At 34.8% G+C, this 115343-nt stretch carries 108 protein-coding genes, 5 tRNA genes, 1 other RNA gene and 1 pseudogene (1 of these 115 running past the window's edge); 69 read left to right on the top strand and 46 right to left on the bottom strand.

Translation table 11 applies throughout. The features are described from left to right. Nucleotides 1-8: the start of a hypothetical protein gene (locus DFQ05_RS10800; RefSeq protein WP_132705415.1), read on the bottom strand. The gene continues 610 nt to the left of window position 1, outside the view; the window shows 8 of its 618 coding nt (coding positions 1-8); the start codon lies at nucleotides 6-8; its stop codon lies beyond the left edge, outside the window. Between the two features lie 40 nt (nucleotides 9-48). Here DFQ05_RS10800 and DFQ05_RS10795 point away from each other — a divergent pair, with 40 nt between their 5' ends. Then, entirely contained in the window at nucleotides 49-507 is a 459-nt protein-coding gene (locus tag DFQ05_RS10795; protein WP_132705414.1) for an RNA methyltransferase, read from the top strand. On the opposite strand, the gene DFQ05_RS10790 is transcribed toward DFQ05_RS10795, so the two are convergent. Beyond that, the gene (locus DFQ05_RS10790; RefSeq protein ID WP_199221993.1) at nucleotides 504-2171 is read right to left on the bottom strand and encodes a formate--tetrahydrofolate ligase; all 1668 of its coding nucleotides are present in this window, start codon (nucleotides 2169-2171) and stop codon (nucleotides 504-506) included. The two genes, DFQ05_RS10795 and DFQ05_RS10790, sit on opposite strands and share 4 nt — an antisense overlap. A 140-nt stretch (nucleotides 2172-2311) precedes the next feature. Here DFQ05_RS10790 and era point away from each other — a divergent pair, with 140 nt between their 5' ends. Next, entirely contained in the window at nucleotides 2312-3193 is an 882-nt protein-coding gene (era, locus tag DFQ05_RS10785; protein ID WP_132705412.1) for a GTPase Era, read from the top strand. A 6-nt stretch (nucleotides 3194-3199) separates the two neighbouring features. On the opposite strand, the gene DFQ05_RS10780 is transcribed toward era, so the two are convergent. Then, the gene (locus tag DFQ05_RS10780) at nucleotides 3200-3712 is read right to left on the bottom strand and encodes a GTP-binding protein (RefSeq protein WP_132705411.1); all 513 of its coding nucleotides are present in this window, start codon (nucleotides 3710-3712) and stop codon (nucleotides 3200-3202) included. A 102-nt stretch (nucleotides 3713-3814) separates the two neighbouring features. Between DFQ05_RS10780 and der the strand changes: the two genes are divergently transcribed. Continuing rightward, a complete protein-coding gene (der, locus tag DFQ05_RS10775; RefSeq protein ID WP_132705410.1) occupies nucleotides 3815-5122 on the top strand; it encodes a ribosome biogenesis GTPase Der in 1308 nt (435 codons plus the stop codon). Between the two features lie 15 nt (nucleotides 5123-5137). Beyond that, nucleotides 5138-7561, top strand: coding sequence for a T9SS type B sorting domain-containing protein (locus tag DFQ05_RS10770; RefSeq protein WP_132705409.1), 2424 nt, complete (start codon nucleotides 5138-5140; stop codon nucleotides 7559-7561). A gap of 17 nt (nucleotides 7562-7578) precedes the next feature. Here the strand turns inward: DFQ05_RS10770 and DFQ05_RS10765 are convergent, their stop codons facing one another. The 5 genes from DFQ05_RS10765 to DFQ05_RS10745 are packed head-to-tail and all read right to left on the bottom strand — an operon-like array spanning nucleotide 7579 to nucleotide 10762. Beyond that, nucleotides 7579-8403, bottom strand: coding sequence for a TPM domain-containing protein (locus DFQ05_RS10765; RefSeq protein WP_132705408.1), 825 nt, complete (start codon nucleotides 8401-8403; stop codon nucleotides 7579-7581). Nucleotides 8404-8411: 8 nt separating this feature from the next. Beyond that, nucleotides 8412-8849: a TPM domain-containing protein gene (locus DFQ05_RS10760; RefSeq protein ID WP_132705407.1), complete on the bottom strand. Its 438-nt coding sequence runs from the start codon at nucleotides 8847-8849 to the stop codon at nucleotides 8412-8414. Nucleotides 8850-8858: 9 nt separating this feature from the next. Continuing rightward, complete coding sequence (locus DFQ05_RS10755; protein WP_132705406.1) at nucleotides 8859-9446, bottom strand: LemA family protein; 588 nt, start codon at nucleotides 9444-9446, stop codon at nucleotides 8859-8861. An 11-nt stretch (nucleotides 9447-9457) separates the two neighbouring features. Beyond that, nucleotides 9458-9787 (bottom strand): MerR family transcriptional regulator, encoded by a 330-nt coding sequence (locus DFQ05_RS10750; protein WP_132705405.1) that lies wholly within the window; start codon nucleotides 9785-9787, stop codon nucleotides 9458-9460. A gap of 3 nt (nucleotides 9788-9790) precedes the next feature. Further along, entirely contained in the window at nucleotides 9791-10762 is a 972-nt protein-coding gene (locus tag DFQ05_RS10745; RefSeq protein ID WP_132705404.1) for a M23 family metallopeptidase, read from the bottom strand. Between the two features lie 146 nt (nucleotides 10763-10908). On the opposite strand from DFQ05_RS10745, the gene alaS reads away from it, so the two are divergent. The 6 genes from alaS (at nucleotide 10909) to DFQ05_RS10715 (ending at nucleotide 19171) form a co-directional block, all read left to right on the top strand. Then, on the top strand, nucleotides 10909-13524 hold the full coding sequence (gene alaS / locus DFQ05_RS10740) for an alanine--tRNA ligase (protein WP_132705403.1): 2616 nt from the start codon (nucleotides 10909-10911) through the stop codon (nucleotides 13522-13524). Between the two features lie 7 nt (nucleotides 13525-13531). Continuing rightward, the gene (locus DFQ05_RS10735; RefSeq protein ID WP_132705402.1) at nucleotides 13532-14491 is read left to right on the top strand and encodes a GSCFA domain-containing protein; all 960 of its coding nucleotides are present in this window, start codon (nucleotides 13532-13534) and stop codon (nucleotides 14489-14491) included. Between the two features lie 54 nt (nucleotides 14492-14545). Beyond that, nucleotides 14546-15268 (top strand): DUF6498-containing protein, encoded by a 723-nt coding sequence (locus DFQ05_RS10730; protein ID WP_132705401.1) that lies wholly within the window; start codon nucleotides 14546-14548, stop codon nucleotides 15266-15268. Nucleotides 15269-15351: 83 nt separating this feature from the next. Beyond that, a complete protein-coding gene (locus DFQ05_RS10725) occupies nucleotides 15352-16431 on the top strand; it encodes a hypothetical protein (protein WP_132705400.1) in 1080 nt (359 codons plus the stop codon). Between the two features lie 146 nt (nucleotides 16432-16577). Next, on the top strand, nucleotides 16578-18518 hold the full coding sequence (locus DFQ05_RS10720) for a tetratricopeptide repeat-containing sensor histidine kinase (RefSeq protein WP_158281911.1): 1941 nt from the start codon (nucleotides 16578-16580) through the stop codon (nucleotides 18516-18518). A 2-nt stretch (nucleotides 18519-18520) separates the two neighbouring features. Beyond that, nucleotides 18521-19171 (top strand): response regulator, encoded by a 651-nt coding sequence (locus DFQ05_RS10715; protein ID WP_132705398.1) that lies wholly within the window; start codon nucleotides 18521-18523, stop codon nucleotides 19169-19171. Here the strand turns inward: DFQ05_RS10715 and coaD are convergent. Genes coaD through DFQ05_RS10700 form a run of 3 tightly spaced genes read right to left on the bottom strand, consistent with a single transcriptional unit; the run spans nucleotide 19164 to nucleotide 21306 of the window. Next, nucleotides 19164-19619, bottom strand: coding sequence for a pantetheine-phosphate adenylyltransferase (gene coaD / locus DFQ05_RS10710; RefSeq protein ID WP_132705397.1), 456 nt, complete (start codon nucleotides 19617-19619; stop codon nucleotides 19164-19166). The two genes, DFQ05_RS10715 and coaD, sit on opposite strands and share 8 nt — an antisense overlap. 57 nt (nucleotides 19620-19676) lie before the next feature. Then, a complete protein-coding gene (locus DFQ05_RS10705) occupies nucleotides 19677-20285 on the bottom strand; it encodes a zinc-ribbon domain-containing protein (RefSeq protein ID WP_132705396.1) in 609 nt (202 codons plus the stop codon). Between the two features lie 43 nt (nucleotides 20286-20328). Further along, nucleotides 20329-21306 carry a D-alanine--D-alanine ligase gene (locus DFQ05_RS10700; protein ID WP_132705395.1) on the bottom strand — a complete coding sequence of 326 codons (978 nt, stop codon included), beginning with the start codon at nucleotides 21304-21306 and terminating at the stop codon, nucleotides 20329-20331. Nucleotides 21307-21460: 154 nt separating this feature from the next. Here DFQ05_RS10700 and DFQ05_RS10695 point away from each other — a divergent pair, with 154 nt between their 5' ends. The 4 genes from DFQ05_RS10695 (at nucleotide 21461) to DFQ05_RS10680 (ending at nucleotide 24669) form a co-directional block, all read left to right on the top strand. Continuing rightward, nucleotides 21461-22021, top strand: a complete 561-nt coding sequence (locus DFQ05_RS10695; protein ID WP_132705394.1) for a PASTA domain-containing protein — start codon at nucleotides 21461-21463, stop codon at nucleotides 22019-22021. A 3-nt stretch (nucleotides 22022-22024) separates the two neighbouring features. After that, nucleotides 22025-23056, top strand: a complete 1032-nt coding sequence (locus tag DFQ05_RS10690) for an RluA family pseudouridine synthase (protein WP_132705393.1) — start codon at nucleotides 22025-22027, stop codon at nucleotides 23054-23056. 102 nt (nucleotides 23057-23158) lie between these two features. Beyond that, a complete protein-coding gene (gene yaaA, locus DFQ05_RS10685; RefSeq protein WP_132705392.1) occupies nucleotides 23159-23917 on the top strand; it encodes a peroxide stress protein YaaA in 759 nt (252 codons plus the stop codon). A gap of 29 nt (nucleotides 23918-23946) precedes the next feature. Then, on the top strand, nucleotides 23947-24669 hold the full coding sequence (locus DFQ05_RS10680; protein WP_132705391.1) for a hypothetical protein: 723 nt from the start codon (nucleotides 23947-23949) through the stop codon (nucleotides 24667-24669). Nucleotides 24670-24951: 282 nt separating this feature from the next. Here the strand turns inward: DFQ05_RS10680 and DFQ05_RS10675 are convergent, their stop codons facing one another. Next, nucleotides 24952-26001: a ligand-binding sensor domain-containing protein gene (locus tag DFQ05_RS10675; protein WP_132705390.1), complete on the bottom strand. Its 1050-nt coding sequence runs from the start codon at nucleotides 25999-26001 to the stop codon at nucleotides 24952-24954. A gap of 235 nt (nucleotides 26002-26236) precedes the next feature. On the opposite strand from DFQ05_RS10675, the gene DFQ05_RS10670 reads away from it, so the two are divergent. Both DFQ05_RS10670 and DFQ05_RS10665 read left to right on the top strand, forming a co-directional pair. Continuing rightward, on the top strand, nucleotides 26237-27526 hold the full coding sequence (locus DFQ05_RS10670; protein ID WP_132705389.1) for a DEAD/DEAH box helicase: 1290 nt from the start codon (nucleotides 26237-26239) through the stop codon (nucleotides 27524-27526). 145 nt (nucleotides 27527-27671) lie between these two features. Continuing rightward, on the top strand, nucleotides 27672-27896 hold the full coding sequence (locus DFQ05_RS10665; RefSeq protein WP_132705388.1) for a VF530 family protein: 225 nt from the start codon (nucleotides 27672-27674) through the stop codon (nucleotides 27894-27896). Here DFQ05_RS10665 and DFQ05_RS10660 read toward each other — a convergent pair. From DFQ05_RS10660 to DFQ05_RS10605, 13 genes are all read right to left on the bottom strand, one after another. Next, the gene (locus DFQ05_RS10660; protein WP_132705387.1) at nucleotides 27893-28783 is read right to left on the bottom strand and encodes a YitT family protein; all 891 of its coding nucleotides are present in this window, start codon (nucleotides 28781-28783) and stop codon (nucleotides 27893-27895) included. The genes DFQ05_RS10665 and DFQ05_RS10660 overlap by 4 nt on opposite strands. Nucleotides 28784-28794: 11 nt before the next feature. Next, on the bottom strand, nucleotides 28795-29250 hold the full coding sequence (locus tag DFQ05_RS10655; protein ID WP_132705386.1) for a tRNA (cytidine(34)-2'-O)-methyltransferase: 456 nt from the start codon (nucleotides 29248-29250) through the stop codon (nucleotides 28795-28797). After that, nucleotides 29240-29464, bottom strand: a complete 225-nt coding sequence (locus DFQ05_RS10650; RefSeq protein ID WP_073082088.1) for a hypothetical protein — start codon at nucleotides 29462-29464, stop codon at nucleotides 29240-29242. The genes DFQ05_RS10655 and DFQ05_RS10650 overlap by 11 nt, the downstream gene beginning before the upstream one ends. Nucleotides 29465-29535: 71 nt before the next feature. Continuing rightward, nucleotides 29536-29679, bottom strand: coding sequence for a hypothetical protein (locus DFQ05_RS13715; protein ID WP_199221992.1), 144 nt, complete (start codon nucleotides 29677-29679; stop codon nucleotides 29536-29538). Nucleotides 29680-29780: 101 nt separating this feature from the next. After that, nucleotides 29781-30548, bottom strand: coding sequence for a tryptophan synthase subunit alpha (gene trpA, locus DFQ05_RS10645; protein WP_132705385.1), 768 nt, complete (start codon nucleotides 30546-30548; stop codon nucleotides 29781-29783). A gap of 78 nt (nucleotides 30549-30626) precedes the next feature. Then, on the bottom strand, nucleotides 30627-31808 hold the full coding sequence (gene trpB / locus DFQ05_RS10640; protein ID WP_132705384.1) for a tryptophan synthase subunit beta: 1182 nt from the start codon (nucleotides 31806-31808) through the stop codon (nucleotides 30627-30629). After that, on the bottom strand, nucleotides 31792-32445 hold the full coding sequence (locus DFQ05_RS10635) for a phosphoribosylanthranilate isomerase (RefSeq protein ID WP_132705383.1): 654 nt from the start codon (nucleotides 32443-32445) through the stop codon (nucleotides 31792-31794). The genes trpB and DFQ05_RS10635 overlap by 17 nt, the downstream gene beginning before the upstream one ends. After that, on the bottom strand, nucleotides 32442-33227 hold the full coding sequence (gene trpC / locus DFQ05_RS10630) for an indole-3-glycerol phosphate synthase TrpC (protein WP_132705382.1): 786 nt from the start codon (nucleotides 33225-33227) through the stop codon (nucleotides 32442-32444). The genes DFQ05_RS10635 and trpC overlap by 4 nt, the downstream gene beginning before the upstream one ends. Nucleotides 33228-33338: 111 nt before the next feature. Next, nucleotides 33339-34331 (bottom strand): anthranilate phosphoribosyltransferase, encoded by a 993-nt coding sequence (gene trpD / locus DFQ05_RS10625; RefSeq protein WP_132705381.1) that lies wholly within the window; start codon nucleotides 34329-34331, stop codon nucleotides 33339-33341. A 277-nt stretch (nucleotides 34332-34608) separates the two neighbouring features. Continuing rightward, complete coding sequence (locus tag DFQ05_RS10620) at nucleotides 34609-35181, bottom strand: anthranilate synthase component II (protein WP_132705380.1); 573 nt, start codon at nucleotides 35179-35181, stop codon at nucleotides 34609-34611. 313 nt (nucleotides 35182-35494) lie between these two features. Continuing rightward, nucleotides 35495-36901, bottom strand: a complete 1407-nt coding sequence (locus DFQ05_RS10615; RefSeq protein ID WP_132705379.1) for an anthranilate synthase component I family protein — start codon at nucleotides 36899-36901, stop codon at nucleotides 35495-35497. 189 nt (nucleotides 36902-37090) lie between these two features. Then, entirely contained in the window at nucleotides 37091-37657 is a 567-nt protein-coding gene (locus DFQ05_RS10610) for a YceI family protein (RefSeq protein ID WP_132705378.1), read from the bottom strand. A gap of 13 nt (nucleotides 37658-37670) precedes the next feature. Further along, the gene (locus DFQ05_RS10605) at nucleotides 37671-38126 is read right to left on the bottom strand and encodes a MarR family winged helix-turn-helix transcriptional regulator (RefSeq protein ID WP_132705377.1); all 456 of its coding nucleotides are present in this window, start codon (nucleotides 38124-38126) and stop codon (nucleotides 37671-37673) included. A 103-nt stretch (nucleotides 38127-38229) separates the two neighbouring features. Between DFQ05_RS10605 and DFQ05_RS10600 the strand changes: the two genes are divergently transcribed. The 5 genes from DFQ05_RS10600 to DFQ05_RS10580 all read left to right on the top strand — a co-directional run bounded on the left by DFQ05_RS10600 (nucleotide 38230) and on the right by DFQ05_RS10580 (nucleotide 42353). Further along, nucleotides 38230-38757, top strand: a complete 528-nt coding sequence (locus DFQ05_RS10600) for a TlpA family protein disulfide reductase (RefSeq protein WP_132705376.1) — start codon at nucleotides 38230-38232, stop codon at nucleotides 38755-38757. Between the two features lie 6 nt (nucleotides 38758-38763). Further along, nucleotides 38764-39378 carry a thioredoxin family protein gene (locus DFQ05_RS10595; protein ID WP_132705375.1) on the top strand — a complete coding sequence of 205 codons (615 nt, stop codon included), beginning with the start codon at nucleotides 38764-38766 and terminating at the stop codon, nucleotides 39376-39378. A 105-nt stretch (nucleotides 39379-39483) separates the two neighbouring features. Continuing rightward, nucleotides 39484-39804 (top strand): rhodanese-like domain-containing protein, encoded by a 321-nt coding sequence (locus tag DFQ05_RS10590; protein ID WP_132705374.1) that lies wholly within the window; start codon nucleotides 39484-39486, stop codon nucleotides 39802-39804. A 6-nt stretch (nucleotides 39805-39810) separates the two neighbouring features. Next, entirely contained in the window at nucleotides 39811-40221 is a 411-nt protein-coding gene (locus tag DFQ05_RS10585; RefSeq protein WP_132705373.1) for a rhodanese-like domain-containing protein, read from the top strand. A 125-nt stretch (nucleotides 40222-40346) separates the two neighbouring features. Then, nucleotides 40347-42353, top strand: coding sequence for a protein-disulfide reductase DsbD family protein (locus DFQ05_RS10580; protein ID WP_132705372.1), 2007 nt, complete (start codon nucleotides 40347-40349; stop codon nucleotides 42351-42353). A 54-nt stretch (nucleotides 42354-42407) separates the two neighbouring features. On the opposite strand, the gene DFQ05_RS10575 is transcribed toward DFQ05_RS10580, so the two are convergent. The 8 genes from DFQ05_RS10575 to DFQ05_RS10540 form a co-directional block, all read right to left on the bottom strand. Beyond that, a complete protein-coding gene (locus DFQ05_RS10575; protein ID WP_132705371.1) occupies nucleotides 42408-43136 on the bottom strand; it encodes a nitroreductase family protein in 729 nt (242 codons plus the stop codon). After that, nucleotides 43137-43376 (bottom strand): DUF7672 family protein, encoded by a 240-nt coding sequence (locus tag DFQ05_RS10570; RefSeq protein WP_132705370.1) that lies wholly within the window; start codon nucleotides 43374-43376, stop codon nucleotides 43137-43139. An 8-nt stretch (nucleotides 43377-43384) separates the two neighbouring features. Then, a complete protein-coding gene (locus tag DFQ05_RS10565; RefSeq protein WP_132705369.1) occupies nucleotides 43385-44947 on the bottom strand; it encodes a protein adenylyltransferase SelO in 1563 nt (520 codons plus the stop codon). A 117-nt stretch (nucleotides 44948-45064) separates the two neighbouring features. Beyond that, nucleotides 45065-45601, bottom strand: coding sequence for a peptide-methionine (S)-S-oxide reductase MsrA (msrA, locus tag DFQ05_RS10560; protein ID WP_132705368.1), 537 nt, complete (start codon nucleotides 45599-45601; stop codon nucleotides 45065-45067). Continuing rightward, nucleotides 45594-46052 (bottom strand): peptide-methionine (R)-S-oxide reductase MsrB, encoded by a 459-nt coding sequence (gene msrB, locus DFQ05_RS10555; protein WP_132705367.1) that lies wholly within the window; start codon nucleotides 46050-46052, stop codon nucleotides 45594-45596. The genes msrA and msrB overlap by 8 nt, the downstream gene beginning before the upstream one ends. A gap of 363 nt (nucleotides 46053-46415) precedes the next feature. Continuing rightward, nucleotides 46416-46811: a transfer-messenger RNA gene (ssrA, locus tag DFQ05_RS10550) on the bottom strand. Nucleotides 46812-46981: 170 nt separating this feature from the next. Beyond that, the gene (locus tag DFQ05_RS10545) at nucleotides 46982-48721 is read right to left on the bottom strand and encodes a thiamine pyrophosphate-dependent enzyme (RefSeq protein ID WP_132705366.1); all 1740 of its coding nucleotides are present in this window, start codon (nucleotides 48719-48721) and stop codon (nucleotides 46982-46984) included. A gap of 12 nt (nucleotides 48722-48733) precedes the next feature. Continuing rightward, nucleotides 48734-49834, bottom strand: a complete 1101-nt coding sequence (locus DFQ05_RS10540; RefSeq protein WP_132705365.1) for a DNA topoisomerase IB — start codon at nucleotides 49832-49834, stop codon at nucleotides 48734-48736. 381 nt (nucleotides 49835-50215) lie between these two features. On the opposite strand from DFQ05_RS10540, the gene DFQ05_RS10535 reads away from it, so the two are divergent. Both DFQ05_RS10535 and DFQ05_RS10530 read left to right on the top strand, forming a co-directional pair. Beyond that, nucleotides 50216-50431 carry a hypervirulence associated TUDOR domain-containing protein gene (locus DFQ05_RS10535; protein ID WP_132705364.1) on the top strand — a complete coding sequence of 72 codons (216 nt, stop codon included), beginning with the start codon at nucleotides 50216-50218 and terminating at the stop codon, nucleotides 50429-50431. A 52-nt stretch (nucleotides 50432-50483) separates the two neighbouring features. Then, nucleotides 50484-51692, top strand: a complete 1209-nt coding sequence (locus DFQ05_RS10530) for an NAD(P)-dependent oxidoreductase (protein WP_132705363.1) — start codon at nucleotides 50484-50486, stop codon at nucleotides 51690-51692. 6 nt (nucleotides 51693-51698) lie between these two features. On the opposite strand, the gene DFQ05_RS10525 is transcribed toward DFQ05_RS10530, so the two are convergent. From DFQ05_RS10525 to DFQ05_RS10495, 7 genes are all read right to left on the bottom strand, one after another. Beyond that, nucleotides 51699-53789 (bottom strand): M48 family metalloprotease, encoded by a 2091-nt coding sequence (locus tag DFQ05_RS10525; protein WP_132705362.1) that lies wholly within the window; start codon nucleotides 53787-53789, stop codon nucleotides 51699-51701. Between the two features lie 80 nt (nucleotides 53790-53869). Further along, nucleotides 53870-54526, bottom strand: a complete 657-nt coding sequence (locus DFQ05_RS10520; RefSeq protein WP_132705361.1) for a DUF1361 domain-containing protein — start codon at nucleotides 54524-54526, stop codon at nucleotides 53870-53872. 3 nt (nucleotides 54527-54529) lie between these two features. Further along, complete coding sequence (locus DFQ05_RS13815; protein ID WP_132705360.1) at nucleotides 54530-55549, bottom strand: DUF2809 domain-containing protein; 1020 nt, start codon at nucleotides 55547-55549, stop codon at nucleotides 54530-54532. Continuing rightward, nucleotides 55546-55857: a hypothetical protein gene (locus DFQ05_RS10510; protein WP_132705359.1), complete on the bottom strand. Its 312-nt coding sequence runs from the start codon at nucleotides 55855-55857 to the stop codon at nucleotides 55546-55548. Before DFQ05_RS10510 ends, DFQ05_RS13815 begins: the two co-directional genes overlap by 4 nt. A gap of 69 nt (nucleotides 55858-55926) precedes the next feature. Next, on the bottom strand, nucleotides 55927-57318 hold the full coding sequence (gene creD / locus DFQ05_RS10505) for a cell envelope integrity protein CreD (protein ID WP_132705358.1): 1392 nt from the start codon (nucleotides 57316-57318) through the stop codon (nucleotides 55927-55929). A 75-nt stretch (nucleotides 57319-57393) separates the two neighbouring features. Beyond that, nucleotides 57394-57687, bottom strand: a complete 294-nt coding sequence (locus DFQ05_RS10500) for a winged helix-turn-helix domain-containing protein (RefSeq protein ID WP_132705357.1) — start codon at nucleotides 57685-57687, stop codon at nucleotides 57394-57396. 275 nt (nucleotides 57688-57962) lie between these two features. Beyond that, nucleotides 57963-58574: a hypothetical protein gene (locus DFQ05_RS10495; protein ID WP_132705356.1), complete on the bottom strand. Its 612-nt coding sequence runs from the start codon at nucleotides 58572-58574 to the stop codon at nucleotides 57963-57965. 111 nt (nucleotides 58575-58685) lie between these two features. Here DFQ05_RS10495 and DFQ05_RS10490 point away from each other — a divergent pair, with 111 nt between their 5' ends. Beyond that, entirely contained in the window at nucleotides 58686-59021 is a 336-nt protein-coding gene (locus DFQ05_RS10490) for a hypothetical protein (RefSeq protein WP_132705355.1), read from the top strand. Between the two features lie 7 nt (nucleotides 59022-59028). After that, complete coding sequence (locus DFQ05_RS10485) at nucleotides 59029-59412, top strand: DUF1801 domain-containing protein (protein WP_132705354.1); 384 nt, start codon at nucleotides 59029-59031, stop codon at nucleotides 59410-59412. Here the strand turns inward: DFQ05_RS10485 and kdsA are convergent. Then, nucleotides 59402-60220, bottom strand: a complete 819-nt coding sequence (kdsA, locus tag DFQ05_RS10480; protein WP_132705434.1) for a 3-deoxy-8-phosphooctulonate synthase — start codon at nucleotides 60218-60220, stop codon at nucleotides 59402-59404. The two genes, DFQ05_RS10485 and kdsA, sit on opposite strands and share 11 nt — an antisense overlap. 316 nt (nucleotides 60221-60536) lie before the next feature. Between kdsA and typA the strand changes: the two genes are divergently transcribed. From typA to DFQ05_RS10450, 6 genes are all read left to right on the top strand, one after another. Then, nucleotides 60537-62336, top strand: a complete 1800-nt coding sequence (gene typA / locus DFQ05_RS10475) for a translational GTPase TypA (RefSeq protein WP_199221991.1) — start codon at nucleotides 60537-60539, stop codon at nucleotides 62334-62336. A gap of 106 nt (nucleotides 62337-62442) precedes the next feature. Then, nucleotides 62443-62685, top strand: a complete 243-nt coding sequence (locus DFQ05_RS10470; protein WP_132705352.1) for a uroporphyrinogen decarboxylase — start codon at nucleotides 62443-62445, stop codon at nucleotides 62683-62685. A gap of 83 nt (nucleotides 62686-62768) precedes the next feature. Continuing rightward, complete coding sequence (locus DFQ05_RS10465) at nucleotides 62769-64067, top strand: O-antigen translocase (protein ID WP_132705351.1); 1299 nt, start codon at nucleotides 62769-62771, stop codon at nucleotides 64065-64067. 114 nt (nucleotides 64068-64181) lie between these two features. Then, entirely contained in the window at nucleotides 64182-65393 is a 1212-nt protein-coding gene (locus tag DFQ05_RS10460) for an MATE family efflux transporter (protein ID WP_241974254.1), read from the top strand. Further along, complete coding sequence (locus tag DFQ05_RS10455; protein WP_132705349.1) at nucleotides 65374-66933, top strand: phosphoethanolamine transferase; 1560 nt, start codon at nucleotides 65374-65376, stop codon at nucleotides 66931-66933. Before DFQ05_RS10460 ends, DFQ05_RS10455 begins: the two co-directional genes overlap by 20 nt. Next, a complete protein-coding gene (locus DFQ05_RS10450; protein ID WP_132705348.1) occupies nucleotides 66926-67981 on the top strand; it encodes a glycosyltransferase in 1056 nt (351 codons plus the stop codon). The genes DFQ05_RS10455 and DFQ05_RS10450 overlap by 8 nt, the downstream gene beginning before the upstream one ends. Here the strand turns inward: DFQ05_RS10450 and DFQ05_RS10445 are convergent. Further along, a complete protein-coding gene (locus tag DFQ05_RS10445; protein ID WP_132705347.1) occupies nucleotides 67978-68919 on the bottom strand; it encodes a glycosyltransferase family 2 protein in 942 nt (313 codons plus the stop codon). The genes DFQ05_RS10450 and DFQ05_RS10445 overlap by 4 nt on opposite strands. An 84-nt stretch (nucleotides 68920-69003) precedes the next feature. On the opposite strand from DFQ05_RS10445, the gene DFQ05_RS10440 reads away from it, so the two are divergent. Beyond that, nucleotides 69004-70110, top strand: coding sequence for a glycosyltransferase (locus DFQ05_RS10440; RefSeq protein WP_132705346.1), 1107 nt, complete (start codon nucleotides 69004-69006; stop codon nucleotides 70108-70110). Here DFQ05_RS10440 and DFQ05_RS10435 read toward each other — a convergent pair. After that, nucleotides 70107-70790, bottom strand: a complete 684-nt coding sequence (locus tag DFQ05_RS10435; protein ID WP_132705345.1) for a cell division ATP-binding protein FtsE — start codon at nucleotides 70788-70790, stop codon at nucleotides 70107-70109. The genes DFQ05_RS10440 and DFQ05_RS10435 overlap by 4 nt on opposite strands. Nucleotides 70791-71039: 249 nt before the next feature. Between DFQ05_RS10435 and DFQ05_RS10430 the strand changes: the two genes are divergently transcribed. From DFQ05_RS10430 to DFQ05_RS10415, 4 genes are all read left to right on the top strand, one after another. Continuing rightward, complete coding sequence (locus DFQ05_RS10430) at nucleotides 71040-74063, top strand: tetratricopeptide repeat protein (RefSeq protein ID WP_132705344.1); 3024 nt, start codon at nucleotides 71040-71042, stop codon at nucleotides 74061-74063. Nucleotides 74064-74142: 79 nt separating this feature from the next. Continuing rightward, nucleotides 74143-75867 carry a TonB-dependent receptor gene (locus DFQ05_RS10425; RefSeq protein ID WP_132705343.1) on the top strand — a complete coding sequence of 575 codons (1725 nt, stop codon included), beginning with the start codon at nucleotides 74143-74145 and terminating at the stop codon, nucleotides 75865-75867. A 137-nt stretch (nucleotides 75868-76004) separates the two neighbouring features. Then, on the top strand, nucleotides 76005-76463 hold the full coding sequence (locus DFQ05_RS10420; protein ID WP_132705342.1) for a YciI family protein: 459 nt from the start codon (nucleotides 76005-76007) through the stop codon (nucleotides 76461-76463). A gap of 122 nt (nucleotides 76464-76585) precedes the next feature. Further along, entirely contained in the window at nucleotides 76586-78202 is a 1617-nt protein-coding gene (locus DFQ05_RS10415; RefSeq protein WP_132705341.1) for an amidohydrolase, read from the top strand. Between the two features lie 67 nt (nucleotides 78203-78269). Here the strand turns inward: DFQ05_RS10415 and DFQ05_RS10410 are convergent, their stop codons facing one another. Next, entirely contained in the window at nucleotides 78270-78974 is a 705-nt protein-coding gene (locus DFQ05_RS10410; RefSeq protein ID WP_132705340.1) for a class I SAM-dependent methyltransferase, read from the bottom strand. A gap of 56 nt (nucleotides 78975-79030) precedes the next feature. Between DFQ05_RS10410 and DFQ05_RS10405 the strand changes: the two genes are divergently transcribed. The 4 genes from DFQ05_RS10405 (at nucleotide 79031) to DFQ05_RS10390 (ending at nucleotide 81821) form a co-directional block, all read left to right on the top strand. Beyond that, nucleotides 79031-79525: a YkgJ family cysteine cluster protein gene (locus tag DFQ05_RS10405; protein WP_132705339.1), complete on the top strand. Its 495-nt coding sequence runs from the start codon at nucleotides 79031-79033 to the stop codon at nucleotides 79523-79525. 4 nt (nucleotides 79526-79529) lie between these two features. Then, entirely contained in the window at nucleotides 79530-80435 is a 906-nt protein-coding gene (locus DFQ05_RS10400) for a hypothetical protein (protein WP_132705338.1), read from the top strand. Between the two features lie 2 nt (nucleotides 80436-80437). After that, nucleotides 80438-81274 carry a sterol desaturase family protein gene (locus DFQ05_RS10395; protein ID WP_132705337.1) on the top strand — a complete coding sequence of 279 codons (837 nt, stop codon included), beginning with the start codon at nucleotides 80438-80440 and terminating at the stop codon, nucleotides 81272-81274. A gap of 211 nt (nucleotides 81275-81485) precedes the next feature. Then, nucleotides 81486-81821: a hypothetical protein gene (locus DFQ05_RS10390; RefSeq protein ID WP_132705336.1), complete on the top strand. Its 336-nt coding sequence runs from the start codon at nucleotides 81486-81488 to the stop codon at nucleotides 81819-81821. Here DFQ05_RS10390 and DFQ05_RS10385 read toward each other — a convergent pair. Next, nucleotides 81804-83105, bottom strand: coding sequence for an exo-beta-N-acetylmuramidase NamZ family protein (locus tag DFQ05_RS10385; protein ID WP_132705335.1), 1302 nt, complete (start codon nucleotides 83103-83105; stop codon nucleotides 81804-81806). The two genes, DFQ05_RS10390 and DFQ05_RS10385, sit on opposite strands and share 18 nt — an antisense overlap. 8 nt (nucleotides 83106-83113) lie before the next feature. Between DFQ05_RS10385 and DFQ05_RS10380 the strand changes: the two genes are divergently transcribed. The 27 genes from DFQ05_RS10380 to DFQ05_RS10250 all read left to right on the top strand — a co-directional run bounded on the left by DFQ05_RS10380 (nucleotide 83114) and on the right by DFQ05_RS10250 (nucleotide 109318). Then, nucleotides 83114-84346: an ABC transporter permease gene (locus tag DFQ05_RS10380; protein ID WP_132705334.1), complete on the top strand. Its 1233-nt coding sequence runs from the start codon at nucleotides 83114-83116 to the stop codon at nucleotides 84344-84346. 129 nt (nucleotides 84347-84475) lie between these two features. After that, nucleotides 84476-85834 carry a pyridoxal-phosphate dependent enzyme gene (locus DFQ05_RS10375; RefSeq protein ID WP_132705333.1) on the top strand — a complete coding sequence of 453 codons (1359 nt, stop codon included), beginning with the start codon at nucleotides 84476-84478 and terminating at the stop codon, nucleotides 85832-85834. Between the two features lie 56 nt (nucleotides 85835-85890). Beyond that, nucleotides 85891-87165, top strand: coding sequence for a DUF2851 family protein (locus tag DFQ05_RS10370; RefSeq protein WP_132705332.1), 1275 nt, complete (start codon nucleotides 85891-85893; stop codon nucleotides 87163-87165). Nucleotides 87166-87174: 9 nt separating this feature from the next. Next, nucleotides 87175-87402, top strand: a complete 228-nt coding sequence (locus DFQ05_RS13770) for a PspC domain-containing protein (RefSeq protein WP_132705331.1) — start codon at nucleotides 87175-87177, stop codon at nucleotides 87400-87402. A gap of 3 nt (nucleotides 87403-87405) precedes the next feature. After that, nucleotides 87406-88428: a potassium channel family protein gene (locus tag DFQ05_RS10360; protein ID WP_132705330.1), complete on the top strand. Its 1023-nt coding sequence runs from the start codon at nucleotides 87406-87408 to the stop codon at nucleotides 88426-88428. A 96-nt stretch (nucleotides 88429-88524) separates the two neighbouring features. Further along, on the top strand, nucleotides 88525-90117 hold the full coding sequence (locus DFQ05_RS10355) for an alanine/glycine:cation symporter family protein (protein WP_132705329.1): 1593 nt from the start codon (nucleotides 88525-88527) through the stop codon (nucleotides 90115-90117). A 16-nt stretch (nucleotides 90118-90133) separates the two neighbouring features. Further along, a complete protein-coding gene (locus DFQ05_RS10350) occupies nucleotides 90134-91006 on the top strand; it encodes a ComEA family DNA-binding protein (protein ID WP_132705328.1) in 873 nt (290 codons plus the stop codon). A 16-nt stretch (nucleotides 91007-91022) separates the two neighbouring features. Further along, nucleotides 91023-92189 (top strand): acyl-CoA dehydrogenase family protein, encoded by a 1167-nt coding sequence (locus DFQ05_RS10345; RefSeq protein WP_132705327.1) that lies wholly within the window; start codon nucleotides 91023-91025, stop codon nucleotides 92187-92189. An 83-nt stretch (nucleotides 92190-92272) separates the two neighbouring features. After that, nucleotides 92273-93703, top strand: coding sequence for a carboxypeptidase-like regulatory domain-containing protein (locus DFQ05_RS10340; protein ID WP_132705326.1), 1431 nt, complete (start codon nucleotides 92273-92275; stop codon nucleotides 93701-93703). Nucleotides 93704-93786: 83 nt separating this feature from the next. After that, nucleotides 93787-93981, top strand: coding sequence for a 30S ribosomal protein S21 (gene rpsU / locus DFQ05_RS10335; RefSeq protein WP_132705325.1), 195 nt, complete (start codon nucleotides 93787-93789; stop codon nucleotides 93979-93981). Nucleotides 93982-94092: 111 nt separating this feature from the next. Next, on the top strand, nucleotides 94093-94983 hold the full coding sequence (locus tag DFQ05_RS10330; RefSeq protein ID WP_132705324.1) for a tyrosine-type recombinase/integrase: 891 nt from the start codon (nucleotides 94093-94095) through the stop codon (nucleotides 94981-94983). A 20-nt stretch (nucleotides 94984-95003) separates the two neighbouring features. Continuing rightward, nucleotides 95004-95306: a ribosome hibernation-promoting factor, HPF/YfiA family gene (gene hpf / locus DFQ05_RS10325; protein WP_132705323.1), complete on the top strand. Its 303-nt coding sequence runs from the start codon at nucleotides 95004-95006 to the stop codon at nucleotides 95304-95306. A 112-nt stretch (nucleotides 95307-95418) separates the two neighbouring features. Continuing rightward, nucleotides 95419-95492 (top strand) — tRNA-Thr (locus DFQ05_RS10320). A gap of 203 nt (nucleotides 95493-95695) precedes the next feature. Next, nucleotides 95696-95778: transfer RNA gene (locus DFQ05_RS10315), tRNA-Tyr, on the top strand. Between the two features lie 49 nt (nucleotides 95779-95827). Then, a tRNA-Gly gene (locus tag DFQ05_RS10310) sits at nucleotides 95828-95900 on the top strand. A gap of 70 nt (nucleotides 95901-95970) precedes the next feature. Then, nucleotides 95971-96042 (top strand) — tRNA-Thr (locus DFQ05_RS10305). Nucleotides 96043-96098: 56 nt separating this feature from the next. Continuing rightward, nucleotides 96099-97286, top strand: a complete 1188-nt coding sequence (gene tuf, locus DFQ05_RS10300; protein ID WP_132705322.1) for an elongation factor Tu — start codon at nucleotides 96099-96101, stop codon at nucleotides 97284-97286. 60 nt (nucleotides 97287-97346) lie between these two features. Then, nucleotides 97347-97419: transfer RNA gene (locus tag DFQ05_RS10295), tRNA-Trp, on the top strand. 86 nt (nucleotides 97420-97505) lie between these two features. Next, a complete protein-coding gene (gene secE, locus DFQ05_RS10290; RefSeq protein ID WP_132705321.1) occupies nucleotides 97506-97700 on the top strand; it encodes a preprotein translocase subunit SecE in 195 nt (64 codons plus the stop codon). Between the two features lie 15 nt (nucleotides 97701-97715). Beyond that, the gene (gene nusG, locus DFQ05_RS10285; RefSeq protein WP_132705320.1) at nucleotides 97716-98273 is read left to right on the top strand and encodes a transcription termination/antitermination protein NusG; all 558 of its coding nucleotides are present in this window, start codon (nucleotides 97716-97718) and stop codon (nucleotides 98271-98273) included. A 70-nt stretch (nucleotides 98274-98343) separates the two neighbouring features. After that, nucleotides 98344-98784: a 50S ribosomal protein L11 gene (rplK, locus tag DFQ05_RS10280; RefSeq protein WP_073081885.1), complete on the top strand. Its 441-nt coding sequence runs from the start codon at nucleotides 98344-98346 to the stop codon at nucleotides 98782-98784. Between the two features lie 10 nt (nucleotides 98785-98794). Further along, nucleotides 98795-99484, top strand: a complete 690-nt coding sequence (gene rplA, locus DFQ05_RS10275; RefSeq protein WP_132705319.1) for a 50S ribosomal protein L1 — start codon at nucleotides 98795-98797, stop codon at nucleotides 99482-99484. 19 nt (nucleotides 99485-99503) lie between these two features. Beyond that, complete coding sequence (gene rplJ, locus DFQ05_RS10270; protein ID WP_132705318.1) at nucleotides 99504-100025, top strand: 50S ribosomal protein L10; 522 nt, start codon at nucleotides 99504-99506, stop codon at nucleotides 100023-100025. A gap of 57 nt (nucleotides 100026-100082) precedes the next feature. Further along, nucleotides 100083-100460 carry a 50S ribosomal protein L7/L12 gene (gene rplL / locus DFQ05_RS10265; RefSeq protein WP_073081876.1) on the top strand — a complete coding sequence of 126 codons (378 nt, stop codon included), beginning with the start codon at nucleotides 100083-100085 and terminating at the stop codon, nucleotides 100458-100460. Between the two features lie 134 nt (nucleotides 100461-100594). After that, nucleotides 100595-104407 carry a DNA-directed RNA polymerase subunit beta gene (gene rpoB / locus DFQ05_RS10260; RefSeq protein WP_132705317.1) on the top strand — a complete coding sequence of 1271 codons (3813 nt, stop codon included), beginning with the start codon at nucleotides 100595-100597 and terminating at the stop codon, nucleotides 104405-104407. Nucleotides 104408-104479: 72 nt separating this feature from the next. Further along, nucleotides 104480-108781 (top strand): DNA-directed RNA polymerase subunit beta', encoded by a 4302-nt coding sequence (rpoC, locus tag DFQ05_RS10255; RefSeq protein ID WP_132705316.1) that lies wholly within the window; start codon nucleotides 104480-104482, stop codon nucleotides 108779-108781. 219 nt (nucleotides 108782-109000) lie between these two features. Then, nucleotides 109001-109318: a DUF3467 domain-containing protein gene (locus tag DFQ05_RS10250; RefSeq protein ID WP_132705315.1), complete on the top strand. Its 318-nt coding sequence runs from the start codon at nucleotides 109001-109003 to the stop codon at nucleotides 109316-109318. A 240-nt stretch (nucleotides 109319-109558) separates the two neighbouring features. On the opposite strand, the gene DFQ05_RS10245 is transcribed toward DFQ05_RS10250, so the two are convergent. After that, nucleotides 109559-111148, bottom strand: coding sequence for a peptide chain release factor 3 (locus DFQ05_RS10245; protein WP_132705314.1), 1590 nt, complete (start codon nucleotides 111146-111148; stop codon nucleotides 109559-109561). A gap of 478 nt (nucleotides 111149-111626) precedes the next feature. On the opposite strand from DFQ05_RS10245, the gene DFQ05_RS10240 reads away from it, so the two are divergent. Both DFQ05_RS10240 and DFQ05_RS13615 read left to right on the top strand, forming a co-directional pair. Next, nucleotides 111627-112334 carry a hypothetical protein gene (locus tag DFQ05_RS10240; RefSeq protein WP_132705313.1) on the top strand — a complete coding sequence of 236 codons (708 nt, stop codon included), beginning with the start codon at nucleotides 111627-111629 and terminating at the stop codon, nucleotides 112332-112334. 81 nt (nucleotides 112335-112415) lie between these two features. Beyond that, nucleotides 112416-115343, top strand: a pseudogene (locus DFQ05_RS13615) (hypothetical protein); the annotation flags it as partial.

The raw sequence follows: 115343 nt of genomic DNA, 5'->3' as shown, positions 1-115343 counted from the left end.
TGTGACATCACTGAAATTATACTTCCAAAATAATCATATTTTTGCAGTATGAATGACAACTTTACAAACGAATTCTTTGGTATTGGTATTCAAAACGGAAAAACTCCCGAAAATTTAGGCGTCCTTTGGCGTTCGGCTCAAAACTTAGGAGCGAGTTTTATATTTACCATAGGTAATCGCTACGCTAAACAAGCAAGTGACACGCATAATGCTGTAAAATCGATGCCGTATTTTCATTACGAAACGTTTGATGAGTTCTATAATAATCTCCCAAAGGGTGCTCGTATAGTTGGTGTAGAACTTACCGATGAAGCAGAAGATTTAGAGACCTTTAATCATCCGCGACGCTGTGTTTATTTGTTAGGTGCCGAAGACCATGGTTTGTCTAAACAAGCCATAGAAAAGAGTCATTTTTTAGTAAAGTTTAAGTCGCAACTAAGCCTTAATGTTTCCGTTGCAGGAAGTATTGTGATGTACGATAGAAGTTTGGCTAAGCCTAGGTCTTAAAAAAGTCCACTGATTTCACCCTTATCTGTAATATCAATACCTTCCGAGGCTGGAGTTTCTGGTAGACCTGGCATACGCATAATATCTCCTGTTATTGGTATTAAGAAGCCAGCGCCAGCAGCAATTTCAATTTCTCTAACAGTGATGATAAAGTCTTTTGGACGACCAAGTAGTTTAGGATTATCTGATAACGACTTCTGAGTCTTTGCAATACAGATTGGTAATTGTTCTAATCCCAATTCCTTTATTTGTCGCAGTTGTCGTTTTGCGGTAGAGTTGTAATCCACATGTTCAGCACCATATATTTTTTTTGCAACACGCTCTATTTTCTCTTCAATGGGCATTTCCCAATCATACATTGGCGTAAATTTAGTGGTGCAACTTTCTGCAACATCAATAACGTGCTTTGCTAATTTTAAAGCGCCTTCGCCACCTTTAGCCCAAACATTTGCTACTGCAATTCTAATATTTTTAATTTTAGAGAAATCCTTAATGAGTTGTATTTCTTCCTTGCTGTCTGTTTTAAACTTATTAATGGCTATTATTGGAGTGACATTAAACTGTTTGATGTTTTCTAAATGTTTTTCCAAATTAGGAAGCCCTAGGCGCAAAGCTTCGGTATTGGGTGTTTGTAAAGATTTTAAATCTGCACCACCATGATACTTTAAAGCTCTTATGGTCGTTGTAAGAACTACCGCTTTTGGCGAAATATTAGCGCTTTGACACTTAATATCAAAGAATTTTTCAGCTCCTAAATCAAATCCAAAGCCAGCTTCGGTAACAGTATATTCGGAATAGGACATTCCCATTAAAGTGCCAATAACAGAATTTGTGCCTTGTGCTATATTGGCAAACGGACCACCGTGGATTATGGCTGGATTTCCTTCGATGGTTTGTACAAGATTTGGTTTTAGGGCATGTTTTAATAACGTAGCCATAGCACCAGCAACTTTTAAATCTTTTGCAAAAATGGGTCGCTTAGAAAATGTATAACCTATAAAGATATTACCAAGCCGTTTTTTTAAATCTTTTAAATCTTTTGCGATACAAAGTATGGCCATAATCTCTGATGCGGCAGTAATATCGAATCCTGTTTCTCTGGGTATTCCGGATGTTGTTCCGCCAAGACCAACGATAATACGTCGCAGTGCACGGTCATTCATGTCAATAACACGCTTCCATGTAATAGTCCTTGGGTCTAAGCCTAGAGATTTTGTTTTGCTTTGAATATTATTGTCAATAACTGCCGATAAAAGATTATGCGCCTTTTCAATAGCCGAAAAATCCCCAGTAAAATGAAGGTTTATGTCTTCAAGTGGTAGTACTTGTGAATAGCCTCCGCCTGTAGCGCCGCCTTTAATACCAAAAACAGGACCTAAAGAGGGTTCTCTTAAAACAACGGTGGTTTTTTTATTGAGTTTATTTAGCGCTTCAGACAGTCCAATAGATATGGTGGTTTTGCCTTCCCCAGCAGGTGTTGGTGATATGGCTGATACTAATATGAGGTGACTTTTTTCGATTTTCTTATGGTCAATAAAAGACAAAGGAATTTTTGCTTTGTTTGTTCCATACATTTCAATTTTTTCAGGGTCAATCCCTAATTTTTCAGCGATTTGTGATATGGGTTTTAATGTAATGCGTTTAGCAATCTGAAGATCAGTCATAATTTAATGGAGATAGATGTCTTTCAAAATTAAATGTTCTGTGGCTAGAAAAGACTGATTTTTGTCATGACAGAAAATCTATTTCTTTTAAGTAAACTAATGCGTCGTAAAGATTGTAACTTTGCAAGAAATTATAATTTATGCATAAAGCAGGTTTCGTAAATATTATTGGTAATCCTAATGTGGGAAAATCGACCTTGATGAATGCGTTTATCGGGGAAAAACTTTCCATTATTACATCGAAAGCGCAAACGACACGCCACCGTATTTTAGGTATTGTTAATGGTGACGATTTTCAGGTGATTTTAAGTGACACGCCAGGAATTATAAAACCCGCTTATGAGTTGCAGTCTTCGATGATGGACTTTGTAAAATCGGCCTTTGAAGATGCAGATATATTAATTTATATGGTTGAGATTGGGGAAAAAGAATTGAAAGATGAGGCGTTTTTCAAAAAAATTACCAATTCTAAAATTCCGGTTTTACTGCTACTCAATAAAATTGATAATTCAAATCAAGAGCAACTCGAAGAACAAGCACAACTTTGGCAAGAGAAAGTGCCAAATGCAGAGTTTTATCCAATTTCTGCATTAAACGGATTTAATGTGCAGAATGTTTTTGATAGAATAGTTGAACTTTTACCAGAATCGCCAGCATTTTATCCAAAAGATCAATTGACCGATAAACCAGAACGCTTTTTTGTTAACGAAGCCATTAGAGAAAAAATCCTTTTGCATTACAAAAAAGAAATTCCTTATGCTGTTGAGGTCGATACAGAAGAATTTTTTGAAGAAGAAGAAATTATAAGAATTCGTTCTGTAATTATGGTAGAACGTGAAACTCAGAAAGGTATTATCATTGGACATAAAGGGTCAGCTTTAAAGCGTGTAGGCATGGAAGCACGAAAAGATTTAGAGCAATTCTTTGGTAAGCAAGTGCATTTAGAGCTGTATGTAAAGGTTAATAAAAATTGGCGCAGCAACCAGCAACAACTAAGACGTTTTGGTTATAATCAAAAATAGTATGTTTTAAACAGAGTGAATACCTTCGGAGCGTAACGTATCTCTCATGAAGGCATGTAGTTTGTACATATCTGGCTTCCCTTTGGCCTTTCCCATTCGGCCAATAAAATATAAAGCAAACCAAACAACGACCATAACTAGTGTTAAGAATAGTGGAATAGCGTAAGACTCACCTAGATTTATATTTGTATAGGCCCAAATACCAGAAGCAATAAACAATCCGGCAACTACAAAATGAAGAAACATAAACATAGTCCAAATTGTAGGGTTTGGGCCAAATAGCCCATAAATGGTAGCATGTGTTTTGTCTTTTTCATTTATTTCTAAGTGCAATTGTGGAGACCAATAGTGTTGGTCTTGTTTAGGAAAACGTATAAAGACATGGTCATCTAATCGGGTAACGACAAAGTCCGATTGCTTGGTTTTTTGATTTTCAAAACCAATCAAAAGTTTTTCATTAGTAGCTTCCACATCAAATTTAAAACGCGGACGTAAGACTATTTCATTAGATAAAGCCATCGTAGTTGTATAACAGCTTCTAAATTAAACATTTTCTTAAATATATAATGTTATCTTTGCACCCGCTTACGGGATACGTAACGCAGAGTAAATTAGTTCATTATGAGTAATATAGTAGCCATTGTTGGGCGTCCTAATGTAGGGAAATCAACATTCTTCAATAGATTAATACAACGCAGAGAAGCCATCGTAGATGCCGTCAGCGGTGTAACACGAGATAGACATTACGGAAAAAGTGATTGGAACGGTAAGGAGTTTTCTCTTATTGATACAGGAGGTTACGTTGTAGGTAGTGATGATATTTTTGAAGCCGAAATCGACAAACAAGTAGAATTGGCTATTGATGAAGCAGATGCCATCATTTTTATGGTCGATGTTGAGTCTGGTGTAACAGGAATGGATGAAGATGTGGCACAACTACTCCGTAAAGTTGAAAAACCAGTTTTTCTAGCAGTAAATAAAGTAGACAATAACAAACGTGCCGAAGATGCTGTAGAATTTTATTCTTTAGGATTAGGCGACTATTATACAATTGCTAGTATAAACGGAAGTGGTACAGGCGATTTATTAGATGCTTTAGTTGAAGCATTACCAGAAAAAGAAGAGGAAGAAGAAAAAGAAGAGTTACCGCGTTTTGCAGTGGTTGGTCGCCCTAATGCTGGAAAATCATCATTTATAAATGCGTTGATTGGTGAAGACCGATACATTGTTACAGACATAGCTGGTACAACGCGCGATTCTATTGATACTAAATACAACCGTTTTGGTTTTGAATTTAACTTGGTAGATACTGCGGGTATCCGCCGAAAGTCTAAAGTAAAAGAAGATTTAGAGTTTTATTCAGTAATGCGAAGCGTTAGAGCAATCGAGCATTCCGATGTATGTCTTTTAGTGTTAGATGCCACTCGTGGCTTCGATGGTCAAGTACAAAATATTTTTTGGTTGGCAGAGCGCAATCGAAAAGGGATTGTGATTTTGGTTAATAAGTGGGATTTAGTTGAGAAAGATACTAGAACAGCAAAAGAGTTTGAAACTTATATTCGCAAGCAAATAGAGCCATTTACCGACGTACCTATCGTTTTTATTTCGGTATTGAATAAGCAGCGAATTTACAAGGCTATAGAAACTGCTGTCGAGGTTTATAAAAACAGAACTAAGCGAATTAAGACAAGTGTTTTAAACGATACTTTATTGCCAATCATAGAGAATTATCCGCCTCCAGCTTACAAAGGCAAGTTTGTGAAGATTAAATATATCATGCAATTGCCAACGCCGCAACCGCAATTTGCATTTTTCTGTAATCTGCCACAATACGTAAAAGAGCCTTATAAAAGATATTTAGAAAATAAGCTAAGAGAAAAATTCGATTTTCATGGTGTACCTGTAAGTGTTTACATGCGTAAAAAGTAGTATTTTTACGAGGCTATGATAAAATTAAAATATCTACTCGGCTTTCTATTTATGTTTGTTTGCCTTATTCTTAAGGCACAGAATTCTCCGCCAGAGATAACTGCCATTGGCAATCAAGATTATTGCAATAATACACCTATTTCTATTGTTACGAGTGTTAGTATTACAGACTCTGATGTTGCTGATACAACTCTAGATGAAATATCAATACAGATTTCTGAAGGCTACGTGCAAAATGCAGATGTCCTAGCACTCACTGGTTCACATCCAAATATAACGTGGACGTTCAGAATTGATGAAGGACGTTTAGTTATGGCTGGCCCAGCAACTTTCGCGGAGTTCGAAGCTGCGATATTGGCTGTAGAGTTTTCTACGACACAAACCGTTTTTACTTCGGATAGGCGCTTTTCTATTAATTTGGGTAATGCCAATTATTTACCCTCAACCCAACATTATTATTTTTACGTGTCTAGTCCAGGAATAACATGGCAAAATGCCCGAGCTGCCGCCGCATCTCAAACCTATTTTGGACTGCAAGGGTATTTAGCTACGCTGACGACCGAAGAGGAATCTCAATTAGCAGGAGAACAAAGCGCTGGTACAGGCTGGATTGGAGCATCGGATGAAGCTGTAGAAGGACAATGGAGATGGGTGACTGGACCAGAAGCAGGGACGCAATTTTGGCAAGGTGGTGTTACAGGAACACCGGTAAATGGCGAGTTTTCTTTTTGGAATAACAACGAACCTAATAACCTTGGAGATGAAGATTATGCACACATTACTGCGCCTGGTATTGGTTTGCCTGGCTCTTGGAACGATTTAGAACCCACAGGAAATCCTGACCCTAGTAATCCGTATCATCCTCAAGGGTATCTTGTTGAGTTTGGTGGTTTGCCGGGAGACCCTGACATTAATCTATCAGCATCCACAACTTTAAGAATGCCAAGATTAGAGGCGATGAATAGTCAAGCCTGTGAGCTGGAGCAAATAACACTATCTGTAATTACCAATACCGATGACGTAATTTGGTATTCTGATGCAGGATTAACAAATACTGTTAACTCTGGTGAAACTTATACAACCGTACTTTCTAATACAACAACCTTTTTTGTTTCAGGTAGCTTCTCTGGTTGTTCCGAAGAATTGGTAGAGACTATAACTGTAACTATTAATCCTTTACCAGATGCTAATGATATTAATATTCAGCAATGTGATGATGCCTCTGCAGATGGTATTTCTGTTTTCGAGTTAAATGCTTTTAGCGGTCTTATTGCCAATGGAAGTACAACAAACGTTGTTGAGTATTTTGAAGACTCTGCACTAACAACACCCATAAATGCTTTAAGTTATATAAATCAAGTTAACAATCAAATCGTGTATGCGAGAGTATTAAATCAATCTACGGGATGTTTGTCTGTTGCCGAAGTTACCTTAAGTGTTGCCTTGCCTTCTAATGAAATTTATGAACTGGACGTTTGCGATGATGAGGAGGAAGACGGTTTAACTGACTTTGATTTAGCATTATTGAACGATGAAATATTAATGGGTTTACCACCAACAGCTCAAGTTACCTATTTCGAAAGCTTTGATGATGCTTTGCTTAATGATAATCCTTTAGCGATTAATTACACCAATACAACACCAGAAAATCAAACAATTTTTGTAAGAATAACCGATGGTATAGCGTGTTTAGGCATAAACGAAGTTAATTTAATTGTAAATCCTTTGCCAGAATTATTACCAGACGAAATAGTTACTTATTGTTTAGACACATTTCCATCTAAAATTATTCTCGATAGCGGTATAGTAAACGATATCCCAAACAATTTTTATTACAACTGGTCTAACGGAGAAACGACCATTCAAATTCAAGTTAACGAACCAGGTAGTTATTGGGTTGATGTAACGGAAGTAGATGGTTGTACAAATAGAAGAAACATCGAAGTCGTACCGTCTAGCATAGCAGAATTTGATAGTATAGATGTTATTGATGCTGTTGAAAATAACACCGTAACTGTAGAAGTTTCTGGCGAAGGAGATTACGAGTTTTCGCTAATTTCAGAGAATGGACCTTATCAAGATTCTAATATATTTGAAAACGTAAATTCGGGTATCCAAACCGTATTTGTAAGAGATAAAAATGGGTGCGGTGTAGTTTCAGAATCATTTCCAGTAATTGGTTTTCCAAAGTTTTTTACGCCTAACGGAGACGCCAATAACGACTTTTGGACTATAGATGGGTTTAACGAAGAGTTTTTAGCTAATTCAACTGTCCAAATATTTAATCGTCATGGCAAATTATTAACGGTTTTATCCGCCCAGAATCCTTTTTGGGATGGTCGATACAATGGAAGAGATATGCCTTCAGACGACTATTGGTTTTCCGTTTCCCTACAAGATGGACGGCGTTTTACAAAACATTTTGCTTTAAAGCGTTAAGTCAATCGCTAATGGTATTACCAACCACCAGAAGCACCGCCACCGCCAAAGCCACCGCCACCGAAGCCACCGCCAAATCCTCCAGAACTTCCGCCGAAACCACCGAAGCCACCAGAAGATGAACCGCGTTTGTAGCTGCCACGTCCCATATTACTAAGTATTATAGCTTCTAAAAGGCTATCACCACCTGAGCGATAATTGCCACCACCATTAGTTCCACCGCCTTTATTTTTAATATTGGCGAGAACAATGATAAAAATGACAAAAAATAAGAACAGAATAAAGAAAAACACAAAAGGAAATGCGCCACTAGACGATGCCTTTCTTGTGCCTTTGTATTCTCCTGTAAGTACTTCGAAGATAGCATCTACACCGCGGTTAAGTCCGCCAGCATAATCGTTACGCTTAAAGTAGGGAATAATGTCACGCTCTACAATACGTCTGCTCAGAGCGTCTGTCAGGAGATGCTCAACCCCATATCCTGTATTTATAGCTATTCTTCGGTCGTTTTTTGCAAGAAGAATAAGGACACCATTGTCTTTATCTTTTTGTCCAATACCCCATTTCTCACCCCATTGGGCACCTAAGTAATTAATATTTTCGCCTTGGGTAGATGGAATGGTAATAACTACAATTTGCGTTGAGGTGGTATCGGAATATTTAACGAGTTTTTCTTCAAGATTTGTCTTTTCTACAGGTGAGAGCAGATTTACATAATCATAAACACTAGTTTGAAACTTCGGCACATCTGGAATCTCGTATTGTGCTTCAGCAATTTTAAAACCGAATATTAAAACAAATACCGTGAATAAAAATTTCCAACTTCCAACTTCCAACTTCATAACTATATTCATCCTTTAGAAATGCTATTATCGAGTTCGTTAGTATTTCCATGATACCACGGGAAGTGGTCGGATAATTCTTTGCCTGCCATTTGTATCCCTTCTATTAAGCCTTGAGCGAATTTTCCACTTTTAAAATGGTTAGCAATAGTATCTCGGGTAGTGTTCCAGAAATCTTTTCCAACCACATCATTTATGCCTTTATCACCATAGATAACAAATGCTTTTTTATCTACAGCAACGTAGATTAAAACACCATTTTGCGCCTTGGTATTGTCCATTTTTAAGTAATGAAAAACCTCCATTGCGTGCTCGTAAACATTAGTATCGCAATTCTGCTCAATGTGCACCCGTATCTCGCCAGAGGTGTTTTTCTCTGCCTCACGAATGGCATTAATAACAGCTTCTTCTTCAGACGCTGTTAGGAAGTTTTCAAGATTGGACATTTCAATCGTCTATTTAAAATCAAACTCTATGTCAGGTGCGTTTTCGCTTCCTGCATCAGCTTTGTAGTAACCTTTCTCGTCAAACCCTAGTATATTTGCAACAAATTTAGTTGGCATAGTGCGTACATACTTATTATAGGGTTCTACAGCTTCGTTAAAACGATCTCTAGCTACATTAATTCTATTTTCGGTACCTTCAAGTTGACTTTGTAATTCAAGAAAATTTTGATTTGCCTTCAATTCAGGATAACGCTCTACTGTTACTAACAAACTTTTTAATGCACCTGCCAATCCGCTCTGTGCTTGATTAAATTTTGCCAATTGTTCTGGAGTAATATTACTCGGGTCTATTGTCACAGATGTTGCTTTTGCTCGAGCATTTATTACAGCTTCTAGCGTACTCTTTTCAAAGTCAGCAGCGCCTTGTACCGTTTTTACTAAATTCCCGATAAGGTCATTACGTCTTTGATAACTACTTTCTACATTAGCCCAAGATTTGGTAACTGTCTCTTCTAAACTAACAGCTTTGTTATTTACGTTCATTGCCCAAAGTGCGACAAGCAAAATAAGAACTATTGGTACTATCCATTTTTTCATATTGATTGGTTTTAAAGTTGTGATTTTATTTTAATAAGCTTGGCTTTTATGCCTTCTAATTTAGAGATGATTTCGAAATTACTTAGCGCTTCTTTTTTCTCTTCTTTAATATGAATTTTTGCGCCTTCTAGCGTAAATCCGCGTTCTTTTACTAAATGATAAATAAATTTAAGATTTTTAATATCATCTGGGGTAAATTTTCGGTTACCCTTTGCATTTTTTTTTGGCTTTAGTACGTCGAACTCTTTTTCCCAAAAACGAATTAGTGATGTGTTGACGTTGAACGCTTTTGCCACCTCGCCAATACCATAATACCGTTTTTCTGGTAAATCAATATGCATAGTCTAGTCTAAGGATTGGTTTTCTAAAGATGCTTTTTGTAATAACTCACTAAATTCTGAAGCAGATAGATTTCCGTAGTAGAAGTTAATTGGATTAATTCGCTCACCATCCTTAAATATCTCGTAATGTAAATGTGGTGCTTCAGAGCGTCCTGTACTACCTACAAAACCAATAAGGTCACCTCGCTTGACACGCTGATTAATACGAACGTTGTACTTGTATAAGTGCGCGTACAAGGATACATAGCCGTAGCCATGGTCTATGCGTATATGCTTTCCGTAACCAGATGAACTGTTGTCCGCACGTTTTACTATGCCGTCACCAGAAGCATAAACGGGCGTGCCTCGGGGTGCTGTAAAGTCCATACCGTAATGAAACTTACGGACCTTAGTAAAGGGGTCTGTTCTGTAACCGTAACCAGATGCCATACGGGTTAAGTCATCATTATTAACTGGTTGTATGGCTGGTATAGCTTCTAATAATTTCTCTTTGTCTTTGGCGAGTATGGCAATCTCATCAAGAGATTTAGACTGAACAACAATCGCTTTTTCAAGTATATCTAAACGCTTGTTACTTTCTTTAATTAATTTAGAATTGTCAAAGCCTTCGAACTTTTTATATCGATTAATACCTCCAAAACCTGCACGACGTTGCTCTTCTGGGATTGGGTTTGCCTCAAAATAATGTCTGTAGATAGCATTATCACGCTCTTCAATATTTTCCAGCACTGCAATAGCATCGTCCATGCGCTTGTTTAATAAATCGTATTGCAATTGCATGTTCTCTAATTCGCGACTTAATTCACGTTCTTTAGGCGATTCAAAAAAGTAGCTACCAGCAACAACCATAAAGAAACCAAATAGGGCAGAAGCCAATAAAAAGGCAGCGATATACTTTAAAGTTCTTCGTTTTTTCCGACGAATAACTCTATACGAAAGTGTTTCTGGATCGTAATAGTATTTTACTTTAGCCATATCTTAAAATGTTCTATTTTTGTGCCGAACTAGAACAATATACAAATATAAAAATACTTTCGTACTAAAGCTATTTGAAAGGTTATCGGCCTAAAGGGATAACGCTTCAAATTAGATTAAATTTTAGGCGATAAAAATATACAAGCATGACCTCTAAAGACATCCGAAATACCTTTTTAGATTTTTTCAAAAAGAAAGACCATCTTATTGTTCCTTCGGCGCCGATGGTGGTTAAAAATGACCCAACATTGATGTTTGTTAATTCTGGCATGGCACCTTTTAAAGAGTATTTTTTGGGGAATTCGGAACCAAAGAAAAATAGAATTGCAGATACCCAAAAATGTTTAAGAGTTTCGGGTAAGCACAACGATTTAGAAGAGGTTGGTTACGATACCTATCATCATACGCTTTTTGAAATGTTGGGTAACTGGAGTTTTGGTGATTATTTTAAGAAAGAAGCCATAGCTTGGGCTTGGGAATTATTGACAGAAGCTCATGGTATAGATAAAGACATGCTTTATGTTACTGTTTTTGAAGGTAGCGATGATACTGATAACCTAAAAATGGACACCGAAGCTTATGACATTTGGAAACAATACATTTCTGAAGACCGTATCTTAAAAGGAAACAAAAAAGACAATTTTTGGGAAATGGGCGACCAAGGTCCTTGTGGTCCTTGTAGTGAGATACATGTTGATATCCGTTCGGCTGAGGAAAAAGCAAAAGTAGATGGTAAAACTTTGGTAAATATGGACCATCCTCAGGTTGTAGAAATCTGGAACTTGGTATTTATGCAATACAACCGTAAAGCCAATGGCAGTTTAGAAGTATTACCAAATAAGCATATCGATACCGGTATGGGCTTTGAGCGTTTATGCATGGTGCTTCAAGGTGTACAATCTAACTACGATACAGATGTGTTCACACCAATTATTCGCGAGATTGAAACGATAACAAATTCATCATATGGAAAAGACGAAAAAGTAGATATTGCTATCCGAGTTATTTCAGACCATGTTAGAGCAGTCGCTTTTTCAATAGCGGACGGACAATTACCTAGTAATACAGGTGCTGGATATGTGATAAGACGAATTTTAAGGCGTGCTATTCGCTACGGATTCACATTTTTAAATCAGAAAGAACCTTTTATTTATAAGTTAACAGAGACATTGAGTAACCAAATGGGAGATGCTTTTCCAGAATTGAAGTCTCAAGAGCGTTTGATTGAAAACGTCATTAAGGAAGAGGAAAACTCGTTCTTAAGGACGTTAGACCAAGGCTTATTGCTATTAGATAAAGTTATAGATGATTCAAAAGATAAGACGATTGACGGCGCAAAGGCCTTTGAACTTTATGATACGTATGGTTTCCCATTAGATTTAACCCAATTAATTGCTCGCGAAAAGGGCTACAGTGTTAATGAGGAAGGTTTTAATACCGAAATGCAGAAACAAAAAGACCGCTCGCGCGCGGCCTCTGCATCAGAAACCTCTGATTGGGTCATCCTTAAAGAAGACGATACGGAAGAATTTATTGGTTACGATACATTAACAGCAGATGTAAAGCTCACGAGGTATAGAAAAGTGACCTCAAAGAAAGATGGCGAGCATTACCAATTGGTGTTTAATATGACGCCTTTTTATCCGGAAGGTGGCGGACAAGTAGGTGATAAAGGTTACATAGAAGTACCTAATGGCGATGTTGTTTACATTACCGATACCAAAAAGGAAAACAACGTAATTATCCATATAACCAAAAATTTACCATCAGATTTAGATGATACTTTTAAGGCTGTGGTTAGCGATGAGCATAGACGTTTATCGGCAAGTAATCATACGGCAACACACTTATTACATCAGGCTTTAAGAACTATTCTCGGTACGCATGTTGAGCAGAAAGGGTCATTGGTAAAACCAGCGTCTTTACGTTTCGATTTTTCTCATTTTTCTAAAGTAGATGCAGACCAATTGCAAGACATCGAAGATTTTGTGAATGCCAGAATTAGAGAAAATCTAGAATTAGAAGAGTATCGCAATATTCCAATGCAACAAGCATTAGATAAAGGTGCAATTGCGCTTTTCGGGGAAAAATATGGCGATAGTGTTCGTGCTATAAAATTTGGGCAATCCATGGAACTCTGTGGAGGTACGCATGTGCGAAATACCGGTGATATCTGGTATTTTAAGATTAAATCTGAAAGTGCTATTGCGGCAGGCATACGCCGTATAGAAGCGATTACAAATGTAGCTGTTGGCGATTATTTTGAAGCTGTAGAAAAGCAGTTTGAGTCTATTAAAAGTGTTTTGAAAAACTCAAACGAGCCAGTAAAAGCCGCACAATCACTTCAAGATGAAAATGCTAGTCTTAAGAAACAGATTGAAGCCTTATTAAAAGACAAAGCTAAAAACCTTAAAGGCGAACTCAAAAATGAAATCACCGAAGTTAATGGTATTCAGTTTTTAGCAAAGAAAGTGGATTTAGATGCTGCAGGTATAAAAGACTTGTGTTTCGATTTGGGAAGTAATATGGATAATTTATTTCTCTTGTTTGGTAGTGAAGCAAACGGGAAAGCCATCTTATCTTGTTACATCTCAAAAGAGCTAGTAGCAGCCAAAGATTTAAATGCAGGAAACATTGTTAGAGAATTAGGTAAGCACATCCAAGGTGGCGGTGGCGGTCAGCCATTTTTTGCTACCGCAGGAGGTAAAAATCCTGCAGGTATTGTTGCAGCTCTAGATGCAGCAAAATCTTATATCGAATAGATTTATAATGAATCTTCAAACCAAAATCCCATTACAACCACAGCGTTTTAATCAAATTGATTATAGCTCAAAAGTGTTGTTGTTGGGGTCTTGTTTTTCTGAAAATATTGGGGAGAAGTTTCAGTATTTCAAATTTCAATCCTTGCAGAATCCGTTTGGTATTTTGTTTCAGCCTTTGGCGATAGAAAAACTAATCACTAATACCATAAACCAAAAAGAATATACGGAGCAGGATATCTTTTTTAATAACGAGCAATGGCATTGTTTTGATGCTCATTCGCGATTAAGCAATCCTTCAAAAGAAGAATTATTAGCTCAGTTAAATGAGAATATGAGTCAGACTCATAACTTCTTAAAAGAAGCATCTCATATCATTATCACTTTAGGAACCTCATGGGTTTACAGACATATTGAAACTGACCAAATTGTTGCCAATTGCCATAAAGTCCCTCAAAAGAAATTCTTAAAAGAGTTGCTTTCAGTTGATACTATTACAGAAAGTTTAGAGGCCAGTATAAGTTTAGTAAAATCTATAAACCCAAATGCCAACTTTATTTTTACGGTATCTCCCGTACGGCATATTAAGGACGGTTTTGTAGAAAATACCTTGAGCAAATCGCATTTAATTACAGCAATACATCAACTGCTGTCACTTCGAGCGGAGTCGAGAAGTCTCAGCTACTTTCCATCTTACGAAATTGTAATGGACGAACTCCGCGATTACCGATTTTACAAAGACGATATGTTGCATCCAAATCAATTGGCAATAGATTACATCTGGGAAAAGTTTACTTCGGTTTGGGTACATCAGAATTCTAAAGCTATAATGGACGAAGTTGATGCCATCCAAAAAGGATTAGCACATAGGCCTTTTAATCCTAATTCTGACGCGCAAAAAAAGTTTCTCAAAAAGCTTCAATCTAAAATAAAAGAATTACAAAAAGCACATCCTCAAATTCAATTTTAAAATTTACGATATTTTACGTAGTTAAAAATTTAGGCTATTGTATAATTTTATACAATGCTAAAAAGTGTTTTTATACCAAACAAAGCAAACAGTTACGCTTGGGTCAATTTGCTGTTTATCATCTTTTTGGTAGCAATTGATAAAATTGAAGCGCACGCTGTATTATTTGGTTATTTTTTAGAGACTATAATTATTGGTGTGTTCAATATCTTCAAAATGTATTTATGTAGAAATACGTATATTGAAGACAATGAGAAAAACGATAGCATTTGGTTTTTAATCCCATTTTTCGTGGTTCACTATGGTGGCTTTGTAGCAATTCAATCTATATTTCTCTTTGCGATTTTTTCAATTTCAGGCAATGGTTTTATTAAAGAGCCTTTTAACTTAATAGATAATTTTAATGCACTACTTCAATTAGAAGGCATGTTGTTAATGCTATTAGTTTTAACTGTTAGTCAATTGCTTAAGTTTTATTTCGACTTTTTAAAAATTGAAAAATTCCATCAATTTACAGCAAACGAAGTGATGTTTAAACCTTATCTACGTATTTTCATTCAGCAATTTGTAGTTATAATTGGTAGTTTTTTTATGATGCTTTCAGGCGCGCCAATTTTTGCCGCCATTTTATTGATTCTACTTCGTTTTGTTGTCGATTTTCTTCTGGTTGCTATAAGAGAAAATTCTCATGTTTTAGATTATTTAGTTAACAAACTTCACGACGGTAAAGTAGATAAAAGTACACTTCGTCGACAATTACTGCTTTTTTCAGAATAGAATATTAAATCAATTATACGCAGTTTGTCGTATAGTCTTACGCATATTTCTTTTTCAAATTTGTGATATCAAAACTTTATATCATGAAACAGACAAAACACATTTTAATTGCCTTAGCTTTAGTCTTAGTAGCAACAAGTTTAAAGGCTCAAACATTGGGAGAATACAAAGTAAATTTCGATAACTTTGGTATCAAACCTAAAAAAAACGCTCCAAAAAAAGTGTACATTAATAGTTTTAACGTTATGGTTGAAGTCTATCGCGAAGATGTAGACTATAAAGCTAAGCGGGAGTTTAGAGGAAAAGGTAGAGCAGAAGCAAAAGCCTCTGCAGCATTAGGGTTAAAAGGTGTAGATACTAATTTGCTCCAACAAGAAACAGACAAGTTATATTCAGAATTTATAAACGAACTTAAAACTAATGGTTTTGAGATTTTAGATGCCGCTGTTGCAAAAAACACAGATTATCATAATAAATCTAAAGAATTTAATGGGCCAATAGTTAGGGAAAGTGCTAATCCAGGTATGTTAGAAATTGTACCGACAGATTTTAGAGGTTTTACATCAGAAAAAAATGCATCGGGTAAAAAAAGTAATAAAAACGGATTGTTTCCCGGCATGAAAGGACTCGGCAAATTGGCAAAAAACACCAATATGTTGTCAAAACAACTAGATGATGCGATTGTTATCGATGTTAATTTGGCCTTAACTTGGAGTAAAACAGGTGGCAGTTGGTTAAAAGGTTTGGCTGGTGCTAATGCTAAGATTGAAACAAATTTGGCTCTAGGCTCTAAAGATGTCTCTGCCCCAAAGAAAAAAGGTTTACGTTTTAAAGGCGCTGAAGAATATTTTACCATACCAAATGATTTTACAGTAGCCCAAGGTAGCGGAATGAAAAAAGTGACTTGGAAAGGTTATCTAAAGAAGCCAATCTATATTAACGGTGTTTTAGATAACGTTAAAGTTGAGTCCGAAAATAAAGGAGAGATTGCAAAAACTTACGACGTTGGTAATTTGTACAGAGTTACGGAATGGAATAGCACCATATCCTCAAATGCTAAATTTGTTGAGGTCAACGGCGAAAAATTTGCTGAAGCACTTTATTTATCTGGTAAAACTTTTATGGATGAGCAATTAGAGTACTTGTTTGAAAAATATAAGTAGTTCTAAAAAAGTAGTTTAGTTTGTTAGTTAAACTTGAGATTGGGCACATCTTTGGGGGAAGATGTGCTTCAATTTGTTTTAAAAAAAAGGATATGGTAAAGTCAATAGTTTCATTTATTTTTATGAGAATTCCTAACAATTTCAATATGAAAAAGATACTGCTTTTTTTAGCGTTGACTTTGCCGCTATTAGTGGTTTCACAGAATTTAGATAGTCTTTACCAAGAGGCTAAAAAGATAAAGAATGATTCTACAAAACTATTTAAATACAATGCCATCGCTTTTAAATCTATTTTTAGCAATCCAGATAATGCTATAAAAATTATAAAGGAAGGTAAGACTATAGCTCAAGAAAAAAACGAAAATTACGGTCTTACAATTCTTACAAATACTCAGGGAATTTATTTCGATGTTACTGGAAAATCTGATTCTGCAAAACTATACTTCAAGAAAGCATTAAAGCTGAGTCAAGATTTTGGTTTTGAAGATGTGGCTGCTCGCTGCGTTAATAATTTAGGAATGGCTAATTGGAATTCAGGTGACTTTCAAACAGCATTAAATTATTTTTTTGAATCGTTAAAGATGGATGATGCTAAAGGTAATAGAAAATCTTCTGCATCTTCCCTAAACAACATTGGCTTGATTTATCAAGAAATGGGTTTAAATGAAAAAGCTTTAGAATATCACAGTCGTGCGCTAAAAATTCGACAAGAATTTAATATGAAAAATGCACAAATCGCCTCTTATAATAATATAGGAATCAACCTAAAAGAAATTAATAGACTTGACGAAGCAGAAGAAGCCTACAAGAAAGGTGTTGCACTTGCAAAAGCAGAAACCAACCTACTTGAATATTATAGGTTGCTAGAAAATTTAGCAAATGTTTACAACCTTCAAGATAAAAGTGATTTAGCTTTAAAAACATATCTCGAAATTATAAATCGTCCAAAAACAGAAGGTTCTGATAAAACACTTTTTTCAGTTTATAATAATATTACAGATTTATATAACGGACGCAACGAGCCAAAAAAGGCTATGATTTATATAAAAAAAGCATTAGAATTATTAAAACAATACCCGAGTTTAGAAAATTCAGTATCAGATTTTTATTTAAACAGTGCCGAAACTAATTTTCGCTTACAAAATTATAATATTGCACGCTCTCAGAAAAAGCTTTATGTTCAATTAAAAGACTCTATATTTTCAAATGAAATGGCAAAATCTATGGCAGATTTTGAAGTTAAATACGAAACAGAAAAGAAAGAACGCCAAATCCTTGAGCAACGTGCAAAAATTGCTGAGAATGAAGTCGTTATACAAAAACGAAACTACCAGATTTATGGTGCATTAGCATTAGCTTTAATTTTGGGTATTTTGGGCTATTTGTTTTATAACCAGCAACGTCTTAAAAACCAGCAACTCGAAAAAGAAAACCAACTCCGAGACGCTTTGGTAAAAATTGAAACTCAAAATAAATTACAGGAACAACGCTTACGAATTTCAAGAGATTTGCATGATAATATTGGCGCGCAACTTACATTTATTATTTCATCAATAGATAATCTTAAGTACGGTTTTAATATTGATGACAAAAAATTGAACAGCAAATTAGAAACCATTAGTAGTTTTGCTTCAAGTACAATTCGTGAGCTACGTGACACCATTTGGGCAATGAATAAAGACAGAATTTCTTTTGAAGATTTACAAATTAGAATTTCAAATTTTATTGATAAAGCCAATCTTTCGGATGCTGATATTGCGTTTTCATTTACAGTTGATAATTCGGTTGATACTTCAAAATCATTTACATCTGTTGAAGGCATGAATATTTATCGCGTTATTCAAGAAGCCATAAATAATAGCCTAAAATACGCTAAAGCCTCTGAAATTAGAGTAGAATTTTTTGAAGAGAATTCAAATTTGAAACTTAAAATTTTAGATAACGGAAACGGTTTTGATGTCAAGAAGACCACAGATGGCAATGGACTAAGCAATATGAAAAAACGTGCTGAAGAAATTAATGCCAATCTAACTATAAAGTCAGCTCCTGCAAATGGTACTCAAATTTCTTTAATTTTAAATAAATAATTATGAAAACGCGATTGGCCATAGCAGATGATAACTCTTTTTTAATCTCAGCAGTTAAAGAAAAGCTCTCATTTTTTGATGATTTAGAGGTCCGATTTACGGGTCTAAATGGCCAAGAAATAATCGATAAGCTTAAAGATAACTCAAACATCGACCTTATTTTAATGGACATTGAAATGCCAAACATGAATGGTATTGAAGCAACACAAGTCATAAAGCAGAAGTATCCACAGATAAAAATAATAATGCTTACAGTTTTTGATAACGACGAAAATATATTTAATGCTATTAAAGCAGGAGCAGATGGCTATTTGCTAAAAGAAATTAATGCAGGCGATTTACATTCGGGAATTATTGAGACTCTAAATGGTGGCGCAGCTATGAATCCGTCAATTGCTTTAAAAACCTTAAAACTTTTACGAAACCCTAGTTCTATAGAAAACATTTCGGAACAAGAAGAAATTAAACTCACAAACCGCGAAATAGATGTTTTAGAACAATTGGGCAAAGGCTTGAGTTACACTAAAATCGCAGAGAATTTAATCTTGTCAACAGGTACAATACGTAAACATATAGAGAATATTTACCGCAAACTACAAGTGCATAATAAGTTGGAAGCGGTGCAAAAGGCAAGGCGAAACAACCTTATTTAACTCTTACACTTTCAGGAACAAGTAAAGTATAGTCGCCATTATTTCTTATAACGTCTCGTACTATAGATGAGGATATATAAGAGGTCTTAGCGGCTGTTAATAAAAAGACAGTTTCAATTTTTGATAACTTTCTGTTGGTGTGCGCTATGGCTTTTTCAAACTCAAAATCTGCTGGGTTTCTTAGCCCACGAAGAATAAATTTAGCATCGATTTCCTTACAATAATCTACAGTTAAACCTTCGTAAGTAGTGACTTTAACTTTTGGGTGATTCTCAAAAGCTTTTTCGATAAACGCTTTACGTTCTTCAAGAGAGAACATATATTTTTTTTCGGCATTGATACCTATAGAAACCACAACTTCATCAAATAGTTTTATACCTCGTTTAATGATGTCATAGTGGCCGTTTGTTATAGGATCAAAAGACCCAGGAAATAGTGCACGTTTCATAGTTGTTATCTAAAAAGCCAGAATCACTTTAAAATTACATAAAGATACTGTAAATTATTAGTCTCTATCAATTTTAAAAATGACTTCATCTGCGTATAACTTTTGTATTTCTTCTAATTTAAAACCTTCTGTATTCTCTATTTTATAATTTGAAGATTTATCAATATCCTTTATACCAGATTTTTTATCGACTTCATAGTCATTAAAAATCACGAAAATACTATCGGCCTCTATGGCAGTAACTTTTGCAGTAGAATAAAAACCAGAATTAGAACCAGAAGTATGATAGACATCACCAACCTGAGGAGATTTTATATAAATAGCTTCATTTTCTTTGTCTTTGGCATTGGCATAAAATATCCACGCAAAAAGGGCTACAAGTATAGCAGAACCTGCAAAGTGTTTTAAAGGTATACCTCTGTGTTTCTCGAGTTCAAACTTTTGTTGTATTTGACTGGGTAATTCCTTTAGCTTATATGTTCGTTTACAGTTGTCACATTCTAATACATTGGTTTTGCCTAAAGGAAATACAGGAATCCAGTACAGATAAGCATACTTGCCAAATACGCTATAAGTCATAGATGTTTGTTTGTTGCAGTTAGGACATGTTACATTACTAAGTCTACCGTCTTTTAATCTAGACGCATTTGTTCCGTAAAAAATCATGGAAATTATTGATTGGTTAGTTAATAGGATTTAAATATAAAAATTATTTTTTCATTGCTTCTTTTATAGCGTTATCAAATAATTCTTCTAAAGTAATTCCTGCTGCAGCTGCCTGTTGCGGCAAAATGCTTTCTTTGGTAAGACCAGGAACGGTATTCATTTCTAGCAAATAAGGCTCGCCATCTTTAAAAATAAATTCGCTTCGGCTGAAGCCTTTCATTTTCAGTAACTCGTATATTTTTTTGGCTTCTCTTCGGACTTTTTCTTCGTAATCTTTTGAAATTCGTGCTGGTGTTATTTCCTGAGATTTACCTTCATATTTGGCTTGGTAATCGAAAAAATCGTTTTCAGAAACGATTTCTGTAATTGGTAAAACTATGGTTTCACCTTTATACGAAATTACACCAACAGAGACTTCAACACCATCTAAAAACTGCTCAATAATAATCTCATCGTCTTCTTTAAAAGACAGTTCAATAGCAGTTTTTAAATCTTCTTTTTTATACACTTTAGAAATACCAAAGCTACTTCCGGCTTTATTAGCCTTTACAAAACATGGCAAACCTACTTTTGCAACAATAGCATCTTCATCAATGGTATCTCCAAGGTTGAGGTAATAGCTTTCAGCCGTCTTAATTCCAAAAGGTTTTAATGTAGCTAGCAAATCACGTTTATTAAACGTTAATGCGGCTTGGTACATACTACAACTTGTATGTCGAATACCTAACAATTCAAAATAACCTTGCATAAAACCATCTTCACCTGGTGAACCATGTATGGCGTTAAAAACACAATCAAAAGTGATTTTTTTATTGTCAATTGACACTGAAAAATCATCTTTATTTATTGGGGTTTCATTGCCGTTTTCGTCAACATAAACCCATTTGTTCTTAAAGATATGAATAGAATAGGGCACATATTTATTACGGTCTAGAGTTTCGTAAACCACAGCACCACTTTTTAGCGAAATCTCATATTCACTCGAGTAGCCACCCATTATAATTGCAATGTTTTTCAACATACTAACCTTTTGAAATTGTAGTTATGTAAATGTATTACTATTTTTATTTTATCGCTAAAAATCGATTTGTAATTTATTAGCGTATATAAAAAGTAAATTTCAATAATTCAAAACACCTGTATTTTCATTAGTTTTGTGAACAATTTTTTATCGTATGAGTATCATCAAATTTTTAACAAGTAAAGTATTTTTTAAGCAATTGGCTTTGGCTGTCGTTGCCATCGTTGTATTTTGCTTTTTACTTTTAAAATGGCTTGACGTCACCACTAATAATGGCGAATTCGTTACAGTGCCAGACTTAAAAGGGAAGTCCTTAGAAACTGTAAAAATAGAACTAGATGATAACGATTTAGTAATGCAAGTACAAGATTCGTCTAACTTTAATCCCAATTATCCAAAATTTTCTGTAATAGAGCAAGACCCAGTTGCAGGAGCAAAAGTTAAAGAGAATCGCAAAATATATTTAACCCTCAATCCTTCTGGATATAGAAAAGTAGGTGTTCCAGATATTCTAAGAAAAACCTACAGACAAGCCAAACCTACTTTAGAGGCGCTTGGATTCAAAGTTGGCGAAAAAACGTATATAGATAATATCGGTAAAGATGTCGTTTTAGGCATAAAGCATAAAGGAAAAAACATTTCTATCGGAGACAAGTTACCGTTAACATCAACGATAGACTTAGTTTTAGGTAATGGTAAACGCGCTTCTAATTAAGCCATGGATACCACACCAGAACTTCCGCCTAATGACGAACTTTACGAGCATTATAAGTTTGTTGTAGAAAAAGGGCAACAGCCACTTCGTATAGATAAATATTTAATGAATTTTGTTGAGAACGCTACGCGTAACAAGATTCAAGCTGCGGCAAAAGATGGAAGTATCTTTGTTAACGATACACCTGTAAAATCTAATTACAAGGTTAAGCCAAATGATGTTATACGGGTGAAGTTTGAACATCCACCACATGAGCAGTTGCTTGTAGGCGAAGATATCGACATTGACATTATTTATGAAGACGACGATTTATTAGTGGTCAATAAACCCGCAGGAATGGTGGTGCATCCAGGTCACGGAAATTACTCGGGCACGTTGATTAATGCCCTTATTTTTCATTTTGAAAACTTACCCAAAAACTCAAGTGACCGTCCGGGATTGGTGCATCGTATAGATAAAGATACAAGCGGATTATTAGTAGTTGCAAAGACCGAAAACGCTATGAATCATTTGTCTAATCAGTTTGCTGAAAAAACATCAGAACGCGAATACGTAGCGATTGTTTGGGGAAATGTAAAAGAAGACGAAGGCACAATAGAAGGCAACATTGGTCGACATCCAAAAAATAGATTGCAGAATACCGTTTTCGAAGGAGATGAGGCTGATAAGGGTAAGCCAGCCGTAACACATTATAAGGTCATTGAGCGTTTGGGATATGTCACTTTGGTTAGTTGTAAACTAGAAACAGGTCGTACGCACCAAATCCGTGTGCACATGAAACATATAGGGCATACACTTTTTAACGATGAGCGCTATGGCGGCGATTTGGTTTTAAAAGGGACCACATTTACCAAATACAAACAGTTTGTAGATAATGCGTTTAAAGTATTACCAAGGCAAGCCCTACATGCCAAAACTTTAGGTTTTGAGCATCCTACCACAGGAGAATTTATGCGTTTTTCTACCGATATCCCAGACGATATGCAGCAGTGTATCGAAAAATGGAGACACTACGCTAAGCACGCTAAAGATTAGTAAGTCTATAGAAAGGACTTATACACCTATCAAAAAATCTTCTAGCAAAGTTTTCAAATTAGCAGTAATAGATTGTAAATTTGATATTGAAAAATTTGCAATATGAAACTCGTATTATCACCAGCTAAGTCTTTAGATTTCGAAAGTAAACTACCAACACCAAAAACTACTGAAAGTTGTTTCTTGGCTGAGGCAGAGCGCATTAATAAATTACTTAAAAAGAAGTCGCCTAAAGCTTTATCTGAGCTGATGCATATTTCTGATAATTTGGGGCAGCTTAATTACGAGCGTAACCAAGAGTGGTCGTTACCATTCACGCCAGATAATGCTAGACCTGCCATTTATGCATTTAACGGTGATGTCTATCGTGGTTTGGATGCGTATTCCATAGATACTAAAAAGTCGGATAAAGTTGAAGATACGGTGAGAATCATTTCAGGATTGTACGGTATTCTAAAACCACTAGATTTAATTCAGCCTTACCGATTAGAAATGGGAACAAAATTTCCTGTGGGTAAAAACAAAAACCTTTATGAGTTTTGGCGTAAAAAAGTCACTCAAGCTTTAAATGACGAGTTAGAAGATGACGAGCTATTCTTAAACTTAGCGAGTAACGAATATTTTAAAGCCATTGACACAAAAGCTTTAAAAGTGCCAGTAATCCACGTTAATTTTAAAGAATTCAAAAACGGCAAATATAAAACCATAGCCATTTTCGCCAAGTTAGCTCGTGGTTTAATGACACGCTACATAATTGATACGGATGCTAAAACCATAGACGATATCAAAGGCTTTAACTATGATAATTATGGGTTTAGTGAAGAATTATCTTCAGATAAGGAATTGGTTTTTGTGAGATAGTTTCTATATTTATGTATCAATATTAATCGATGCATTACTACTTACTCATTGCCCTTCAGGTATTTTGCCTTTATCATATTTATAAAAATCACAAACCCTATTACTGGTTCTTTGTGATTTTCTTTATTCCTATAGCAGGTGCTATATTTTATATTATTACACAGGTTTTAACCAATAATGATGTGAACACTATTCAAAAAGAAATCACATCTATTGTTAATCCGACCAAGAAAATAAAAGATCTTGAAAAGAAAATTGAATTTGCAGATACTTATGCTAACCGTATGGATTTGGCAGATGCGTATTTCGAGATTAAAGCCTATCAGAATGCCATTTCAAATTACGAAATTACGCTAAAAGACAAATCTCAAAATGCCTTGTACGCACATCAGCAGTTGGTGTTATGCTATTTTCAAATGAATGATTTTAATAAAGTCATTTCTCATGCTAATGAAATTAAAGATAAACCTGAATTTAAAGGTTCAAAACAGCAATTCTGCTATGGGCTTGCTTTAAGAGAAAAAGGCGATTTAGAGTTAGCAGAAAGAGAACTGAAAGCCATCGACAGACCTTATTCTAACTACAACGAACGCTTGGAATTAGCTAAATTTTATCTCGAAAACGATAGACGAGAAGCTGGTAAAGAAATCTTAAAGGATATCAGTAATGAAGCACAACATATGACAAAGCCCAACCGAAAATTATTCCGTCAAACGATTACTGAGGTTGAGCAATTGCTAAAAACATTGTAACGTATCTTTAAAAGCAAAATTCTTAGCCTTTTGCAATAAACATCTTAACAGAAAACCAAAGATATTAACTTGGAGCTTAGGACAAGTTTTACATGTTTGATATCATAATATCGAGAGTTTTTTTTAAGTGTTCGTTTAATAGTTAGTATAAGAAGAATAGGCGATTTCAAAGTAAAAAAACTCTATTAGAAACAAAGTTTGGTATGAGCCAAAATCCTCTATTTTATTATTGTCTCGCTTATTTTTTATATACATTGTTAGTTTTAGCTCTTTTTGTATTCGTTATTTTATGAATTTTTCAAATGCTGTTCCATTGAATTTATATGCTCCATTTTTGTGAGTCCCAAGCCAAAGGTCACCTTTGTTATCTTTGTATATGCTGAATAAGGAAATCTGTTTGGAATTTTCTTTAACGGCATAATGTGTAATTTTCGCTCCATCATATTTCCAAACACCATCGAGATAGGTTACAAACCACAAATTATTATTGTTGCCTTTTACAGTTGATAGATATTCGTCTAAATTGCTGTCCTTTTTCCCGTCCAAACCACCTATGCTTTTGTGTCTTGTATAAAATGTATTACTTTTTAATGTTGTGCTGTCGTAAACACTGTAACGGTTTTCGGTATTGAACCAAAAGTCGCCATTTTTGTCTTCCGTTATTGAACGTACACCATTAGCTCCTTCGTTTCTAAATTCTGTTACATCTTCTTCAGTAATCCATTCAAACGATTTTCCATCATATCGGCAAACTCCGACTGGGTTTGTGCCAAACCAAATGTTTCCTTTTCTATCTTTATAAATGCTATAGATATCAAATGGAACCAATAAATTCGGTGGGTTTGGGAACTGCAATTCAAATAATGTAATGCCATCATAGCGATATACTTTTCCGGTATTTCCATAAGAATATTTAAACCACATATCCGTGGGTTCAAGTTTCCAATTTTCACTAGGAACTGCCTTTAAAGTTGCGAATGTTTTTCCGTTAAACTTTGATATTTTAGAAGTTGCGTTTGCACTAGAAAAATAAATGTTGCCAAATTTATCTTCTTTTATTTCGTCAATTCTGTTATTAAGTAAACCGTGTTTTGTTGTGTAATTAACTAATTCTTTTCCATCGAATTTATATACTCCTGTTTCCCAACTACCAAACCAATAATCGTTCTTACTGTCTTGAAAAATTACCATTACGCTATTACCAAGTTCAGACACAGTATTGCCCTTAACAATGTTTTCAGTTTTTACTTGTTTGTTTGAGGTCTGTCCATCACAAGATGTCAATAAAACCAATGTGTTAAAAAAAATAAATATGTTCAATTTTACTTTCATCTGTTTGATAATTTTTTGCTCGTCCTTGAGTTACAGCTATTGCTAAGATAAGACTTGTTAATAATGAACTATATCGATTATGACTTCGACGAGCTGCGCCTATTATAAATGAAAGTTAGAAGAAATATTTTATAAAGTCAAACAAATAGACAGTAAAGCAAAAATAAGCCCTACATTCGCCAAAAACTAAAAGGAGTGACCTAAATACATAGAGTTTGCTTCAAAATCTATATTTATGTCATTTCAATCTTTAGGTCTTTCCGCACCTATTCTCAAAGCAATTTCAAAAAAGGGTTACGAAACACCTTCACCCATACAAACCAAAGCCATTCCGCCAGTTTTAGAAGGCAAAGATGTGTTAGCATCCGCACAAACAGGAACTGGAAAAACCGCAGGTTTTACCTTGCCTTTGTTACATTTATTATCTCAAGCTGAAGCACCAAGACGTAGAAACGTTAGAGCTTTAATTTTAACGCCAACGCGGGAGTTAGCCGCTCAGATTTATGCGAATGTTAAAGATTATTCAGAATTTTTAGATATCCGTAGTGCTGTGATTTTTGGTGGTGTTAATCAAACGCCACAAGTATCAAATCTAAAACGCGGTGTTGATGTTTTGGTGGCTACACCTGGACGCTTATTAGACTTAGAAAATCAAGGTTTACTGTCTTTAAAACATGTCGAAATTTTTGTTCTAGACGAAGCCGACCGTATGTTAGATATGGGTTTTTTACGCGATATTGAGCGTGTGATGAAGATTATTCCTTCTAAACGCCAAAACTTAATGTTTTCGGCAACATTTTCTAAGGATATTAAAAAGTTGGCGTATTCAATATTAAATAATCCTGTACAGGTCGAAGCGACACCAGAAAACACAGCTGTTGAGGTTATTGAGCAGAAAGTATATCGTGTAGCAAAAACCAAAAAAACAGGATTAATCATTAAGCTAATTTCAGAAGGTGATTGGCAACAAGTCCTAGTATTTACTAGAACTAAACATGGTGCTAATCGTTTGACTAAAAAAATGGTGAGTTCAGGAATTACCGCAGCAGCTATTCACGGTAATAAAAGTCAAGGTGCACGCACCAAAGCTTTAGCTGGCTTTAAAAGCGGGAAAATTAGAGTATTAGTCGCAACCGATATCGCCGCTCGTGGTTTGGATATTCCTTTATTACCTCACGTAATTAATTTTGAATTGCCAAATATTTCTGAAGATTACGTACACCGTATTGGACGTACTGGTAGAGCAGGAGCAAGTGGTGAAGCCTTATCATTGGTAAGTGCGGATGAGACGTCTTATTTAAAAGGCATTGAGAAATTAATCGGACAAAAAATTCCAGTTGAAATTATTGAAGGTTTTGAACCCGACCCAAATGCATCGACTGAGCCTATAAAACCTGGTCAGAACAGACAAGGTCAATCTCGTAGAAATACTAAAACTAAAAGTGAAGGTGGCGGTTCTAGCTCAAAAAGACCAAGTCGTAATCGCAGTAGAAATCGAAGACGTAATGACGATAGTAGAAATTAATAGAAGTACATTTTAAAAATCAATCACTCTGACGGTTTCGAAGATTTCTGTTACACTGAGCTTGTCGAAGTGTGTTATAATTAGGTTTGGCGTCTTCGACAAGCTTAGACCGACAAATTGCTATAATTTATATTTTTAAATAGTAATGGAAACACAACCCAATAATCCACTTCACGGCATAAAACTGCAACAAATTGTTGAAGATTTAGTAGCGCATTATGGTTGGGAATATATGGGACATCAAATAAATATTCGTTGTTTTACACATGACCCATCGGTAAAAAGTAGTCTAAAATTTTTACGCCGGACGCCTTGGGCTAGAACAAAGGTGGAGAAGATGTATTTAAATATGTTGGAGAAACGTCGTTAGACCTTAGGTAATACTTTGTTTTTCTTTTTATCTAAATAATGCCTTAAAACGCCTCCTTTTACATTATTTACGTCGAACTCTACGATAAATGCATCGTCATCTATAGTTTTTACAATGCGATGCATTTTTTTAATATCTATACGATTAATAATCGAGTGAATGATATCAAAATCTTCATATTTCCCTGAGTTGCCAACACCACGAGTACCTTTATAAAGTGTCATGCCTACACCTAAATCTTTAATAATGGCGCTTTCGATTTCTTCATATTTTTTAGAAACTATAGTCACCCCAATAAAATCTTCAAAACCTTCAATGGTTAGGTCTGTAACTTTAGCTGTAACGATATATGTAAGTATAGAGTAAAGTGCAACTTCGACAGAAATTAAGTAAGCGGTAATACTAAATAATATAATGTTGAACAGCAAAATGACCTGTCCAATACTAAATCCAAACTTATCGTTGAGATAGACCCCTAATATCTCTGAACCATCTAAAACAGAACCGTTTCTTATGGCAATGCCAATACCAGCGCCTAAAAACAAGCCACCAAAAATTGAGATAAGCAATTTGTCTTCTGTAATAGTACCAAAGTTTTCAAAATGAATGAATAAAGCCAAACCAATTATGCTAATTATGGATTTTATGACAATACGTTTTGAAACTGTGTAATAGCCTAAAACTAAAAAAGGAATACTAAAAGCAATAAGTAAGACCGAAACATCAATATTTAGCTGTGAACTTACTAAAAGTGCAATGCCAGTAACACCACCATCTAAAAATCCGTTGGGTAACAGAAACGCTTTTAAACCAATACTTGCCAGAACAATGCCTAGAGCTATTTGTCCGTATTCTGAAATTAGATTTCTTGTTCTAGAGAATTTCAATATCTGCTGATTTAATGATGTAATTGTCGTAGTCCTTCGTAGACTATAATACTAACGGCATTGGCTAAGTTAAGACTTCTTATGTTATCGCTATACATTGGTATTTTAAAAAGCTGGTCTGCGTGTTTTTCTGTGATTTCTTTTGACAGTCCTACAGATTCTTTACCAAATACTAAAAATAGGTCATCCTCAAACTTAATATCCCAATGACTTTTAGTACCGTGACTACTTAAAAAAGCCATTTTTTTATCACTGTTTATTTTGAAAAACGCATCCACATTGTCGTAATAGATAACTTCGAGATGTTGCCAATAATCAAGTCCAGCCCGTTTTAGGCGTTTATCGTCTATTTCAAAACCAAAGGGTTTTACTAAATGCAAACGAGAACCAGTCGCTAAAGCTAAGCGGCCAATATTACCAGTATTATTTGGAATTTCGGGTTCTATGAGGACAATATTAAGCGCCATTGGTCTTAGTGATTTTAATAATTAACAATCGTAATAATAGAATAAATGGAAATCCGTGAAGCAGAACATCAAAATAATCCATAATAGCCATACCATTACCACCGCTACTCAGCCATCTTAGTTTCCCTACTATATGTGGTTCAGGTAAAAATGGTGCTAAACCTAAGGTTAAACAAAGGAGAATAATAACACGCCAATTGTTGAGTAGTTTCATGAAAAATAGTAAAATAAAAAAGCCTATTCAAATGTAAGAATAGGCTTTTCGTTTTTATGTGAAATAGTAGATTATTTTTTTACCTGCTGTTTTTTTATCGTGGCTTTGTCAATATCAAAATCGTTGGTATCTTGATTAATATTTGCCGTTGGATTTGTTGGATTTGTTTGCGTTTTACTTGTTTTAAATTTCTTTCTGTCTTTTATCATTCCCATAGTTTAATTGTTTTATTAAGTTCAATTTTAATATAAGAATAATAAGCTGTTTTCTCTGCCAAGGTTCTCTTAAAACTAATACAACAACTGTTAAAATCTATCTATTTTCCTAGTATTGGCGATGTAAAATGCTCTAAATTTTCAATGCCGTTCGCCGTCACGTATTTTATAAATGCACTTCCTATAATCGCACCCTTGGCGTGTTTTGTAGCTTGCGTAAAAGTGTCGTTATTAGAAATACCAAAACCTACGATTTGCGGATTTTTTAAATTCATGTTAGAAACTCGAGTAAAGTAGTCTTCTTGCTCATCGCCAAAGCCAGATTTCGCTCCCGTTGTACTTGCTGAACTCACCATGTAAATAAAACCATCCGAAACGGAGTCGATGTACCTAATACGTTCTTCTGAGGTCTGAGGAGTTATTAGAAATACATTGATAAGTCCATACTTATCAAATGTAGATTTATACTCATCATGATAAACATCAACTGGTAAATCAGGGATAATTAATCCATCGATGCCAATCTCCTGACATTTTTTACAAAATGCTTCTACACCATATTGAAGCATGGGATTAAAATAGCCCATGATAATTAGAGGAATAGACACCGTTTTACGTATATCTTTTAATTGCTGGAATAACAGTTCACTTGTCATGCCATTTTTTAATGCTCGTGTCGAACTATCTTGAATGGTTGGACCATCGGCCAATGGGTCACTAAATGGTAATCCTATCTCTATCATATCCACACCACTTTTCTCCAAATTTTGAATAGTGTTTACCGTATCATTAATATTTGGATAACCTGCCGTGAAATATATAGAAAGCAACTTTTTGTCTTCTTGTAATTTTTGATTTATTCTGTTCATATTTATTTCTCGCGAATGCGGGATTTTTTTTAATTAAACTTCAATTTATGAGATACTGAATCGAGTTCAGTATTCAAGCTAAAGCTTGAAATAATCAATATAATTCTGTAAATCTTTATCTCCGCGACCTGATAGATTTAGTACGATGATGTCTTCAGGCTTAAAGGTTTTATGTTCAAAAACGGCTAGTGCATGAGATGTTTCTATAGCAGGAATGATACCTTCTAATTGTGATAGTTCTAAACCTGCAGTCATTGCTTCATCATCTGTAATGGAAATGAATTCTGCGCGACCAGTTTTATACAAGTTAGCGTGCATTGGTCCAACGCCAGGATAATCTAAACCAGCTGAAATTGAATAAGGCTCTGTAATTTGTCCGTCGCCCGTCTGCATCAACAACGTTTTACTACCGTGAATAATACCTTCTTTTCCTAGAACAGAAGTTGCGGCACTTTCACCTGTGTCTATGCCTTTTCCTGCAGCTTCAACGGCGATGATGTTTACATCTGTATTATCTAGATAATGGTAGTACGTGCCAGCAGCATTGCTTCCGCCACCAACACATGCAATTAAATAATCAGGATTTTCGGTATCTTCTTTTTCTAATAGTTGGTTTTTTATTTCTTCAGAAACCACGGCTTGAAAACGTGCCACCATATCTGGATATGGATGCGGTCCTACAACACTCCCAACAATATAATGCGTGTTAACTGGATTATTAATCCAATCACGCATGGCTTCGTTTGTGGCGTCTTTTAGAGTTCGACTTCCTGATAATGCAGGCACAACTTTGGCGCCGAGCATTTTCATTCTTGCAACGTTTGGTGCTTGGCGTGCAATATCAACTTCGCCCATATAAACCACACATTCAATACCCATTAATGCACAAACTGTCGCCGTGGCAACACCGTGCTGTCCTGCACCGGTTTCGGCTATAATTCTTGTTTTACCTAGGCGTTGTGCCAAAAGAATTTGACCTATAGTATTATTAACTTTATGCGCTCCGGTATGGTTGAGGTCTTCACGCTTTAAATAAATTTTGGTATTGTACTTTTCAGATAAGCGCTTCGCGAAATACAAAGGAGAAGGACGACCAACGTAATCTTTTAATAGTCGGTGAAACTCTTTTTGAAATGATTCTTCGGCAGTGATTTTTAAATAATTCTGACGTAATTCTTCAATATTTGGATATAGCATTTCAGGAATGTATGCACCTCCAAATTCGCCATAATAGCCTTTGTCGTTAATGTTGTAGCTCATATTTAAATTTTTCTAATTCATTAATGTTTTTTAATCCGGGCTCAAGTTCAAACTTGCTGTTGACGTCAACAGCATAGCAATATTTTGAAGCTGGACTTTTTTTGAACGCTTTTATTTTTTCGACTTCATTTAATCCAATTCCTCCACTTAAAAAGTAGGGTGTAGTTGAAGGGTAATTTTTTAACACATCCCAGTTAAAGGTATAGCCGTTTCCACCTGGTAGTTTTCCTTTGGTATCAAATAAAAAGTAATCGACTATACCTTCGTAAGGTTTTAAGATATCAAAATTGAAACTGTTTTTTATACTGAAAACTTTAATTAATTCAATCTTTTGATGAGATGCTGAATCGAGTTCAGCATGACAAAACGTTTTGAGTTTGGTGCAATATTCTGGAGATTCATTTCCGTGTAATTGTACAGCTTGTAAATTATGTTTCTCTACTAAATTGATAACCTTATCTAAGCTTTCGTTTACAAAAACCCCAACTTTTTTAATTGAATTTGGTAGTTGCGGAATTTTACCATCAAAAAATCGTGACGACTTATCGTAAAATATAAAGCCTAGGTAGTCTGGATGCAATGCTGCAACAGCTTTTATATTTTCTTGATATTTCATTCCACAAATCTTCAGTTTCATGATTCCAATTTTTGAATGAATTCCGTTGCGCTTGCTCCGGGATTTTCTGTTTTCATAAAATTCTCACCAATTAAAAACCCTTTGTAGCCATAAGGTTTTAATTCTTTTATAGCTTCAACCGAGCTGATGCCGCTTTCGGATACTTTTACAAAATCATCAGGTATGAGTTGGCTTAGTTGTTTTGAGGTTTCTAAACTGACCTCAAAGGTTTTTAGATTTCTGTTGTTTACACCCAACATGTCCAAAGATGGCATAATTGATTTATGTAATTCAGCTTCGTTATGAACTTCTAATAACACATCAAGATTTAGTTGTTTTGCAAATTCTGAAAATTGCTTTATTTCATCTCTAGTTAATATGGCTGCGATGAGTAGAATCACATCTGCGCCGTAGGCTTTTGCTTCTAAAATTTGATACTCATCTATGATGAATTCCTTTCTCAATAAAGGCAAATTAGAACTTGCTCTTGCAACGAGTAAATCGTCTAAGCTTCCACCAAAATATTTTCCGTCAGTTAAAACGGACATACCGCAAACGCCAGCATTTTCATAGCCAGAAGCTACATCTTGCACATTTAAGTTGTGGTTAATTACTGACTTTGATGGTGAACGTCTTTTGTGCTCTGCAATGATACCACTTTTGCTGTTTCTAAGTTTATTAGATAAAGAAATGGTTTCTCTCTCAAAAAGAACGGATTGTTCTAATTGTTTTGTTGGAATTATTGACTTACGTAAGTCAACTTCTATGCGTTTGTCTTTTACTATGTTATCTAAAATGTTCATAGGCCTATCCCTAACCCTTTCCGAAGGAAAGGGAACTACTCTTTATGTTTAAAATTATGTTTCACTTGCATCTCAAAGTCCTTCCCTTCGGGAAGGATTTAGGATGGGCTTTTATTTACTTATTTCTATCAATTTGTCTAAACTTTGCTTTGCTTTTCCACTTAATAAAGATTCTTTTGCCAGTTCAAAACCTTCTTTATGTGATATTTGTTTGCGTGTAGCTATTGCCAAACCTGCATTGGTACACACGACATTGTTTTGTGCTTCTGTTCCTTTTCCGGCGATGATATTAACGAATAAATTTGCTGCGTCTTCAATAGTTTCTCCACCAAAAATTTCAGATGGCGCAATGGTTTTTAAGCCTAAATCACTCGGAGAAAATAAGGTTTCAGAATTATTTGAAATTAGTTTTGCTTTTCCTGTTAGCGAGATTTCGTCATAACCATCTAAAGCGAAAATAATGTTATAATTGGTATTTGTTTTTTGATATAGAAAACTGTATAATCGCAGTATTTCCAAATTATAAACACCTAATAATTGATGCTTTGGGAACGATGGATTTACCATTGGTCCGAGCATATTAAAGAATGTTTTAACGCCTAATTCTTTTCTTATTGGAGCTACATTTTTCATTGCTGGATGAAATAGCGGTGCATGTAAAATGCAAATACCAGCTTGGTCTAAACAACGTTTTAGAAAATCTTCATTATTTGAAAATTTGACACCCAAATGCTCCATTACATTAGACGAACCTGAGGTTGAAGATACACCGTAATTACCATGTTTAGAAACCTTAATTCCTGCGCCGGCTGTCACAAATGACGATAAAGTCGAAATATTAAAAGTGTTTTTGCCATCGCCGCCAGTTCCTACAATATCTATAGCATTGTAATCGCTTAAGTTTATCGGAATGCAAAGTTCTAAAAGTGCATCTCTAAATCCTTGAAGTTCTTCAATCGTAATACTTCGCATCATATAAACCGATAGAAAACAAGCAATCTGACTTGGGTTGTACATATCGTTGGATATGTTAACGATGATTTGCTTAGCTTCTTTAGTTGAAAGCGTTTCGTGAGCTATAAGTCTGTTTAATATTTCTTTCATTTGTTTTTCTTGTTATGTTCATTTTGTCTTGATACAAAACGAACCAAAAAATCACAATCAAAATGAGGAAATTGCTGAAGCACCAATCGCTTTCAGAACTTCGTGCTTGATGCTGCGCCTCGCATCTTCGTTCTTTATTTCTGCATTTTGATGTTTTTCGACCATGTCGAAATTCAGGTCATTAAATTTTACTTATTCTTCGTTTAATTCTATCTTTTTTCATTCTTGCTAACTGCTAACTGCTAACTGCTAACTGCTAACTGCTAACTGCTAACTGCTAACTAATCAACCAATTCTTTAAAATTTGTTTCCCGCTAGGCGTTAAAACCGATTCTGGATGGTATTGTACACCTTTTACGTCGTACACTTTATGGCGTAATGACATGATTTGTCCATTCTCGTCAAATGATGTCGCTTCTAGACTATCTGGTAAATTGGTATTGACAACCCACGAGTGGTAACGACCAACTTCGAAAGTTTTGTCTAAACCTTTAAATAAAGTTTCGTCATCAACTGATAGCGTTACATTTGTGGCAACACCATGAAAAACAGTGTCTAAATTTTCTAATGTTCCGCCAAAAACTTCACCGATAGCTTGTTGACCAAGGCAAACGCCAAGTATACTTTTTGTAGGTGCATATTTTTGAATAATCGCCTTTAATAACCCAGCTTCATCTGGAATTCCAGGTCCAGGAGAAAGTACAATTTTATTAAAATTGTCCACTTCTTCTAAGGTTAATTTATCGTTTCGTTTTACTGTGACTTCACAGTCTAAATCTTCTAAATAATGAACCAGATTATAAGTGAAACTGTCGTAATTGTCTATGACTAAAACTTTTTTGTTTTTCATATTAAAATTTTATTAACCTTCATTTTGTCTTGATACAAAACGAAGCAAAAAATCACGGTCAAGCCGAGGAATTTTCAGTTCTGCAAACTGAAACCGAATCGAAAACTCCGCGTTATTCAAACTTTAAAAGCTTGAATTCCTGATTTCGGAGCTTTTCTCATCTATTCTGCGCCTTGACGCTCAATTCTTTCGAATTGATTTGGGACTTTCTTATCTGTTTTTTCTGTTCTTCTGTTTATTTTTTTGCTTTCTTAATTTCTAATTTCAAATGCTTCCAAAATCGTAAATCTAATATCGTTAATCTTAAATCCAATTATATTTCTTTTGCAAGTTCAATGGCCTTATTTAATGCGCCCAACTTGTTATATACTTCTTGTTTTTCGCTTTCAGGATTAGACCTAGATACTAATCCCGCACCAGCTTGCCAGTTAAGTTTATAATCTTTACTTAAAAATGTTCTAATCATTATGGCATGATTAAAATTACCTTCAAAATCCATAAAACCTATAGCGCCACCGTAATACCCACGACTAGTTTTTTCGTATTTATCTATCAATTGCATGGCTTTGTGCTTTGGAGCACCACTTAAGGTTCCTGCTGGAAAAGTATCTGCTACAACTTGCATGGTTGAGGTTTTATCGTGTTTTTGACCAGTAACTTTACTCACCAAATGAATGACATGAGAGAAGAATTGCACTTCTCTATAAGTTTCTACTTTTACATTATTTCCGTTTCGGCTTAAATCATTTCTAGCTAAGTCGACAAGCATCACATGTTCGGCATTTTCTTTCTCATCGTTTATTAATTCTTCTGCAAGTATAGCATCTTTGCTATCATCTCCAGTTCTTTTAAAAGTTCCAGCAATTGGATGAATTTCGGCTAAACCGTTGGTAACAATTAATTGTGCTTCTGGAGAACTTCCGAAAATTTTGAAGCTTCCATAATCGAAATAGAATAGGTAAGGCGAAGGGTTTATGCTACGCAATGCACGATATACGTTAAAATCGTCACCTGAAAATTCTTGAGTAAAACGACGTGATAATACCAACTGAAACACATCGCCACGAGCACAATGCTTTTTTGCTAAATCCACGTGTTCTAAAAACTCGTCATCTGTTAGATTCGATTCAATGTCGCTTTTAGTGTTAAAGTTAAATGACGCAAAATTTTGAACATTTATCAGTTTGTCTATCGCTTCAATATTATTTTCAGCACCATCAGGACAATGTGCGAAAATATAAGCTTCATTTTTAAAATGATTTATGGCAATGATATTCTGATACACTGCATAATATATATCAGGAATTTCAACTGAATTATCTTTTTTAGAAATCGTAATGTCTTCAAAATATTTTACTGCATCATAAGCCGTATATCCAAAAATACCGTTGTTTATAAACTTAAATTCTTCTTCAGAATTTGTATTGAAACGCTTTGTAAACTGTTGTAATTCTTCAACTACACTTACGGATTCATCAATTGTTGTTTCAGTAGAACTTCCATCAGGGAAATTCTGGTAAATAGCTTCCTTTTCAACCTTAAAATAAGCAATAGGATTACAACAGATATAAGAATAGTTTTTCTGGCTTTTATGATAATCGCCACTTTCTAATAAGATACTATTAGGAAACTTGTCACGGATTTTATAATAAACAGTTACAGGCGTTATGGTATCTGTTAGAATCTTTTTGTAATGTGTACGTAGATTATATGTTTTCATCAGTTTAAAAGAAAAAAGGCTTGTCGTGAATGACAAGCCTTTTAGTATTTTAGTTAACACAATGGACTATTTCACGAACGTTTCGTTAGTAAAATTCCACCACCATGTTTTATTTGTTTGCATTTTTAATTAATTTCTTGTCAAATATAGAAACGATATTTTTTATTTCAAACAAATTTTAAGAGATTATTAGAAAACTAATTTTACGTCAAGCTCAAAATCGTCATAGATGGCTTTGTCTTTTAAATCATTGAAGAAGCTAGGAGAACCATATCTAACATCGAATTTAGAACGGTCTACAATAACTTTTGCAGTTGCTGAGTTGCCGTCCACAACCATTGTAAAATTAATTGGGTTGGTGATGTTTTTAATAGTTAAGTCACCAGAAATTTCATAGTTTTTGTCATCTAGTTTAGAGGCATTAGTGATAGTAAATGTTGCTTTACCATGTTTTTCTACACCAAAAAAATCGTCTGATTTTAGGTGGCCTTCTAAATTAGCTTTTCCTTTTCCTTCTAAATCAGTTACTGTGATAGTTGTCATGTCTATAACAAAGTTTCCGCCAGAAAGTGTTTTTCCATCGAATTGTAATACACCACTTTCTAAGCTAATTGTACCTTCGTGTTGTCCAGTTACTTTTTTTCCTGTCCAAACGATAGAACTTTCTTCAACATTAACTTGTTTCTCTTTTAATAATGTAAACGAGAAAAATGAGATTGCTAATACAGCAACAAATAGGGTTTTTAAATTTTTCATTTTGTTTTAAATTTTAATTATTGATTTTTAATAAAAGGGTATTTAATTGTTTAAGTTCATCATTATTGAGTGATGAGGTTATTTTTTTTTCGGTCTCTATTATTTGGTCGTCAAGATTCTTTAAGGTCTTTAGACCCAAATCAGTGATCGCTATTTCAACTTTACGTCGATTTTCCTTACAAACATTACGTTTTACAAAGCTTTTTTTTATGAGTTTATCTACTAATCGTGTTGTGTTACTCATTTTATTAATCATACGCTCTTGGATATCCTGTAAGTTTAGAGGTTTTCCTTTCTGACCTCTTAAAATTCGTAACACATTAAATTGTTCTATAGATAAATCAAAGGGTTTCAAATCATTTAAAATAGATTCTTTAATAGCGTTGTTGACATAAAATATACTTATGACTGCAGCTTTAGAATCTGATATTTTTGAAGTGGAACTTAATATGTTTTCTAATTCTTTCATATACAACAATTGTATATACAAATGTAATGTGATTTTATATATGAAGATTTAATTTTATGTTAAAAATTAAAAATGTGCATTTACAGGGTAGTACCTTTAGATTATGAAGCGATTACTTATAGTACTTATATTTTTAACGGGTTGTAAAGATGCTCCAAAAGCTGTAGAGGTAACAGAGCAACTTTCTAAGGTTCACCATCAAGGAGAAGCCATTGTTTTAGATATTTATGACTACGATGGACTAGAGCCATTAATTAATAAAGATGATGGTAAAGTGCATGTTGTTAACTTTTGGGCAACTTGGTGTGCGCCTTGTGTTAAGGAGTTGCCTTATTTTGAAAAAATCAATTCAGATTATAAAAACAAAAACGTTGAGGTGTTACTTGTGAGTTTAGATTTTCCTAGACAATATGATACTAAACTAAAACCATTTTTAAAGAAAAAAAATATTCAATCTAAAGTGGTCTGTTTTGACGATGTAGACCAGAACCGATGGATACCAGCAATAGATAGTACATGGTCAGGTGCATTACCAGCAACCATTATTTACAAAGGAAATAAAAGACAGTTTTATGAAAAGTCCTTTACTTACGAAGAATTAGAAACAGAAGTACAACAATTTTTAAATTAATATAAAATGAAGACACTAAAATTATTGGCAGCCTTAGTCTGCTTTGTTAGCTTAACTGCTTTTACAATTACAACAGATAGTGGTTATGAAGTTGGAGATGTGGCTACAGACTTCTCCTTAGAGAATATAGATGGTAAAATGGTATCGCTTTCAGATTACAAATCTGCAAAGGGATTCATTGTTATTTTTACATGTAATACTTGCCCATATGCGGTAGCTTACGAAGATAGAATTGTAGCATTAGATAAAAAATATGCAGCTAAAGGATATCCTGTAATCGCAATTATGCCTAACGATACAGATGTAAAACCTGGTGATAATATGGAAGCAATGAAGGCGAGAGCTAAGGCAAAAGGGTTTACGTTTCCATATTTAATGGACAAAGGCCAAAAGATATATCCTCAATACGGCGCTACAAAAACACCACACGTTTATATTTTAGAAAAAACGACGGACGGCAATATTGTAAAATACATTGGAGCAATCGACGACAATTATCAAGATGCAACTGCAGTAAAAACTAAATATGTCGAAAATGCGGTAGATGCGTTATTGGCGGGAGAAGAAGTTGCTCAAAAAACAACTAGAGCTATAGGTTGCTCAATTAAAACTAAGAGCTAAAACAAGTAAAAAAGGTTAATTAACAAATCTGGAGTGTAACACTTCAGATTTTTTTACGTCTATATCATAAAGAAATGTTAATTTTGTTTAGCTAAAATTATATAAATGGCTGATTTGCAACAAGAAGATTGGACAAAACAACTATCTGCGGACAATAATTCGGTTGTTTTAGATGTTAGAACAAAAGAAGAAATCGACGAATTAGGGATTATTCCTAATGCAATACATATAGATATTTATAAAGGGCAAGGTTTTATATACGAGGTCGAGCAACTAGATAAATCAAAGAATTATTATGTGTATTGTAAAGCAGGAGGACGAAGTGCACAAGCATGCGCGATTATGAATCAGCTAGGTTTTAAAAACACCTATAATTTACTCGGAGGATTTACCGAATGGCAAGGCGACATCAATCAATTAAAATAAATCATTATGAAAAAAATAGCAATCGTGGCGTTGGTAGCTCTTTTTGCGCTTTTCAACATAAGTTGTGTAGACAAAGAAGCCGATTCTCAAGAGGTTAAGTTAGTAACCGCAGAAGAGATGAAAGAAATAATAGAACTCGAAGATGTTCAGTTAGTTGATGTAAGAACACCAAAGGAATTCGAAGAGATTCGCATCCAATCAGCGCAAAATATAGACTTTAGGTCTCCAACATTCGATGATGATATTCAAAAACTAGACAAGTCTAAACCTGTAGTCTTGTATTGCAAATCTGGACGTCGCAGTGCCAAGTGCGTTGAAAAACTTAAAGAAGCAGGTTTCGAAAAAATATACGAGCTCGATGGCGGTATTTCTAAATGGGAACACTCTGAAGTTCTCAAAATCGAGAAGAAATCTTAAATAACAAACCCCGAGCAAACGTTCGGGGTTTTTATTATACCAAATTATTAAGGTTTTTATAAATTAGTCGACTTTAAATTGATAAAAAAAACGCAATCCTTACATTTGCGAACTAATCGTTTTTTATGGCAGTACATCAGCGTTTACTATTTGTTATACTCACTTTAGTTTTTACGACATTTGGTTTTTCTCAAAACTTCAATCCAGCCAGTTGGGATAATATGGTTGAGAAAATTTCAGACTCTGAATATAAAATTATTATGACAGTCACTGTTGAAGACGGTTATAGTATTTATTCTCAATATAAAGTAGATAAGGAAGGTTTTGCACCAGAAACTTATTTTGAATTTAAAAACCAAGAAGGTAATTATACACTAATTGGAAAAACTACTGAACCTGATGCTAAAATAAAGTACGACCCTATATTTGAGGAGGACGTAAAGAAATTTCAGGGCAGTGTCTCATTCACACAAAAAATCAATCTAATAAATCCAGATTTTAAGCAAATTGAAATTACTGCAGAATATCAGACGTGTAATGACGAAAGATGCATCTTAGGAGATGAAACATTTAAATTAAATTTAGACGGAAGTGAAGTAATTAATGAGGTAGCAACCATTGATGAGCGAAGTAAAACCCTTTCTGAAAAACTAAAACTCGATATAACAGGTTGGGACAAGTACGAGAAACAAAATATAGAAGAGAAGAGTAATTTTTCAATCTTTATACTCGGTTTTTTAGGTGGATTAATTGCACTACTAACGCCATGTGTATTTCCTATGATTCCGCTGACGGTTTCATTTTTTACTAAGAGCTCTGGAGATTCTAAAAAAGGGGTTTTCAATTCTATTCTTTATGGATTCTTCATCTTTTTAATTTATGTACTATTAAGTATTCCATTTCATTTACTAGATTCACTCGACCCAGGAATTCTCAATAATATTTCTACAAATGTAACTCTGAATATTATATTCTTCATCATATTTATAGCTTTCGCTTTTTCATTCTTTGGTTATTATGAGTTAACATTACCTCAATCTTGGAGTGCAAAAATGGATAGCAAAGCCAATAAGATTGGTGGATTTATAGGCGTATTTTTTATGGCCTTAACCTTGGCTATCGTGTCATTTTCGTGCACTGGTCCAATCTTAGGCACATTATTAGGAAGCTCTTTAACGGCCGATGGCGGCGCAGTGCAATTATCTATGGGAATGGCAGGTTTTGGATTGGCTCTAGCTCTACCATTTACATTATTCGCTATGTTCCCAAAATGGTTAAATTCTTTACCAAAATCAGGTGGATGGTTAAATACAGTCAAAGTTGTTTTAGGATTTATAGAATTGGCCTTGGCACTCAAATTTTTATCTAATGCCGACTTGGTAGAACATTGGAGCTTATTAAAACGGGAAATATTTATCGGTCTTTGGATAATTATCGGGATTGGATTAATTCTTTATTTATTCGGAAAAATTAAATTTCCGCACGATGGTCCGTTGCAGAAATTAGGCAAAGGCAGAATTACAACTGGGATTTTAGTGGTGGCCTTCGTTATCTATTTAATTCCAGGTTTAACCAATACTAAATATGCCAATTTAAAGCTGCTAAGCGGTTTTCCGCCGCCAATGTTTTACAGCTTATACGAAAAGAATTCAGAATGTCCATTAGACTTAAACTGTAGTAAAGATTGGGAAGAAGGCTTGGCAAAAGCAAAAGCCGAAAACAAACCAATTTTATTAGATTTTACGGGTTGGGCTTGTGTTAACTGCCGTAAAATGGAAGAGCAGGTGTGGAGTACATCTGATGTGTACGATATGTTAAGCGACAACTATGTCATTATTTCGCTTTATGTCGATGATAAAAAAGAACTACCTCAAGATGAACAATTTGATTTTTTGCGTGCTAACGGAACCGTAAAACAAATTGAAACCATTGGCGATAAGTGGGCGACTTTACAAACTGTAAATTTTGAAAACAACTCACAACCCTACTACGTGCTTTTAAATCACGATTTAGAATTGCTAAATGTTACTAATACTTACGAACCTAACGCAGAAGCTTATTTTAAATGGCTTGAAACAGGTTTAAAGAATTTTGAAGCTGGTAGTAAAGTAAATACATTTCAATTTAAATAATACCCTGTCATTCTGAACTTGTTTCAGAATCTCAGCGTTTAAAATCTAAAAAAGCTAAACTTCAAAATAAACATCTTCAAAAGGCACTCTAAAACGCGGACCATAAATGCCTTTATCATCTCTAATTCCGCAACCAATAACCATATTAATTTCAGCACCACGAGGTAGGTCTAAAATTTGTTTTACTCTAAGCGTATCGCTGCCTTCCATAGGGCAAGTATCGTAGCCAATAGCTGCCATGCTAGTCATGAAATTTTGTGCGGCAAGTCCGGCACTTTTATGAGCAACAATACGCATATCACTTTGGCGTGTCTGTCTATAAATAGGTCTAAACAAACCAACAACCTGAAAAACTAAATATTTCATAAAACCCAAAATTCCTAAAAAGTCGGTATAAATGGTAGGAATGACTTTTTTGTAATAGCCCATAGCCATCTTTTTTCGTTTGGCATCACGTTCGCTAAGGTCTTTGTCTCCATAAACCTTGTTTAGAAAGTCTAGATTAGCTTTAGCACGTTTGCGCCATAAATCTTTCCTCGTTACAACTACCACAAGCTGTTTTGCTGTAGACGCCGCATTCTGATTAAAACAAGCTTCAGTCAATGCTTTCAGTTTGTCTTCTGAAGTCACGTGATAAAACTCCCAAAGCTGCAAGTTACTGCTCGTAGGTGCTAATGAGGCATTTACTAAGCATTGCTTTACTTTTTCGGTATCTATGGGTGTGTCTTTGTAAACTCGTGTAGAGCGTCGGTAAGCAATAGCTTCTGAAACTGTTTTTTCCATTTAATTAAATAGTATTTGGTATAATTTATCACCTAAATAGTAGCCACAGCCTAAGGTTAAAGGATATATAATAAAAAGCCAGACGTAATCTATGAGCCGTATTATAATTTCTTTATCACCAGATGCTGTTAGAAATTCAATAAAAGCATACCAAGTTTTTAAGCCTAGCTTCATAGCTAAAGCGTTCGCTAAAATAGCTATAATCAGAATTGAAATGCCAATAAGATAGAGTCGTACCATGCTAAAAGTTATGAACTGCAAGATAACATAGAACAGCCAACTTTGTGTCTTGCCCATTCTGGACGTTTGGCAAACCATTTTTCGTTTTCGGGTTGTTCAGAATACGGTTGTTTTAAAAGATTGAAAAGTTCGTCAATGCGTGTGTAATCGCCTTTATCAGCATCATCAATAGCTAATTGCGCCATATAATTTCTGAGCACATACTTTGGGTTTACGGTGTTCATCTTCATTTTTCTATCATAATCGGACATTGATTCTTTTTCTAATCTAAACTGATAGCGGTCAAACCAATCTTGCCATTGTTGTTTTATATCTCCATTAATTTCATCTGGTTTGTAAAAAGCGTCTTTAATCACTTCTAACCCAATTGTTGAATTATCTTTTTTGAAATTACTTAGATTTCTGAAGAAAATGGTCATATCCGTTTCAGATAATTGTAAAATATCTTCTAAATCTTGAATCAGCTTCAAGTCCTTGTCATCAACTTCAAACAAACCTAATTTCGATGTCATCATTTCGAATGATTTTTGCTCAAAACCAGTTTTGTAATTTTCGAGTATGGTCTCTAATGGTTTGGCGTCTTCAATTAATGGATATAAGGCGTTGGCGAACTGATACAAATTCCAAAGTCCAATATTGGGTTGATTGGCAAAACGGTAGCGTTTGTTTTGCGCATCGGTAGTATTAGGCGTCCAGCCAAAATCGAAACCTTCTAGCCAGCCATATGGTCCATAGTCGATGGTCAAGCCGAGAATAGACATATTATCGGTATTCATTACACCATGCACGAATCCTACACGTTGCCAATGGATTATCATATCTAAAGTGCGTTGCATGACTTCATTAAAAAATTGAATATAGGACTCTTTTGAAGGTGTTCCTAAATGACTGAAATGATGCTTTAAGGTATAATCGACAAGCGTTTTTAAAGTCTTATGGTCTCCACGCGCTGCAAAAATTTCATAATTTCCGAAGCGTAAAAATGAAGGAGAAATACGAGATACAATGGCACCTTTTTCGTAGGCTTGATTGCCATCATATAACATATCTCGTAATACGTTATCACCAGTTAAGGCTAATGATAAAGCACGTGTGGTTGGTACACCAAGATGATGCATCGCTTCACTACATAAATATTCTCTTATGGAAGAACGCAAAACCGCTAAGCCATCACCTTGACGAGAATATGGCGTTTCTCCAGCACCTTTTAGCTGAATCGTCCATTGTTTGTTTTGATGCTCGACATCAAACAAATTGATAGCTCGACCATCGCCCAATTGCCCAGCCCAATTCCCGAACTGATGTCCACCATAACACATGGCGTAAGGCGTAGTGTTTTCTAAAACTGTATTACCGGTCATGATATTTAAAAACGCTTCAGACTGCAAGTCAACATCAGAGAAACCTAATTGTTCTGCTATGTCTTTTGACACGTGAATCAGTTTAGGCTTGGACGTTTTTTTCGGTTTTACATAACTAAAACAGGCTTCTTTTACTTGCCGTCTAGAATTTTTTTGTATCGGGTCAGCAGGAAGTTCTGTAGTGAAGTTATGTTTTATGTTGAGGTTCATTTTGTTATAAGAAATTCAACTTCGAGCGGTAGTCGAGAAGTCAATAGGATTTTGTATTAATAAGATATCTCGACTGCCGCTCGATATTGAATCATTATTTTCGATTTAAACTTGGAGTTACTTCAACTTATCTGAATGTAATTTGCGAAGTTTCGCCAGTTTTGGGTCAATTACAAAATTACAATAGCCATAATTAGGGTTATTTTTATAAAAATCTTGATGCTCTTTTTCAGCTTCATAAAATGTATCTAATGGCGAAATTTCTGTAACAATAAGATTTTCATAATAAGGCGCAACCGCTTTGCAAACTGCTTCGGCAATTTCTTTTTGATTTTCATCATGATAAAAAATGACCGAACGGTATTGTGTTCCTCTATCAGCACCTTGTCTGTTTAAAGTTGTTGGGTCATGCGTAGTCATAAATATGACAAGGATATCTTCATACGAAATTACATTCGCATCAAAAGTAATTTGGATGACTTCGGCATGACCAGTTAATCCTGAGCATATCTCTCTATACGTTGGATGTCCCGGCACATTTCCTCCAGAATAACCCGAAACTACTTTTTCGACGCCTTTTACTTCTTGGAACACCGCTTCGGTGCACCAAAAACAGCCACCGCCAATTGTTGCTAGTTGTATATTTTTACTCATTGACCTCTGTTTTTTCTAAAATCATAGATTCTGAATTTATGCAATAGCGTAAACCACTTGGTTCTGGTCCGTCAGGAAATACGTGTCCCAAATGCGCATCGCAGGTGTTACACATAACTTCTACACGTACCATTCCGTAGGACGTGTCTTTTTCGTATTTAATGGCGTTCTCTTTAATAGGCTGTGTAAAGCTTGGCCAGCCAGTGCCAGAACTAAATTTTATGGTAGAGTCAAACAATGGCGTGTCGCAGCACACACAGTTGTATTTACCTTCATCGTAAGCGGTACAGAGCGCTCCGCTATGAGGTGCTTCTGTTCCTTTCTGTCTGGTGATTCTGTATTGCTCTGGTGTTAATTGTGATTTCCATTCAGATTCGGATTTCTCGACACGTTTATCTGGTTCTGGATTGCCGTTAACGGCAAAGTTGATGATGTCTTTCCAATTAAGCATAGTTTCTTTTTTATTGTAAAGATAATGACTCTATGTTGTTTTAGTTTGCTAACACTATCATAAAAATTAACAGAGACAAAAACCACAAAAGTATGACTATAGTATATGGCTGTGCGCTTTAAAACATTACTTCTTCCAAGTACCGCCGTATTTGTAATGCGGATTGTTGGGTTTAATATTTAGCAAACAATGTTCGCAAACAAAAACCCATTATTTGGGTTGTTTATATTGTACGCGAAATAGTGTTGAGAATTCGTTTTCGCAGATATGACAGTGTTTTTTGCGCATTAATAAACACGAATTTAAGTATAAGAAAGCTCGCCGTCGCATTTTAGTAAACTAAAATAATGCTATGGCGAGCGAAGGTGGAGTCGGAGAGAATCGAACTCTCGTCCAAACAAGTAACCAAAGGGCTTTCTACACGTTTAGTCTATTCTTATTTTTTCGATTGTAAGCTGGCTAAAGACAACCTACTTACAACTTAGCTTCTAAATCTCGAAAACATGTCGAAGCGCCATGCTATCTTAGTTAATTTTTACGATGCCTCTAAAAAGAACGCCACTAACCAAGGCTTTCTGGAGACATTTAGCCTTCCTACCTAGTAGGAATGAGCACGAATCTTACTATAATTCAGATTATGCAGCTAAAGCGTAGTTATTCTCGCCGTTTAAAATTTGGTCTAGCCTTTTACGTGTTTCAAAACCATTACACGACGTGCTTACCATTTAATTAATCTCGCTGTCAAAACCAGTCGACCCCTTAATGAGATAGTAAATTTTTAATTTGCGTAATCGAATTAATCCCGAACTTGTTTCGGGAACTCATCAATTCATAAATTTCTCTTCTTAAGAAGAGGACGGCGAAGTTACAAAAAAAGTTATGCAACCCCTTAAATCCACCAAATTATTAAGCAAAAATTATTCCAAAAATTAATCAAAATAAGCTTCGATTTCTTGCTTAATGTTTTCCCATTGGCGCTTATCTCCGTTTATAGCTTTTGCTAATTCTTTTATTTTAGAGATACCAAATCCTTTGGCTTCTTCAAACCCAATTTTTGGAGGCAAAGCTAGTTCCGCATTGGTCACTACAGCGTCTATGATAAAAGGTTTTGTTGCATTTTTTGCTTGTATAATTGCATTTTCAATATCCTTTGCATGCGTAACACGTACGCCATCTCCGCCACAAAGTTTCGCATAGTCTGCGAAATTAAAATTATTGACATCTAGCGCATCCATGTTTGGTGCTAGCCCTGCTTCTTCCATTTCAATTTTAACAAAACCTAATTGCGAATTATTAAACACAATAATTTTTATTGGTAAATTATACTTCACGGCTGTACTAAAATCTTGTAAAGACATATTAAAAGCGCCGTCGCCGATTAATCCCCAAACTTCACGATTAGGATACTGAAGTTGTGCACCAATTGCGGCGGGTAATCCAACAGCCATTGAACCATGATTGAATGACCCTATTATTCTTCTATCCGAATGAAAATTCATAAAATTAGATGCCCAAATGGCGGCTGTACCTGTATCGATTGTAAAGATTGCAGCATCTGAAGCGTGGTCACTTGCTAATCTTGCAAAAATGTGCGGATGTAGTGGTTCCATGTCTCTTGATGGGTCAGCTTTTTCGGTATTAGATGTTTTCCAAGATTTAAAACTGTCTACAAGTTCATCGACAAATTCAGAATTTAATTTTTCATTACAAAGCGGAATTAAAGCCTCTAGGGTTTCTTTAATATGGCCGTGTAGTCCATAATCTACTGCAGTTCTATTTCCAATATTTTCGGCTCGGACGTCAATCTGCACAGTTTTTGTTTTATCAGGTAAAAAATCCGTGTACGGAAAATCTGTACCTAACATGATTAATAAATCTGATTTCATTACACCTTTGTAACCAGCGGGATTTCCTATTAGTCCCGTTAGTCCAACAACATTTTCTGTACTATGGTCAAAAATATCGCTAGCACGCAGTGAATGTGTTATAGGTGCTTTTAGCTTTTTGGCAAAATCGAGAACAACAGTTTTAGCATTTCTACAACCTGCTCCAGCTAATATTCCAACGGTTTCTGCTTCGTTAATAGCTTTTGCCACTTGTAATAACGCGTTATGACTAGGAATCAGAGCACTAGATGACCTGAATGTTTTGTGAACAAAGTCTTGATTCTTGGCACTCATTTTGGCAATATCTGCTGGCAGCTCAATACGACAAACGCATTTTCTGTTAATTGCAATTCGAATGGCACGTGATATAACTCTAGGTGCTTCTTCAGGAGACCTAATGACAGCTTGGTGTTCACAGATATCATCAAATATCTTAGTTAGGTCAGCCTCTTGATGATAGTTGGTTCCTAAATGCTCTACAGGCACTTGTCCTGTAATCGCAATAACAGGTGAGCGTTCTTTTTTGGCATTATACAAACCGTTAACAAGATGCAGCGCACCAGGACCAACCGTACTAGCGCAAACGCCAAAGTTATCTCCTAGTTCGCCTTGAGCAAAGGCGGCATAGGAGGCATTACCTTCATGATTTACGCCAACCCACTGTATGTCATTTTGTTCGCCTATTGCAGTTACCAATGGATTTAAGGCATCGCCTGCAACACCAAAAATGTGTTTAACGCCTTCATTCTTTAATATGTCTAATAGTTGTTCTGATACATTCATGATTTATATTTTTTAAGTTGTAAGAAAACTAGGTACATAGTTTTCGATTAATTGTAATACGGCTTGTTCTGATGCAGAAAGGTGATTTTTTTCCTCAAAATTCTTGTAAGTGTCAAAATCTTCTTGAATTGTGCCTGTTAAAAACTTATTTATTAAGGCAGGATGCACATAATATTTTCTACAAATATTTCTTGTATTCCCTAGAGCTTCTGAAGTTTTATCGAGTGCTTTGAGAATTCTTTTTTTTCTTTTCTTTTTCTTCTTAGGAAGTCCTAAATCGTATAATGATTCAAAGAAAATAACAGTAGCCGCCCAAGTTCTAAAATCTTTTGCGGTATAAATATCTTCGGTGATATTATGGAGGTAATCATTAATCATTCCGCTTTCTAGCGTTTGCTTTTCATTATTTTCGTCATAATATTTAAAAAGCTCCCATCCCGGAATTTCTTCACATTGATTTACTAGTTTTATTAATTTATCATCATTCAATTCAATATTGTGTTCTTTTCCTTTTTTACCTATGAAATGAAACGTTATAGAATCTTCTTGATGGTCGATATGTTTTTTTCTTAATGTAGAAAGACCATATGTTTTATTTTTCTTGGCATATTGGTCATTTCCTATACGAATATGCGTTTCTTCCATAAGCCTAATCACAAGTGCAATTGTTTTTGTTAATGGCCATCCTTTTTGATTAATATCTTCGGCAATTTTTTTTCTAATTTTTGGAAGCTGCTTTCCAAATGATGCCATTTTAAAAAACTTGGTCTGATTTCTTATTTTCTTCCAAAGTTCATGGTAGATGTATTGTTTTCTTAGTTTTTCATCTCTACCGACGGCTTGTAAATGGCCTTGGGATGTTTTTGAAATCTTAACCTTTTTCCAAACGGGTGGTATGGCCAACCTTTTAATCCGATTTAATTCCTTTTTATCAGAAATAGGTTTATTGGCTGACAGATAAATAAATCCTTTTTTTTCTTCTTTCCGTTTTATGACCAAAGCGGAATCATCTACATAAACCAAATCAAATACATTAATAATCTCCTCGGGTTCTTTGATAAGACTGTAGACAAAGTCTGGATTTTGATATTTTTTAAGTTTTTTTCTGTTCAAGAAGTGAGTGATTAGTTGATGATTTTTAATGCAACTGCTGTTTATCTTAAATATTTATAAGAAAAAATTAATGCAATAATTAGTACAGCTAAGACAATGATGACAAATCTGGTGGTAAAGATTGTTTTTTTGTCTTTTTGAAAAATGTAGTCTCTTCTTTCCTCGTCTTCTTCTTTAATAAATTTCATGTTGTTTAATTTTATGGTTAAATACTTAAACAATTTATATTTATTTCGCACTAAACGAAATTTTTAGCGGTATTTAACAAAAGAATAATAGTCTTTGCTAAAAAGTGTTAATTAAAATTTTAAGATAGAATTGGCAGAAATATTAGGATGAGCGTGCTATATTTTAATGAGATAATAATGAAATAAAAACAACATGATTAAAGAAGGAACACAAGTAAAATGGAAATGGGGAAACGGAACGGCAACTGGTAAAGTAAAAGAAACTTATACCAATTCTGTTACAAAAACTATTCAAGGCAATGAAATTACGCGAAAAGGCGAGTCTGGGAATAAAGCACTTTTTATTGTTCAAGACGATGGTACTGAAGTTTTAAAAAGTGAAAGTGAAGTAGAGCGCGTTGATTCTTAAAAATATTTGTTCTACTGTTTTATAATCTTAATTTTGGCTGAAATTATTTTGTATGAAATTCGCCATAATCAAAGAACGTAAAAATCCGCCAGATCGTCGCGTCGTATTTTCACCAGAAAAACTTGCCGAGGCCCGTAATCGGTTCCCGGATGCGGAGTTCGTAGTAGAATCATCTGATATCAGAATATTTCCTGATACTGCTTATACCGATTTGGGTTTTAAAGTGACAGATGATGTCAGCGATGCCGATGTAATGATTGGTGTAAAAGAAGTGCCAATAGACCATTTAATTCCGAATAAAAAATATTTCTATTTCTCACATACCATAAAAAAGCAACCTTATAACCGAAAGCTGCTCCAAGCTATGTTGGATAACGGCATAGAAATGTACGACCATGAAACTATTGTAAAGCGAAGCGGAGCACGTTTAATTGGTTTTGGCCGCTATGCTGGCTTAGTTGGCGCATATAATGGTTTTAGAGCCTTAGGTTTGCGAGACGGATTATTCAATCTACCAAAAGTTGAAAGTCTTCCTGATTTAGACACTGTAAAAGCCGAACTCGATAAAATTACCATTCCGAATATAAAAATATTACTTACAGGAACAGGTAAAGTAGCCTATGGTGCAAAAGAGATTTTAGACCATTTGGGGATTAAGCAAATAAGTAACGCCTTATATCTTACTTCAGAATTTACAGAACCTGTTTATTGTATGGCAGATGTTATGGAATATGCCAAACGTAAAGACGGAAAAGTTGGAGATAAGAATGCGTTTTATAAGGACCCAAGTGGTTACGAGAGTAATTTTATGCCTTATGCAAAACAAACCGATTACTTTATAGCCGGTCATTTTTATGGTGATGGCGCTCCGTATTTATTCACTAGGGAAGATGCAAAACACCCTGATTTCAGAATCAATTTAGTGGCTGACGTAAGTTGCGATATTGATGGTCCTGTGGCAAGTACTATTCGCCCATCGACAATTGCAGACCCTTTTTATGGTTACAACCCACAAACTGAAGCAGAAGTTGCTTTTAACGCCAATGGCGCAATCACCGTTATGGCAGTAGATAATTTGCCATGTGAACTTCCAAAAGACGCTAGTGAAGGTTTTGGAGATGCATTTTTAGAGCATGTTATTCCTGCCTTTTTTAATGACGACAAAGATGGCATTTTACAGCGCGCTAAAATGACAACTTCGGACGGTAAATTGACTAAACGTTACAGTTACCTTCAAGATTATGCAGATGGTAAGGCGTAGCGTTTTTTAGCGCTGTAATTGATTATGAAAGTCAAGAATTAATCCAATGCTTTTTTGGTCTATTCTTTGGCAATGTACTGTAGCATTCTCAACGGCTGTATACAGTATATTAAAACCACCATTTTCAAAAATATTTCCTGTTTGTTTTTTGAATTCGCCACCTTCGATAATAGCCTCTTTTAATTCTTGGATAGTATCAATGTTTGGAAGGCTAACAAATTCCATAGTATCAAATTTATCGAGCTCGGCATTAAGACTTAAGGCCAAGTCGTTAACCCGATAGCCAAAACGTCTAACGTCGTTTTCAGTAACTTCTCTTGATTGTAAAGCATTGAGTTCATTTACAATTGTATTTTTTACGTTTACAGATGCTCTGTAAAAATCTGATAATAACTGGTGCTGTTTGTAAATTTTCTTTAATTCTGAAGCCTTATTTTTCTGTTTGGCTAACGCATAATGATAGTTGCAAAACTCAGTGTCCCACGCCTTAAAATTTTCATTTAGTATTTTTTCGCGCTCGGAGAGTAAGTTCATATAACCTTCTTGTAATGTTTTTTTAGTATAGCTTTTCTCTTTGAAGGCAAATGTTTTTTCCTTAGTTGTACCACTAGCAATCTGATTGGCTTTTTCCATCAATAACTCTATGTCTTTTACAGGTTGCATAAGTTTTGTTAGTTCCTCTTTTAAGGTCTTTAGTTTTGATGAATCAACATTTATCTCTTTGGAAGTGCTATCAATTTTATCTAAATCGGGTATGTTGAGGTAGCGATTTTCAAACGTATTTTGATACTCTTCTAGTAGCTTTTTGTCTTTATTTTCTGTAGTGATAAAATTTTCAAAATCTTCAACGGCACTAAAATTCTCAGGCGTTTTATTCAAATATTGATTATAGATTAATTGCGTCATTTCTTCCTGAAGCTTTTCAGCATTAGAAAATAAAACCCAAGGCGATGTTTCGTCATTCGGGCAATCTATGTAAGGCACTTTAGCATTGTCTTGGCGCATATCATTTGGTGGGTGACTGGCATACATATTTACCTTAGAATGTTCCGAGCTGGTAAAGAATTTTTTACCGCCACGTTCGTCTTTTGGCAGAGACGATAGGGCTTCAAATTGTTCATCTTTATCTTTTGAAATCGATAAATTGTTGTGTGTGTAGAGATTTTTAGTAAATATCTTTTTTGGAGCTGCCAGGTAAGCATGTTGTATTGTGCTATTCCATTTGGTAAAACCGCTATCTAGTTTCCAAAGTCCAGATATAATAGCGTCACTTCCAGATGTACTGATGGCTACTTTATCTGCATTAAACTCCATTTCTCGTGATAATGAGGAATACATAATATTTAAAAACTGATAGAATAGAGCAAGTACTTGACGAATAACCCATATAATTGGTGTTATTACCCAAGCAGCAAAAGATAGCCTTAAATCAGACGCACGCCATTGGTCTAATATATCATCCCATTTATCTCTTGCGAAAATCATATCATGGATAATTGTATTGGCTGAAATAATATAGCTTCCAATTTTCATACTTCGTTGCGAAAAATGACCAAATTCATGACTCATAACTGCTTTGAATTCTGACATATTAATACAGCTCACTAAACCTAAACCAATAGTTAATTCTTTTTTTACTGGAAGAAATAAACTTAGCCACATATTGCTGTAAGCTACATAGGCATTAACATCAGGGTCTGCATAGATGTTTTTTGGTTTTGGTGCGCCAGTTTCGTCACAAATTTTTAAAATGAAATCCCAGAGTTCGGGATAGTCCTCTTTTTTTAGTTTTATTCTATTCTCTGGCTTATGATTTTTAAGTTTAAAGATAAATTTTAGAGTGAAGAAGAAAAGCATTGCAGTACCTGCAACAGCACCAACTTTTCCTAGGATAGTTAACTTATTTATGCGTCCAATATCGTAGGTAAACGCCCAATAGACAAGATACCCTAGCGCAACAACTAGAGCGCCATATAAAACGAAGAAAAGTATGATAGCTAAAATAGCTAGAAACGCTCTGGTTTGGTAAGACGTAGTCAAGGCTGTTAAGTTTTTAGGAACATTTGTTGGACTCGCTGGATAATAATTTGTTGTCATTCTTTTTAAGCTAATATTGAGCTTAAAAATATAAATTATTAGAAAATGATAAAATCACATGAGTTATATTTTCTTACATATTATGCTAAGACGTCTTTTTTTGATAGTTTATTAAATATTTTCAACCCGACATACAAAAAAGCTCCAAATCCAAATGTAAATAACCAAACTTCAGAGTTATTAAAAGGATTTGTAATCATTTCTAAGATATCCGAAAATAAACGTTGTGGTTTACTTAGTATTTCCCAAGAGTTGTAGCGTAGATATCTTCCTAAATAAACTCCGAAGGCACAAAGAAATACAATTGCAGTCATGAAGTACTTTGTTTGTAGCTTTTTAAAGTGACTGTTTAGTAATAGTCTCATGTCATTTAGAGATAAAAAGAAAAGCAATAGGCCAGTACCAGCAAAGGATAATATCACTAAAATATCTAACCATAGCATATGCGAATTGCTTACTCGTAAATGCAGTAAATCTGTTATGATGTATGGTGCGTTGGGAAGAAATACTACCCAAACACAAAACCATAATATTAGTTTTAATCTACTTAGTTTTACCGAGCTTAAATACATAGTTATAGCATAAGGAACTATGGCTAGAACAATATTCCAAACTAGGAATAAGTAGAAAAATGACTTGTTTAGTTTAACACGAAGTATAAGTAAAAAGCTACTCATTATAATTGCTGGACATACTAGAGATATAGTTTCGAATTTTCTGAATAATAGCTGTTTCATGAGTTATCGTATTGCAATTGGGTTTCCTAAATATTTGGGTTTCTTGTCTGTGAGGACATCTAAAACGGCTTTTGCTCTTGCCAAGTATTCTCTTGATGGTTTGTTGAAAAATTGAGCTCTCTTATAGTGTTTGGCATTAAAACCGACAGCTTTTATATCATGTGCATTTGCCAGAAATATGGCACGTTGGCAATGGAAACGTTGTGAGATTATGGTAATACTATGTTGACCAAAAATCTCCTTTGCTCTTACGACAGAATCTAAGGTTCTAAAACCTGCATAGTCTAAGAAAATTTTATTTTCAGGAATTCCTCTCTTAACTAGGTCTTCTTTAAACATACTAGGTTCGTTGTAATTCTTTCTACTGTTATCGCCACTCACTAAAACGTATTCAATTTTATTGGCTTGAAATAGTTTAGCTGTTGCATCAACTCTGTATAAATAGTATAAGCTAATATTTCCGTTAGATGTGTATTTGTTTGCGCCTAAAACGAGTCCGACTTTATTTTTTGGAATATCTTTAATATTGTAAAACGTTTTATTTTCAGCTGTTTTTGCAACGATGTAATTAGGAATAGAAAGACATAGAAGTCCAAATAAAACTCCAAGACTAATTATATATTTTATCTTGAAGAAACGGCGAAAATTTATCTTTTCTCGAAGCTTAGGTTCAAAAATCAAAACAGTTACGATGCCTAAAGCGTAAGCTATCAAATCTGTAAACTGAAAAGTTGTACCAAAGACTAACTTTGCGAGGCTGTTATTATCTAAATTAAGTACCGCTAAGATTGAAGTGAGTTGAAGAAACTCAATTATAAAAGAAACAATAAGGACTAAGATAGCACTCCGCCAAACACCTAAATCACTGATTCCTCTTAATCCGCAATATAATAAGATAACAACGAGATAGTCCCCAAACGTGTGCCTTATAAATCCAGATTTAAGAAAGATAGCAATGCAAGCCTCGATTATAAATAGAGTAATTGCAAATGTGAGATAATGTAAGTTTAATTTCAGCTTCATAATAGTAGTTTATGTCCAGGAAATGTAATGACCATATAGAAATATAGAATTGATATAGGAATATTGCACAGCATAATGACTAAGGTTTTTAGGCCTTCAATTCTGTTAGTCTTATTAAGTAGTGTAGCGCCAAGAATTACCGCAAATAGTATAGTGTTGAGAATAAAGGCTATCACTATAAATAAAATAGCGACATGTATTTGTACAGTAGATTCTCCAAAATATAGATAAAAGGCTAAAAGCATTGTGCCTATAACAAAACTGAGTAAAGCAATTAGTCTTCCGGTAATATTGATGTTGTTTTTCATATCGCGTTTTAAATTAAACCTCGTTCATTTTGGTAATTCAAAAGCGGAACGAGGCTAACCACCAACTAATTAATCGTTGTGCCAATCTATTTTTCTTGATACAAACATTACTGTTGCTAGAATTAAGAAAAGGCCGACGCTTCCTACCAATAGGGCATAATTTTCAAGTTGAATTATTACGTATATAAACGCATATAAGGCCACTAAAGAAATGCCTATAAAACTTGAAAACTTAAAACTTTTTAAAATTGATTTTGAGTAAAAAGTGATTAATGCAACTACAGAAACTCCTGCAACTAAGTAGGCTTTTAAGAAATTACTATGCTCGGAAATGGAAACTAATAATGTGTAGAACATGGTTAAAGCCAATCCAATCATTAAATATTGAAAAGGATGAATATGAATCTTGCTCATGGTTTGGATGAGAAAGAAAATTAGAAATGTGAGCCCAATAACAAGAAAACCATATTTGGCAGAGCGTTCACTCTTTTGGTATTCATCAACCATAACCATAAACTTTGTGCCGAAAGCAAAACGATTAAGGTTTGGAATAGAATTTAAGTGTTGCTGAGAAAAAGCGCGATTGATTTGAAGCACTTTCCAATCGGCTTTAAAACCATCTTTTGTGATTTTTTTTGTCTCGTCATTAGGCAAGTAATTGCCAACAAAACTTGGGTCAGCCCAATTAGAGCTCATGGACATAGTTGTTGTTTTTCCTATGGGAATGATGTCTATTTGTTCACTTCCGTTAAAGGCCATACTAATACTAAAAGCATCGTCATTAGTATCACTAAGTTGTTTTGCATTTATAAATCCAGATTCTAAAACATCTAAATTTGATTGTTTATTTGAGTTATCTGAATTGAAATTAGTTTGAAAGCTGTATGAAGCGTCATTTAACTTCAATACCATTTCGCTCTTAATACCTTTAAGATTTGATGTTTTTATGATAACTGTAGCTTTTTCCCACAGGATATCCTCTTCTTTTATGTCTTTAGAACTTAAATCTGTAGGAATAAAATGACCTGAAAAATCCATTTTTGTTGTAAATACAGCAGATTCAAAGTTTCCTCGATTTAATGTTTTAGAGTTTACATTAACGTCTGCGTCAAGTTTTTCGGGAAATATATACGCGTGTTTAATAAAAGTTTTAGTTTCTGTGAGATAAGTCTTTGTGGTTTCGTTATAAGTTTTGGTCTCTGTATAAGTTTTATAGGGGATTTTGAGCATAGGGCCATAAACTAAAACGTTGTTTCCCCATTTTCCGTTTATTTCTCTTACGACATCAGACTGTCTGTAGGAACGTTCTCTAATTAAGCTGTTGATGTATGAAAGAGGTATCAGAAGTATAATGACTAAAAATCCAACCATAAGCATACGAGCGGTGATTGACGTTTTTAACCAATTAGTGAATTTGTTTTGTGTTGTTGGTTCTTGCGGAGGTGTGTTCGATTGTTCCATATGATTAAAAATTTAAATATTAAAAGTACTTTGTATTTCAAAGTAAATACGTAAAAAAATAGGTTTCGGTTTTTACTAAGTCTTTTTTATTAGTTTTTCCAGTGCATTAATATGTTTTTTAAATTCGGCTTTTCCTAGTTTTGTAGCAGAATAGCGCGTATTTGGCTTTTTGCCAATAAATTGTTTTTCTATTAAAATATATTCCGCTTTCTCGAGGGCTTTCGTATGACTTGCAAGGTTACCGTCTGTGGCGCCAAGCAAGTCTTTAAGTGTATTAAAATCGGCATACTCATTCACCATAAGCACTGACATTATACCCAGTCGAATGCGATGGTCAAATAGTTTGTTTATGTTAGTGATTATGCTCATTTTAGTTAGCAGTTAGCAGTTAGCAGTTAGCAGTTAGCAGTTGGCAGCTCAATTTTTTTATTTACGTTTTAAAATCAAAACACCAATTAAAGATAAAGTAAAGCATATCCCAAAAGTAATTGTATTATCAATAATTGACAGAACATTAAAATCTATGCACTCTAAGTAGGCTTGTCTTTTCGCTCTATAAAAAGCAGTGTAGTTTGATAAAATAAAAAATAGAACAGCAAAGCTAATCCATAATTTTTTTTTCAGTTTCATCTTCAATTTCGAATTCATCGTCTATCATATTTAAAATACATCCAAGTACCGTAAATAATGTGCATTATTCCAAAGCCTAAAACCCAAAGCCAAAATCCATAACCAGGATAATAACTTGCGATTAAACCTAAAATTAGTTGGACATGTCCAAGATACCTTATATCTCCTATGCTATATTTAGAAGCGCTAACTAAAGCCAACCCATAAAAGATAAGCATTAATCCGGCTGTTTGTCCATACCTTCCTTGGCTTAATATTATGAGGCAATAAATTCCGCCAACAACTAAAGGCACTAAAAAATTTATAAGCAACCGTTTTGAGGAACCATCCCAGATTTTTTCGTTGTTCTTTTTTGCCTTTCTTGTTGTTAAGATAATTCCTGTGACTATGCTGAAAAAGGCTACGGCTGCTAAAATGGCCATACATAACCAAAATACTTTGCCGTGAAAAATATACAATGTACCATTGCTGTAAGTTTCAACTAGCCAATATGCTGCTGCTGCTCCTATTAAGGCATAAATACCAGCTAATATTCCTGATAAACCGCTGAGTGAAATAAATCGGGATGATTTATTCATAAGATTTTTAATCTCACTAATGTCTTTTAGATAGTCTTCGTTGCTCATAATAAAAGTACTTTGAAATACAAAGTAAAATAAAAAGTATAGAACTAACAAATCTATTTCAGAAGATTTTAACTAATTTTAAGGTATCTAACTTTTAAAATCAAAAACATTATGGGATTACTTTTAACGATTGCATGTATTTCAGGTGGAATCTTACTAGGATTAGCAACATTAGATAAATGGGATGGAGAAGCTAATTTTTTTAATAAAATAGCAGGATATTTAGTGCCGTTTCAAACCGTAATTGGTGGTGCATTAATCTTCTTTGGTATATGGCATTTTTGGGGTAATTTGCTTTATACAGCTGTAGAGCTTGTTGGAGGATTATTGTTATTAACTCACGTTATTAAGGTGGAATCTATTAAAAAAATATCTGCCAAACTTATGCCATTTAAGGCTATAGTAGGAATTGCTTTAATAGTAATTGGAATTTTAAGACTGTTCTAAACCACTAATGAAACCTGCTGAAGACTATATACTAAATCAGGAAGAGCCTTTTAAATCTATATTGTTGCAACTTCAGTCTATTGTTGAAGCTGTTTTACCTGAGCCAGAATTATTATACAAGTGGAGGATTCCGTTTTATTACAACAACGATTTGCCTGTTTGTTATCTTAATCAATCAAAAAACTATGTAGATTTAGCATTTTGGCATGGCGATAAATTAACTAAGTATAGAAAACATTTTGTGACCGAAAACAGAAAGTCCGTAACCTCATTGCGTTACAAATTGGTTGAAGATATTAATGATGAGGTTATTCAATATATTTTAGAAGAACAACTACGCATTAATACCAATCCATTTAAGCTTACAAGAGTAGGTAAGGCTAAAAATTAGTGACTACTTTTCTAATCGCTGTTAAGTTAGTGAGCAAACCTTCTAAAATATCTAAATGAAGCATATTAGCACCATCACTTTTTGCATTAGCTGGGTCAAAATGCGTTTCTATAAATAAACCATCGACGTTATTTACAACGCCAGCGCGTGCAATCGTTTCTATCATATCTGGTCGTCCACCAGTAACACCAACACTTTGATTTGGCTGTTGTAAAGAATGTGTTACATCGAGAACAGTAGGCGCATACTCACGCATCGTTGGTATACCTCTAAAATCTACAATCATATCTTGGTAACCAAACATGGTACCGCGGTCAGTAATCCAAGCGTGTTCGTTTCCAGCATCTTTTACTTTTTGTACGGCATGCTTCATGGCTTCTGGACTCATAAATTGCCCCTTTTTTAAGTTGACAGTTTTTCCTGTTTCAGCTGCCGCTACAACTAAATCAGTTTGGCGAACTAAAAACGCAGGAATTTGAAGTACATCTACATACTCGGCAGCCATTGCGGCATCTGATGCTTCATGAATATCAGTTACCGTTGGCACATTAAATGTTTCGGAGACTTTACGAAGGATTTTTAGTGCTTTTTCGTTTCCGATTCCTGTAAAACTATCAATTCGGCTGCGGTTGGCTTTTTTAAAACTTCCTTTAAACACGTAAGGAATTTCTAATTTATCTGTAATAGAAATAACTTTTTCAGCTATTCGTAATGCCATGTCTTCGCCTTCGATTGCGCATGGGCCACAGAGTAAAAAGAAGTTATCTGAATTTACGTGTTTTATGTTTGGTATGTTTTGAAGTGCCATGATGAAACCTTTAAAATTACGATGCAAATATACCATAAGTTTCGAGTTTAAATAGCATAAGTTGATAGGCTCGCGTTAGCGATGGCAGCGGCATCCTTTTTGTCCACTTACATTTAGAAAGTTGATGCTTGCTTAAAAATCCTATACAGTTTTTAGTTGCTGAAAATGAATAAATTAAGCCCAAAAAGATACAGCGAAAAGCGCGGTCATCTGAAGCTTTAGCGGAAGATGGAACGCCCAAAAAAGATACTGAAATAAGTTAAACAGATATCCAATTATTAAGCGTATCTTTGCACGCTTAAAATCAGCACCTATTATGGCGACTATTAAAAATATTGCAATTATTGCGCACGTTGACCACGGTAAAACCACCTTGGTAGATAAAATTATGTATCACTGTCAGTTATTTCGTGAAAACGAGAATACAGGCGATTTAATTTTGGATAACAACGATTTGGAACGAGAAAGAGGAATTACAATTACTTCTAAAAACGTTTCGGTAATCTATAAAGACACTAAAATTAACATCATTGATACGCCTGGTCACGCTGATTTTGGTGGAGAAGTAGAGCGTGTTTTAAACATGGCTGATGGTGTACTTTTATTAGTTGATGCTTTTGAAGGGCCAATGCCACAAACTCGTTTTGTATTGCAAAAAGCGATTGATTTAGGGTTGAAACCTTGCGTAGTTATTAATAAAGTTGATAAGGAAAACTGTACACCAGATGAGGTGCATGAAAAGGTGTTTGACTTAATGTTTGAGCTTGGTGCAGAAGAATGGCAGTTAGATTTTCCAACCGTTTACGGTTCGGCAAAGAATAATTGGATGAGTGAGGATTGGCAGAAGCAAACTGAAAATATCGAGCCATTATTAGATATGGTGATTGAGCATATTCCTGAGCCAAAAATTGAAGAAGGCACAACACAGATGTTAATTACATCTTTAGATTTCTCTTCGTTTACGGGACGAATTGCTATTGGACGTTTAACACGTGGTAGCTTAAAAGTAAATCAGCAGATATCTTTGGTAAAGCGTGATGGCTCTATTGTAAAAAATAAGATTAAAGAATTACATACGTTTGAAGGTCTTGGTCGTAAGAAAGTAGACGAAGTAGTTGCTGGTGACATATGTGCTATTGTAGGTCTTGAAGGTTTTGAAATTGGTGATACTGTTGCCGATTTTGAAAATCCTGAAGGCTTAAAAACCATCGCTATTGATGAGCCGACGATGAGCATGTTGTTTACAATTAATGATAGTCCTTTCTTCGGAAAAGACGGAAAATTTGTAACCTCTCGACATATTAAAGACCGCTTAACTAAGGAACTTGAAAAGAACTTGGCATTACGGGTTGAAGAGACAGATAGTGCAGATAAGTTTATGGTTTTTGGTCGTGGTGTATTACACTTATCAGTTTTAATCGAGACGATGCGCCGTGAAGGCTACGAACTACAAATCGGTCAGCCACAAGTAATCATCAAGGAAATTGATGGTGTAAAATGTGAACCTTTCGAAGAAATGACTATTGATTTACCAGAACACGTTTCGGGTAAAGCTATTGAAATGGTAACGATGCGTAAAGGTGAAATGCTAAGTATGGAAGCTAAAGGCGACCGCATGGTTTGTGAATTTATTGTGCCTTCTCGTGGTATTATTGGTTTACGAAATCAATTATTAACAGCAACTGCTGGAGAAGCTATTATGGCACATCGTTTTAAAGAATATCAACCATTAAAAGGAGGAATTCCTGAAAGACAGAATGGGTCGTTAGTATCTATGGAAAATGGTCAAGCGATACCATATTCTATTGATAAATTACAAGAAAGAGGAAAGTTTTTTATAGATCCAGGTGAAGATATTTATGAAGGTCAAGTTATTGGGGAAAATTCTCGTGGTGATGATATGACAGTTAATGTAACGAAGACTAAAAAGTTGAGTAACGTACGTTCTTCTGGAGCAGATGATAAGGCTAAGATTGTACCTGCAATTAAGTTTAGTTTAGAAGAAGCTTTGGAGTATATTCAGAAAGATGAATATGTTGAGGTGACACCGAACCACTTAAGATTACGTAAGATTTTCTTGAAGGAAGTTGATCGTAAGCGTAACAAGATTCACTAGAATTTTAGAAATTCTAACATAAATATAAAAGAGAAATTTTAGCAATAGAATTTCTCTTTTTTCAGCTTAACTATTAATTGAAAATTACCGATTTCGCGGAAATAAGATGGAATTATTTGGAATTACTGGAACAGAATATATAGGGTATTTAGCATCATTTATGGTGTTAATGTCCTTTACGATGAAAAACGTAAAGAAACTACGTATGGTTAATATTTCAGGCTGTGTGTTGTTTATAATCTATGGATTTTTAATGCCTACATTACGTGTGGGTTTACCTATAATAATTGCCAATGCGGCAATTTTGGTAGTCAACGTTTACTATCTTTTAAAACCTTCAGAACAGTAACGTCTTAAATTTTATGGTGTTAAGTTGGTCATTTACTTTGAAAAAATTAGATTTGTTCAAAACTAAATTTCCCCAAACTCCAGTTGAAAAAATTCAATAGGTATATAAATTCCAACGTGCTATTTAATGTAGCTAACCTAAATTCTTTTACAGTTGGATTAAAAATTATTGCTGGTTTATTTACTTCAAAATTTATCGCCATTTTTATCGGTGCCGAAGGTCTTGCTCTTGTTGGGAATATTTCAAGTTTTTTAAAGGGAATTCAGTCTTTTTCAGCTCTAGGTTTTTATAAGGGTTTGGTGAAATACATCGCTGAATTTAAAGAAAAAGAGGAAGATTTAAGTAAAGTATTATCAACAGGGTTTTACATTGGTTTTATCAGCACCATGGCGGCGGCCCTTTCTTGTTATTACTTTGCAGATTATGTAAATACCTTCTTATTCGGCGACGCAGATTATACTTATGTTATAGAAATTTTGGCTTTTGTGCTTCCTCTTTATTCGCTAAACGCCTTTTGTTTTGCGATTATGAATGGATACTCCAAATACAAATTTTTACTCATAATAAATATCATTGGTCAAATCGGAGGTCTGCTTATAACACTTCTTCTTATTTGGCAAGACCGAATAGATGGTGCTCTAATAGCTATAGCTATAACGCCGGGACTTATCTTTTTAATAACACTAGTTGGCATTTTGTTTAGAACAAGTCTTGTGCCTTTTGTTAAGATTACAAAGGTCTCGTCCACGATGCTAAACAAACTTAGTCCGTATTCTGTAATGGCTCTAACGAGTGCGGTCGCGCTACCTGTGGTGATGATATTAATTCGTAATTATATTATTGATGAAATTGGAATTAAGGAAGCTGGTTATTGGGAGGCAATGAATCGTATTTCAGATTATTATATGATGTTTGTTAATTCTTTAATAGCGTTGTATTTAGTTCCTAAATTAAAAACTATAGATACTAAAACCGATTTTAGAAACGAAGTTTTAAGCTTTTATAAGAGTTTAATGCCGTACTTCGCTGGCATTTTAATTATTCTGTATTTTGCTCGAAGCCTTGCAATTCGTCTTATTTTTTCTGAAGAGTTTTTACCCACAGGAGAATTATTTTTGTGGCAGATTCTTGGAGACTTTATTAGAGTTTTAGCTATGGTAATAGCCTACCAGTTTTTGGCTAAGAAAATGTTTAGCCATTTTATAATCCTAGAAATATTCTTGTTTGTAACACTATACGTGTCTAGTATTTATTTGATTGATGTCTATGGATTAGAAGGTGCGGTTATGGGGCATTTTCTTACGCACTTATTACATTTTGGTATCGTTATTTTAATTTTTAGTAGTTCCCTTTTTAGAATTATTCCAGAGGATACTATATAAAATAGCATTCTAATACATATATTTCGGAAAAGTTTTAATTAAAACTGCATGTTTCTTAGGCTACTTTCCTACAATTCCATTATTATATTTTTCAAGCTCTTATCTTCGTTTGTAGTGTCTAAGGTTAGTGCTATTTTCTTAGGGCCAAGTGGCTATGCTTTGGTTGGTAATTTTAGAAATATCTTTCAAATTGTAATTGGGGTTACGGCAAATGGCTTTCAGAGTGGGACAATACGATACATAGCGGAAAACAAAAACAATACCTTACATTTTTCTAAAGTTGTTTCCTCGATAATTTTCTTTAGTCTTTCTTTATCGATAGTCGTTGGCGTACTGCTTTCAATATTTTCTAATAGTTTAAGTTATTACGTCTTTAAGTCAAATGACTATGCAGATGTATTTGTTTCACTTGCTGTGTTATTGCCTTTAATCTCTTTAAATTTCATTGTTTTATACATTATAAATGGGCTTCAAGAGCTAAAGAGTTATACTAAGTTGTCTGTATTGTATAGTGTTTTAAATGCTGCTATAACAGCAGTATTGATATATAACTATAATCTTAAAGGTGCGCTTGTAGCCATAGTTTTTACTTCTGCGGTAACTTTTATTGTAAGTTTACTTCTAAAGTCGGTACGATTAGTTATTGTTAATGTTTTAAGTCTTTTTAAAAATGTTTCTGTAGCGATTATAAAGTCAATGTCTACCTATATAATCATGGCAACTTACTCTACTATTTTACTTAGTTTCTCCTATCTTTTAATACGAAATTCTATTATTTCTGTAGAAGGTGAAGCTGTTGCTGGTTACTGGGAGGCTGTTAATAAGATATCTATGTTTTACATGATATTTTTCACTTCAATTTTCACACTGTATTTGTTGCCTAAACTTTCCATAAATACAACATTGAAGGGATACAAGTCTATCATGAATTATTATTTCAGTAGATTAATTCCGTTGTTAATTGCCATGTTCGTGGTTTTATATCTTATTCGTTTTTTTGTTATCCGATTGTTTTTAACTGAGGAGTTTATAATTATAGAAAAGTACGTTATTCTTCAATTTATTGGGGATTTCTTTAAGATAATAGGGTTTTCATTAGCTTATCAGTTTCATGCAAAAAAAATGGTGGCTTATTATTTTTTAACGGATGCTATAATTTATCTTTCGTTTTATGCATTTAGTGTCTATTTCTTAAAATCGCTACATCTAGACGGTGTATTCTACGCTTATATCTTAAGTACATCCTTATATCTTATCGTGACTAGTTTAATTATATTTACAAAGAATAAAAACTATCTCTTAGCTGATGACTCTTCGCTTAATTAGACATTTGTTTCTTTTAGCAACACCGCTAATATTAAAATATCTGTTTTTTCTAGTCTTTGTGGATTGGGGCGTTTTCGACCACGAAGATTTAGTTGAGGATGCCATATTTTTTTGTAGTGTTTCGCTATTAATTCATATTCAGTTTTTTCAAAATAAGCTATTTAATAATCTTTTACTATTTGTCTATATTTTTTATGTTGTTTTAGAAACTACATCGTATTTGGCGGTGTCTTCGACATTTTCATCATCCTACATGTATCTACTTTTAGAGTCAAGTTCTTCTGAACTAAAAGAATTTGCGGGAGGCTATTTTAATTGGAAAATACTTCTGGTATTTCTAGCTAATAGCTTATTGTTTCTAAAATTGCGAAATGTGAATTTTAAGGTTGATTTTAAGTATTCTAATAGCATTGGTTTTAGTGGTGCTTTGGTTATTTTGTTGTTTTTAAAATTTACAGGATTTATAGAAAGTAATGCATATCATAATGCAGTACGTGGAGTTTACGGTTATGTAGATTTGCAGAATGGAATGCAGCTTTCATCAAATATTAAGGCTGCGGATTTACAAATCACGGCAGATAATGACGTGCTAGTTTTAGTTCTGGGCGAATCTACCAATAGAAGCCATATGCAAATCTATGGGTATAATAAACCAACAACACCATTGCTAAATACCATAAAAGACAGCTTATATATCTTTAACAATGTTATCTCTACTGATGTTTTTACACTTAAAGCTGTCCCCAAAATTTTAACCTCTTTAAGCGATATGTCCAGTGGAAATCTAACAGATATTGTTCAGGTATTTAATGCGGCAGATTATGACACTTACTGGCTATCTAATCAGCGACCGATAAGCTATCACGATAATGCCATTAGCAAAATAGCCTCAAAATCTAAGAGTTTTAAATTTTATAATCATTTAATAGATAGAGATACTAAAATTTTGGATGAGGAAATACTACCTGATTACGAAGAGCTATTGGATAAACCTGGAAAAAAACTAATTGTGTTACGATTAATTGGGACGCACTTTGATTATGATAATAGATATCCGGCTTCATTTAATCGATTTGACAATAACCCCAATATTTCAGAAAAAGAAAGACTTAGAAATCAATACGATAATGCTATTTTGTATAACGATTTTATAGTTCATGAGATTTTATCGAAACTAAAGGCCAAAAATCAAAAAAGTGCAATGGTTTATATATCAGATCACGGCGAAAATATTTATGACGAGGGCACCGACTTTTTTGGTAGAAACGAAGAAATATTAACAAAATCTATGTTTGAGATTCCTTTTGTATTATGGGTTTCGGATGAGTTTGAAAAACCTATTGACTTCGAATACAATAAAAACATGCCTTTTACATCACAATTCACTTACGATAGTTTAGGACATCTATTCGGGATTATGCACACCAGCATGACTAAAGAAAATAGTGTTTTTAGTAAATCATATACACCTAAAAAGCGAATGGTTGTTGGAAACAAAAATTTTGACACCTATTTTAATAGTACTGATTTAAATGACTAAAAAAGTAGGCTTACTTATAGATAGATTAGCTTCTGGCGGTGCTGAGAAGATGACAGCAAATTTATCTAAATCTCTTGTTGCTTTAGGATACAACGTTACAACTATAATCATGCAAAATCATATAGATTACGATTATGCTGGTAATCTTTACAATTTTGGTGAGATAAAGTCTAAACACTCTAAAATAAAAGCTTTTAGATTATTTAAAAATTATGTTCGTGCTCAAAGTTTTGATGTCATTTTAGACCATCGTGTACGTACAAAATGGTTAAAAGAATTTATTTTTTCAAGATTTGTTTTCAAAAATTCTAGGGTCATTTATTGTGTGCATCATTACGATTTGTCTTTATATTTTCCGTTAGTTACAATGCCATTTCTATCAAAATATACCCTAGTTAAGAATAGAGAAATTATCGTTGTTAGCAAATTGGCTAAATCTGAAATTAAAAAGCAGCTGGGGCTAGATAGTTTCGTTATCTATAATTACCCTATAATAAACGAATCAAAACCTATAAGTGTTGATTATGATTATGTCATCGCTGTTGGTCGATTAGAAAAGATAAAACAATTTGATGTATTAATAACCTGTTATAAGGCATCAAGACTACCAGAAAATGATATTAAGCTGCTTATCTTCGGCGAAGGTTCCGAACGTGATACTTTAAATCGACAAATAGAAGAACAACATCTCGGTGATTTGGTATTTTTAAAAGGATTCGATACCAATGTTGCTGGCTTTATAGAAAAGGCAAAGGCGTTAGTTTTGTCAAGCCATAGCGAAGGTTTTCCAATGGTTCTTATCGAGGCTATACAGTTAATAACACCAGTGATTTCTTTTGATTGTAAAAGTGGCCCCTCAGAAATTATAGAGCAAGGCATAAATGGACTGCTTGTTAAAAATCAAGATGAAAACGAATTAATCAACGCACTAAATAAACTTTTAGACACCGATTTTTACGATACACTAACACAAAATCTTAGAACTTACATTTCGCCCTTTACAGAGGAAAAAGCGCTACAGCAATGGATTAGTTTAATCGAGGTTTAGGACGCTTTAAAAATAAAATGAGGATTAAGTTTTAACCTGTCTTTTATTTTAAATAACCAGCGGACAACAGAATTGGGTAATCTTAAAATAAGGCGTTGATAGCCTGTAAGGTTTTTAAAATCAATAGCTTTTAAAAGCGCTTCTTCCAAATTTGTTTTACCGGAAAGCTTAAAAAAAACGAGCGTAGCAAAACGATTTAAATCCATATACCGGTTTAGATTTGGATTCTGTTTTTCTTCGTTTTTATAGCTATTTAAAAATTTTGGAATCGCTTTTTTTTCGTTAAAATTAGACATGTTATCATCCATTGTTCTGTTATAAATTGCGGTTACAGAACTGTTGTCTAACACAAACTTATAATTCAATGCAATTCTGATATACAAATCGATATCTTGCTCTGAATATATTTCAGGGTCAAAATTCCCAACTTTTTCAAAAACATATTTAGGAATACATGTAGAGCCAACCCAGGCGATACAATGCTCCAAGGAATGTTTAAAAAAATCGGGAACAACGTCTCTAAAGTTTTTTTCTAATCCATTAAAATTTGCACGATGATAAATACTCTCCGTTTTTTTTAGCGTGTATCCCGTACAATAAGCACCTTGATTTGGGTAGTCCTTAATTAAATCATATAGTGTTTGTAAGTGGTTAGGCTCCCAATAATCGTCGGCGTCAATCATGGCAATATAATTGGCTTTTGCATACGATATGGCATTATTTCTTGTGTGTGATAAACCTTGGTTTTCTTGATTAAAAATGGTTATACGATAATCATCTATTTTTTTGACTTCTGCAACGCTATTATCCGTGCTTCCATCATTAACTACAATAACCTCGAAATCTTCAAACGTTTGATTAATAACAGTTTCAAGAGTTTTTTTAATGTATTTTTCTTTGTTATAAAGCGGTATGACTACTGAAAAAAACGGAGGCATTTTCTATTGAATTTAGGGTAAAAATAATCTTTTATTTCAAGCTTGTTTTTAGACTTTACAATTAAAATCCCATAGATTTGTGATATGTCTAGTAAAAGCATACAAATTGTAGCCTTCAATAATCCTTATCCAGCTAATTTTGGTGGAGCTATAGATATGTTTTATAAGATTAAGGCTCTAACTCAGTTAGGTGTTAAAATAGATTTACATGTGTTTTATGATGATAGGGCTAACTTTGAAGAATTAGAAACGTTATGCGAAACTATTTATAGGTATAAACGACAAAAACATATAGCAAAACACTTTTCGTTTTTACCTTTCTCTGTAAAAACTAGGCAAAGTCAATTACTTGTAGATAGACTAAAAGCAAATGCAGCTCCAATTTTTATCGAATCGTTGCGCTGTTGTGGTATGTTGATAAATGCCAACTTTAAGCAGAACGTTGCTGTAAGAAATCATAATATTGAGCATAATTACAGTTGGGGCTTATCTAAGAGCGAAACCCATCCTCTTAGAAAATTAGCGCATTATATCGAAGGTAAAAAACAGAAAAAGTTTGAAGCTATATTAAACAAAGCCGATTTACTTTTTAATATTTCTTATAGTGAGCATGCTTATTTCTCTAAAACGTATAATCCTAAATCGGTTTTTTTGCCTGCTTTTCAAGGTTACAAGTCTATAACATCAAAACCTGGTCGTGGGGAATACGCGTTATACCACGGCGATTTAACTACTGCAGATAATTTAAAATCCGCACAGTTTTTAATAACAGTATTTAAGGATTTAGATTTTCCGCTTGTTATTGCTGGTTCAAACCTTCCTAAGAGTCTATTAGAGCTTATCCAAAAATATAATACTATTTCGTTTGTAAAAGTCACAGAACAAGAGGAGCTTACAAAACTCATAGAGAATGCTCACATTAATACCTTATATTCTTTTCAGGAGTCTGGAACTAAACTTAAGGTTTTTACAGCCTTATTTAATGGCAGACATTGTATTTTGAATAAAAATATGGTCGACGATGCTAAAATCTTATCTGTTTGCGAAGTTGCAGAAACAAAAAAAGCTTACCAAAACGCAGTAAGAGAACTAATTTCAAAACAATTTAGTCTTACAGAAGAACGAAAAGTAGCTTTGGCTAATTATAAAGACATAGAGAATGCCAAAATTATTGTAGAGAATTTACTCTAACTTTTACGTTGCACCACCTCAAACACCTTATTCTCATCGCACTTAAAGGTTTTACTTGGATACTTTAAAAGTAAGGCATAATCGTGTGTTGCCATCAAAATGGTATTTCCATTTTTGTTAATGTCTTGTAGCAACTCCATTACCTCAATGCTTGTTTGTGGGTCTAGATTTCCAGTAGGTTCATCTGCCAAAATTAGCTCTGGTTCGTTAAGTAAGGCTCTTGCGATAGCAATTCGTTGTTGTTCGCCACCCGAAAGCTCATGAGGAAACTTAAAGCCTTTTGTACCCATTCCCACTTTATTCAAAACAGAATCAATACGTTCTTTTATGTCGTCCTTGTCTTTCCAACCAGTAGCTTTTAAAACAAACTCTAAGTTGCCATTTACGGTTCTATCGGGTAGTAATTTAAAATCTTGGAACACAATTCCCAATTTTCGTCTTAAAAACGGAATATCCTTTTCTTTTAAGCCTTTAAGATTAAAGTCTACAATTTCACCTTCACCTTCTGTGAGTTCTAAATCGGCATAAAGTGTTTTCATAAAACTACTTTTTCCGCTGCCTGTTTTACCAATTAGATATACAAAATCGCCTTTTTGTAATTCTACATTTACATCTGTAAGTACTAAGTTGTTTCCCTGATAGATATTGGCATTTTTAAGCTGTAAAACAGTTTTAGACATAAGTTTTTTAAAAGTTGAAAACGTTAATGGGTATAAATGTATTGTAAAAAAATCAATTTTAGGTTTTTCAGTGTGGCATAATAATTGGCAGTACATTTTACTTAACGTAGAAAATCAATAGCGTATTAACAAATAGGAATTTGATAACTTAGTTCATAATTATCACGGTTTTTATACGTTAGTATTAACACATTCAATTAATTTTGGGTGTAAGTGTTTCATCAAAATACAAATCAAAAAACGACGCTAATGACGTTACTAAAAAATATAAGTCTTGGTCTTTTTCTGTGTGTTTCTTCACTACTTATTGCTCAAGAAACCGCTATTTATACAAGCCAGTTTAAGGACTATCAAAAAGCATTAACCTTATATAATAATAAGCAATACAAAGCAGCTCAATCTTTATTCGATGATATTAAATACAATACGGAAGACGACCTATTAAAGTCTGATTGTAGTTACTACATTGCCAATTGCGCAGTAAGACTCAATCAAAAAAATGCAGATGATTTAATCGAAGATTTTGTAGAAGACTACCCAACAAGTACTAAACGAAATACAGCTTTTTTGGACGTTGGTGATTTTTATTTTGAAAATTCAGATTATTCCCGCGCCAGAAAATGGTACGAAAAAGTAGACGAAAATAGTATTGCGCGCTCAGAGCAAGACAAGTATAATTTTAACTACGGTTATAGTCTTTATGCTACCAAAAATAGAACAGGTGCAGAGAAATATCTTAATCGCGTAAAAGAAAATGGTGAATACACCGAGCAAGCCAAATATTATTTAGGCTATATGGCTTACGAAGGCGATGATTATGATGCTGCGAACGACTATTTTGAAGCGGTTTCTGATAATGAAAAGTACAAAGAGAAGCTAAGCTACTATCAAGCAGATTTGAATTTTAAACTCGGAAAGTTTGATAAAGCCATAGAACTCGCAGAAGCACAGTTGCCAAAGAGCAATGAAGAAGAAAAGTCAGAATTATCTAAAATTATAGGAGAGAGTTATTTTAATCTTCAGAAATATGCTGAAGCAATTCCGTATCTAAAAAATTACAACGGTAAAAATGGACGCTGGAATAATACCGACTTCTATCAATTGGGGTATGCGTATTACAAGCAAGATGATTTTGAGAATGCAATTTCAGAGTTTAATAAAATTATAAACGGAAACAATTCCATAGCGCAAAACGCCTATTATCATTTAGGCGAAAGTTATATTAATCTCAATAAAAAAACAGAAGCATTAAATGCCTTTAGGAATGCGTCACAAATGCCGTTTGACGACAAGATTAAAGAAGATGCTTGGTTAAACTATGCCAAGTTGAGTTACGAAATAGGGAATCCTTACCAATCCGTACCGCAAGTGTTAGCAGGTTATCTGGAGGCATACCCTAAAACGCTTTATAAAGAAGAGATTGAAACCTTACTCATTGATTCTTACATCACGTCAAAAAATTATAAAGAAGCCTTAAACCTATTAGAAAACAGAAAGAGTTTCGAGAATAAAGTAGCTTATCAAAAAGTGGCTTTTTATCGTGGTATAGAGTTATACAATGAAGACCAATATTCTGAAGCTCTAAACATGTTCGAAAAGTCATTGTCAGAACCAAGAGATAATGTATTTGTGGCCAGAGCAACCTTCTGGAAGGCGGAAACGGACTATAACTTAACCAACTATAACGACGCTTTGATTGGGTTTAAACAATTCAAGCAACAAGATGGAATTTCAGAATTATCCGAGACCAAAAATCTAGACTATAATTTAGCATACACTTATTTTAAGCTGAAAGATTACAGTCAAGCCTCAAATTATTTCAAATTATTTATAGATAGAACAAAAGAGGATAAGCTTAGGGTTAACGATGCATATCTACGATTGGGTGATGGCTATTTTGTATCGAGTGATTACGCAAAGGCCATTTCAGCTTACGATAAAGCCATTGGTATCAATGAAATTGAAACTGACTATGCAGCTTTTCAAAAAGCCATGAGTCATGGTTACATGGGGAAAGCGTCTACAAAAATAAAAGAACTAAATACATTTATAATAGGATATCCAAAGTCAGGCTTACGAGACGATGCCATGTATGAGTTAGCAAACTCTTATGTAAAAGCTAATGATACGGATAAGGCTATGGAAATGTACGACCGTTTAAACTCAGAATACAAGCGAAGTGCTTTTGTTTCTAAGTCCTTACTGCGTCAAGGCTTAGTGTATTACAACTCTAATGAGAATGAGTTGGCGTTGAATAAATTCAAAAAAGTAGCTAATGATTATGCAGGTTCGCAAGAAGCGGTGCAAGCCGTATCTACTGCGCGATTGATTTATATAGATTTGGGTCGTGTAGATGAATATGCGCGTTGGGTAAAAACGTTGGATTATGTTGAAGTAACCGATGCAGAATTGGACAATACCACGTATTTAGCAGCAGAAAAACAATATTTAGATGGTAATACAGATGCAGCCATTACACAGTTCAATAAATATATTAATGCCTTTCCAAGCGGAATTCACGCTGTAAAATCTCACTTTTATTTAGCCCAATTATACTACAAGAAGGAATTATTCGATAATGCGAAACCACATTACAAAGCCGTTGTAGAAGCTGCTAAGAGTGAATACACAGAGCAAGCTACTGTAAAACTTAGTGAAATATACTTAAATGATTCAAATTGGTCTGAGGCGATATTGGTTTTAAAACAGCTAGAAGCTGAGGCAGATTATCCTCAGAATATTATTTACGCGCAGTCTAATCTAATGAATGCCTATTACCAAACTAAAGATTTTACAGAGGCAGAAAGTTATGCTGAAAAGGTATTGTCTAAATCTAACTTAGATAGTAAGGTTAAAAATGATGCTCAACTCATTATTGCACGTTCTGCTTGGGAAACTGGTAACGAATCTAAAGCAAAATCTGCCTATGCTGAGGTGCAAAAAACAGCTTCAGGGATTGTTGCAGCAGAGGCCTTGTATTATAATGCGTATTTCAAAAATAAAGATGGAAAGTATGCGGCTTCAAATACTGTTATTCAGAAATTAGCTAAAGATTACAGTAGTTATAAGCTCTACTCAGCCAAAGGCCTGGTTGTTATGGCAAAGAATTATTATGCTTTAGATGATGCATTTCAGGCGACCTATATTTTAGAAAGTGTGATTTCTAGCTTCCCAGAATACGAAGATGTTGTAGCAGAAGCAAAACAAGAACTCGATATAATAAAATCAGAAGAAGCAAAGACAAATTCATCAATCGAATCAGGTGATAATTAATTATGAAAGAGTCATTTCGAAATGAGAAACTTGTTTCGATTGAGAAATCTCATAATTAATTCAACTTAAAATCAAAATAATGAAAATTAAATTCAATATAACCCTAATACTAGCGCTAACTGTAACTTTTGTATTTGCACAAGAACGTACAAAAGATACTATTGATGACCAGACGGTAAATGTTATAAAGCCATATACGCCTACAATCTCTGATGCATTTAAAGTCAAGGATAAGCCATCAACGGAGGATGCTAACACAATTACTAAAAAGGAAGTGAAATACAATATTTTTTCAATTCCGGTGGCATCAACATTTACACCAGCAAAAGGCAAGGCTGCTAATGTAGACAAGGCAAAACCTATTAAGTTATACGATAATTATGCATCGCTCGGCTTTGGGACTTACACCACAATTTTAGGAGAAGTATACTTGAATCATGAGCTCAGCAGTGGAGAAAATGTTGGCGGATACTTAAGTCATCACTCATCTCAAGGTGGCATAGATGGTTTGTTGTTAGATGACGATTTTTCTAAAACAGGTATTAATGTCAACTATTCTCAAAAACTGAATGATTTTTCTTGGAAAATAGATTTAGGTGCAGATGTTATGGCATACAATTGGTACGGATTGCCTCAGCAGTTTTTTGGACAAACTGAAGCGAATACCATTGACCCAAAAATAAGATATAATAGTTTTTATGTTGGCGGAAAGCTAAATTTCGATAATGCTATTATCAAAAACGGAAGTGTACGCTTTAGACGTTTTGGTGACAATAGAGATTCTGGCGAAAACCGTTTTGTGGCTAAAGCTGCTTTCGATGTGCCAATTAGAGATGAGATTATTGAAACGGAGTTGCGAGTAGATTATTTAAGCGGAAGTTTTGATAGAAATTACAATACTATAGCAGAACTCAACTACGGAAATGTAAACTTTAGTTTATCACCAACGTATCAATTAAAAGAAGATAACTTAACGGTGGATTTAGGTATTCGATTAACCTATTTAAACGATACCGAGTTTAATGAGAACAAACTGTTTTTATACCCTAATATCGTAGCGTCGTACAGATTGGTAAACGATATTTTGATAGGTTACGCAGGTGTTACGGGAGATTTAATTCAGAATTCGTATTACGATTTTGTTAATCAAAGTCCGTTTGTGTCTCCAACATTATTGGTAACACCAACAGACCAGCAATATCATGGTTTTATTGGCTTAAAAGGAAAGCTTTCTAATAACGTGAGTTATAACATTAACGGAAACTACTTTGCTGAGGAAAACAAAGCATTGCTCAAAACTAACGATGCACAAAGCTTTGCTACTGAAGATTATCAATTTGGTAATTCTGTAGGCGTGGTTTATGATAACGTTAAAACCTTTTCTGTTGGAGGTGAGTTAAATATCGATGTTAATCGTAACTTTAAATTAGCCATTAAAGGCGAATATTTTAATTACAATACTAGCGCAGAAGCAGAAGCTTGGAATCTACCAAATGTCACAGGTTCTGTATTTTTAGACTATCAGATATCCAGACATTGGTTTATGGGTGGAAGTGTGTTCTTTACTGGAGAACGTAAAGAAGAATCCGCTTTAGTCGGAACTTTAGGTCCACCTCTGAGAACACCAGTAACTTTAGATAGCTTTTTTGATGCCAATGCGCATGTGGGCTATAAAATAACCGATTACCTTTCGGTTTATGGGAAAGTAAATAATATAGCAAATCAAGATTATCAGCGCTGGCAAAACTTCCCAGTTCAAGGGATTCAGTTTTTAGCTGGAGCTACCTATCAATTTGATTTTTGACGCGTAGCGTCACCCTGAACCGATGCACTAAACAAAGTCGAAGTGTTGTTTTAGGGTCTCAATAATGTTCTCGTTGTCACTCTGAGCGCAGTCGAAGAGTCTTTTACGTATATTTGGAAGACTTAAAATCAATTATTATGAAAAATACAATCTTTCTAATAGCTATCAGCCTATTCACATTTCATTTAAGCGCTCAAAACACAAATCCAAAATATGATGCAGAGTTAGCAAAGAAAGTAGGTGCCGATGACTACGGAATGAAGTCCTACATTTTTGTAATCCTCAAAACAGGGACAAACACATCTACTGATAAAACAGAAGTTGCTAAAGCCTTTAACGGCCATATGGCTAATATGGACAAAATGGTTGAAGATGGTAAGCTCATTGTCGCAGGTCCTATTGGTGACAATGACAAAAACTACCGTGGTATTTTTATCCTTAACGAGACAGACATGGAAAAGGCAAAAGCACTATTGGCGACCGACCCAGCAATTAAAGCTAAGTTTTTAGATTACGATTTGTTTCCTTGGTATGGTTCAGCAGCATTATCTGAGTATTTGAAGGCTTCAGATAAAGTCTGGAAAGTGGGAATGTAAACAAATAGTAGATATTTGGTTAGATATTTTAAAAGCGTTCTATATGCAGAACGCTTTTCTTATTTTTGACAAACAAAGATTGTCATGCTGAATCAATTTCGGCATCTATTAAATTTACTATGATGAAAAAACTAATCCTATTCTTAGCTATCGTATTAATTTTCTCTTGCGAAGACCAAAAACAGCAAGCCGATGTAATTGTCACAAACGCCAATGTATACACCGTTGACGATAACTTCAGTAAAGCGGAAGCATTTGCAATTAAGGATGGAAAGTTTTTGGCTGTTGGAACTTCTGAAGAGATAACTTCTAAATACCAATCAGAAAATACAGTTGATGCTAATGGACAAACCGTAACTCCGGGATTAATTGATGCGCATTGTCACTTTCTAAACTTGGGTATTGGTTTGCAACAAGTAGACCTAATGGGCACCAAGAGCTACGATGAGGTGGTGCAACGTGTGGTCGATTTTCAGAAAGAAAAAAACCTTGATTACATTATGGGTCGCGGTTGGGACCAAAACGATTGGGAAGACAAAAGTTTTCCAAATAAAGCGAAGTTAGACGAACTATTTCCAGATACGCCAATTGCCTTAACACGTGTCGATGGCCACGCCATTTTAGCAAATCAAGCTGCTCTAGATTTAGGAAACGTCACCGCTGAAAGTAAAATTGATGGAGGCGAAGTGGTTTTAGAAAACGGAAAAGTAACCGGTGTGCTTATAGATAACGCGGAATCCTTAGTGATGAATCACTGGCCAGTATCCACAAAAGAAGAAGCGATTCAGGCATTGATGGATGCGCAGGACGTGTGTTTCGATTTGGGTTTAACAACAGTAAATGATGCTGGTTTAAGCATTGAAGCGATTGAACTTATAGATAGTTTACAACAAACAGGCGACTTAAAAATGCGTGTTTATGCTATGGCGTCGGCAACACCTAAAAATTTAGATTATTACATCAATAAAGGCATTGTAAAAACTGATTATTTAAATGTCCGCTCGTTTAAATTTTATGCTGATGGTGCTTTGGGTTCTCGTGGAGCTATGATGCGTGACCCATATAACGATAAACCAGGACATTTTGGATTGTTGGTTAACGATATTAAAACTTTAAAAGAAACCGCACAACGCATTGCAAATTCCGAATACCAAATGAATACACATGCCATTGGCGATTCTGCAAACCATGCCGTTTTAGATACTTACAAAGCCGTATTAAAAGGAAAGCCAAATCGTCGTTGGAAAATAGAACACGCACAAGTGGTTTCTCAAGAAGATTTCCCAAAATTTAATGATATTATTCCGTCGGTTCAGCCAACACACGCAACGAGTGATATGTATTGGGCGGAAGATAGAATAGGAGAAAAACGCATGAAAGGTGCATATGCTTTTAAAGATTTACTAAAACAATATGGAAAAGTAGCCTTAGGTACAGACTTTCCTGTGGAGCGTGTCAACCCAATGCTAACGTTTTATGCTGCGGTGGCGAGACAAGATTTAGAGCAATATCCTGAAAGTGGTTTTCAAATGGAAAATGCGTTAAGTAGAGAAGAAGCTTTACGTGGAATGACCATTTGGGCAGCCTACTCAAATTTTGAAGAAAACGAAAAAGGGAGCATAGAAGTTGGGAAGTTCGCAGATTTTATTATTCTTGATAAAGATATCATGTCAGTTGAAACAAAGGCTATTCCTGAAACTAAAGTTGTTGGGACTTATGTAGCTGGAGAAAAACAGTAGATTAGTTTAGAGTATATAGTAATAAGTGTAAAGTGTTAGTGACTTACAACTAATTACTTTATACTTTTTATTTTTTTATCCTCACCAAATAATCAAAATGCTCACCATGCATAACTTTTTCGCAATTGAGACCAACAGTTAGGCAAGCTGTTTTTAGCATTTCAAAATCCAGATAAAGCCACTTCATAGGTGTCTCTTCTTCACCTTTATAGCTGAGGTAATAATCCAATTCGCCATAATAGCGACCACTTAAATTTAGCCACCTTCCGCCATCTTCGTCTTCGTACATGTATTTAATATCAGATGAGTCGATGAGTAGTTGCCCGTTTGGTTTTAAAAGCGATTTTAAATGTTTTAAATATGATGCTACTTGTTGCACTTCTTGAAAGATACCTGTACCATTCATTAAAAGTAATATCGTATCGAATTGTTCTTCAGAATAATCTAGAAGTGAGATACATTCTGTATCTAAAACACCACGTTGTTTAGCCACTTTAATAGCACCTTGGGAGATATCAATAGCTTTCACTTCAAATCCTTTTTCTTGTAAGTACAAAGCATGACTTCCCGAGCCACAACCAACATCGAGAACTTTTCCTTTAGTGAGCTGTAGTGCTTTTCGTTCCAACTTAGGCATTTCAGAATAATCTCTAAATAAATAGGGTAATGGCAATTCGTCTTTATCGGAAATGTTGGTCCAAGTGATAATATCTTCAGAATAATTTCCTAATTGATAATCTAATAATGCTTTTCCAAAGATATCTTTTTCCATAATTTTTTTGTCGTACTGAACTTGATTCAGCATCGCATTCTCATTATATTTACTTTATGCAAGACCAAATCAATAATCTTTCAAAACTAGCCAAAGATAAGCATAAGGAAAACAAGACGTTTTTCACCAAGCTTAAGAAAAAACCACCAAAGCAATTAGATTACATCATGCAGGAATTGCATGAAGCGGAGTTTAAAAAAACAGATTGCCTAGAGTGCGCTAACTGTTGTAAAACCACAGGACCTTTATTTACGGATAAAGACATTACGAGAATAGCCAAACATTTCAAAATGAAGCCGCATCAGTTTACGGAACAATTTTTGAGGCTAGACGAAGAAAATGATTATGTGTTGCAATCTGTTCCCTGCACATTTTTAGGAGCAGATAATTACTGTTCTATTTACGAAGTAAGACCAAAGGCTTGTAGAGAATTTCCGCATACCGATAGGAAAAAATTTCAGCAAATATCTAATCTTACTTTAAAGAACGTGGCTATTTGTCCTGCGGCATATAATATTGTAGAAGCTATGAAAACTAGAATAAAATTATAATTTAATGAAAAGAATAAGTGTCATTTTATGTGCGTTTTTAGTGTGGTATAATTCCTTTTCACAGGAGATTATTCCTTGGGTAGAATCCTTACCTATAGCTAAAATTCAGGCGCGCAGTGAGAACAAAATGATACTAATGGTTTGGGAAGGCGCAACCGAGTATCCGATGCCTGTATTAATTAAAGACGAAAGAGGTAAAGATATTCTTATTGATAATCTTTTTGAAACGCCTCAGCTTAATGAGTTGCTTTGGCAGTATTTTGTCCCTGTAGTTGTTGGAGATGAGTCGTATGCAGATTGGTTCTTAGATATAAAAGATAAACGAAGCCAAGCTTATATCGATAAGTTTAATGACGACTCATTAAAAGTCATAGATGTAAATGGTAATATTTTGGGGACATCTGGTGCCTACACAGAATTATTAGATTTAACTAAGTTTATTACCAAGTATGGTTTTGAAACATCTTACATTAAACAAGAGTTATTAAACTATCATCAAGAGAAGAACTTTTATTCAGCATTTTACTTAGCTTCAAAATATGTAGATTTTAGTCTTTTGGTTAACGAGAAGGTTCGTTCAGAGATTTTAGACCTTTCAGATATTTACTTTTCAGAAGCAAAGGACTTTATATCATCCGAAAACCGTTCTGATGACAAAGCTCAGCTTCAGCGGATTGATTTATTAAAACTAAAGCAGGAATTAATTAAAAATCGCCCTAGAAAAGTGCTTCGAAGACTCAAAAAAATAGACGATTTAGAGATTGAAAAAGTCAACGAGCCATTAGCAACGTTCTTGTATTATACCGCTTTTAGACTTTTAAATGATACAGAAAAATTTCAGCGACTAGAAAGTTCTATTTCTTTATTAAATTTGAAGCAAGCGCAACTTATTGTTAATATAAACCGTTAGTTTTGGAGACAATCTATAATTATTTTGAGACCATTCCATCATTACACAGAAGTTTACTTTTGGTCTCGGGTATTACTTTATTTTGGCTTTTAGAAGGCGCTGTACCATTATTTAGATTTAATTATAAGAAATGGAGACACGCTGTACCAAATTTCTTTTTTACACTAACAACAATTGTCATCAATTTTGGACTTGCATTTTTGTTATTATGGTCTGCAGATTGGGTAAAAGCAAATGATTTTGGTATTATTAATTGGTTACCTGAAATGCCATTGTGGTCTTATATTTTGCTAGGTGTATTGTTACTCGATTTCTTTGGGGCATATTTAGCACATTTCGTAGAACATAAAGTAAAACCTTTGTGGATGGTTCATTTAGTGCATCATACAGACCATAATGTAGATACGACCACCGCTAATAGACATCACCCAATAGAAAGTGTTATTCGTTTTACCTTTACTTTATTTGGCGTTTTCGTAGTTGGTACACCGATATCTATTGTAATGCTTTACCAAGCATTGTCGCTTGTGTTTAGTCAATTTACACATGCAAATATTAAGTTATCAAAGCGTATTGATAAAATGATAAGTTATGTGTTTATTTCGCCAGATATGCATAAAATTCATCATCATTACAGGTTGCCTTATACTGATTCTAATTATGGCAATATCTTTTCAGTTTGGGACCGTCTATTTGGTACATATATGTATATGGAAAGAGAAAAACTAGTTTATGGTGTGGATGTTTTTCCAGACGAGGTGAAAAATACAAGTATCACAGAATTGCTAAAACAACCATTTCAACCTTACGAGAAGCCGACATTATCTTCAGAGAAGTAAAATAAACATTATCAGTAAGTTGCAGTTTTATTGTTATTTCTCAATAAGGATTATCAATACAATCATTGAAAAAAAAGTTTTGACTATTCGACGAACGACATCCACAAATTCAATTTTACACGTATATTAGGCGACATCTTTTAAAAAACACTAAAGTATAAGTATGTACATTTTCCCCCGATGTATCATAATGTTGCTTTTCCTTGGATGCGTGAATTTTGCATTTGCGCAAAAAGGAAAGGCAACTATTTATAAGAATAAAAATTTTCAAGCAGCAGGTTTGTATCACGATTTCAATAGGACGAAAGATACTCTAGTCCTTAGGAGTGATAAGAAAATTAACTATTTGTATACCGCTAATCATTCAGCTAAAGACGATATTAATGTAAGGGTAGATAGTAACACATATAAATTACCGCTTAATAAGTTAAAAAAAGGCCGTAACGTTTTAGTAGCCATTCAGTCTCCGTTAAAGATTGTTTTTGTGGTTGAGGTAGAAAAGGAGTTTCCCAAGCCTGTAGATGAAACCTTAATTGCTGTAGATTAAATAGTTCTGACGCTTTCTTTTAAAAGCTTCTAAATCCTGTTTCCAAGACTGTCTTATGTCATCCTCTGATAATCCTGCTTCAATCTGTTCTTGTAATAAAGCAGTTCCTGCGTGTTTGCTAAAATTATCAGTATTAAAAAACTTAGTTTTATCTACAGAGTTAGTGTATGCGTCAATAACATATTTAAGCGTGAATCCTCTTTCAATTTGCGCATTTGATAAATCTACACCATAACATATTTTACCTTTATGCTTTGGGTGTTTAGAACCGAAATTAGGTTCTGGTTTATAGTTGAATTGATAATGATTGCTATCTAAAAAAGGCGCTCCGTAACGCTGAAACTGAAATTCCGTGCCGCGACCAGCATTAATATTAGTGCCTTCGAATAAACCAAGGCTTGGGTAAAGTAAAATAGACTGGTCATTAGGTAAATTCGGTGAAGGTCTAATGGGTAAACTATAGCTCATTTGTGTGTTGTAGTTTTTAACAGGAATCACAGTTAGATTGGCTTTAATTTTATTTTTCAACCAACCTTCACCGTTAATCATTTGCGCATATTCTCCTATAGTCATACCGTGTACTAATGGAACGGTGTGCATGCCTAAAAAGCTACTGTGTTCTTTTTCTAAAGTTGGGCCATCAATATATGAGCCATTAGGATTTGGGCGGTCTAAAACTAGAACAGGAATGTTCTGCTCAGCGCAGGCTTCCATAACATAGTGCAAGGTGGAAATGTATGTGTAAAATCGTACGCCAACATCTTGAATATCAAAAACTACAATATCTAAATCCCGTAACTGTTCTGCCGTAGGCTTTTTGTTTTTTCCATGAAGCGAAAAAATAGGCAACCCCGTTTTTTTATCTATTCCGTCTTCTACATGTTCGCCTGCATCAGCTTTTCCTCTAAAACCATGTTCTGGTGAGAATACTTTAGTGATATTAATATTTAAATTAATAAGTGAATCAACTAAATGTGAGTAAGGTTTTGTACGATAATTATTTTTATCTCTAGCAAAATGGAAGCGGTTATATTCATTAAAGTATGACTTCTTAAAAATCACTGAGGTTTGATTAGCCACAACACCAACACGCTTTCCTTCTAAGATTGGTAAGTAGAGTTCGGTTTGGTTGACGCCAACAATGATTTCAGTTTTTTCGCTTCCTGCTTCCCGCTTCTCACTTCCAGCTTCTATCTTCTTCCCATTTCCGCAACCAGCAACTATCAAAAAAATCCCAATAGTTATCTTAAATAAAACTGTATTTTTGAACATCTTAAAGCCCATAGTAGATTTTGAATTTCGAGTTGTTTATAGCCAAACGTATAATTGGTAGTAAAACGTATAAAAGTAGTGTTTCGGCACCAATAATTAAAATTGGAATTGCCGCTATTGCCATAGGTATTGTAGTGATGCTTATTGCCATAGCTACGGGATTAGGTTTACAACAAAAAATTAGAGACAAAGTGGTGTCCTTCAACGGGCACATAATTATTGATAATTACGACACTAATTCTTCCGACGAGTCCCAAGTACCTATAGCTTTAAATCAAGAGTTTTATCCAGAATTTAAATCGGTAGAAGGGATAACTCATATCCAATGTACTGCCAATAAATTTGCTGTAATACGCACAGAAACAGATTTTGAAGGTGTAGTTATAAAAGGCGTTGGTAAAGATTATAAGTGGAATTATTTTGAGGAATTTTTAGTCGATGGGCGTTTGCCAGATTTTACGCAAGCATTAAATAACGAAATTTTAATTTCTAAATATCAGGCGAATCGATTAGGATTTAAGATTAATGATACATTTCAAGCGTTATTCGGAGAGAATTTAGAACGTCCGCCGCGAATCGTTAAATTCAAAATTACAGGAATTTACAATTCAGGTTTTCAAGAGTTGGACGAAAAATTTTGTCTTGCAGACATTAGGCATATTCAGCGGATAAACAAATGGAATAAAGACCAAGTTGGTGCTTTCGAGGTATTTATCGCTGATTTTTCTAAAATTGAAGAAACGGGAGAGCTTGTTTACAGAGAAATCCCTTCGTTAATGAAATCCACAACGGTCACAAAAAAATACAGTTCCATTTTTGAATGGATAAAAATTTTTGATAATAATACCTACGGTATAATTGCCATCATGATTTTAGTGGCAGGCATAAATATGATAACGGCGCTTTTAGTCCTTATTTTAGAACGTACGCAAATGATAGGTATTTTAAAAGCTCTGGGTACAGCCGATTGGTCGGTGAGAAAGGTATTTTTGTACAATGCTTCATATCTTATAGGCTTAGGGCTTTTATGGGGAAATTTAATTGGCTTAGGGATTTTGTTTGCTCAAAAATATTTCAAACTTTTTCCGTTAAACCCAGAAACCTATTATGTTAGTGAAGCTCCTGTTTATATTAGTTTAGATTATATTTTAGTACTTAATCTTGGGACTTTTGTTATTTGTCTTTTAATGCTACTTATTCCCTCTGTTATTATCTCAAAGATTTCTCCAGTAAAAGCCATTCGGTTTGATTGATTAGAAATTCCCAATCCTAAATCCCCAATCGTAAATCCTCAATCGTAAATCCTCAATCGTAAATCGTAACACACATTTAATATCTCAATCTCCACTTTTGTTTTACCTTTGCACACGCAAAAGACGATTATGGACTACGCAGAAAATATATTAGGTACTATTGGTAATACACCAATGGTAAAGATGAATAAGTTAGTTGAGGATTTACCGTGCTTGGTGTTGGCAAAATACGAAACCTTCAATCCAGGAAATTCGGTAAAGGACAGGATGGCGCTTCAGATGGTAGAAGATGCTGAGGCAGACGGGCGATTAAAACCTGGTGGGACAATTATCGAAGGTACTTCTGGTAACACAGGAATGGGACTTGCACTTGCGGCTATCGTAAAAGGCTATAAATGTATTTTTGTCTTAAGCGATAAGCAATCTAAGGAGAAAATGGATATACTTAGAGCAGTAGGTGCAGAGGTCGTAGTTTGCCCAACAGATGTAGAGCCAACAGATCCTAGAAGTTACTATTCGGTTTCTAAACGCTTGGCAGAAGAAACACCTAATTCGTGGTACGTTAATCAGTACGATAATCCGAGTAACTGTAAGGCACATTTTCTATCTACAGGTCCAGAAATTTGGGAACAAACTGACGGTAAGGTCACCCATTTTGTGGTTGGTGTTGGTACTGGCGGAACAATATCTGGTGTTGGTAGTTATTTAAAAATGAAAAACCCTAATGTAAAAGTATGGGGAATTGATACTTATGGTTCTGTTTTTAAAAAATACCATGAGACTGGAATTTTTGATGAGAACGAAATTTATTCTTACATCACCGAAGGTATAGGTGAAGATATACTACCAGCCAATGTAAATTTTGATGTGATTGATGGGTTTACAAAGGTCACGGATAAAGATGCTGCGGTTTACACACAAAAATTAGCTAAAGAAGAAGGTATGTTTTTAGGGAACTCAGCTGGTGCTGCGATAAAGGGCGTGTTGCAGTTAAAAGAACACTTTAAGCCAGAAGATGTCGTCGTTGTATTATTTCATGATCATGGAAGCCGCTACGTTGGTAAAATGTTTAATGACGATTGGATGCGTGAGCGTGGATTTATTGAAGATGAAATTACATTAGCAGCAGACCTTATTAAAGAGCACTCAGACAAGCCATTAGTTACTGTAAAAACCGAAGAGCTAGTATCGCATGCCATAGAGCGTATGAAAAAATATAAGATTTCTCAAATTCCAGTAAAGGACATTACTGGATTTGTGGGTTCTGTGGACGAGACAGATTTGTTTAGGCGCTATGTTGAGGATAAGAATATCTCCGATTTACCAATTAAAGATGTTATGGGTGCACCTTTCCCAATTGTAAATAAAAACACAAAAATAGAGGACTTGTCTAAACTTATTAATAAAGATAATAATGCTGTTCTTGTAGAACTAGATAACGGAAAGCATCATATTATCACAAAGCACGATATTATAAGTGCGTTGTAAAACGTATAGTTTAAAATTAAATCCTGAGTATTGCTCAGGATTTTTTATTTTAGAGTATGCAAGAAGATTTTCTTCATTTTGTTTGGAAGTACAAAAGGTTTCAATCAGCAGATTTAAAAACGGTTGAAGGCTTGCCAGTGCACATAATACATTTAGGCCAGCACAATCATAACGCTGGTCCAGATTTTTTTAATGCGCAACTAATAATTGACAATCAAAAATGGGCAGGCAATGTAGAAATACATCTAAAGTCTTCGGACTGGTATGTGCATAATCACGAAAAAGATAGTGCTTACGATAACGTAATTTTACACGTCGTTTGGGAACATGATACGGATATTTATAGAAAAGACAACTCCGTTATTCCAACGTTGGAGCTTCAGCAATACATAAAAGCAGAACTTTTAAATAACTACAAAAACCTGTTAAGCTCTAAATCTTGGATTAATTGCGAGAAGGATTTTCATAATGTTGATGATTTTATATTGAACAATTGGATAGAACGATTGTACTTTGAGCGATTAGAACAAAAATCTAAATCTATTAATGCGCTTTTATCAGCTTCAAAAAACAATTGGGAAGCAGTTTTATTTAAAATGCTCTGCAAGAATTTTGGGTTAAAGGTTAACGGACAAGCCTTTTTGTCTTTAGCGAACTCAGTTGAGTTTTCAGTAGTGCGAAAAACAAAACACAGTTTTGAAGATTTAGAAGCACTATTTTTTGGACAGTGCAACTTATTAAACGATGATATTCAAGATGGTTATTTTCTTGATTTAAAAAAGAGGTATGTCTATCTTAAACAAAAATTTAATCTCGCTAATCAAGGAGTCTTACCCTTGCAGTTTTTTAGATTACGTCCACCAAATTTTCCGACCATTCGCCTTTCTCAATTAGCACAAGTCTATAATAAAGAAGACAATTTGTTTTCTAAACTAATGAATTTAGAGACGGTTGATGATTACTACGAGTTTTTTAATATCTGCACGTCTGCGTTTTGGGAGACGCATTATACATTTTCTAAAACATCAAAGAGAATAAAGAAGAACCTTAGCAAATCATTTATTGATTTACTTTTAATTAATACCATTTTACCACTTAAATTTAGCTATGCAAAATCATTAGGCAAGGACGAAGAAAAGAAGATATTAGACCTAATTACATCAATCGCTATAGAAAAGAATAGTGTCGTGGATAAGTTTCTAGATTTAAAAGCACTTAAAACAACAGCGATGACTTCCCAAGGCTTAATTCAGCTAAAAAATAATTATTGCAACAAAAATAAATGTTTACAATGTGCCATAGGAAACCAATTAATCGCTAATAGTTACTAACTTTGACATATGAATATATTTTATAGTTTATTACTTTATTTTCAGAAGCGAGGCTATTACGTTTGTCAGCGTATCGCAGATAGATTAGGGATTCGTGCAAAAATTGTTCGCACGACTTTTATGTATCTAACGTTCGTAACCTTAGGATTTGGTTTTGCAGTATATCTATTTTTAGCCTTTTGGATTCGTATAAAGGATATTTTATATACAAAAAGAAGCTCAGTTTTCGATTTATAAGCTATGGGAAATCCTTTATTAAGATTATTCAGGTCAAAGATATACACAGCATTAATTATGCTTGTAGGTATAATGCTTATTGGCGTTTTGGGATACCGATTTTTCTCGGGGTATTCTTGGATTGATGCCGCTTACATGACTGTGATTACCATTACTACAGTAGGTTTTGCAGAAGTAAATCCGCTAGATACCTCATCTAAAATATTTACAATATTTCTCATTCTATCTAGTGTTGTAATCGTGGGATACGCTATTTCTATCATAACAGAATATATACTGAGTAAAAATAATTTTGAAAATATAAAACAGCGAAAAATGCAGAAGAAAATAGATGCCTTGTCTAATCATATCATTATATGTGGTTACGGAAGAAATGGTAAGCAAGCTGCTAAAAAGTTATTAGCATATGACAAACCGTTTGTGATCATCGAGAAAGACAAAGAAATAATTGAACGATTTCAGGAAGAAGAAATTCCATTCATTTATGGGAATGCTAATGAGGATGAAACATTATTAGAAGCAGGTGTCAAGCGTGCTAAAACACTTATATCTGCATTACCAGAGGATGCAGACAACCTTTTTGTTGTATTATCTGCAAGACAACTTAATTCAGATTTAAAAATAATAAGCCGCGCTTCCCAAGAAACATCATACAACAAACTAAAGCTAGCAGGAGCAAATAATGTAATACTACCAGACCGTATAGGTGGTGATCATATGGCGTCTTTAGTTGTTATTCCAGATTTAATAGAATTTATAGATAATTTAGGGATTGTAGGTGAGCGCAATATTAACATAGAAGAAGTTAAAGTTGAACAATTATATGATGCGTCAAAAATTAAAACCATTAGAGAATTAGATTTAAGACGAAAAACAGGATGCACTGTTATTGGTTTTAAAGATGGAAAAGGGGATTATACTATTAATCCTGGTGCAGAAACTCGTTTAATTCCAGGGTCGAAGATTGTAGTACTAGGACGCCCAGAGCAGATACACAAACTAAATTCCGAATTTAATATTGGATAGTCTTTTAATTCCATTTTAACGTCTTTGGCTTTAAAAGTTCAATTTTTTTTAGCATCTTGTCGCCTACTTGAAAAAATACTAACTAATACTATACTCATGAAGAAATATCTTCTATCTATTTTTGCATTATTATTACCGTTACTGAACATAGCTCAAGACGTTGAGAAGGGTCTGGACCAAAGAATCGACGAGGCTTTTGGAGATGCCACTGGTTGGTTTGTAAACGCTATTTTCTATCAAATAGATTTTGGTGGAGGTGTTAAGGTTTTCTGGGTTTTATTCCCGTTAATAATAGGAGCAACATATTTTACATTTTATTTTAAGCTAATTAATATTAGAGGTTTTTTAACTTCTATTAATATAGTAAGAGGTAAGTATGATGATATTGATCATCACGAAACAATGATAGCAGCAGGTGATTCAACACCTGGTGGAGATTCAATAGAAACAATTGCTGTAGAAGGCCATGAAGGAGAAGTTTCACATTTTCAGGCTTTAACTGCGGCGCTTTCAGCCACTGTTGGTTTGGGTAACATAGCAGGTGTTGCCATAGCAGTTTCTATAGGTGGTGCAGGAGCTACGTTTTGGATGATTGTAGCAGGACTTTTAGGAATGGCGTCAAAATTTGTAGAATGCACCTTGGGTGTTAAATACAGAGATATAGAAGAGGACGGGACGGTTTACGGTGGTCCAATGTACTATTTAACAAAAGGTCTTAAATCTAAAGGATTAGAAAAGCTAGGAAAGGTTCTTGCTGTACTTTTTGCAATATTCGTAATTGGAGGCTCCTTTGGCGGTGGAAATATGTTTCAAGTAAATCAGGCATTTCAACTTGTAGAAAATATTACTGGTGGCGAACAGTCATTTTTAAATGGATACGGTTGGGCCTTTGGTTTAGTTATGGCAATTTTAGTAGGTATTGTTATTATTGGAGGTATAAAGTCAATTGCTAAGGTTACCGATAAAATTGTGCCATTTATGGTTGTGATTTATGTTGCTGCGTCTTTATTTGTGATTTTCGTAAACTACGATATGATTGGTGCAGCGTTCGCTCAAATATTCGAAGGTGCGTTTAGTCCAGAAGGTGTTGCAGGTGGTGCTGTTGGTGTACTTGTGCAAGGATTTAGGCGTGCTGCTTTTTCTAATGAAGCTGGTATAGGTTCTGCTTCTATAGCACACTCTGCAGTTAAGACAAAGTATGCTGCATCTGAGGGTATGGTAGCGTTATTAGAACCTTTTATCGATACGGTATTAGTATGTACAATGACAGCCTTAGTTTTAATTATCACCGGAAATGTTACAGCTGCCAATGCTTCTTTAAATGACGCTCAAGCTATTTTGTTGACGTCTGGAGCTTTCGAATCTGCGATTTCTTGGTTCCCATATGTGCTTACTGTTGCGGTGGTATTATTTGCATTTAGCTCAATGATTTCATGGTCTTATTATGGTTTCCAAGGATGGTCATATTTATTTGGACGCTCCAAAAAAATGGAATACACTTACAAAATTATCTTTTGTATTTTCGTGATAATAGGTGCTGCTGCAAGTTTGGGGTCTGTTATTGGTTTTTCTGATGCTATGATTTTTGCAATGATGGTACCAAACATGATTGGTCTAGTTATTCTTGCTCCAAAGGTTAGAGACGAACTGAAACGATATATGCAGGCGATAAAAGAGAACAAAGCTTAAATACATTTATTGATATATGAAATCCCACTTAAAGTTTTCTAAACAGAACCGAAGTGGGATTTTTTTGTTGGTTATTTTTATAATAATTGTACAAGCTTTCTTTTGGTTTTATAATTTTAATAATGACCTAACAGAATCAATCTCTGAAGAAGAATTAAATACTTACAGAATAGAGGTAGATTCTTTGCGTAAGGTTGCTTTAGAAAATCAAAAGCCTAAAATCTATCCTTTTAATCCAAATTATATAACAGACTTCAAAGGATACACGCTTGGGATGTCTAATGAAGAAATTGATAGGCTTCACAAATTTAGAGCTAAAAATCAATGGGTAAACTCTGCAAAAGAATTTCAAAAAGTTACTAAGGTTTCAGATTCCTTATTAAATACAATTTCACCTTATTTCAAATTTCCAGAATGGGTAATCAATCAAAAGTCTAAACCCTTTTCTTCTGGTTCTTTCAATAATTCTACTAAGCAAAAAACTTACAATCAGAAGATAGATTTAAATAGGACTACTGCGAGTCAACTCCAAAAAATTTATGGTGTGGGTGAAAAGCTTTCAGCAAATATTATTAAATACAGAGAAAGAAACGAAGGCTTTATTTCGGAAGAAGAGTTAACGGAAATATGGGGTCTTTCACCCGAAGTAATTGTCAAGATAAAAGAAAATTTCGTGGTTAAAACACCTCGAAAAATTAAAACCTTTAACCTTAATGTGGTGACGAGAGATGAATTAGTTACTATTCCATATATAGATTACGAAATAGCAAACAGTATTATTGAAGAAAGAACACTACGAGAAGGATTCTCTAGTATTGATGATTTAACAAAAGTTGAACATTTTCCTGTCAAAAAATTACAGATTATTAGATTATATTTGTTTCTGTAAAAAAATTGCTAAAAAAATGTCAAAATTATACTTTACCGAAGAGCACGATTTATTTCGAGAAAGCTTAAGAGATTTCCTGAAAAAAGAAGTTGTTCCCTACATCGAAAAATGGGAAGAAACAGGACAAATAGAACGCTTTATTTGGAAGAAGTTTGGAGACATGGGGTATTTTGGACTTGCCTATCCAGAAGCCTACGGTGGACTAGATTTAGATTTGTTCTACACAGTAATTTTGTTAGAAGAATTACAACGAATTAATTCTGGCGGTTTTTCTGCAGCTATTTGGGCCCACGCTTATTTGGCAATGACACATCTGAATAAAGAGGGAGACGATAGAATTAAGCAGGAGTATCTAGCGCCGAGTATCTCTGGGGATAAGATAGGATGCTTGTGTATAACAGAACCTTTTGGTGGAAGTGATGTGGCAGGAATGCGAACCACCGCAATAAAAAAAGGTGATACTTATGTAATCAACGGTTCTAAAACATTTATTACTAATGGTGTTTATAGTGATTATTTAGTAGTAGCTGCTAAGACCAATCCAGAACTAGGAAATAAGGGTATAAGCATTTTTGTGATGGATAGAGAAACGCCTGGTATCTCTGCAACTAAATTAGATAAGTTAGGCTGGAGAGCTTCTGATACAGGTGAAATTGCCTTTGATAATGTGGTTATTCCTGCCGAAAATTTAATGGGAGAAGAAAACCAAGGATTCCCTTATATCATGCAGCATTTTGCATTAGAACGATTAATTATGGGAATTAATGCGCATGCTAGAGCAGAATATGCCTTAGAATATGCTAAACAATATATGTCAGAGCGTACGGCTTTTGGTAAAACTATAGACAAATTTCAGGCTTTAAGACACACCTATGCAGATTGTGAAACTCAAATGGAAATCTGTAAACAATTTAACTACTATGTTGCAAAGCGATTAGATATGGGCGATTATGTGGTTAAGGAGGCGACGATGTCAAAGCTTCAATCTACAAAAATGGCCGACGATGTTATTTATCAATGTCTTCAATTTTTAGGAGGTTATGGATATATGGAAGAATATCCGCTAGCACGTATGTTTAGAGATAGTCGTCTTGGACCAATAGGTGGTGGTACGTCCGAAATCCTTCGAGAGATTATCGCTAAAATGGTTATCGATAATAAGGATTATAAGCCTGCGACATAAAATAATTTGATTAGTTTTGGAGTTTTACACACTGTGGAATAGTATTTGCCATTCCATTATCAAAACAAAATAATCGACTTATAATGTATTCAAATAAGCTTAAACTAAATTTAACTTTAGTCTTTTTCTTTGCTGCCTTTTTTGGATTTTCTCAAACAGAACTCAAAGGAAAATTAGTGGATAAAGATTTACTTTTTCCCGTTGAAAATGCAAGTATTTATGTTCAAAACACCACTATAGGTACTATTAGTAATACAGACGGAAAATTTGTTTTAAACGTCCCTAATAAGCACCTAAGCGATACCCTGATTGTTTCTTCAATAGGTTATAAAAGTTTTAAAGTTCCTGTTAATCAGTTCGATGGTTCTAATGATATACTTTTGGAAGAAGATGTAGCAACTTTAGACGAAATTGTTATAGTAGCAGACCCAAGACCAACAACAGGAAATGGTATTGTTCTCAAAGCCATAGAAAAACTTCCTGAAACATTACCAGATTCTGCGTATTTGCAACGTGGTTTTTTGCGCCATAAAGAACGAAATAAATTAGAGTTTAAATGGCTTATAGAAAGTGCAATTACGGTTTACGATTCTGGCTATGTTAGTAAAAGCACCGAGCATCTAAAAGTCAATGTAGACGAGATGCGTAAAAGCTACGATTTACGAGATGTCGATAGTATCTTTTCTTATGTATCGTACCGAAATAGAAATAAAAGTAGAGATAGGTTAAGGGCAGAGGACATTAAAAGGTCAGATGTTGCAACGTCGCAATTGGTAAAAGCTATTAAATGGAATGATAATAGAGTCAATGGACTTCAGAATATTTTTCAAGGAAAGTTAAATATGTTTAGAAATGTCCAGGATAAAAAAGCTCTTTTTGGAGAGGATATTTTAAAAACACACCAGTTTAAATTAGATACAATATTAGTAGATAACGGCAGAAAGATTTACAAAATTAAGATAGACCAAAGCGTTCAAGATATTAATCTAGAAACCAAAGGAATTTATAACGACGGCTACAGAGCAGAAGGTTGGTTATATATTTATTATGATAACTATGCCATCAAAAAGGTAGAGTATGAGTTGGTAGCGAATTCAAAAATTCAAAAAGATAGAAGTAAGCGCCTATTTGGAACACAAACCAACCACAAGCTAATCATTAATTATAACGAGTACAATGATAAGATGTACCCTAATTACATCTATTACGAAACACCAAAGTTGGTTAATGTTGGACTTAAGACTAACAAAAGGGTGTCTCAAAAAGAAATAGATAGATACAACAGAGAGGAGCGGTATTACTCTACGGTTCAAGAAATTTTATTTTCTGAAATTATATTAGATAAAGAAATAATACAATCAGAGTTGATTAACAAGCCATGGAATATGGATATTTTTATTCCAAGACCTTACAATAAAGCATTCTGGAAAAATTATAACGTCTTGCTAGAAAGTGAAGAAGACGAACAACTCATAGAAGACCTTTCTCAGCGCGCATCATTATTTAAAGATTAAAAAACAACATCTCTATTTCCAAAAGAAGAAATTGTTTATATATTTGCGCCGCAAAAAAATTAAAAGAGAGGAGGTTAAGACCTATGTTAAAAATAGAAGTAAATTCTGGCGAAAATATAGATAGAGCTTTAAAGCGTTACAAAAACAAGTTTAATAGAACAGGTATAAAACGTGATTTACAGTCACGGAGACAATATACAAAACCTTCAGAGCTTAAAAGAACGCAATTGCAAAAGGCAGAATATATTCAAAGTTTAAAAGACGCAGAGCAGTTCTAAATAAGTCAAGAAAATAAATAAAAATCCCACTGATAATTCATTGGGATTTTTTTTAATCAAAGTTTTTAAGTGATAAAAAATCTTTACATTTAAGTCAACAGATTATTCTAAATGTCTCTAGCACGGTTTTCAGATTATTTATTGCTCGAAAAGAACTATTCGAAACACACTGTCACGGCCTACATAAAAGATATACAGCAATATCAAGCATATTTGAATGAAAAATATGCAGGAGAAGAAATCATAAATTCTAGTTATAATCTAATAAGGCAATGGATTGTGGCATTAGTCAATAACAAATTATCTAACCGAAGCATTAACAGAAAGATATCATCCCTTAATACATATTATAAATTTTTAATCAAAGTAGGTGATTTAAAGGTCAATCCATTAAAAACGCATAGAGCTTTAAAAACCGAAAAGAAAATTCAAGTCCCATTCTCAGAGAAAGAATTTGAATATGTAATCGAAAATTTAAATAAGGTTGATGATTTTGAAGGAGTAAGAGACAAATTAATCGTCGAACTATTTTATGCAACAGGGATAAGGCGTATAGAATTAATAAATATTAAGCTGATAGATATTGATGTAAGTAATCGTGCGTTAAAGGTTTTAGGGAAACGTAACAAAGAGCGCTTTATTCCTTTAATTGGTTCGGTATTAAAAACATTAGATGTTTACCTTCAGTTTAGAGAGGAGCTACCAATAACAGAAGATTCAAAATATCTTTTTCTTACTAAAAAAGGTCTTAAAGTCTACGAGACGCTTGTTTATAGAATAATAAATAAGTATTTTAGTAAAGCGTCTTCAAAAACAAAATGTAGCCCTCATGTTATAAGACACTCATTTGCTACACATCTGCTTAATGAAGGTGCGGATATAAATTCGGTAAAAGAATTATTAGGACATTCGAGCTTGGCTGCGACGCAAATTTATACGCATAGTAGTATTGCAGAATTAAAGAAAGTTCACGCTAAAGCTCATCCGAGAAATATCGATTAATTTTTAAAATCAGTTAGCTTATGGATGTAAACACCCAATCAATCAATTTTGTGGCCGATATTAAATTGAAAAATTTTATAGAGAAACGCTTAGAGAAATTAAATCTCTTTTACGACAAAATTATACAAACTGATGTCTATCTTAAGGTAGAAAATACCAGTGAAAAGGAGAATAAAGTATTTGAAGCTAAGTTAAAAGTACCAGGCGACACATTTGTAGTTAAGAAACAAGGAAAGTCTTTCGAAGAGGCTGCGGATTTGGCTGCTGCTTCGCTAGAACGTCAATTAAAGAAACGCAAAGAAAAGTTGCGCTCTCATTCCTAACAAAATTTTTTCAAAAATGTTTTGAAAAAAAAAATAAAGCATTACATTTGCAGTCCGTTAGAAATAGCGGGCTTTTTTTATGGGTAAAATTGCCTTTAAAAAAGCAAGAAAAGCCGATGTAGCTCAGCTGGCTAGAGCAGCTGATTTGTAATCAGCAGGTCGTGGGTTCGAGTCCCTCCATCGGCTCTTTGATTTGAAATTTTGAGTTTTTGTTGAAAAAGAATCTTTTTATTAAAAAATAAAAGTTTCTGGGACGAGAAGTTTATGCTGAGCATGGTCGAAGTAAGTCCCTCCATTGGCTCTTATTTTTCGAAAGAAAAAATTGTTCTTTAAAAGAATGAATAATCAATAAAAAGCTGTATTTTTGCAGCCTTAAAAATTGATGATTTGGGGAGATACTCAAGCGGCCAACGAGGACAGACTGTAACTCTGTTGTTTTTTAACTTCGCAGGTTCGAATCCTGCTCTCCCCACAATTTTTAAAAATATTGATAATTAATTAATAGGCTTAATTAATTAAAAGCGGGAGTAGCTCAGTTGGTAGAGCGTCAGCCTTCCAAGCTGAATGTCGCCGGTTCGAACCCGGTCTCCCGCTCAAGAAAAGTATTTCTGTTTTACAGAAATACTACCTTGTTTTATAAAGGGTAATAAAGAGAAATCTTTACGCCGGTGTAGCTCAGGGGTAGAGCGTTTCCTTGGTAAGGAAGAGGTCACGAGTTCAAATCTCGTCATTGGCTCTTTTTGTGTATATAAAATTGAACACTAATATAAATTAAGATTAAATAAATTAAACATGGCAAAGGCAACTTTCGATCGTTCAAAACCACACCTTAATATAGGTACTATTGGACACGTAGATCACGGTAAAACAACTTTAACTGCTGCTATTACTAAAGTATTAGCTGATGCAGGTTTATCTGAAGCAAAAGACTTCGATCAAATTGATAACGCTCCTGAAGAAAAAGAGAGAGGTATCACAATTAATACATCTCACGTAGAGTACGCAACTGCGAACCGTCACTACGCTCACGTTGACTGTCCAGGTCACGCCGATTACGTAAAGAACATGGTAACTGGTGCTGCTCAGATGGATGGTGCTATCTTGGTTGTTGCTGCAACAGATGGTCCAATGCCACAAACTCGTGAGCACATCCTTTTAGGACGTCAGGTAGGTATTCCTCGTATCGTTGTATTCATGAACAAAGTGGATATGGTAGATGACGAAGAGTTATTAGAATTAGTAGAAATGGAAATCAGAGATTTATTATCATTCTATGAGTACGATGGTGATAATGGTCCTGTAATTGCTGGTTCTGCTTTAGGTGCACTTAACGGTGAACAAAAGTGGGTTGATACAGTAATGGAGTTGATGGAAGCTGTAGATAACTGGATTGAAGAGCCTGTTCGTGATATGGATAAGCCTTTCTTAATGCCTATCGAAGACGTATTCTCTATTACAGGTCGTGGTACTGTTGCAACTGGTCGTATCGAAACTGGTGTGGCTAACACAGGTGACCCAGTAGAGATTATCGGTATGGGTGCTGAGAAGTTAACTTCTACTATTACAGGTATCGAAATGTTCCGTCAAATCTTAGATAGAGGTGAAGCTGGTGATAACGCTGGTATCTTATTAAGAGGTATTGAGAAAACTCAAATCTCTAGAGGTATGGTTATCGTTAAGCCTGGTTCTGTAACTCCGCACCAGAAGTTTAAAGCTGAGGTATATATTCTTAAGAAAGAAGAAGGTGGTCGTCACACACCATTCCATAATAACTACCGTCCACAGTTTTACGTACGTACAACTGACGTAACAGGAAATATTGCGCTTCCTGATGGTGTTGAAATGGTAATGCCTGGTGATAACTTAACAATTACTGTTGATTTAATTCAGCCAATTGCAATGAACGTAGGTTTACGTTTCGCTATCCGTGAAGGTGGACGTACTGTTGGAGCTGGTCAGGTAACTGAGATTTTAGACTAACACTAAGCTAAATAAACAATTAAGGTGTCCCGTTTTTTCGGGATACCTTGATTTATGTTTACGGGTTTAGCTCAGTTGGTAGAGCACTGGTCTCCAAAACCAGGTGTCGGGAGTTCGAGTCTCTCAACCCGTGCAATAATGAAAAAAAATAGCTAATAAGATTTATAGCTTATTCAGCTTGTACGGATTTAGTTTTCTGTACTTAAAAAAATATAACAAATGGCAGGATTAATAACATACGTTAAAGAATCGTTCGAAGAGCTTAAGAATAATGTAACATGGACACCTTGGTCAGAGGCGCAAAGGTTAACTGTTGTAGTAGCGGTTTTTTCCATTTTATTTTCGTTAGCTATTTGGGGAATTGACACAGTTTTTAGTAGAGTTATTAAGGCATATTTTGGCCTAATTAATTAATACAACACATCATCTATGTCTGAAAAAAGCGGAAATAAAAAATGGTATGTTGTTAGAGCCGTAAGTGGTCAAGAAAACAAAATTAAAACCTACATCGAAAACGAAATTTCGCGTTTAGGGTTAGGTGATTACGTGGATCAAGTTTTAGTACCTACTGAAAAAGTAATTCAAATTCGCAATGGTAAGAAGATAAATAAGGAACGTGTTTATTTTCCTGGCTACATAATGATACAAGCTAATCTTAGTGGAGAAGTACCTCACATAATTAAGTCAATAACAAATGTTATTGGGTTTTTAGGAGAAACTAAAGGAGGAGATCCTGTTCCATTAAGACAGTCAGAGGTTAATCGTATGTTAGGTAAAGTAGATGAGTTATCGCTCGAGGCGGATGCAAATGTTGCTATACCATTTACAATTGGTGAGACTGTAAAAGTTATCGATGGACCTTTCAATGGTTTTGATGGTACTATTGAAAAGATAAATGAAGAAAAGCGTAAGCTTGAAGTAATGGTAAAGATTTTTGGAAGAAAAACACCATTAGAGCTAAGCTATATGCAAGTAGAAAAAGTATAATAATTGTTACATTATATATCGCACGAGATTTAGGCTTCCAATTTAAATTTAGTGCACAATTTTAATTAAAATGGCAAAAGAACTAGACAAAGTAGTTAAATTACAAGTTCGGGGAGGTGCAGCGAATCCATCGCCACCGGTTGGACCCGCTTTAGGTGCCGCTGGAGTTAATATCATGGAGTTCTGTAAGCAGTTTAATGCAAGAACTCAAGATAAACCAGGTAAAGTTTTACCTGTGGTAATCTCTGTTTACAAAGACAAATCATTTGAATTTGTAATCAAGACTCCACCAGCAGCAGTACAATTATTAGAAGCGGCCAAAGTAAAGAAAGGATCTGGAGAACCAAACCGACGTAAAGTAGCAAAAGTAACTTGGGATCAAGTGAAAGCAATTGCAGAAGACAAAATGCAAGATTTAAATGCATTTGAGATTGAATCGGCTATGAAAATGGTAGCTGGTACAGCAAGATCGATGGGTATTACAGTTAAAGGAGGAGAAGCTCCGAACTAAAATTTTTGAAATGGCAAGATTAACAAAAAAGCAAAAAGAAGCTAGAGCTAAGGTTGATAAGAACAAGCTTTACTCTATAGAAGAAGCTTCAGCTTTACTTAAAGAAATCACATACACAAAGTTTGATGCTTCAGTAGATTTAGCCGTAAGATTAGGCGTAGATCCGCGTAAGGCAAATCAGATGGTACGAGGTGTAGTTTCATTACCACATGGTACAGGTAAAGATATGAAGGTTCTTGCGTTAGTAACTCCAGATAAAGAAGACGAAGCTAAAGCGGCGGGCGCAGATTATGTTGGATTAGACGAATACTTACAAAAAATAAAAGAAGGTTGGACAGACGTTGACGTTATCGTTACGATGCCAAGCATTATGGGTAAGTTAGGACCGTTAGGTAGAGTGTTAGGACCAAGAGGTCTAATGCCAAACCCTAAAACAGGAACAGTAACTATGGATGTAGCCAAAGCGGTTAGTGAAGTAAAGGCTGGTAAGATAGATTTTAAAGTTGATAAGACTGGTATCGTTCATGCTCCAATTGGTAAAGCATCTTTTAGTGCGGATAAATTGGTAGGTAATGCTAACGAGTTACTTACAACTTTAATTAAATTAAAACCAACTGCTGCAAAAGGTACTTACGTGAAGAGCATTTACATGTCAAGTACAATGAGTCCTAGTATAGCAATTGATACTAAAATAGGATAGTAGTTAAACTTAGAATATTATGACAAGAGAAGAAAAATCCCTAGTAATTGAAGAGTTAACTGCTCAATTAGCCGATAATACTAATATCTATTTAACAGATATATCTGGATTAAATGCAGTTGATACTTCAAACCTACGTCGTGCTTGTTTTAAAGCTAACGTAAGTCTTGCAGTAGTTAAGAATACATTATTAGAAAAAGCCATGGAGGCTTCAGATAAAGATTTTGGAGATTTACCATCGACTTTAAAAGGTAACACTTCGGTAATGTACTCTGAAACTGGTAATGGTCCTGCTAAAGTAATTAAAGCTTTTCGTAAAAAATCAAATAAGCCTTTGTTAAAAGGAGCGTTTATCGAAGAGTCTATTTACATAGGAGACGACCAATTAGATGCCTTAGTAGAAATCAAATCAAGAGAAGAATTACTTGGTGAGATTATTGGATTATTACAATCTCCTGCTAAGAACGTTATTTCAGCACTTAAATCAGGTGGTGGAACAATTGCAGGTATCTTAAAAACATTATCCGAAAAAGAAGGATAAAAACAAGTACGCACTTAAAAATTAAAATAAAAACACACTTATTAAAACGATAGAAAAATGGCAGATTTAAAAGATTTCGCAGAACAATTAGTTAATTTAACTGTAAAAGAGGTTAATGAATTAGCTGATATTTTAAAAGAAGAATATGGTATCGAGCCTGCTGCTGCTGCAGTAGCTGTTGCTGCTGGTGGCGCTGCTGCTGGTGGTGAAGCTGCAGAAGAAAAGTCAGAATTCGATGTAATCCTTAAAGCAGCTGGTGGTTCTAAACTAGCAGTAGTAAAATTAGTTAAGGAATTAACTGGTTTAGGATTAAAAGAAGCTAAAGGCTTAGTTGATGACGCTCCAAGCGCTATCAAAGAAGGCATCGCTAAAGATGAAGCAGAAGCTTTAAAAGCATCTTTAGAAGAAGCTGGTGCAGAGGTTGAGCTTAAGTAAGCCCAACTAATACCTACAATACAAGGTTTAGGTTTATCCCGCAAAAAGTTGCGGGATAATGCCTAGACCATTTTGTGTATATAAATAGTATGTACACTTTATTACATTATTTTTAATCAAAAACGCGTTCATCGATGTTAGCAAAACAAGCTGAAAGATTAAATTTCTCCTCGATTGTAAACCGAACTGAGTATCCGGATTTTCTTGATATTCAGATTAAATCCTTTCAGGATTTTTTCCAATTAGAGACAAAATCTGATCAAAGAGGTAACGAAGGGCTTTACAATACCTTCATGGAGAACTTTCCAATTACCGACACAAGAAACCAATTCGTATTAGAATTCTTGGATTATTTTATAGATCCTCCAAGATATTCAATCGAAGAATGTATAGAAAGAGGACTAACATACAGTGTGCCATTAAAAGCACGTTTAAAATTGTATTGTACAGACCCTGAACACGAGGACTTTGAGACTATTGTTCAAGATGTGTACTTAGGAACAATTCCTTACATGACCCCAAGTGGTACTTTCTGTATTAATGGAGCAGAGCGTGTTGTTGTGTCTCAATTACATAGATCACCTGGTGTATTCTTTAGTCAATCGTTTCATGCTAACGGAACAAAATTATATTCTGCAAGAGTTATACCTTTCAAAGGGTCTTGGATAGAATTTGCTACAGACATTAATAGTGTGATGTATGCTTACATCGACAGAAAGAAAAAGCTTCCTGTTACAACATTGTTTAGAGCTATTGGCTTCGAAAGAGATAAAGATATTTTAGAAATATTTGATCTTGCAGAAGAAGTTAAAGTTTCTAAATCTGGATTAAAGAAAGTTATTGGTCGTAAGCTTGCTGCGCGTGTTCTTAATACATGGCATGAGGATTTTGTTGACGAAGATACTGGAGAAGTAGTATCTATAGAGCGTAACGAAATTGTATTAGATCGTGATACAATTATAGATAAAGATAACATTGAAGAAATCCTTGAAGCTGGAGTGAAGACCATACTTCTTCACAAAGAAAGTGGACAACAAGGAGATTACGCAATCATTCATAATACACTACAAAAAGACCCAACAAATTCTGAAAAAGAAGCTGTTGAGCATATTTATCGTCAACTACGTAATGCTGAGCCGCCAGATGAGGAAACAGCGCGTGGTATAATTGATAAATTATTCTTCTCTGACCAACGTTACTCTTTAGGTGAAGTAGGTCGTTACAGAATGAATAAAAAGTTAGGATTAGATATCGGAATGGATAAGCAAGTACTTACCAAAGTAGATATCATTACCATAATAAAATATTTAATTGAGCTTATCAACTCTAAAGCAGAGATTGATGATATAGATCACTTATCTAACCGTCGTGTGCGTACAGTAGGAGAGCAGTTATCATCTCAGTTTGGTGTTGGTTTAGCACGTATGGCTCGTACTATCCGTGAGCGTATGAACGTTCGTGATAACGAGGTGTTTACGCCTATTGATTTAATTAATGCCAAGACTTTGTCTTCGGTAATTAATTCTTTCTTTGGTACAAACCAGTTGTCTCAGTTTATGGACCAAACAAATCCATTAGCAGAGATTACTCACAAACGTCGTTTATCAGCTCTTGGACCTGGAGGTTTATCAAGAGAGAGAGCAGGTTTCGAGGTTCGTGATGTTCACTATACACACTATGGGCGTTTATGTCCTATTGAAACACCAGAAGGACCGAATATTGGTTTAATTTCTTCTTTATCAGTTTATGCGAAGGTGAATTCTATGGGATTCATCGAAACCCCATACCGTAAAGTTGAAAATGGTGTCGTAGATATCAAAAATGCACCTACTTATTTAAGTGCAGAGGAAGAGGAAGACATGTTGATTGCTCAGGCAACAATCGAGGTTGATGACAAAGGAAAGGTAAGTCACGATAAAGTAATTGCTCGTCAAGAGGGTGATTTCCCAGTAGTGGAGCCGTCACAAATTAATTATACAGACGTTGCGCCTAACCAGATCGCATCGATTTCAGCATCATTAATTCCTTTCTTGGAGCATGACGATGCAAACCGTGCATTGATGGGATCTAACATGATGCGTCAAGCTGTCCCATTATTACGCCCAGAATCGCCAATAGTTGGTACTGGATTAGAGCGTCAAGTTGCTTCAGATTCTAGAGTATTAATCAATGCTGAAGGAGCAGGTGTAGTAGAGTATGTTGATGCAGAAAAAATAGTAATTAAATACGAGCGTACTAAAGAAGAAGCTATGGTAAGCTTTGATAGCGATACCAAAGAATATCCTTTAGTAAAATTCAGAAAAACGAATCAAGGTACATCAATTAACTTAAAGCCTATCGTGAAGAAAGGTGATAAGGTTACCAAAGGCCAAGTACTTTGTGAGGGATATGCAACCCAAAATGGAGAGCTTGCACTTGGTCGTAACATGAAAGTGGCGTTTATGCCATGGAAAGGTTACAACTTTGAGGATGCGATTGTAATTTCTGAGAAAGTTGTTCGTGACGATATATTTACGTCTATTCATATTGATGAATATTCTTTAGAGGTTAGAGATACCAAATTAGGAAATGAAGAATTAACTAATGACATCCCTAACGTTTCTGAAGAAGCTACTAAAGATTTAGACGAAAATGGTATGATTCGCGTCGGTGCTGAAATCAAGCCAGGCGATATCTTAATCGGAAAGATTACACCAAAAGGTGAGTCTGACCCAACTCCAGAAGAAAAACTTTTACGTGCAATCTTCGGTGATAAGGCTGGTGATGTAAAAGACGCCTCTTTAAAAGCCTCACCATCATTAAATGGTGTAGTCATCGACAAGAAGTTATTCGCAAGAGCGATTAAAGACAAGCGTAAAAGAGCGCAAGACAAAGAAGATATCGAAAAGTTAGAGGATGCTTACGATAAGCGTTTCGACGATTTAAAAAATATCTTAGTAGAGAAGTTATTTGCAATAGTTAATGGTAAAACCGCTCAAGGCATATATAATGATTTAGGAGAAGAGATTATTCCTAAAGGAAAGAAGTATACCTTAAAGATGTTAAACGCTGTTGACGATTACACACATTTAACTTCTGGTAAGTGGACAACAGACGATGCAACTAATGAGTTGGTTGCCGACTTAATTCACAACTATAAAATTAAAGAAAACGACCTTCAAGGATCTTTACGTCGTGAGAAGTTTACAATTTCCGTGGGTGACGAATTACCAGCAGGTATTATCAAATTAGCTAAGGTTTACATCGCTAAGAAACGTAAGCTTAAGGTAGGAGATAAGATGGCAGGACGTCACGGAAACAAAGGTATTGTAGCACGTATTGTTCGTCAAGAAGACATGCCATTCTTAGAAGATGGAACTCCAGTAGATATTGTACTAAACCCACTAGGTGTACCATCCCGTATGAACATTGGTCAGATTTACGAGACGGTGTTAGGTTGGGCAGGGCAAAAATTAGGTCGAAAGTATGCAACACCAATTTTTGATGGAGCTACATTAGATCAAATTAATGAGTTCACTGACGAAGCTGGTGTACCACGTTTTGGTCATACATATCTATACGATGGTGGAACTGGTGATCGTTTTGATCAGCCGGCTACTGTAGGTGTGATTTATATGATTAAGCTAGGGCATATGATTGACGATAAGATGCACGCACGTTCTATTGGTCCATACTCATTAATTACACAACAGCCATTAGGTGGTAAAGCACAATTTGGTGGACAGCGTTTTGGTGAGATGGAAGTTTGGGCACTTGAAGCCTATGGCGCATCAAGTACCTTACGTGAAATCTTAACCGTAAAATCAGATGATGTAATTGGTAGAGCAAAAACTTACGAAGCTATCGTTAAAGGTGAGCCAATGCCAGAACCAGGACTACCTGAATCTTTCAACGTATTAATGCATGAATTGAAAGGATTAGGATTAGATATTAGATTAGAAGAGTAAAAATAGTTAACAGTCACAGTATTCAGTTTACAGTTACTGAGTACTGCGACTGCGACTTAAGACTAAAGAAAAATGGCAAGAAAACAAGATAAGAATACAGTACAGAAGTTTAACAAAATTTCTATTGGTTTAGCATCACCTGAGTCTGTTTTAGCAGCATCGCGTGGAGAGGTATTAAAACCAGAAACTATAAATTATCGTACGCATAAACCAGAACGTGACGGTTTGTTTTGCGAGCGTATTTTTGGTCCTGTTAAGGATTTTGAATGTGCTTGTGGTAAATACAAAAGAATACGTTATAAGGGTATCGTCTGTGACCGTTGTGGAGTTGAAGTAACAGAAAAGAAAGTTCGTAGAGATCGCGTTGGTCACATTAACTTAGTTGTGCCAGTTGCACATATCTGGTATTTCCGTTCGTTACCAAATAAAATAGGATATTTATTAGGTTTACCTTCTAAGAAATTGGACATGATTATTTACTACGAACGTTACGTAGTAATTCAGCCAGGTATTGCTATGAATGCTGAAGGCGAACCATTACAAAAAATGGATTTCTTAACCGAAGAAGAATACTTAAATATTCTAGAGACACTTCCACAAGAAAACCAATACTTAGAAGATTCAGACCCTAACAAGTTTATCGCTAAAATGGGTGCAGAGTGTCTAATAGATATTCTTGCACGTATAGATTTGGACGAGCTATCATACGAATTACGTCACAAGGCAAATAACGAGACGTCTAAACAGCGCAAGACTGAGGCATTAAAGCGTCTTCAAGTTGTTGAAGCATTTAGAGATTCTAACTTAAATAGAGAGAATAAGCCAGAATGGATGATTATGAAGGCTATTCCTGTAATTCCACCAGAATTACGTCCGCTTGTTCCTTTAGATGGTGGTCGTTTTGCGACATCAGATTTAAATGACCTTTACCGTCGTGTTATTATTCGTAACAACCGTTTAAAACGTTTGGTAGAGATAAAGGCACCAGAAGTAATTTTACGTAACGAGAAGCGTATGCTTCAAGAGTCAGTAGATTCTTTATTCGATAATACACGTAAGTCTTCTGCAGTTAAAACAGACTCTAACAGACCATTAAAATCATTATCAGATTCGCTTAAAGGTAAGCAAGGTCGCTTCCGTCAAAACTTACTAGGTAAGCGTGTAGATTATTCAGCACGTTCGGTAATTGTTGTTGGACCAGAATTAAAGTTATTTGAGTGTGGTTTACCAAAAAACATGGCGGCTGAATTATATAAGCCTTTTATCATTCGTAAGTTAATCGAAAGAGGTATAGTAAAAACGGTAAAGTCTGCTAAAAAGATTATAGACAGAAAAGAGCCTGTTGTTTGGGATATCTTAGAAAATGTTCTTAAAGGACATCCAGTATTACTAAATCGTGCGCCTACGCTTCACAGATTAGGTATTCAGGCATTTCAGCCAAAACTTATCGAAGGTAAGGCTATTCAGTTACACCCATTAGTGTGTACTGCATTTAATGCCGATTTCGATGGTGATCAAATGGCGGTACATTTACCATTAGGTCCAGAGGCAATTTTAGAAGCGCAATTATTAATGTTAGCTTCTCATAATATCTTAAACCCAGCAAATGGTTCGCCAGTAACAGTACCTTCTCAAGATATGGTACTTGGTCTATATTATATGACTAAGCACAGAAAATCGACTAAAGAAGTACCAGTTAAAGGTGAAGGCTTGACATTTTATTCTCCAGAAGAAGTAACTATTGCTTATAACGAGAAGAAAGTTGATTTGAATGCTGGAATTAAAGTACGTACAAAAGACTTTAATGAAGATGGTGAGTTGACAACTCAAATTATTGAAACTACTGTAGGTAGAGTGCTATTTAATGAAAAAGTACCAGAAGCTGCAGGTTACATAAATGAAGTATTAACTAAGAAATCTTTAAGAGATATTATTCATGGTATCTTAAAAGTAACATCAGTTCCTGAAACTGCTGAATTCTTAGATGAGATTAAGACTTTAGGATATAAATTTGCTTTCCAAGGTGGATTGTCTTTTAGTTTAGGCGATATTATTATTCCTCAAGAAAAACACGGAATGATTGATGCTGCTAACAAACAGGTCGATGGTATTATGGGCAACTATAATATGGGACTTATTACCAATAACGAGCGTTATAACCAAGTTATTGATATCTGGACATCGACAAACGCAGAATTAACCGAGCTGTCTATGAAGCGTATTCGTGAAGATCAGCAAGGATTTAACTCCGTATTCATGATGCTAGATTCTGGTGCTCGTGGATCTAAGGAGCAGATTCGTCAGTTAACAGGTATGCGAGGATTAATGGCAAAGCCTAAAAAATCTAATGCAGGTGGTGGAGAAATTATCGAGAATCCAATTCTTTCTAACTTTAAGGAAGGTCTTTCAATTTTAGAATACTTTATCTCAACGCACGGTGCTCGTAAAGGTCTTGCAGATACCGCTCTTAAGACGGCAGATGCTGGTTACTTAACACGTCGTTTAGTAGATGTTTCACAAGATGTTATTGTTTACGAAGAAGATTGTGGAACACTTAGAGGTATCGAGGTGTCTGCTTTAAAGAAGAACGAAGAAGTTGTAGAGAAATTAGAAGCAAGAATCGTGGGCCGTACATCTGTAAACGATGTATATAACCCATTAACTGAAGAATTGTTAGTTGAGGCAGGTGCACACATTGACGATGCAACAGCTAAGAAAATTGGTGATTCTCCAGTTGAAACTATCGAAGTACGTTCGCCATTAACTTGTGAGGCTAAAAAAGGTATTTGTGTGAAGTGTTACGGCCGTAACCTTGCGACAGGTAAAATGGTTCAGCGAGGAGAAGCTGTTGGTGTTGTAGCTGCTCAGTCTATCGGTGAGCCTGGTACACAGTTAACATTGCGTACATTCCACGTAGGTGGTATTGCTGGTAACATTTCTGAAGAGAATAAGTTAGTTGCTAAGTTCGATGGTATTGCAGAGATTGAAGATCTTAAAACTGTTAAAACTAAAGATAATGAAGGTAATGAGGTAGATGTAGTTATTTCTCGTACCTCAGAATTAAAGTTAACAGACGCTAAAACAGGAATCGTACTTAGTACAAATAATATTCCTTACGGTTCATTTATTTATGTAAAACCAGGTGCTAAACTTAAGAATGGCGATGTTGTTTGTCAGTGGGATCCTTACAATGGTGTAATTATTTCAGAATTTGCTGGTAAAGTAAAGTATGAAAACATCGAGCAAGGTGTAACCTACCAAGTTGAAATTGATGAACAAACAGGTTTCCAAGAAAAAGTAATTTCGGAATCTAGAAACAAGAAGTTAATACCAACATTATTGATTGAAGATAAGAAAGGTGAAACTATCCGTTCTTACAACTTACCAGTTGGTGCTCACATTATGATTGATGACGGTGAGAAAATCGATATCGGTAAAATCTTAGTTAAGATTCCTCGTAAATCTGCCAAGGCCGGTGATATTACAGGTGGTTTACCACGTGTTACAGAGCTTTTCGAAGCACGTAACCCTTCTAATCCAGCTGTTGTAACAGAAATCGACGGAGTTGTTTCATTCGGTAAAATTAAGCGTGGTAATCGCGAGATTATCGTAGAGTCTAAGTTGGGTGAAGTTAAAAAATACCTAGTAAAACTATCTAATCAAATTCTTGTACAAGAAAACGATTATGTAAAAGCGGGTATACCTTTATCTGATGGCTCTGTAACACCAAACGATATCTTAAATATCAAAGGACCTTCTGCGGTACAGCAGTACCTAGTAAACGAAGTACAAGAAGTTTACCGATTACAAGGTGTAAAGATTAACGATAAGCATTTCGAAGTTGTTGTAAGACAAATGATGCGTAAAGTAAGAATTATAGATTCTGGCGACACGATTTTCTTAGAGAACCAGTTAGTCCATAAATCAGATTTTATCGAAGAAAACGATAAGATTTTTGGAATGAAGGTAGTAGAAGACGCTGGAGATTCGGAAACCTTTAAATCAGGGCAGATTGTTACGACGCGTCAGTTAAGAGATGAAAACTCATTGCTAAGAAGAGAAGACAAGCAGTTAGTAACAGCTCGTGATGCGAGCCCAGCTACAGCGACGCCTATCTTACAAGGTATTACTAGAGCATCATTACAGACAAAGTCGTTTATCTCAGCGGCATCTTTCCAAGAGACAACAAAAGTACTTAACGAGGCAGCGGTAAGCGCTAAAGTAGATACTTTAGAGGGTCTTAAAGAAAACGTAATCGTTGGTCATAGAATTCCTGCCGGTACAGGTGTTAGAGATTACGATAACATTATCGTAGGATCTAAATCGGAATTTGATGAAATGATGAAGCAGAAAGAAGAGATGAACTACAACTAGTAGTGACTCTTATCTCGAAGATAATGAGAGTATAATTTAAAGCCTTCTTACTGTTATAGTTTGAAGGCTTTTCCATTATTAAAACTTCAGTTCGAATGTTTTGTTATGTATAAAACAAAATGTATGGAGAACAAGGTTTTTCACGAGTGAGTCGGTATATTTACAAAAGAAATCAAACAATTAGATTTCCGTTTTCACGGAAACTTAAACCAATTAAAAATGGCAGATAATAAGAAGCAACCAAAACAGGGACAAATCAACATAGAATTAGACGAACAAGTAGCTCAAGGTACATACTCTAACTTGGCAATAATTAACCACTCCGTATCTGAGTTCGTTATAGATTTTGTAAATATTATGCCAGGTACGCCAAAGAGTAAAGTAAAATCGCGTATTATTTTAACGCCGCAACATGCTAAGCGTTTGGTAAAAGCACTAAGCGAAAATGTAAAGCGTTTTGAGAACGCTCATGGCACCATTAAAGATTACGAGCAACCTCAAGTCCCAATTAATTTTGGGCCAACAGGTCAAGCGTAAATTTTAGAATATTTACAAGATGTATAGTTAAAAAATATCCATTTTATAACATAATTTTTAAAATAGAAACATATCTGTTTTCTATAGTTATAATATTTAGCTATAAATTTAAACTATTAAAAAAGCATCCTAGAAGTCTTCTAGGATGCTTTTTTATTTTTTGTTCTTGTGATTTACCGTATTTAAATAAAAAATTGCTTAAATCGCTTAAAAATAAGTTTTTGCTAATTTTTAGGACTTTTAATCAAATTCAGAGGTGTAATGAAATTTAATATTAGGATATTTTTGCTCAGTCATTTGTAGGGTAAACATAGAATCTGCTAAAAATACCAATTGTCCACTTTTATCTTTGGCCAGAAAACGCTGTTTTACGCGCTTAAAATCTTTAAATTCTTCGCTTTTTGCATCTTCGGGGTCAACCCAACAAGCCTTATGGACATTAAGGTTTTCGTAAGTACATTTAGCACCATACTCATGTTCTAATCGGTACTGAATTACTTCATACTGCAGGGCACCAACGGTACCAATTACTTTTCGTCCATTAAGCTCTAGAGTAAATAATTGTGCAACACCTTCATCCATAAGTTGGTCTATACCCTTGTACAGTTGTTTTGACTTCATTGGATCAGCATTGTTGATATACCTAAAGTGTTCAGGAGAAAAGCTAGGAATTCCCTTATAATTAAGGATTTCACCTTCAGTTAGCGTATCTCCAATTTTAAAATTACCACTATCTTGTAGTCCAACAATATCTCCAGGATACGACACATCTATAATCTCTTTTTTCTCTGCAAAAAATGCATTAGGACTAGAAAATTTCATCTTTTTGCCATTGCGAACATGTAGATATGGGTTATTACGGTGAAATTCACCTGATACAATTTTAACAAAGGCTAGACGATTACGATGATTAGGATCCATATTTGCATGAATTTTAAATACAAATCCTGAAAAATCCTTTTCTTCTGGCTTAACCAGTCGTTCCTCACTTTGTTTCGGCCTTGGTTTTGGTGCAATTTCCACAAAACAATCAAGTAATTCTCGTACTCCAAAATTATTCAAGGCAGAGCCAAAAAATACAGGTTGTTGTATTCCTTTTAAGTAATCTTCCTTATTAAATTCTGGATAAATACCATTAACTAATTCAATATTATCACGTAAATCATTAGCATGCTTTTCTCCAATTAATTTTTCGAGTTCTGGCGAGTTTAAATCGTTAATTTCTACAGTGTCTTCAATGTCTTTTTTAGGGTCTCCAGTAAAAATATTTACGTTTTTTTCCCACAAATTATATATCCCTTTAAAGTCGTAACCCATACCTATAGGAAAACTTAACGGGCAAACCGTTAGACCAAGTTTTTGCTCAACTTCATCTAGTAAATCAAAAGCATCTTTACCTTCTCTGTCTAATTTATTTATAAAAACAAGCATCGGTATGTTACGCATACGGCAAACTTCTACCAATTTTTCTGTTTGTTCCTCAACACCTTTTGCTACATCAATAACAACAATAACACTATCGACCGCGGTTAAGGTTCTAAAGGTATCTTCAGCAAAATCTTTATGCCCAGGCGTATCTAGTATGTTTATTTTTATACCATTATATTCAAAAGCTAAAACAGACGTAGCAACAGAAATACCACGCTGGCGCTCTATCTCCATAAAGTCACTAGTAGCGCCTTTTTTTATTTTATTGCTTTTTACAGCACCAGCTTCTTGTATGGCTCCGCCAAATAAAAGTAATTTTTCTGTCAGCGTTGTTTTACCAGCGTCTGGATGGGAAATAATCCCAAATGTTCGGCGTCTTTGTATTTCTGATAAGAAACTCATTTAGTCTAAAATTTGCAGAGCACAAAAATATTGTTTTAACTGTAAACTGATACATTTTTTTAGTTTATCCTTTAAACAAAACTTCCTATGACGTAATATCATTAAAAGATAAGGCTTTATTGTAAGTAATTGTGTATTGTATTTAAACGACAATATGTGAGTTTTGTCGATTAAAAAAAGAATAGAATAATTCCTACAACAATATACAATTAATTTTTGCTAAATTTCTGATGTTAAAATATGTTAATTTGAAGTGACGTCCTTATGACATATTTTGTTTAACAAAAAGCTATTAATATTTAATCATTACACCAGCTTTAGCAGGATTGTATGGTTCTTTTTAGAATTTTATAATGATTTCTTTATCATTACACGCTTTCTCAAATACTGTATTCACTGACTTTTCCTTCGGTCAGAACAGTTTTGAATGTAAATTACTATGCCAACATCATTTTAAGAAAAATAACCAATAATAATTATGGGAAAAACTACCATTCCTTCCGTATTGAAAACAAATTTCAGTAATTTTATTACAGACTTACTTGGTTTTAAACAGTATTACCTAGCGACGCTATTAATTGTTTTAATGGCGTTTGTTAGTTTTGGACAGACAATAACAGCATCACAACTCGGTGCAGGAACGAGTTCACCTGCAGTTTTTAATTCCGCTGATGCCCCAGATGATAATGTTGAGGTGGTGTTAACCTCGGCCAATGGACAAGGAACGGATGCTTTAGGTGTTGGCTATCGCCTCGGTCATAACGGACCTGCTTCAGGAGTGGTAAATGGTGATGTTAATTACACAATCTCATTCGTAGACGCAACTTCTGGTTTTCCTGTAAGTGTTTCTGAAGTAATTTTAGATTTCGGATTTTTTAATAATAATGATGTCTCTTCTTTTGATAGAGGTTTAGAGGGTATAAATAATATTTCTGTTAATTCTGGAACAATAAGTTTAACATATGTAAATGAAGGTCCAGAAGGTGTAAATGATCAACATTTCACAAAATTAACCACATCCGTAGAGAGTCCAGCTTCTGGATCTTTTACTGCTGCGACTATTCCTGTAGGAACAATCTATGCGCCAAATGATAATTCTTTCAATGCAGATGCAGGCGGACAACTAACTATTTCTAGCACTTCGCCTTTTTCTCAAATAACATTTACTTACGATGATATTGCATAAGATACAACAAATGGCTCGACAGATCCATTCGGTATAGTACTAGAGGGACTTTCTTATACCGTATTTGTACCTGATTCTGATATGGATGGTGTTCCTGATGCAACAGATTTAGACAATGATAACGACGGTATTTTAGATAATCAAGAAGGATGTAATAATAATACAAATATTGCCGGTACAATTGGTGTTAGTGGAACTGGTTTTCCTGTTAATGATGGCGATGAGTTTCCTTTAAATGGAACTAATGTAAGATATAATATCACTTCCGTTTCAGGAACAGGACAGATTTATGGTTATACAGCAGGCTCAAATGGAAGTGCAATAAGGTTGCAAAGGACTGGTGGTGGTGGTAATTTCGAAGGTACTTTAATTACAACATTTACAAATCCAGTCGGAAAATTAAGTTTTAAAATCACTGATTTTGATGAAAATGAGAATTATGAAATAAATGTTTATGACGAAAATAATGTGCTTTATGATTTGACGGTCGAAGGTATCTCAAGTGTTGGTAGTCGAATTATTCAAACTGGAAATGAATTTCAAGAAAATTTATCAATTAATGGAAATGTTGATGGAAATAATCCGTCTAGTGATCCAGTAGGTTCGATTGTTTTCTTTTTTCCTGATAAAGTAAGCCGAATTGAAATAAGATACAGGCATATAGCAGCATCATCGATAAGGTACATTCAGCCAACTTTTTGTTCCATAGATACTGATGGTGACGGAATCTTCGATTACTTGGACTCAGACAGTGATAATGATGGATGTAACGATGTAGTAGAATCTGGTGGAAGTGATTCAGATAATGATGGTATCTTAGGAGAAGCGCCTTATAGTTATAATACAGATGGTCAGGTCACAGGAACCAATGCAACGGGTGGTTACAATGGCACTACAGGAAATGAAACATTAGCTACTCAGGTAACTATTGCACCTTCAGAGCCTGGTAATCAAACTGTGGTAGAAGGAGATACAGCTACGTTTACTGTCACAACATCAGCAGATAATGCAACGAGCTATTCATCAGGTACACCAATATATGGTACGCCAGGTAATGCAGACTCCGGTCTTAATTACCAATGGTATATAGGTAGCATAGCACCAGGAAATGCACTAAGTGACGATGCCGTTTATACTGGTACAGATACGCAGTCCTTAGATATTATAACCTCTGCTGCATTAGATGGTACAACCTATATTTTAGAAATAACTCACGATGCAAATGTTTGTATCAATGAGGTTAGATCTGGTATTTTAACAGTAACAGGACCGCCAGACCCTTGCACGGATGGGGCAATTCCTGGAACTGTAACAGCAAACGACCCAGATGCAGATGGTATAAATAATGTTTGCGATTTAGATGATGATAATGATGGCATCACAGACATCGATGAAGGACAAGTCTTTGCGTGTCCTGTCTTCGACGATACAGGAGTATTTCCTGAATATGATTTTATAGCCGCCAATGCAACTGTAAATAATAATGGAGCTTTAGGCGGAACAATGTTATTTGAGGATATTGGTTCTACACCAGATGGTACCTTAATAGATATGATTATAACTTCTGTTAATGCTACAGGATATTCATTTAATCCTCCCGGAAATGCTGATTGTTCTGGTGATAATGGTTTCGCCATAAATGATGCCGATCCAAATGATATCTTTTCTTTTGAATTTTTTGAAGCGAATACATCAAATCCAGTGACCATAAATTTTGGGTTGAACATGGATGACTTTGATTTGAACGAAGGTGTTATATTAGAACAATCTTTATTAATAGGATACGCTTTTCAGCAAGGCAGTCCATCAATAACTGATAATGGAAATGGAACTACAACGTTTGTAAGTAATAACAATTCTCAAGATTTATTTACTTGGTATTATGGTCAAGTCTCCAGCTTTAACTTAACATTTGCAGGATCTTTAAGTTCTAGAGATTATTGTTTTGCTACTGCACCACCAGTAGGTGGCTATCCTGCAACTACTTGTATGCAAATACAACCTAATCCTATCGACACTGACGGTGATGGTATTTTTGACTATTTTGATTTAGATTCAGACGGAGACGGCTGTTCAGATGCAAACGAAGCCTATAATGATGCTAATGCCGATGGAGGTGATGGTGGTGTTTTTAATCCAGGAAACACTAATGCAGAGCCATTAACAATAGCTAATGGCGGAATTAATGCAGATGGTACTGTGGCAGATGCAGCTGCAACTTACCCTGGTAATGCTCCTGCGGTTACCGATGATACGGATGCATTGGCTTGTGTAGTGCCAACGATTACAGCAAACAATGATGATTTTAGTGCATCACCAATAGATGCAACAGCAGGCGGAACAACAGCAACAGTTTTCACAAATGATGATGCAGATGGCACAACACCTGCAACGGACGCCTTAATAGATGATAGCACCATAACGATTTCTAACAATGGTGGTTTGACAGGTGTTTCAATTAACACCGATGGAACAATTGATATTCCAGCAGGTTCAACACCAGGTTCATATACAGTTGAGTATACGATTTGTTTAGAAGCAGACAGTAGTATTTGTGACACGGCAGAAGTATCAATAGTCGTTGCTGCTACACCAACGATTACAGCAAACAATGATGATTTTAGTGCATCACCAATAGATGCAACAGCAGGCGGAACAACAGCAACAGTTTTCACAAATGATGATGCAGATGGCACAACACCTGCAACGGACGCCTTAATAGATGATGGCACCATAACGATTTCTAATAATGGTGGTTTGACAGGTGTTTCAATTAACACCGATGGAACAATTGATATTCCACCAGGAACTCCAGCAGGTACATATAATGTAACCTATCAGATTTGCTTAAATGCTCCTAATCAAAGAATTTGTGATACCGCAGTAGCTACTATACTTATCGAGTTACCTATTCCACCAGTAGCTCAGGATGATGCTAGTTTAGCAAACACCCCAGGAGCTACTGTATCAGTAGATGTTATAGCAGATAATGGCAATGGCGTAGATGCG

This window comes from Winogradskyella wandonensis, assembly GCF_004346845.1.
In the GTDB taxonomy this organism is placed as follows: domain Bacteria; phylum Bacteroidota; class Bacteroidia; order Flavobacteriales; family Flavobacteriaceae; genus Winogradskyella; species Winogradskyella wandonensis.
Note: the sequence above shows the minus strand (reverse complement) of the source record. Positions and strands in the feature narration are given on the sequence as shown.

Excerpts from the sequence above, each read along its gene's own strand:
- DFQ05_RS10670 (WP_132705389.1), top strand. The coding sequence starts at position 26,237 with ATGTCATTTCAATCTTTAGGTCTTTCCGCACCTATTCTCAAAGCAATT.
- DFQ05_RS10590 (WP_132705374.1), top strand. The coding sequence starts at position 39,484 with ATGGCTGATTTGCAACAAGAAGATTGGACAAAACAACTATCTGCGGAC.
- DFQ05_RS10545 (WP_132705366.1), bottom strand. The coding sequence starts at position 48,721 with ATGAATGTATCAGAACAACTATTAGACATATTAAAGAATGAAGGCGTT.
- DFQ05_RS10360 (WP_132705330.1), top strand. The coding sequence starts at position 87,406 with ATGGGAAATCCTTTATTAAGATTATTCAGGTCAAAGATATACACAGCA.
- rpsU (WP_132705325.1), top strand. The coding sequence starts at position 93,787 with ATGTTAAAAATAGAAGTAAATTCTGGCGAAAATATAGATAGAGCTTTA.
- DFQ05_RS10490 (WP_132705355.1), top strand. The coding sequence starts at position 58,686 with ATGGGATTACTTTTAACGATTGCATGTATTTCAGGTGGAATCTTACTA.
- DFQ05_RS10450 (WP_132705348.1), top strand. The coding sequence starts at position 66,926 with ATGACTAAAAAAGTAGGCTTACTTATAGATAGATTAGCTTCTGGCGGT.
- DFQ05_RS10770 (WP_132705409.1), top strand. The coding sequence starts at position 5,138 with ATGATAAAATTAAAATATCTACTCGGCTTTCTATTTATGTTTGTTTGC.
- DFQ05_RS10605 (WP_132705377.1), bottom strand. The coding sequence starts at position 38,126 with ATGAAAGAATTAGAAAACATATTAAGTTCCACTTCAAAAATATCAGAT.
- DFQ05_RS10510 (WP_132705359.1), bottom strand. The coding sequence starts at position 55,857 with ATGAAAAACAACATCAATATTACCGGAAGACTAATTGCTTTACTCAGT.
- msrA (WP_132705368.1), bottom strand. The coding sequence starts at position 45,601 with ATGAGTAAAAATATACAACTAGCAACAATTGGCGGTGGCTGTTTTTGG.
- DFQ05_RS10245 (WP_132705314.1), bottom strand. The coding sequence starts at position 111,148 with ATGAGTTTCTTATCAGAAATACAAAGACGCCGAACATTTGGGATTATT.
- DFQ05_RS10665 (WP_132705388.1), top strand. The coding sequence starts at position 27,672 with ATGGAAACACAACCCAATAATCCACTTCACGGCATAAAACTGCAACAA.
- msrB (WP_132705367.1), bottom strand. The coding sequence starts at position 46,052 with ATGCTTAATTGGAAAGACATCATCAACTTTGCCGTTAACGGCAATCCA.
- alaS (WP_132705403.1), top strand. The coding sequence starts at position 10,909 with ATGACCTCTAAAGACATCCGAAATACCTTTTTAGATTTTTTCAAAAAG.
- trpC (WP_132705382.1), bottom strand. The coding sequence starts at position 33,227 with ATGAACATTTTAGATAACATAGTAAAAGACAAACGCATAGAAGTTGAC.
- DFQ05_RS10615 (WP_132705379.1), bottom strand. The coding sequence starts at position 36,901 with ATGAAAACATATAATCTACGTACACATTACAAAAAGATTCTAACAGAT.
- rplK (WP_073081885.1), top strand. The coding sequence starts at position 98,344 with ATGGCAAAAGAACTAGACAAAGTAGTTAAATTACAAGTTCGGGGAGGT.
- rplA (WP_132705319.1), top strand. The coding sequence starts at position 98,795 with ATGGCAAGATTAACAAAAAAGCAAAAAGAAGCTAGAGCTAAGGTTGAT.
- trpD (WP_132705381.1), bottom strand. The coding sequence starts at position 34,331 with ATGAAAGAAATATTAAACAGACTTATAGCTCACGAAACGCTTTCAACT.
- rpoB (WP_132705317.1), top strand. The coding sequence starts at position 100,595 with ATGTTAGCAAAACAAGCTGAAAGATTAAATTTCTCCTCGATTGTAAAC.
- DFQ05_RS13815 (WP_132705360.1), bottom strand. The coding sequence starts at position 55,549 with ATGAAGCTGAAATTAAACTTACATTATCTCACATTTGCAATTACTCTA.
- typA (WP_199221991.1), top strand. The coding sequence starts at position 60,537 with ATGGCGACTATTAAAAATATTGCAATTATTGCGCACGTTGACCACGGT.
- DFQ05_RS13770 (WP_132705331.1), top strand. The coding sequence starts at position 87,175 with ATGAATATATTTTATAGTTTATTACTTTATTTTCAGAAGCGAGGCTAT.
- DFQ05_RS10650 (WP_073082088.1), bottom strand. The coding sequence starts at position 29,464 with ATGAAACTACTCAACAATTGGCGTGTTATTATTCTCCTTTGTTTAACC.
- DFQ05_RS10745 (WP_132705404.1), bottom strand. The coding sequence starts at position 10,762 with ATGGCTAAAGTAAAATACTATTACGATCCAGAAACACTTTCGTATAGA.
- DFQ05_RS10585 (WP_132705373.1), top strand. The coding sequence starts at position 39,811 with ATGAAAAAAATAGCAATCGTGGCGTTGGTAGCTCTTTTTGCGCTTTTC.
- DFQ05_RS10485 (WP_132705354.1), top strand. The coding sequence starts at position 59,029 with ATGAAACCTGCTGAAGACTATATACTAAATCAGGAAGAGCCTTTTAAA.
- der (WP_132705410.1), top strand. The coding sequence starts at position 3,815 with ATGAGTAATATAGTAGCCATTGTTGGGCGTCCTAATGTAGGGAAATCA.
- DFQ05_RS10405 (WP_132705339.1), top strand. The coding sequence starts at position 79,031 with ATGCAAGACCAAATCAATAATCTTTCAAAACTAGCCAAAGATAAGCAT.
- DFQ05_RS10600 (WP_132705376.1), top strand. The coding sequence starts at position 38,230 with ATGAAGCGATTACTTATAGTACTTATATTTTTAACGGGTTGTAAAGAT.
- DFQ05_RS10735 (WP_132705402.1), top strand. The coding sequence starts at position 13,532 with ATGAATCTTCAAACCAAAATCCCATTACAACCACAGCGTTTTAATCAA.
- DFQ05_RS10500 (WP_132705357.1), bottom strand. The coding sequence starts at position 57,687 with ATGAGCATAATCACTAACATAAACAAACTATTTGACCATCGCATTCGA.
- DFQ05_RS10700 (WP_132705395.1), bottom strand. The coding sequence starts at position 21,306 with ATGTTGAAAAACATTGCAATTATAATGGGTGGCTACTCGAGTGAATAT.
- DFQ05_RS10420 (WP_132705342.1), top strand. The coding sequence starts at position 76,005 with ATGAAAAATACAATCTTTCTAATAGCTATCAGCCTATTCACATTTCAT.
- DFQ05_RS10520 (WP_132705361.1), bottom strand. The coding sequence starts at position 54,526 with ATGAAACAGCTATTATTCAGAAAATTCGAAACTATATCTCTAGTATGT.
- DFQ05_RS10440 (WP_132705346.1), top strand. The coding sequence starts at position 69,004 with ATGTCTAGTAAAAGCATACAAATTGTAGCCTTCAATAATCCTTATCCA.
- DFQ05_RS10695 (WP_132705394.1), top strand. The coding sequence starts at position 21,461 with ATGAGTATCATCAAATTTTTAACAAGTAAAGTATTTTTTAAGCAATTG.
- DFQ05_RS10790 (WP_199221993.1), bottom strand. The coding sequence starts at position 2,171 with ATGACTGATCTTCAGATTGCTAAACGCATTACATTAAAACCCATATCA.
- DFQ05_RS10765 (WP_132705408.1), bottom strand. The coding sequence starts at position 8,403 with ATGAAGTTGGAAGTTGGAAGTTGGAAATTTTTATTCACGGTATTTGTT.
- DFQ05_RS10350 (WP_132705328.1), top strand. The coding sequence starts at position 90,134 with ATGAAATCCCACTTAAAGTTTTCTAAACAGAACCGAAGTGGGATTTTT.
- DFQ05_RS10425 (WP_132705343.1), top strand. The coding sequence starts at position 74,143 with ATGAAAATTAAATTCAATATAACCCTAATACTAGCGCTAACTGTAACT.
- DFQ05_RS10730 (WP_132705401.1), top strand. The coding sequence starts at position 14,546 with ATGCTAAAAAGTGTTTTTATACCAAACAAAGCAAACAGTTACGCTTGG.
- DFQ05_RS10565 (WP_132705369.1), bottom strand. The coding sequence starts at position 44,947 with ATGAACCTCAACATAAAACATAACTTCACTACAGAACTTCCTGCTGAC.
- DFQ05_RS10375 (WP_132705333.1), top strand. The coding sequence starts at position 84,476 with ATGGACTACGCAGAAAATATATTAGGTACTATTGGTAATACACCAATG.
- DFQ05_RS10470 (WP_132705352.1), top strand. The coding sequence starts at position 62,443 with ATGGAATTATTTGGAATTACTGGAACAGAATATATAGGGTATTTAGCA.
- nusG (WP_132705320.1), top strand. The coding sequence starts at position 97,716 with ATGTCTGAAAAAAGCGGAAATAAAAAATGGTATGTTGTTAGAGCCGTA.
- DFQ05_RS10345 (WP_132705327.1), top strand. The coding sequence starts at position 91,023 with ATGTCAAAATTATACTTTACCGAAGAGCACGATTTATTTCGAGAAAGC.
- DFQ05_RS10570 (WP_132705370.1), bottom strand. The coding sequence starts at position 43,376 with ATGGTACGACTCTATCTTATTGGCATTTCAATTCTGATTATAGCTATT.
- DFQ05_RS10410 (WP_132705340.1), bottom strand. The coding sequence starts at position 78,974 with ATGGAAAAAGATATCTTTGGAAAAGCATTATTAGATTATCAATTAGGA.
- DFQ05_RS10780 (WP_132705411.1), bottom strand. The coding sequence starts at position 3,712 with ATGGCTTTATCTAATGAAATAGTCTTACGTCCGCGTTTTAAATTTGAT.
- trpB (WP_132705384.1), bottom strand. The coding sequence starts at position 31,808 with ATGAGCTACAACATTAACGACAAAGGCTATTATGGCGAATTTGGAGGT.
- trpA (WP_132705385.1), bottom strand. The coding sequence starts at position 30,548 with ATGAACAGAATAAATCAAAAATTACAAGAAGACAAAAAGTTGCTTTCT.
- DFQ05_RS10445 (WP_132705347.1), bottom strand. The coding sequence starts at position 68,919 with ATGCCTCCGTTTTTTTCAGTAGTCATACCGCTTTATAACAAAGAAAAA.
- DFQ05_RS10370 (WP_132705332.1), top strand. The coding sequence starts at position 85,891 with ATGCAAGAAGATTTTCTTCATTTTGTTTGGAAGTACAAAAGGTTTCAA.
- era (WP_132705412.1), top strand. The coding sequence starts at position 2,312 with ATGCATAAAGCAGGTTTCGTAAATATTATTGGTAATCCTAATGTGGGA.
- DFQ05_RS10760 (WP_132705407.1), bottom strand. The coding sequence starts at position 8,849 with ATGTCCAATCTTGAAAACTTCCTAACAGCGTCTGAAGAAGAAGCTGTT.
- DFQ05_RS10340 (WP_132705326.1), top strand. The coding sequence starts at position 92,273 with ATGTATTCAAATAAGCTTAAACTAAATTTAACTTTAGTCTTTTTCTTT.
- DFQ05_RS10690 (WP_132705393.1), top strand. The coding sequence starts at position 22,025 with ATGGATACCACACCAGAACTTCCGCCTAATGACGAACTTTACGAGCAT.
- DFQ05_RS10535 (WP_132705364.1), top strand. The coding sequence starts at position 50,216 with ATGATTAAAGAAGGAACACAAGTAAAATGGAAATGGGGAAACGGAACG.
- DFQ05_RS10635 (WP_132705383.1), bottom strand. The coding sequence starts at position 32,445 with ATGAAACTGAAGATTTGTGGAATGAAATATCAAGAAAATATAAAAGCT.
- DFQ05_RS10495 (WP_132705356.1), bottom strand. The coding sequence starts at position 58,574 with ATGAGCAACGAAGACTATCTAAAAGACATTAGTGAGATTAAAAATCTT.
- DFQ05_RS10795 (WP_132705414.1), top strand. The coding sequence starts at position 49 with ATGAATGACAACTTTACAAACGAATTCTTTGGTATTGGTATTCAAAAC.
- DFQ05_RS10250 (WP_132705315.1), top strand. The coding sequence starts at position 109,001 with ATGGCAGATAATAAGAAGCAACCAAAACAGGGACAAATCAACATAGAA.
- DFQ05_RS10530 (WP_132705363.1), top strand. The coding sequence starts at position 50,484 with ATGAAATTCGCCATAATCAAAGAACGTAAAAATCCGCCAGATCGTCGC.
- DFQ05_RS10715 (WP_132705398.1), top strand. The coding sequence starts at position 18,521 with ATGAAAACGCGATTGGCCATAGCAGATGATAACTCTTTTTTAATCTCA.
- DFQ05_RS10415 (WP_132705341.1), top strand. The coding sequence starts at position 76,586 with ATGAAAAAACTAATCCTATTCTTAGCTATCGTATTAATTTTCTCTTGC.
- coaD (WP_132705397.1), bottom strand. The coding sequence starts at position 19,619 with ATGAAACGTGCACTATTTCCTGGGTCTTTTGATCCTATAACAAACGGC.
- DFQ05_RS10355 (WP_132705329.1), top strand. The coding sequence starts at position 88,525 with ATGAAGAAATATCTTCTATCTATTTTTGCATTATTATTACCGTTACTG.
- secE (WP_132705321.1), top strand. The coding sequence starts at position 97,506 with ATGGCAGGATTAATAACATACGTTAAAGAATCGTTCGAAGAGCTTAAG.
- DFQ05_RS10725 (WP_132705400.1), top strand. The coding sequence starts at position 15,352 with ATGAAACAGACAAAACACATTTTAATTGCCTTAGCTTTAGTCTTAGTA.
- tuf (WP_132705322.1), top strand. The coding sequence starts at position 96,099 with ATGGCAAAGGCAACTTTCGATCGTTCAAAACCACACCTTAATATAGGT.
- hpf (WP_132705323.1), top strand. The coding sequence starts at position 95,004 with ATGGATGTAAACACCCAATCAATCAATTTTGTGGCCGATATTAAATTG.
- DFQ05_RS10675 (WP_132705390.1), bottom strand. The coding sequence starts at position 26,001 with ATGAAAGTAAAATTGAACATATTTATTTTTTTTAACACATTGGTTTTA.
- rpoC (WP_132705316.1), top strand. The coding sequence starts at position 104,480 with ATGGCAAGAAAACAAGATAAGAATACAGTACAGAAGTTTAACAAAATT.
- DFQ05_RS10680 (WP_132705391.1), top strand. The coding sequence starts at position 23,947 with ATGCATTACTACTTACTCATTGCCCTTCAGGTATTTTGCCTTTATCAT.
- rplJ (WP_132705318.1), top strand. The coding sequence starts at position 99,504 with ATGACAAGAGAAGAAAAATCCCTAGTAATTGAAGAGTTAACTGCTCAA.
- DFQ05_RS10525 (WP_132705362.1), bottom strand. The coding sequence starts at position 53,789 with ATGACAACAAATTATTATCCAGCGAGTCCAACAAATGTTCCTAAAAAC.
- DFQ05_RS10455 (WP_132705349.1), top strand. The coding sequence starts at position 65,374 with ATGACTCTTCGCTTAATTAGACATTTGTTTCTTTTAGCAACACCGCTA.
- DFQ05_RS10750 (WP_132705405.1), bottom strand. The coding sequence starts at position 9,787 with ATGCATATTGATTTACCAGAAAAACGGTATTATGGTATTGGCGAGGTG.
- DFQ05_RS10330 (WP_132705324.1), top strand. The coding sequence starts at position 94,093 with ATGTCTCTAGCACGGTTTTCAGATTATTTATTGCTCGAAAAGAACTAT.
- rplL (WP_073081876.1), top strand. The coding sequence starts at position 100,083 with ATGGCAGATTTAAAAGATTTCGCAGAACAATTAGTTAATTTAACTGTA.
- DFQ05_RS10575 (WP_132705371.1), bottom strand. The coding sequence starts at position 43,136 with ATGGAAAAAACAGTTTCAGAAGCTATTGCTTACCGACGCTCTACACGA.
- DFQ05_RS10595 (WP_132705375.1), top strand. The coding sequence starts at position 38,764 with ATGAAGACACTAAAATTATTGGCAGCCTTAGTCTGCTTTGTTAGCTTA.
- DFQ05_RS10580 (WP_132705372.1), top strand. The coding sequence starts at position 40,347 with ATGGCAGTACATCAGCGTTTACTATTTGTTATACTCACTTTAGTTTTT.
- DFQ05_RS10720 (WP_158281911.1), top strand. The coding sequence starts at position 16,578 with ATGAAAAAGATACTGCTTTTTTTAGCGTTGACTTTGCCGCTATTAGTG.
- DFQ05_RS10430 (WP_132705344.1), top strand. The coding sequence starts at position 71,040 with ATGACGTTACTAAAAAATATAAGTCTTGGTCTTTTTCTGTGTGTTTCT.
- DFQ05_RS10655 (WP_132705386.1), bottom strand. The coding sequence starts at position 29,250 with ATGGCGCTTAATATTGTCCTCATAGAACCCGAAATTCCAAATAATACT.
- creD (WP_132705358.1), bottom strand. The coding sequence starts at position 57,318 with ATGGAACAATCGAACACACCTCCGCAAGAACCAACAACACAAAACAAA.
- DFQ05_RS10385 (WP_132705335.1), bottom strand. The coding sequence starts at position 83,105 with ATGGGCTTTAAGATGTTCAAAAATACAGTTTTATTTAAGATAACTATT.
- kdsA (WP_132705434.1), bottom strand. The coding sequence starts at position 60,220 with ATGGCACTTCAAAACATACCAAACATAAAACACGTAAATTCAGATAAC.
- DFQ05_RS10400 (WP_132705338.1), top strand. The coding sequence starts at position 79,530 with ATGAAAAGAATAAGTGTCATTTTATGTGCGTTTTTAGTGTGGTATAAT.
- yaaA (WP_132705392.1), top strand. The coding sequence starts at position 23,159 with ATGAAACTCGTATTATCACCAGCTAAGTCTTTAGATTTCGAAAGTAAA.
- DFQ05_RS10240 (WP_132705313.1), top strand. The coding sequence starts at position 111,627 with ATGGGAAAAACTACCATTCCTTCCGTATTGAAAACAAATTTCAGTAAT.
- DFQ05_RS13715 (WP_199221992.1), bottom strand. The coding sequence starts at position 29,679 with ATGGGAATGATAAAAGACAGAAAGAAATTTAAAACAAGTAAAACGCAA.
- DFQ05_RS10620 (WP_132705380.1), bottom strand. The coding sequence starts at position 35,181 with ATGAAAAACAAAAAAGTTTTAGTCATAGACAATTACGACAGTTTCACT.
- DFQ05_RS10705 (WP_132705396.1), bottom strand. The coding sequence starts at position 20,285 with ATGATTTTTTACGGAACAAATGCGTCTAGATTAAAAGACGGTAGACTT.
- DFQ05_RS10435 (WP_132705345.1), bottom strand. The coding sequence starts at position 70,790 with ATGTCTAAAACTGTTTTACAGCTTAAAAATGCCAATATCTATCAGGGA.
- DFQ05_RS10610 (WP_132705378.1), bottom strand. The coding sequence starts at position 37,657 with ATGAAAAATTTAAAAACCCTATTTGTTGCTGTATTAGCAATCTCATTT.
- DFQ05_RS10755 (WP_132705406.1), bottom strand. The coding sequence starts at position 9,446 with ATGAAAAAATGGATAGTACCAATAGTTCTTATTTTGCTTGTCGCACTT.